The sequence below is a fragment of the Ralstonia sp. PBBBR1 genome, assembly GCF_002256165.1.
GTDB lineage: Bacteria > Pseudomonadota > Gammaproteobacteria > Burkholderiales > Burkholderiaceae > Ralstonia > Ralstonia thomasii.
The window spans coordinates 170,997-283,403 of the sequence record NZ_NKIL01000006.1 but is presented as its reverse complement, the minus strand read 5'-3'; the positions used below and the strand labels follow the sequence as shown (position 1 = coordinate 283,403).

Genomic DNA, 112,407 nt, shown 5'->3' with positions numbered 1-112,407 from the left:
GAAGCGTCACTCGGCGTGCAGCTGTTCGTGCGCGAAAGCAAGCGCATGGTGCTGACGCCCGCCGGACAGACCCTGCTGACCTACGCCGACGACATCCTCCGTCTGGCCGCCGAGGCCCGCCAGGCCGTGCAGCCGCGCGAGCCGCACGGGCGCCTGCGCATCGCCTCGATGGAAAGCACGGCGGCCAGCCGCCTTCCTGCCCTGCTGGCCACGCTGCATCAACGCTGGCCGCGCGTACAGCTCGAACTGGTGACGATGACCACGCGCCACTCTCTTCAGGCGCTATCGAACTTTGAAGTCGATTGCGCGTTCGTTGCCGAAACGGCGTGCCTGAACAACACGCGCGCCGCCATGACGACGCTGCCGGCATTTGCCGAAGAGCTGGTGCTGATTGCCCACCGCGCCCATCCACCGATCCGCCGCGCGGCGGACGTGCAGACTGCCGGCATGCTCGCGTTCGAACCTGGCTGCGCCTATCGGCAATTGATCGAAGACTGGTTCGCCGCAGACGGCTTGGTGCCGTCCCGCGTGCTGGAGCTTGGCTCGTACCACGCCATCATCGCGTGCGCGGCGGCCGGCATTGGTGTGGCGCTGGTGCCCCGCTCGGTGCTCGAGCTGTATACGAACGCCCCGGAAATCAGCATCCACGCGCTCGGCAAGCCGGGCCGTGTCGACACGCTGCTTGCCTGGCACCGCGACATGGCTGGACCCGCCCTGCAGGCGCTCGTGCAGGTGCTGAGCGAGCCCCAAGCAGCGGCAAGCAAAACCGCGCGGGAAGCCATTGCCGCCTAAACTGAAACCGGATACTGGGACCGTGCCGCCGGTCTGATCGGGCAAAGCGCGGCAATCACGGACGGAGGCGCGAATGCGACCGTCGTTGCGGATGCGGCGTTGGATGGGATGGTTGGCAGCGGTCATCGCCGCGGTCTGGACCAGCCTTGCCGGGGCAGCCGCTCCGGTCGTGGTGTTGCCGGTCACCGGTGCCATTGGGCCGGCCAGCGCAGCCTACGTAATCCGCGGCCTGCAACAGGCACGCGATCAGGGAGCGCAGCTTGTTGTGCTGCAAATGGATACGCCCGGCGGCCTCGATGCGTCGATGCGCCAGATCATTCAGGCCATCCTTGCGTCGCCCGTGCCGGTGGCGGGCTACGTCGCCCCCGGTGGCGCGCGGGCAGCAAGCGCCGGCACCTACATCCTCTACGCCTGCCACGTTGCGGCGATGGCGCCCGCCACGAACCTGGGTGCGGCGTCTCCCGTGGCGATCGGCATGGGCGGCCATGCCCCGAGCCCCGGCGACGGCGCCAAGCCGGCAAGCGCACCAGCCGCCCCTTCCAGCAACGAAGACACCCTCGCCCGCAAGCAGATGCACGACGCGGCGGCGTACATCCGCGGGCTGGCGCAACTGCGCGGTCGCAACGCGGAATGGGCCGAGCGCGCCGTGCGTGAGGCCGTGAGCCTCGACGCGACCGAAGCCGCCAGCCAGCACGTGGTCGACCTTGTTGCCGCAAGCCTTCCTGATCTGCTCAAGCAAGTCGACGGCCGCGCGGTGCGCACGTCCGCCGGCGACGTCACGCTGCGTACAGCCGAGGCAACCATCGTCACGCTGGAGCCGGACTGGCGCAACCACTTCCTCGGCGTCATTACCGACCCGAGCCTGGCGCTGTTGCTGCTGACGGTGGGCGTGTATGCACTGATCTTCGAGTTCTCGACCCCTGGGATGGTCGTGCCCGGCATCCTCGGCGCCGTGTGCATCGTAGTGGCGCTCTACGGGCTGCAGATGCTGCCGATCAACTACGCGGGGCTTGCCCTCATTGCACTTGGCCTCGGCTGTATGGTGGCTGAAGCATTCCTGCCGACGTTCGGCGCGCTCGGCGTGGGCGGCATCGTTGCGTTCGTGCTGGGCGCGGTGATGCTGATCGATACGCAAACCCCGGGCTTTGGCGTGCCGCTTCCGCTCATCATCGGACTGGCCTTCGTAAGCCTGACCGTTGTTCTAGCGCTCTCCAGCCTGGCGGTGCGTGCGCGACGGCGGCCGATCGTGACCGGCGGCGATACGCTCATCGGCATGACAGGCGAAGTAGTGGACGTCGATACACCGGACGCCGATGCCGACAGCGACGGCTGGGCGCGCATCCATGGCGAGCGCTGGCGCGTGCGCTGCGATGGTGGCATCGCGCGTGGCGATCAGGTGCGTGTGATCGCCCGGCGTGGGCTGACACTGATGGTGGAACCCGTTGCCCCCCTCGCCGCGTCTTCATAAGGAGAAGAAAAATGCTTTACGGCTTCTTCAGCGCAGGCGGCCTGATCTTCCTGGCCGTGCTGCTGGTCATCTCGTCGTTCCGGGTGCTGCGCGAATACGAGCGCGGCGTGGTGTTTCTGCTGGGCCGCTTCTGGCGCGTGAAGGGGCCGGGGCTGGTGCTGATCGTGCCGGCGATCCAGCAAATGGTGCGCGTGGATCTGCGCACGGTGGTGATGGACGTGCCGCCGCAGGATGTGATCTCGCACGACAACGTGTCGGTCAAGGTCAATGCGGTGGTGTACTTCCGGGTGGTCGATCCGGAGCGCGCCATCATCCAGGTGGCCAACTATCTGGAAGCGACCAGCCAGCTCGCCCAGACGACGCTGCGGGCCATCCTGGGCAAACACGAGCTGGACGAGATGCTGGCCGAGCGCGAAAAGCTCAACCTCGACATCCAGAAGGTGCTCGACATCCAGACCGACCCGTGGGGCATCAAGATCGCGAACGTGGAGATCAAACACGTCGACCTGAACGAATCGATGATCCGCGCCATCGCCCGCCAGGCCGAGGCCGAGCGCGAACGCCGCGCCAAGGTCATCCACGCAGAAGGCGAACTGCAGGCATCGGAAAAGCTGCTCGAAGCTGCACGCATGCTGGCCCAGCAGCCCGAGGCGATCCAGTTGCGCTATCTCCAGACGCTCACGCAGATTGCGGGCGACAGAAGCTCGACGATTGTCTTCCCGCTGCCGATGGAAGTGCTGGGCGCGGTAAAGAAAGCCGCCGGCGGCTGACCCGCATCACAGATCGATCTTCATGCCGAGCTTGAACAGCCGCGGCGCCCCCATCGACAGACGGTTGTTGCCGGCGCCCGCCCAGTAGCGCTTGTCGGTCAGGTTGTCGACATTGAATTGCAGCGTCGCGCGCTTGCCCGAAATCCGCGTCACATAGCGCACGCCTGCACTGAAAAGCGTCGTGCCGCCAAGCTCTGCCTGGTTGGCGTCGTTCACAGGTCGTGGGCCAAGGTAGTAGGCGCCCGCGTTGAACGAGACAGCACGCAGCATCGGCAACGTGTATTCGGCAAAGACGCTGGCAGTGCTGCGCGGCGTGTTTTCCGGCGTCTTTGCGTCGAGGCCGTTGCCGACGCCGCGGAACTTCGCGTCCGTCCAGCCGGCCGAGGCCAGCAGCGACAAATCCTGGGTGACGCGGCCTTGCGCGGTCAGCTCGATACCCCGAATCCGCTCGCGGCCGTCCTGCACGAAGATGTTCGCGTCGTTGGTGTAGCTCGCCGCGCGGTCGATGTCGTACACGGCAGCGGCGAGTTGCGTGCCGGCCGGCGTTTCGTAGCGCACGCCCACTTCCTTCTGCTCGGACAGCGCAGGCGGCATGGCCACGTTGGCGTTGGCGGCCGTGTTCGGAGCCCGCGCGCCGGCTTCCAAGCCCTGCGCGTACGACGCATACGCCGACAGCGCCGGCGTGAACTTGTAGATGACGGCCCCCAGCGGCGTGGTCTTGCTGGCCTCGTAGCGGTTGGGCGCCTGCTCGCTGGTATAGCGCGTGTAGCGCAGGCCCAAGATGACTTGCCAGTGCTCCGACAGCGTCATGCGATCCAGCGCGTAGACGCCCGTATCAACCGCGCGCTGCTCGGCGGTAAAGCCGGTGTCAGTGGTCGGCAGCCAGCCAAGGTCGACCGGGTTGTACAGATTCTGCGTGCCGGAAAAGCGGTCGGAGTACACCGCCGCCTGGCGCATGTCGGAACGCGCAATGCCGAAGGTCAGGTCATGCGTGATCCAACCCGTCTTCTCGGTACCGGAAACGTCGGCCCGCACGTGGCTGGTGTTCCAGCGACCGCTCTGCCGCTGGCCCGACAGCGTGCCGGCCCCCGTCAGCGTGTTCGTCAGCCGAAATTCGGAGAACGCCCGCGTCCGCGCCGTCTCCGACACGCCACCCTCCACCGTCAGCAGCCATGCATCGGCGAGCGCGTAATCGGCACGCAGCAACGCGTTTGTGTTGTTGCCGTCAAAGTCGGCCCAACCCGGCGAAATGCGTTTGCTCGGGTCGGGCATGGCCGGCAAGGTGATGACGCCGTTTTTGGCGGCGGGCAGCGTCACCACCGACTGTTCGATGATGACCTTGCGCGAATATTCCACGTCGGCTTTCAGGCTGAGCCGGCTGTTGACCTTCCAGTCGAAGGCCACGGCGGCAAGCTGGCGCGTGCCGTCAATGCCGTTGGTAGGCGACTGCAACGAGCCGCCCGCCGCGTTGAAGCGCAGGCCATATTGATTGTCTTCACCAAAACGGCGCCCCACGTCCAGCGTGCCGACCACGCTGCCGTTGCTGTCGAACTGCATGCCCAGCGTCGTCACCGGCGTGTTGCCGGCCCGCTTGGTCACGAAATTCACCACGCCGCCCGGCGTCGTGTAGCCGTAATACAGCGCTGACACGCCTTTCAGCACCTCCACGCGTTCCTTGTCTTCCAGCGGGATCGCCGTGAGTGCAGCCATCGGCATCGAGCCGTTGAAGCGGAAATTGGTGCGGTTCTCCAGCGTCACGCCGCGGATGGCGAGGTTGTCGAACGTTTCGCCTGAAAGCTGCTGGCGCGTCACGCCCGCCGTATTGCGCAGCGCGTCGTACAGCGACGTGTCCTGCTGCGCATCAAGCGCCTCGCGCGTGACCACGTTCACGGTGGCGGGAATGTCGCGCAACGCCATCCCGCGGAACGCTCCGACCTGCGCCGTGCTGGCTGCAAAGCCCCGCTGGCTGCCTGCCGTGACGGTCGTCTCGTTCAGGTCGACCGTGGCACCACCTGTGGCCGGCTGGCCGGCTTCGGCATGCGCCAATGTGGAAACGGCAAGAGGAATGGCGGCCAGCGCGCACGAGAAGGCGCGAGCCGCGAGATGACGGTTCATCGCGGGCAAAGGGTCGATCAGGATTGGCGAAACCGGACGCGCGGAAATGCGCTGAGAGAAGAGAAAACGCGCCGCAATACATCACGCGGCGCGTCGATCCGTTGGCTGGCAGGTGGAAACCCGCTGGCTCGCCCGGTAGGAGCGATGGTCAGCGGTCGGGCATTCGCCCCTGGCCTTCCATCAAATGATAATGATTCGCATTATATAGATTGAAATGTGATGTCAGCAACTGTTAATTCGTCGGCACCCCCTGTTTCCACTGGGGCCAGTGCTGCACGATGTCGTCCAATAACGGCTTGGCCGCATTGACGAGGTTGTGCGTGGCCGGCACAAAGCCGCCCTGCTGCGCGTAGTTGATGAGCCCGTCGGAGGCGGTCTGGCCGTCGTACGGACGGTCAAAGTCGGACCCGGCGCGCAGCAGTGCCACGCGGCTGAAATCGACCTTCCCGGCACGGGCGCCGCGCGTCAACACTTCGAGCGTGGCGTTGTCTTCCTGCGCCGTCGTGCAGTATGTGCCCTTGTTGTCGGTCATCGTCTTTACCCAGTCACGCGCCCGCTGGCCCAGGTTACGGCCGGCCCACCATGTATCAGCGGAAGCCACGTCGCACTGGATGACGGCGGGTGGTTGGTTGGCCGGCGCATACGCATAGTTTTTGCGGAAGGCGATGGCCTCTGGGCTGTCTTCCAGCGTCGCCGATTTCGACAGCGTGTAGGCCTTCTGCAGCAACGTCTCGTTGAGTTGGAACACTTCGGTGCGGTAGTCCATCGGCGGCTTCTCGCCCGGGCCCTTCGTGCCGATGCCGAAGTAGCCGTACGGCCAGCCGGCCGGCATCTCGCGCGCATCGATCTCGTGCGAGAGACCGTAATCGACCGCATACCGCGCCCACGCCGCCGAGCCCACCGTCCCCTGCCCAGGATCGATGCCCGCAATGCCGGCAATCACAAAGTAGGTGTGCGAGAGGTCCAGCTTGCTGCGATAGAGCAACGCAGAAATCGTCGACGCCGCATTCGCATACCCCATGCCCGTGGTGACCTGACAGATGCCGTCGTAGTTGCACAGCATGTTCGGCGCGTCGGGCGACAGGCCGGAGATATAGACCTTCTCCTTCAGATCGTAACGGTCGATAAAGGGTTGGGCTTCGCCCTGAAACATGTTGATGACGATGACCTTGACGCCGTCAAACGCACAGCTGTTCAAGGTCAGCGCCGCGGCACCGATCGCGCAGAGCCTGGCGATGGATCGCATGGGGGTCTTGAGTGGGGAATCGATCATGGCGAAGGCACTCCGTGTTTCCACACGCTCCAGCGCGTGACGATCTCGTTGACCAGCGGGCCGCCCGCCAGATACAGGTTGTTGAGCGACGGCACGAACCCGCCCGAGTTGCTGTTGACCAGCGAGTCGTACGGCGTCTGCCCCGGATACGGCCTATCGAAGTTGGACGCGGTGCGCAGCACGGCCACACGCTGCAGGTCGAGCAGGCCTGCCTTGGAGCCGCGCGTGAGCGCCTCGAACGTGGCGTTGTCTTCCTGCTGCGTGGTGCAGTACGTGCCCTGCCCGTCCGTCAGCAGCTTGACCCAGGCTGCTTCGCGCTCGCCCAGCTTGGCGCCGTGCCAGTATGTGTTGCCGGCAGCGGTGTCGCATTGCACGACGGAAGGCGGCTGGTTGGCCGGTGCACTCGGGTAGTTGGCGCGATAGGCCCGCGCGGTGGCGTTGTCGTCCAGCACCGCGCCCTTGGAGAGCGCCAGCGCCTTCTGCAGCAGCGCCTCGTTCACGCGGAAGACTTCGGTCTTGTAATCCAGCGGCGGCTTCTGTCCGGGGCCCTGCGTGTTGATGCCGATGAAGCCGCCGGGCCAGTTGGCGGGCACCTCGCGCGCATCGATCTCCCACGCAATGTCGCTGTCGACGAGGAAGCGCGCCCACGCAGCGCTGCCGAGCGTGCCCTGCGAAGGATCGATCCCCGCAATGCCAGCCACAAGGAAGTACGTGCGCTGCAGATCGAACTTGCCGCTGTAGATCAGCGCCGAGACCGACGACGCGGCATTCGCCTTGCCCATGCCCGTGGTGAGCTGGCAGACGTCGCTGGCGTTGCAATGCACGTTCGGATAGTCGATGGACAGGCCCGGCACCGGCACGTCTTGCGTGAGGCCAAGCTTGTCGATCCACGGCTGCGCCTCGGGCGCGAACATGCTGATGATGAGCACCTTGACCTTGCGCGCGTGCGATTCCGGTGCGAGTTGCGCACCCGGCTGCGTCGACGCGCCAACGCCTGCCGCCAGCAACGCGCCAACCGCGACGGCACGCGCCAATCGTTTGCCTTTGCGCCCGAGCAGCCGGTGCGGCGGCTGCGGAGGCGGGGCGTCGACCTTGTCAGATAGGACGCTCATGGTTCTCCTCGGATTTGGGGATAGGGATGGGATCAACCCGCGCTGTGGGGAACAGCGCGCGCCACCGATGCAAATTGCCTGCCAAGGGGCACGCAATCGCTACACAATCGGCAACGTTTTCCCGGTATAGGCCATGGCTGGGCCTGTCTCCAGCCGGGCGACATTCCCCGCTTGTTCTCATGGCGCAGACAAGCCCCAACGGAGGGCGCGCTGTGCCCCGAAAGTCGCGCGGCCTGCACCACGGAAATCCGTTGCTCAGGTTTGTGAGGCGCCGCTCAGGTTCTCCGAGTGGACCCAGTTCTGGTCGGGCGCCCGCCATGGCGACCGAAATGAGCGCCTGCGCGTCTTCCTGCTGGACACCACGCCACCGCCCTGATCGCCTCCAAACAAAACGGCGCGCGCCCCGTTGCCGGGAGCGCGCGCCGTCTAGCGCATTCTTGTCGAACGCGTTACATCAAACCTTCTGCTGTACCCACGCTGCCACGCCGGCCAGCGCCTGCGGCAGGTTGTCCGGCTCCGTGCCGCCGGCCTGGGCCATGTCCGGGCGGCCGCCGCCCTTGCCGCCGACTTGCTGGGCGACAAAGTTGACCAGCTCGCCCGCCTTGACCTTGGCCGTGGCGTCAGCCGTCACGCCCGCAATCAGCGCAACCTTGCCGTCGCTCACGCTGCCCAGCACGATGGCTGCGGTCTGCAGTTTGTCCTTGAGCTTGTCCATGGTCTCGCGCAACGTCTTGGCATCGGCGCCGTCCAGCTTGGCAGCCAGCACCTTGATGCCGGCAACGTCCACGGCCTGGCTCACGAGTTCGTCGCCCTGGCTGGCGGCCAGCTTCGACTTCAGACGCTCCAGTTCCTTCTCGAGCGTCTTGACCTGGTCCTGCACCTGCACGATGCGCGACGTCAGTTCCGACGGCTGCGCACGCAGCGCGGCAGCCGCTTCGTTGATGCGTGTATCGAGCGTCTGCAGGTAGTGCAGCACGTTGTCGCCAGTGATGGCCTCCACACGGCGAATCCCTGCCGCCACGCCCGATTCGCTCACGATCTTGAACAGGCCGATGTCGCCCGTGCGCGCCACGTGCGTGCCGCCACACAGTTCCTTCGACGAACCGATCGACAGCACGCGCACTTCGTCGCCGTACTTCTCGCCGAAGAGGGCCATTGCGCCATTCTTGACCGCGTCGTCAAAGCCCATGAGCTGGGCGTTCGTCCCGGCGTTGGCAAAAATTTCTGCGTTGACACGCGCTTCCACTTCGCGAATCTGCAGCGGCGTCATCGGTGCGTTGTGCGAGAAGTCGAAGCGGGTTTTTTCTGCATCCACCAGCGAGCCCTTCTGCTGCACGTGGCTGCCCAGCACTTCGCGCAGGGCCTTGTGCATCAGGTGGGTGGCCGAGTGGTTGCGCATGGTGCGCGCGCGGCGCACTGCGTCCACCTCCGCCGCCACGGCATCGCCAACCTTCAGCACGCCGGTGCGCAGCTCGCCGTGGTGGCCGAACACGTCCGGCTGCACCTTGAGCGTGTCGACCACATCAAACCAGACGGTCGCAGCCTTGAGCGTGCCCTGGTCGCCAACCTGGCCGCCCGATTCCGCATAGAACGGGGTGTGGTCCAGCACCACCACGCCGGTCTGGCCCGGGTGCATTTCCTGCACCGATGCGCCATCCACAAACAGCGCCGTCACCCGCGCGGTTTCGCGCACGAGCTGCTCGTAGCCGTGGAACGTTGTCTTGTCGCCGGTGTAGTCGAGCGTGCCGGCGGCCATCTTGAACTTGCCGGCCGCGCGTGCCTGCTCGCGCTGGCGGTTCATGGCGGCGTCAAAGGCCGCTTCGTCGACGATCACGTCGTTCTCGCGGCAGACGTCTTGCGTCAGGTCCAGCGGGAAACCGTAGGTGTCGTGCAGCTTGAAGGCCAGTTCGCCGTCGAGCATCTTGGCACCCGAGGTCTTCAGCTCGCCCAGCGCGGCGTCGAGGATCGACATGCCGTGCTCGATGGTCTCGAAGAAGCGCGCCTCTTCCGTACGCAGCACTTCGACCACACGGTCGCGCGCCTCGCGCAACTCCGGATAGGCCTCGCCCATCTGCGCGACGAGGTCGTCCACGAGCTTGTGGAAGAACGCTGCGCGGCAGCCGAGCTTGTAACCGTGGCGGATGGCGCGGCGGATGATCCGGCGCAGCACATAGCCACGGCCCTCATTGCCCGGGATCACGCCGTCGATGATCAGGAACGAGCATGCGCGGATGTGGTCGGCAATCACGCGCAGCGAGTTGTTGGCCAGATCCTTGGTGTTGGTCTCGCGCGCGGCGGCAGCGATGAGCGCCTGGAACAGGTCGATCTCGTAGTTGCTGTGCACGTGCTGCAGGATGGCAGCCAGGCGTTCCATGCCCATGCCGGTGTCGACGCACGGTGCGGGCAGCGGGGTCAGCGTGTATTCGCCGGTCGCCGGATCGAGCTGGCGATCGAACTGCATGAACACGTTGTTCCAGATTTCGATGTAGCGGTCGCCGTCGGCTTCAGGGCTTCCCGGGGGGCCGCCCCAGACGTCGGGGCCATGGTCGTAGAAGATTTCCGAGCACGGGCCGCACGGGCCGGTTTCGGCCATCTGCCAGAAGTTGTCGGAGGCATAGGGCGCGCCCTTGTTGTCGCCGATGCGCACGACGCGCTCGGGCGGCAGGCCAATGACCTTGGTCCAGATGTCGTAGGCCTCGTCGTCGGTCTGGTAGACGGTGGCCCACAGCTTCTCGGCCGGCAGCTTGTATTCCTGCGTCAGCAGCTCCCACGCCCACACGAGTGCGTCGCGCTTGAAGTAGTCGCCGAACGACCAGTTGCCGAGCATTTCGAAGAACGTGTGGTGGCGCGCCGTATAGCCGACGTTTTCCAGGTCGTTGTGCTTGCCGCCGGCGCGCAGGCAGCGCTGCACGGAGGCCGCACGCACGTACGGGCGCTTGTCGGTACCGAGGAAGACGTCCTTGAACTGCACCATGCCGGAGTTGGTGAACAGCAGCGTCGGGTCGTTGCCCGGCACCAGCGGCGAGGAGCGCACCACGGTGTGGCCCTTGCCCTCAAAGAACGTCAGGAATTTTTGGCGGATATCGGAGGCTTTCATGTCGCGGGGTGCCGGAGTCAGCATGGCGCCTGGGGCAACCGCCCGGCGCATCTTGGATCAGTGCAAACTATTGATTATACGGGGTTGCTAATGTGTTAGCGCCCATTCGTCGCATGGGGCTGGGGGTACCCCGGAGCGTGGTGTAGAGTGCACCCGTTCCAATCGTGTCGATTCGTCAATCCATGGGCGCTCTGAGCCATCTCCGTGTTCTCGACCTGACCCGCGTACTTGCCGGCCCCTGGTGCGCGCAGAACCTTGCCGATTTTGGCGCCGACGTCATCAAAGTGGAGCGTCCCGGCGCCGGCGACGACACGCGCACCTGGGGCCCGCCGTGGCTCAAGGACGAAGCCGGCCAGGACACCGCCGAGGCCGCCTACTACCTGGCCGCCAACCGCAACAAGCGCTCGATCACGGTCGACATCAGCACGCCCGAGGGCCAGGACATCGTCCGCCAGCTCGCCGCGCACGCCGATGTGGTGCTCGAGAACTACAAGGTCGGCCAGCTCGCGAAATACGGGCTCGACTACGCATCGATCAAGGCCGTGAAGCCAGACCTCGTCTACTGCTCCATCACGGGCTTCGGCCAGACCGGTCCTTACGCCGCCCGCGCCGGCTATGACTTCATCGTGCAAGGCATGGGCGGCTTCATGAGCCTGACCGGCGAGCGCGACGACCTGCCCGGCGGCGGTCCGCAAAAGGCCGGCGTGGCCATCTCGGATTTGATGACCGGCATGTACGCCACCGTGGCCGTGCTCGCCGCGCTCGCGCACCGGGACCGCACGGGCGAAGGCCAGTACATCGACATGGCGTTGCTCGACGTGCAGGTCGCCATGCTGGCCAACATGAACACCAACTACCTCGCCAGCGGCCAGGCGCCCAAGCGCTGGGGCAATGCGCATCCGAACATCGTGCCGTATCAGACGTTCCAGGCGGCCAACGGCTGGATCATCGTGGCAGTCGGCAACGACGGCCAGTTCCGGCGCTTTGTCGAGACCGGCGGCATGCCCGAGCTGGCCGACGACCCGCGCTTTGCCACCAACCCGCAGCGCGTGGCCAACCGGGACGTGCTGGTGCCGATCCTGGCCGAGATGGTCAAGCGCTTGAGCAAAGGCGAATGGATCGACAAGCTCGAAGCCGCCGGTGTGCCGTGCGGCCCGATCAATTCGCTCGACGAGGTGTTCAACAACGAGCAGGTGCAGGCGCGCGGCCTGCGCGTCGACCTGCCTCACCCCAGCGCCGGCACCGTCAAGCTTGTCGGCAGCCCCGTCAAGATGAGCGCCACGCCGCCCAAGGCCGCGAGCCACCCGCCGCTGCTGGGCGAACACACCGAGGCTGTGCTGCGCGACGTGCTGAACCTGAACAGGGAGCAGATCGAAACGCTGCGCGCGCGCGGCGTGATCTGAGCCCTGCAATCCACGCCAACCCTTCCCCACCCTGATGAGGTCAACATGTGGCTTGATGCGTTGCTGGCTTACCTGCATTACATCTCGATCTTCACGCTGATCGTTTTTCTCACCGCCGAGGCCGTGGTGCTGCGCCCGGACACGACGCCCGAGATCCGCAAGCGCCTGGCACGTTATGACGCCGTGTTCGGCTTTGCTGCACTCGCGGTGCTGATCACGGGGTTGCTGCGCGTGTTCTACGGCGCCAAGGGCTACGCGTTCTATGTCCACAACCCGGTATTCCACGTCAAGGTGGGCCTGTTCATTCTCGTGGGGCTGATGTCGATTGTTCCGACCATCAACATCCTGCGCTGGAAGAAGCAGGGCAAGACGCTGCCCGACTTCGTGCCCACGCCGTCGGAGATTGCCAAGACGCGCCGCTGGGTCATGGTCGAGTCGCACCTGATCATCTTCATTCCGCTGGCGGCCGTGCTGATGGCGCGCGGTATCGGCATGTAATTGCACCGGGGGACGCGCAACCCGCGTGGTGCGGCCCCAATGTTGCTCAGGGCAACGCTAGGGACAAACCCTGAACCGTTTGCCCGGGGCGCCGCGCCGGCTCATGAAGCGGCATGCCCTCCCCTCCGCAAGCTGCTTGAAAGCCGGTCTGCTTAGCGTGCAAACTTGGTCGCCTTACCAGGCATAAGGCGGCCCGCCTAACCCGCGCGGCACGCCATCCCAAGGAGACCAGACTTGCAGAACGATCCACGAGGTCGTCCGGTGATCCGCAGTCACCAGGACTTTGCATCCGGCGTCATGTTCATCGTCGCCGGTGCGGCGTTTGCCATTCTGGCGCGCAGCTACCGCATGGGCACCGCCAGCAGCATGGGCCCGGGCTACTTCCCGTTCTGGCTGGGCGTGGTGCTTGTGCTGCTGGGCGTGGTGGTGGTCGTGCAATCGCTGTCGCGCAAGGGCGTGGTCGACCGCATTCCGCGTTGGGACGTCAAAACGCTGCTGTGGGTTCTCGGCTCCGTGGTGCTGTTCGGGCTGCTGCTGCAACCGCTTGGGCTGGTGCTCTCGCTTGTGGTGCTCGTGCTGGTCTCCAGCATGGCCAGCCACGAGTTCACGCTCAAGGGTGCGGCCGGTACCGCCATCGTGATGGTGGTGATGAGCCTCGCGGCGTTTGTCTATGGGCTCAAGCTGCAGTTCCCGGTGTGGCCCGCCTTCATCGGCAATTGAGCGCGAGGCACACGACACCATGGACCTCTTTGCCAACCTCGCGCTCGGCTTTTCGACCGCGCTTTCCATCCAGAACCTGATCTACGCGTTCATCGGCTGCGTGCTCGGTACGCTGATCGGCGTGCTGCCGGGCCTGGGCCCCATCGCCACGATTGCGATGCTGCTGCCGGCCACGTACGCGCTGCCGCCGGTGGCCGCGCTGATCATGCTGGCCGGCATCTACTACGGTGCGCAGTACGGCGGTTCCACCACGGCCATCCTCGTCAATCTGCCGGGCGAATCATCTTCGGTGGTGACCACCATCGATGGCTACCAGATGGCGCGGCGCGGGCGCGCGGGCGTGGCGCTCGCCACCGCGGGCTTGGGCTCGTTCTTCGCAGGCTGCGTGGCCACGCTGGTCCTGGCGGCATTTGCCACGCCGCTGTCGGAATTCGCGTTCAACTTCGGGCCGGCGGAGTATTTCTCGCTGATGGTGCTGGGGCTGATCGGCGCGGTGGTGCTGGCGTCGGGCTCGCTCATCAAGGCGATTGCGATGATCGTCCTGGGCCTGCTGCTGGGCCTGGTCGGCACCGATGTTAACTCGGGCACCGCGCGTTATTCGTTCGACGTGCCGGAACTGGCCGACGGGCTGAACTTCGTGTCGGTGGCGATGGGCGTGTTTGGCTTTGCCGAGATCATCGCCAACCTCGAACAGAAGGAGCATCGTGAAACCTTTGTCGAGCACGTGCGTAACCTCTGGCCCAGCCGCGAAGATTTCAAGCGCATGATCCCGGCCGTACTGCGCGGCACGGCGCTGGGCTCGCTCCTGGGCATCCTGCCGGGCGGCGGCGCGACGCTGGCATCGTTCGCGTCGTACTCGCTGGAGAAGAAGACCTCGAAGTATTCGAGCGAATTCGGCAAGGGCGCCATCGAGGGCGTGGCCGGCCCCGAATCGGCCAACAACGCCGCAGCGCAGACGTCGTTCATTCCGCTGCTCACGCTCGGCATTCCGCCCAACGCCGTGATGGCGCTGATGGTCGGCGCGATGACCATCCACAACATCCAGCCCGGCCCGCAGGTGATGACGAGCAACCCGGCGCTGTTCTGGGGCCTCATCGCCTCGATGTGGATCGGCAACCTGATGCTGATCGTGTTGAACCTGCCAATGATCGGCGTGTGGGTGCGCCTGTTGAAAGTGCCGTATCGCTTTCTGTATCCGGCCATCCTGGTGTTCTGCTGCATCGGCGTGTATTCGGTGTCGAACACGACGTTCGATATCTTCCAGACCGCGCTCTTCGGCTTGATCGGCTACATGTTCGTCAAGCTGCGCTGCGAACCGGCGCCCATGCTGCTCGGCTTCGTGCTTGGGCCGATGATGGAAGAGAACTTCCGCCGCGCGCTGCTGCTCTCGCGCGGGGATTTCTCCACTTTCGTTACGCGGCCGCTGTCGATGGGGCTGCTGATTGCAGCGGGCATCCTGGTTTTGCTGGTGGCGCTGCCCGTCATCAACAGAAAGCGCGAGGAAGCGTTTCAAGAAGAGTAAGAAAGCGACGTTGCTGCATCGCACCCTACGAAGCCGGAGGCCCGCCCTCCGGTTTTTATTTGCGCACGCGGCGGCGCAGCATTAGAGCCAGACCTCCACTTCAGTTGACGTCGGACACGGCGCTTCGGATAACGGAGGGCGATCGGCCCAAAGAGGTCGACCACCCATCCAATGTCCAGGAGACAACCGAATGTCACAGACTTCCCTGCTCCATGCTGTGTATGGATCAGCGCGCAGCTTCCTGCGCACGCACGCTGCAGCCGCCGTCTTGGCCGCATCCGCCCTCAGCTTGGGTGCCGTCGCGCCGGCGCAGGCCGCCAGCACCTATGCCGCGACGAAGTATCCGATCGTGTTGGTGCATGGCCTGTCGGGCACCAGCAAGTTTCTCGGCGTGGTCGATTACTGGTACCAGATCCCCGAAGACCTGCGCGCCAATGGGGCTAACGTCTACGTGGCCGATGTGTCCGCCTTCAACGATGAAACCGTGCGCGGAGAACAGCTCGTCAGTCAGATCCGCAGCGTGCTTGCCGCCACGGGCGCCGCCAAGGTCAACCTCATTGGTCACAGCCAGGGCGGCCTGACCTCGCGCTATGCGGCGGCAGTGGTGCCGAACCTCGTGGCCTCCGTCACCACCATTGGCACGCCCCACAAAGGGTCGGAGTTTGCGGACTTTGTGGAATCGACACCGGCCCCGTTCCAGGCGCTCGTGAACCTCGGTGCCGACGTATTCGGCTCGGTGCTCGGCTGGTTCAACGGCAACAGCAATCCGCAGAACGGCTTTGCGGCGCTGCATATCCTGTCGACGTCGGGCGCGGCCGATTTCAACAAGGCATTCCCGAGTGCGGGCCTGGCCAGCGGGTGCAACACCAGCAGCGCCACCGACGAGCGCAACGGTAACGTGCAAAAGCTGTATTCCTGGACAGGCCGCTCCACCGCCACCAACCTCCTCGACCTGTTTGATCCGGTGCTGGTCTTCAGCGGCGGCGTCATGCAGGCGCGTGGCTCGGGGACGAACGATGGGCTCGTCTCCGTGTGCAGCGCGAAGTTCGGCCAGGTCTTGTCGACGGATTACGCGTGGAATCACCTGGATGAGGTCAACCAGCTGCTCGGTCTGATCGGTTGGAGCGCGGCCGACCCGGTTGCGGTGATCCGCACGCAGGCCAATCGACTGAAGACTGCAGGCCTCTGACCCTCGAATTGCCTAACGCCGATTGCCACGATGAAGCCCCTGTCGCCATCGATACAACCTATGACGTTTGTTGTTGCCGTACTGGTGGCGGTATCGGTCGCGGGCGGGGTCTACTGGTGGCACACGTCGGACGCACCTGACACGCCTGTGGCTTCGCAGCCGCAGGCAGCCAAGGGGGCATTCATCGGCAGTGCGGGCGGCGAACCGTCGACGACGGGCGCGCCGGCACCCGAGCTGGCCGACACACAGGCGCCGGACGGGCTCCAGGTGGATGCGCGCGGCCACCTCATCGTCGAAGCCGCCAATCGCGCGGTGTTGGACTACTTCCTCGACGTGCCCGCGTCGCTGCCCGAAGCCCAGCGGGTGTCGATGGCGGAGGCGCATCTGCGCGCCAAGCTGATCACGCCGGCGCTGGCGGAGGCGCAATCGCTGCTCCAGCGCTACCTGGCCTATCGCAAGGCGGCGGCTCAAAGCGGCGCCACCAGCCGCAACAAGCCGAGCCTCGAACAGGTCCAGCAGCGCCCGGAGTTAATCGCCACGCTCCGCCAGCAGTTGAGCGACCGCTCCGCGCTGCGCCGCCAATACCTGGGCGCAGACGTCGCCCAAGCCTGGTACGGCGATGACGACGCAATGGACGCCGCCGCCATCGACCGCGTCGCCGTAATGGCCGACCCGTCGCTCACGCAGGAACAGCGCGCGGCCAGGATCGCCGCCATCGATGCCAGCCTGCCGGCCTCGGTCCAACAGGCGCGCCGCGACGCCTCCGCCCCGCTCAAGCTCGCCGCCGACATGGAAACCTGGACAAAGCAGGGCATGAGCGAAGCCGAGATGCGCCAGCGCCTGTCGGCCCGGGGGGTGGACAACTTGGTAGCCGACCGCCTGATCCAGGGCAACCGCGAGGAAGCCGACTGGCGCAACCGCTACGACGCCTACACCCGTGAACGCGATCGCATCAACGCCTTTGCCGGCCTGTCGGACGCCGATCGAGCCGCGCAAATCGCACAACTGCGCCAACAGACCTTCACCGCCTCGCATGAGCTGTTGCGCGCACAGGCGCTTGATGGCCTGGCCCAGCGTAGATAGCGTCCCGGGGCGCGGAGCGCCGGGCACGGTAAAATCCCGGGATTGCCGAATCACGCACTCCCATGAGCCAAGACAACGCCACCGCCCCGACGTCCAACTTCCTGCGCCAGATCATTGACGCCGACCTCGCGCAAGGCACCTACGCCGATCGCAAGGACGCCACTGGCCAGCCGATTCCGCCGGTGGTCACGCGCTTTCCGCCGGAACCCAACGGTTACCTGCACATCGGTCACGCCAAGAGCATCTGGGTGAACTTCGGCATGGCCCGCGATTACAACGGCCGCTGCCACCTGCGCTTCGACGACACGAACCCCGTCAAGGAAGACACCGAATACGTCGATTCCATCATCGACGCCGTGCACTGGCTCGGCTATTCGTGGAGCGATGCCGGCGGCGAACACCTCTACTACGCCAGCGACTACTTCGAGCAGCTCTACGGCTTTGCCGAGGTGCTTATCCAGCGCGGCGTGGCCTACGTCGACAGCCAGAGCGCCGAGCAGATCGCCGCCAACCGGGGCGATTTCACCCGCCCGGGCACACTGTCGCCGTTCCGTGACCGCTCGGTGGACGAAAACCTGGCGCTGTTCCGCGACATGCGCGCCGGCAAGTACAAGGACGGCGAGCACGTGCTGCGCGCCAAGATCGACATGGCCGCGCCGAACATCGTGATGCGCGACCCGGTGCTGTACCGCATCCGCCATGCGCATCACCACCGCACCGGCGACGCGTGGTGCATCTACCCGATGTACGACTTCACGCATTGCATTTCCGATGCGCTGGAGAACATCACGCATTCGCTCTGCACGCTGGAGTTCGAGAACAACCGCCCGCTGTATGACTGGGTGCTCGACCACCTGCGTGATGCCGGCGTGCTGGCCGCCCCGCTGCCGCATCAATACGAATTCGCGCGCCTGCACCTGACCTACGCCATCACCAGCAAGCGCAAGCTGCTGCAACTGGTGACGGAAAAGCGCGTCGACGGCTGGGACGACCCGCGCATGCCGACGCTCGTTGGCATCCGCCGCCGTGGCTACACGCCCGAATCGATCCAGCTGTTCTGCGAACGCGTGGGTGTGTCGAAGGCCGACAGCTGGATCGACATGAGCATCCTGGAAGGCGCCGTGCGTGACGACCTCGACGCGCGTGCGCCGCGCTCGGTGGCCGTGCTGGACCCGGTCAAGCTGGTGCTCGACAACGTGCCGGCCGATTTCAACGAGCCGTGCTCCGCACCCGTGCACCCGAAGCAACCCGAACTCGGCCGCCGCGAATTCCCGCTCACGCGTGAGCTGTGGATCGAGCGCGAGGACTTTACCGAGACGCCTCCCAAGGGCTACTTCCGCCTGTTCCCGGGCAACAAGGTGCGCCTGCGCTACGGCTATGTGATCGAATGCACCGGCTGCGACAAGGATGCCGACGGCAACATCACCGCCGTGCACGCCAACATCATTCCGGACACGAAGAGTGGCACGCCGGGTGCTGACAGCGTGAAGGTGAAGGGCAACATCCACTGGGTGAGCGCCGCACATGCGCTGGAAGCTGAAGTGCGCCTGTACGACCGCCTGTTCAGCGACCCGCAGCCGGATTCGGGCGACAAGAACTTCCTGGATGCGCTCAACCCGAACTCCAAGAAGATCGTCAAGGCCTTCCTGGAGCCGACGCTGGCTACGGCCAAGGCGGAAGACCGCTTCCAGTTCGAGCGCCATGGCTACTTCGTGGCAGACCGCATCGACTCGCAGCCGGGCAAGCCCGTGTTCAACCGCGTGGTCGGCCTGAAGGACAGTTGGGGCAAGTAAGCACAGGCCCATGCGCGCCATGGGCCTCTGATATCGGAGGCATCATGCGTGCATGGATTCTATTGCTGGCGGGGTTGTTCACCTCTCCCGCCTTCGCCGCGTCATTTGCGCCAGACCTGGCGCACACATCGGTCTACTTCGGCGCATCGCATTTTGATCGGAGCACGATGCGCGGCCGCTTCGACAAGATCGACGGCGCCATCAACTTCGACGAAGCCACCAGCCAGGGCGGCTTTGATTTCACCGTCGATGCCGACTCCATCAACACGCGCCTGCGCGTGCTGGATGGCGTGCTGAAATCGGAGCAGTTTCTCGACGCCGCGCAGTTTCCGGTCATCCGCCTGCGCAGCGACCGCTTTGTCGTGGAAGGCGGCAAGCTTGCCGCCATCGAAGCCCAGCTGACGCTGCACGGTGTGACGCAGCCTGTGCGGCTAGAGGTGCGCCGCTTCAGTTGCGGCGACGAAAAAATGCCCGGCAGCACGCGTCACGTCTGCGGCGGCGATTTTCACCTCGCCATTGCCCGAAGCGCCTTCGGCATGACGCGTTTCCTGCCCGACGTGGGCGACCGCGTCGACCTCGACATCAGCGTGGAAGCCACGCCCCAATAAACCTCGCAATCCATCCATGCCCAATATCGACTTCGCCCTGACCACCGAATACATCGAGCTTCACAAGCTGCTCAAGCTCACCGGCGTGGTCGACAGCGGCGGCGCCGGCAAGGCTGTTGTCGCCGACGGAGCGGTCACGGTCGACGGCCAGCCGGAACTGCGCAAGACGGCCAAGATTCGAGCGGGCCAGGTTGTCATGCTCGGGGATGTGCGCATTGCCGTGCAGGGTACCGACTAGCGCCTCAGGTGTTTGAAAACGCACCTTGTGCTACGGTGCGGCACCCTCACCACCATCCACATTCAGGAGACTGACCATGCCGATCGCCCTCTGGTGCGTTCTGGTGGCAGCGGTGTTGCCGATCGTGTGCGTCGGCATCGCCAAAGCCAAAGGCCCGCGGTACGACAACCGCAACCCGCGCGGGTGGCTTGCACAGCAGACCGGCGTAGCGGCCCGTGCCGCCGCCGCACAGCAGAATCACTTTGAAGCGTTTCCGCTCTTTGCGGTGGCCGTGCTGGTGGCCATCCTGGGCGGCGGCGTCATCGACCGCATCAACCTGCTGGCCATCGCATTTATCGTGGTGCGCGTGCTGTACACGGTGTGCTATCTCGCCAACTGGGCACCGCTGCATTCGCTGATGTGGTTTGCGGGCTTTGCCTTGTGCGTTGCGCTGTTCGTGCAACCGGCCTTTGCGCACTGAACATCCGCTCCGCCAGGAAGAAACGGCGCCCAGGTGGCGCCGTTTTCTTTGGGCAATGCAGATTACGTCGAAGCATCCGGTGGCACCGACGGCGCGCGGAACAACCGCCAAGCCATCCCGCCCAGCACCGCTACCGCGGCCAACAGCGCGCCCCACAGCACCCACTGGCGCTGGCGGCCACCGGGTGGCTCGGCTGTCAGCGCGTCGGCAGGCGAATCGCTCATCGCGCCAAGCTGTGCCTGGGCGATGGCGGGCGACGCACCCGCCAGCAGATCCGCGCGTGCGACCGGGTTGCCGCGCGCCACTTCCGCCACCGCCAGCATGAACGGCACGTTACCGCGCGCCGCATACGTGACCGTGGCCGGCCGCCAGCCGATCGCCAGTTGCGGCGCACCAGCGCCCAGGCCACCGCCGCGCGTGTCGACCTGCAAACGCCAGTAGCGCTCACCCGTGGCGGGCACCGTGATGGCCGCGCTCTCCTGCTCGCCCTTCCCGTCGGCCCCAGCCAGCCGGAACAGGCGGGCAGATGTGACCGGCCGCCAGGGCGCCTGGGCATCGGCCCGCGCATAGAACGTTGCCTGTGCGACGGTGTTGGCTTGCGGCAGACGGATCTTCACACGCTCGACCGGGAACACGCCGCCGGTATCGAACTGGTAATCGCCTGCGGCGGGCGTTTGCACCGGCGCCAGACCCGGGCGCCACTGAATGGCGCTATCCGCCAGTGCCACCGGCACACCGGCAGCCAGCTCTGCACGCACGGCATCCGGCACAGGCGGTTTGCCTTGCCACGTCAGGCGCAGATATTTCGCACGCAGCCCGGTGAACTCGATGCGATCCTGCACCAGCGTGCTGCCCTGATTGGACAGGCGGAACAGCGTGGCCTGGGCAACCGGGCTCCAGTGCTGCAAGTCATCGCTGGCCTGCACGCTCACACCGCTCTGAAATTCGGCGGCCGGCAGCGCGACGATCAGCGCCGTCACCGTGTCACGAAGCTGGCTGAGGTCGACCACCCACGCGCGGACAGACGCCTGCGACAGCTGCGCGCCCGTTGCGCGCAGCACACCGTCGGTACCGAGCACGACACCCGCGGCGCCCGGCTTCTGCGCATCGTCGATGGGCGTGGCAAACCAGTGCACGTCGTGCAGCGTTCGGGCCTGCGGCGCCGGATCGCGCGGGATGTCGATGGTGAACGGCACGGGCTCGCCGTCGCCGTTGAGGATGCGCAGATCGGCCAGGCTGGCCTCGTGCGCATGAGCGTAGACGTCTTCGCTGAGCGTGACGGCGTAGTACGGGGCGCCGGGCGTGCCGGTCAGCGCAAAGCGTTCGGCCCAGGCCGGCGCAGACAACAGCGACGCCGCAGCCATCGCAAGAGCAACCTTCTTCACAGAACCTCCCCGGTTTCAGCTCCGGCGCTGGTTTTGGGCTTCGGCGGCAACGGCGACAGATAGCCGATCAACAACAGCAGCACGCCAATCCCGATAAACGACACGATGCGCTCCACACCCGTGACGCGTGACAGGTCGAACAGGAACAGCTTGACCACCGTCACGCCCAGCAGCGCTCCGCCGGTGAACCACAGCGCGCGGCTGGCGCGCCGCGTGGCAAACACCATCACCGCCAACGCCAGCACCGTCCAGAACATCGACAGCGACGCCTGCACCAGCATCGAGGCCCCCAGATCGTCCAGCGTGTACGGAATATGCGTCCAGTGGTGCAGCGTGCGCAGCAGCACCGCGTTGGCCCAGATGAACAGCGTCGCGCCGATGGCGTGGCCGATGACCATCGGCTCAGGCACGAGCTTGCGCAGCGCCACGCGGCGCATCCACAGCGCGATGGCAAGGAAAACCAGCAGTTGCGCCACGTCCAGCGGGTTGAGAATCGGCAGGTAGAACAGCGGCGCGGCATTGCCGTCGCTGGCGGCGCTCGCCAGGCTCCATAGCCACAGCAGGGCAGCCAGCGGCGCGGCACCCCACAGCAGGTAGGCGCGCTCGAACCGGGCGATCGGCCAGCGAATGCGCCATCCGGCGCCCGCCAGCAGGGCCAGCAACGCGCCATAGGCATAAGCCCAGGCGGCAAAACTCCAGGTGCCCTCGGGCACGTAGGCATCGAGGCGCCAGTAGCCTTCCGTCGCCAGTACGCCGCAGATCAGCCAGAACAGCACGGTATGCAGCGGCGCGAGGATGCGGTCTTTCACGTCGCGTTCCTGGCGGCGCAGCAGCGCGAAGGTCAGCACCACAGCGGCAATCCACACCAGCCCGCCCCACCCGGCCAGCGGAGAGGGCACCCAGTGTTCGATCGCAGCCAGCGAAATCAGCGCCAGCACCGGCGACAACGCCAGCGCAGGCCACTCGGCCAGTGCCCAATCGAGCTTGCGGCGCAGGCCGTGTGCAGCCCACGCCGTCAGCACGGCAAAGGCGGCATACAGCGGAATGTCCGGCCGGTCGACGGTCTTGCTGGCGATGCGCCAGGCCCAGCGATCAATCTCGTTGCTGCCGCTGCCGAGCCACCACAGCAAGCCCCACACCGACGCGACAATCCCGAGCACCGGCGCCGCCTTCAGCCACGCACGCACCTCCGCCTTGCCATGCAGACGCCAGCCGCTGAAGACGCCCGCCAGCGCAATCAATACCCCGCCGATATAGCGGCTGTTGAGCACGGCCCAGCCGCTCTGCGGCGCCCAATCGAACACGGCATCCACGGCGAAGGCGGCGCCCGCCGCAAGTTGCAGGAGCACGCCTGCCGCCAACGCCAGCCGCCGCTGCTGGCGCACGCCCAGCCACACCACAGCGGCCCCTTCCAGCGCCCACACCGCACTGGTCGTGCGCCCATCGAAAGCCAGCGGGATCGCCAGCGTGATGAAGATCACGCCCAGCGCGAACATCGCCTCGTACAGCAGGCCAAGGCTGGCACGCCTCGGCACCAGCCAGCCCGCAATCCCCAGATAGAACGCGGCCAGCGCGGTGGCGCTCCACGCCATCGCAAACGGAATGTGGTGCACCAGCCCAGTCTGCAAACCCATTGCCACCAGCGGCGTGCCGAACACCAGCGTGCCGTCAACGTAGTTGGTGAGGCTGACATGGCGGCGCAGCGCGGTCAGCAGCGCAATGCCCACATACATCAGGAAGAAGAGGATCAGGAACGGCTCGGTGCTCGCCAGCAACGATGGCTGATAGCGCAGCACGCCCCACGCCGTGGCAATGCCGAACGTAAAGACAAAGCCGAGCAGATTCAGCGCCCGCCACGCCCGGAACCACGCAATGGCGAAGATGCCTGCGTTGAGCAGTGCGTAATAGCTGAACAGCGCCACGTGGCTGCCCTGTCCAGTCGAGATCAGAATCGGCGCCAGGAATCCGCCCGCGCTGCCGGTAAAGGCCAGCGCCGGCGCGTTCTGCTTGACGGCCAGCCCAGCGGCCAGCGCGCAGATGAGCACCAGCAGCGGAAACGCCATCCCAGGACTGAGCAACGGCACCACGCGCGTCGCAGCAAACACCGTCAGATAAAGCACGCCGACCCCGCCGCCCTGCAGCACGAGCGCATAGCCCGGACGCTTTTCGCGCAGGCGCCAACCGATGCCGAGCAGCACGATCGCCCCGACCGCCACACCCGCCAGCCGGAACTCAACCGGCAGCAGGCTATTGTCCGCCGCGTACTTGAGCAGGAACGCCACGCCGAAAAACAGGACCAGAATGCCGACCCGCACCACGCTGTTGCCGCCCAGCAGCCAGTCGCGGGCAGCGCCCACGGCGCGCTCGACCCAATCGGGCTCGTGCGGTGCCAAGACGGGCACGGGCTGAGGAACAGGTTGAGGCGTCGGCTGCGTAACCGCCACCTGCGGCGCCGGCACAGGCGCGGCAAGTGCCTCCACCGCTGGCAACGCCTCTGTCGCGGTCGGCGGCGATTCAACGGCAGAAGCCTCCATATCGGCAGGCGCTGCAAACGTTCCACCCCTGATTTCAGCCAGTTGCCGACGCAGGAGCGAAACCTCATGCTCAAGCCGCGCCACACGCTCCTGCAGCGTCGCGGGCGGCGGCGACACGGCTGCCTGCGCGGCCGCATGGCCCGGCACCGCGCCGGTTGCGCCCGGGCCGTCGGGCGGATTGGCCCACTGCGCGCTGGCCCGCTTGTCCATGTACAAAATCAGCGAGGCCAGTCCCAGACCGATCAACGCCCCAAAGAACGCCCCGACGACGCCCCCCGACAGGCCTCCGAGCAGCAGCCCCACGATTCCGAATATCCAACGCATCGTTCTGATTGTCCTGGTTTGGATAGGAAAACCATGCGCCGACTGGCGCACGCACCGCTCGTATACCGCAAACGGCTGCCGTTGGGAATGCGCCCCGGCAATGCCTTCAGCTTCATCGGCCCGTGCGACAATGCGCGCTTTGCCAAAAACGGCCCATTTGCCGACCACCCGCATGGCCCTGAAATCCACGATCTACAAGGTCGATCTGCAGATCGCCGACATGGATCGCCACTACTACGCCAACCACGCGCTAACCGTCGCCCGCCACCCGAGCGAGAACGACGAACGCATGATGGTGCGCGTGCTTGCCTTCGCCCGCCACGCCAGCGAAACGCTCGCCTTCACACGCGGTCTGTCGGAGCCCGACGAGCCCGAACTCTGGCAGCGCGACCTGACCGACGCCATCGAGCTGTGGATCGACCTGGGCAACCCCGACGACACGCGCATCCGCAAGGCCAGCAACCGCGCAGAGCAGGTCGCCGTCTACACATATAGTGGCAACGCCAGCCGCGTGTGGTGGCAGCAGACCGAGACCAAGGTCACGCGCTTTGCCAACGTATCGGTGTATGAAGTCGCGGCGGACACCGTGGCCGCGCTGGCCGCCATGGTGGAACGCACCATGCGTCTGCAGGTCACCATCCAGGACGGCGACATCTGGGTCGCCAACGACGCGGACAACGTCCACGTCCAGCTCGAAACCCTCAAGGCCGCAACCGCTGCCTGAGCCTGTTCCCTTATCACCCACGTCACTCCACGAGGCTCATCATGACCATCGAAACCACCGCAAGCGGCCTGCAATACGAAGATGTCGTCGTCGGCGACGGCGCGCAAGCCACGGCTGGCCAGTACGTCACCGTGCACTACACCGGCTGGCTCTACGAAAACGGCCAGGCCGGCAAGAAGTTCGATTCCAGCAAAGACCGTAACGACCCCTTCGCCTTCCACCTGGGCGGCGGCATGGTCATCAAGGGCTGGGACGAAGGCGTGCAAGGCATGAAGGTCGGCGGCACGCGCAAGCTGATCATCCCGGCAGCCCTGGGCTACGGCGCACGCGGCGCGGGCGGCGTGATCCCCCCGAACGCAACGTTGCTTTTTGAAGTCGACCTGCTGGAAGTCTGATCCTGCGCTAGAATCCGCCCCGGCTTGCGATGCGTCACCCGGCGCGTCGTAGCCGCCTCCCCAGGCGGGGTGGCAGAGTGGTCAATGCTGCGGCTTGCAAAGCCGTATAAGACGGTTCAATTCCGATCCCCCGCCTCCAGTTTTCCGGCTGCCCCATGTTTCACCGTTGCGGCCGCGCCATAGTCAAACCTCCCCAAAGCCTCGCAACGCTCTGTTTCCGGGCCATCGGCCGTCCGCTTGCGTGACCACTCGTAACGATTGCTCTATGCTTGCGACATGGCCGTCACCCGAGAGGATCTCGAACAGAACCGGTTGCGCGCCGCCCTGGGTGATTCGCCCGTCGCGTCGTCGTTGCTGACCGAGGCTGCGCTGGAAGCGTCGCTTGCATCGACGCTCGCGCGGTTGTCGGCTGCGCACGGCGACTGCCAGGACGCCTGGGTGTTCGGCTACGGCTCGCTCATCTGGAACCCGATGATCTTCCACACCGAGGCCGCCCGCGCCACGGTGCACGGTTATCACCGCGGCTTCTACCTCTATTCCCGCATCAACCGCGGCACCTGGGACAACCCGGGGCTCGTACTCGGGCTGGACCGCGGCGGCAGCTGCCGGGGCGTGGCGTTCCGCGTACCGCGCGACCATGCCGAGCGCGAATTCCGCGTGCTCTGGCGCCGCGAAATGCTGACTGGCGCGTACCTGCCCCGCTGGCTGCCCACCGAGATCAACGGCCGACGCGTCCTGGCGCTGGCCTTTGTCATGAACCGCGCGCACGAAGCCTATGCCGGCCGCCTGCCGGACGAGCGCGTGGTCGGCTGCCTGCGCGAGGCGGTCGGGCTGTACGGCCCGGCACGCGAATACCTGCAGCGCACGCTGATCGGCCTGGCCAGCAATGGGCTGCACGATCCGTATCTGGACCGCCTGTGGTCGCGCCTGCAGGCCACGGACGCGGCAAACTCTCCCTCCGCCACGACCGACGCAGCGGACGCCACGGACACTGCGCCGCTGCCCGATCCCTATCTTAGCGCCTGAACCCGCCCGCCATGCTCATCGCTCCGCATCCCGCGCTCAACCAGCTCATCGGCGTCATGCTGGGGATGGCGCTGGCGGTGGGCGACATGGCCAACGCGTGGCAGGAGCAGCATCTGCCCATCCTGCATGTGGCGGCCAGCGCCGGCGCGAAAGTCGCACCCGGTGCGACCCACGCCGCGGACACCCGCCCCGTGCGCCGCAGCGACCCGGCCACGCGTGACCGCGACCTGATCCTTGCCGCACAAGCCGGCAACACGATGGCGATCCAGTCGTTGCTGGCCGAAGGCGCCAGCCTCAAGGCGCGCGATGCTGATGGCCGCACGGCGCTCATCGCCGCCGTCATGGCGCACATGGGCGCCGCGGCCCGCCTGCTCATCCAGGCCGGGGCCGACGTCAACCTGCAGGACAACACGCAGAACAGCGCCTTTCTGCTCGCTGCCAGCCAGGGCGATGCGGAAACGGTGCGCCTGGCGCTGTCGCACGGCGCCAACCTGCGCGCCACCAACGCTGATGGCGACACCGCGCTCATCCCGGCCGCGCGCCGCGGCTACGTCGAAGTCGTCAACGAACTCGTGAAGGCCGGCGTACCGCCCGATGCCACCAACAACCTGGGCCTGACCGCGCTGATCGAAGCCGTGGCCCTGGGCGATGGCAGCGACAAATACGAGAAGACCGTGCAACTCCTGCTCGACGGCGGCGCCGACCCGAACCTGGCCGACCGCGGCGGCATCACGCCGATGCGGCATGCGCGTCAGCGTGGTTTCCACGGCATCGGCGCGCTGCTCTTCAAGGCGCGCGGACATTGAAAAAGGGGCCACTCCGGCCCCTTTCTCTTGATGCGCTCCTTACGCGGCGGCCGGTTTCTCGGCCGCTTCATTCCTTGCGTTTTCCTGCTCCTGCAGCGTGCGCCACATCACCTTGCCCGTGCCGGACTTGGGCAGCGCATCCACAAACTCGACCACGCGCGGGTACTTGTAGGCCGCCATGTTGTCGCGCGCCCAGTTGATGATGTCGTCTTCGGTGGTCTTGCCCTTGGCGTGGGCCTTGAGTACCACCACCGCCTTGACCGACTCGCCGCGATACGCGTCGCGCGTGCCGATGATGCAGGCCTCCTGTACGTCGGGATGCTTGTACAGCAGGCTTTCCACCTCGGCCGGCCACACCTTGAAGCCCGACGCGTTGATCATGCGTTTCAGCCGGTCGGTGAGGAAGAAGTAGCCGTCTTCGTCCATCCGGCCAAGGTCGCCGGTGCGGAAGAAGCGCTTGCCTTCGAACTCGATGAAGACTTCCGCGCTGGCCTGCGGCTTGCCCCAGTAGCCGAGGAAGACTTGCGGGCCGCTGACGATGATTTCCCCGACCTCACCGATCGGCAACTCCTGCAGCGTCTGCGGATCGACGATGCGCGCGTCGGTGTTGAACACCGGAATGCCCAGGCACTGCTGCTTGGCCCGATCGGCCGGATTGCTGTGCGTGGGCGCGATCGTTTCCGACAGGCCGTAGCCTTCCTGGTACGCGAGGTTGAAATCCTTCAGCAGCCGCTCAGCCACGGCTTGTGGCATCGCCGCGCCGCCGCCGCCGATGTAGGCGAGGCTCGACAGGTCGAACTCCGCCAACTGCGGACTCGCCAGGAAATCGATCACCATGGTCGGGATGTTCGTCCAATGCGTGATCTTGTAGCGCGAGATCAGCCGCCCCGCCACCTCGCGATCCCAGCGCGGCAGCATCACGACCGTGGAGCCCATGTAGATCGGCGCGTTCATGCCGTACTGCATTCCGGTCACGTGGAACAGCGGGATGATCGACAGGCTCACGCCTTCCTTCGTCCCATTCGACCACATCGAGCCACCGACGATGTTGTGCATCACCGTGCGGTGCGGGTGCATACAGCCCTTGGGGAAGCCCGTGGTGCCTGACGTGTACGGCATCACGGCCAGGTCGTCCGGCCCGGCGGTGTGCGGGCCCGGCGTGAGGCGCTGCGCGAGAGCGTCGTTCCATGCAACCGCGCCGGGCTGCGCCGGATGCTGCGCGGTGATCCACGCAGGCGGGGCGTCTTCGGGATATTCGTACTGGGCCGGCAGCGCATCGGCGTAGGACGTGACCAGCAGGTGCCGGGTGCGTTGCGCTTCCGGCAGCTCGGCGTTGGCCGTGGTCACGTTGACGGCCAGATCTGCGCTGCAGATGACCGTGGCAGCGCCTGCATCGGTGATGTAGTGCTTGAACTCTTCGGGCCGGTTCATCGGGTTGACCGGCACGACCACCGCGTCGGCACGCAGGATGCCGTAGTACGCGGCCATGAACTGCGGACAGTTCTGCATATACAGCAGCACGCGGTCGCCCTTCTGCACACCCGCCACCTGCTGCAGCCAGCCGGCCACGGCGACCGCATCGTCGTGCAGTTCTCGGAACGTGGTGTGGCGACCGTAGAAGATGATCGCGTCCTTGTCCGGATAGCGTCGCGCCGACACTTCCAGGTTGTACCAAAGGCTCGTTTGCGGCGAGCTGATGTTGTGCGGCAAACGTCGGGGCCAGAACTGGAAGTGCGGTCGTGTCATGCCATGTCTCCGTAAATCTGTGTGTTGTTTTTACCCGATGGTATCCGAACGATCGTTCTATTTTCAACCGTTGCTCTGACATACGTTATTGCGGCGGACAGACTGGCTGAAAACGGCTCGCCCCACCCGCAAGTAAAATGCACGATACCTCTCGCCGGCCCGTGTGCCGGCGCCATTGCCCCTCAGGAGAATCCCGCCGATGAGCGACATCACCTCGCAGAATTTCGCGCAGGAAGTGATCGAAACCTCTCGCCAAATACCGGTGCTGGTCGATTTCTGGGCGCCATGGTGCGGCCCGTGCCGCACGTTGGGCCCGATGCTGGAAAAGCTGGAGGCCGAATATGCCGGCAAATGGAAGCTCGCCAAGATCAACTCCGACGAAAACCCCGAGCTTTCCGCCCAGTTCCACGTCCGCAGCATCCCGTACGTGGTGGCGTTCGTGGATGGCAAGCCGGTCGACCAGTTCGTCGGCGTCTTGCCCGAAGCACAATTGCGCGCGTTCCTCGACCGCGTGATTCCGCAGCCCGCAGAAGTCGCCTATCGCGAAGGACTGGCAGCGAGCCAGGCCGGCGAAACCGCCCACGCGCGCGAAGCGTTCCAGAACGCGCTGGCCTTCGACCCGGGCTTCGATGCCGCCCGCTTTGCGCTGGTGAACCTGCTGCTCGACAGCGGCGACGTGCATGCCGCGCAAGACGAATTCGCATTGCTCTCGCCCAAGGCGCCGCAGGATGAGCGCTATGCCCCGCTGGAAACGCGCCTGAGGGCCACCGAACGGGCCGATACGCTACCCGATGCCGGCGCCCTTCGCACGGTCGTGGAAGCGCAACCGGACAACCTGCAGGCACGGCTCGACCTGGCACAGCAGTACATCGCGGCACAAGACTACGAAGCCGCCCTGGAGCAATTGCTCGCCATCGTCGAGCGGGATCGCGCCTTCCGTGACGACATTGCGCGCAAGACGATGGTCTCGGTATTCGACATGATGCGCGACGCGCCGCAGGCGGTATCGCATTGGCGCAGGCAGCTGGCGTCCAAACTGAATTGAGGAGCCGTCATGCGACTGATCTACGTGGCCGATCCGATGCGTTCCTGGTGCTACGGCTTTGGCCCGCAGTTGGCTGACCTGCGCAAGCGGCTCGCCAAAACGCTGGGTGCGCCGGCGCCCGTTACCCTCATCACCGGCGGCCTGCGCCCCGGCCAGCGCGAACCAATGGCCGCAGACAAGCGCGACGAAATCCTCCACCACTGGCATGCAGTGGCCGAACGCAGCGGCATGCCCTTTGCCCAGTCGCCCGAGGTGGCGATGCGCCGCGACGGCTTCGTCTACGACACCGAACCCGCCTGCCGCGGCGTCGTCATGGCGCGCGAATACTGGGCTGAGGACGACGAGCGCGTGCTCGCCGTCTTTCACGCGATCCAGCACGCCTACTACGCCGAAGGCCGCGACACCACACAAGCCGATGTGCTGCGCGACGTTGCGCTCGCCAATGGCGTTGAGGCGGAACACTTCGATGCCGTGTTCGACACGGATGCGCTGCGAGAAGAAACGCGCGAAGACTTCCGACTCTCGCGCCGCTGGGGCATCACCGGCTTCCCCAGCCTGCTGGCCGAACAAGGCGGCACGCTGTACCAGATCGGGCGTGGCTATGCGCCATCGGTGGCGCTCTATGCGCGGGCGGTGGAAGTGCTGCAGCAGCATCCCGCCCCGGACGCCGGCTAACAGGTTTGCCCGTCGTCAAACTGCGGCGCGGTGTGCCTCGCTTAAGCTGATCGCCTCGCCCATCCAATTCTTCAGCCTGCCATGCCCGTGATCGAATGGTCGGAGGCGCTCCAACTCGGAGATGCCGCCACTGACGCCAACCACGTCGAGTTCTGTGCGTTGCTCAATGCCGTTGCAGATGCAACGGACGCCGAGTTCATTGGCGCGCTCGACGCCTTCATCGACCACACCGAGCACCACTTCGCTGAAGAAAACGCCTGGATGGACGCGGCCGACTTTCCCCCGCGCCACTGCCATCGCGGCGAGCACGACAACGTGCTGGCGCTGTGCCGCGAAGTGCACAAGCGCGCCGCCGCCGGCGACATGGACCTCGGCCGCAGGCTCGTGGCGGAGCTGCCCGCCTGGTTTGCCCAGCATGTCGACGTAATGGACCGCATGATGACGACGTATCTGGCACAAATGGGCAATTCGGAGCGCAATATCGAGCACGTTGGCTGAACACAGGTTGTCGACCGGCGGTCCGCTGCCTAGAGTCAGAGTGGCCCTGCCCGCAGGCCTTCGTTGCGCGGGCGTCCACTCCACTCTGGGAGCGCCCATGAAGACCGTCAACGATGCCTCGTTTCAATCCGATGTGATCGACGCCTCGCAACGCAACCCGGTGGTGGTGTGCTTTGCCGCGGAGTGGAGCCACCCGAGCCAGTCCGCCGTGGCCAGCCTCGAGCAGATGGAATCGAGCTACGCCGGACGTGCCACCTTCGTCACGATGGACTTCGACGAAAACCAGCACACCGCCGATCGATACGGCGTGTCGGTCATGCCAGGTTTTGTGGTCTTTGCCAACAGCCAGCCGCGAGATGGGTGGTCCGGCGTGTACGCCGACACCATTCGCGAGAAGCTGGATCAGGTGATCCCTCGATAAGGCAGCACGCCGTCACATACCGGCGATCGCGCGCAGCGCCGTTGACGCGGCCACCATTCCGAACACCGCCGTCACGCATACGGACGAACCGAACCCCGCGCACGCCAGGCCTTGCGGCCCCTGCGCAGGCTGCGGCGCGGGCGGCGCGTTGACCACGGCAATGTCACCCGCCGCCGCAAGGTCGTCGATGCCGGCGTGGCTCGACTCGACTGGTAACTCGACGGCGCACGCCTGCTGCTCGGGTTCGGGGTAGCGCAGCGGCTCGTCGGAGAACACCGCGTCAATACCGAAGCGCGACTTCGGGTTCTTCGAGAAGCCATGCTGGCGGCGCAGGTTGCCGCGCACCTTCGCCAGCAGCGGGTCTTGAATGGTGCGCGACAGGTCCGTCACGCGAATGCGCGTCGGGTCCAATTGCCCACCCGCGGCGCCGCACGTCACGACGCGTTTGCCGGTGCGTTTGCAGAACGCGATGATCGCCGTCTTCACCTTCACAGCGTCAATGGCGTCGATCACGTAGTCGAACGGGTGGCCGAGCAATGCCTCGACGTTTTCGACAGTCACGAAATCGTCGATGCGGCTGATTTCGGCGCGCGGATTGATCTGGAGAATGCGCTCTGCCATGGCGTCGACCTTGGCCATGCCATACGCGTCGCCCAGCGCGTGGATCTGGCGGTTGGTGTTGGACACGGCGATGTGATCGAGGTCGATCAGCGTGAACTTGCCGACACCGCAACGCGCCACCGCTTCAGCCACCCACGACCCCACCCCACCGATGCCGATGACGCACACATGCGCCGCCGCAAACCGCTCAAGCGCCTGCGGACCATACAGCCGGGCAACACCGCCAAACCGGCGTGCATATTCATCATCGAGGATGGGCGGGTGCGCGGGCGCGCTGATTGCTACGTGGCTCATGACACAATTGAATCGTGGTTGCGCCGAACTATATATCAACGCGCGCGGTCGCATTTTTGTGCCAATACCAACAAAAGGACGATGCGTACATCCGGCAAACTCGCCCTCGGAGTGGTCATCACACCCGTCGTCATCGTGGCAGCGGCGGTCTTCTTTGTGCTGACGTTCGACTGGAATCGCGCCAAGCCCTATCTGAATGACCGTATCTCGCAAGCCATCGGGCGTCCCTTCGCCATCAACGGCGATCTGATCCTCACGTGGAAGAAGCCTCAAGGCGAATCCGGCTGGCGTGCATATGTGCCTTGGCCGAGATTGATTGCCAACGACATCACCGTCGGCAATCCGGAGTGGGCCAAGCAGCCCAACGTAGCGACCATCCATCAACTCACGTTTGTGCTGGAGGCGCTGCCGCTGCTGGCGCATCGCATCGTCATCCCGAGCGTGACGCTCGACACGCCCGCCATTGCGCTGGAACGCGACAAGCAGCACCGCAACAACTGGACGTTCAATCTGGCGGGCAGCGAGGGCGACGACAAGAAGCCGTCGGATTGGAAACTGGACCTGCGCGAGATCGCATTCAGCAAAGGCTCGCTGGCGCTGGACGACGACATCAAGCGCATTCATCTGGCCGCGACCATCGACACCGTCGACAACCAGGCGCTGTACTCCGCTGCCAGCGGCGCGGCCATCAAGAGCGCGGACCAGCCCACCACGGCGCCAACCGCATCCGGGGCATCAGCATCCGAGAGTGCGGCACAGACGCCAGCGGCGCCAGACCCGCAGCAGCCTTACGGCATCGCATGGACGCTCAAGGGCACCTACAACAACGCCACCATCAACGGCACCGGTAAGGCCGGCGGCGTGCTGCGTCTGCAGGACGCGCAACGTCCTTACCCGCTACAGGCCGATGTGACAGTCGGCAAGACGCGCATTGACCTGGCAGGTACGCTCACCAACCCGGCCAGCCTGACGGCGCTCGATCTGCGTCTGCATCTGTCGGGCGCGAGCATGGCGCAGTTGTATCCGCTGACCGGTGTGGTGCTGCCCGATACGCCGCCGTTTGACACGCGCGGCCGCCTGATCGGCGAACTGCGCAGGCAAGGTTCGACGTGGCGCTATGAGAAATTCACAGGCCGCGTTGGCGGTTCCGATTTGGGCGGCACGCTCACCTATGCGATGCGCGAGCCCCGTCCGCAATTGACGGGCGAGTTGGTTTCGCATCAATTGCTGTTTGCCGACCTCGCGCCCATCATCGGCGCCGACTCCAACGCCAGCAAGGCCAAGCGGGCCGACCCGAGCGCCGACCCCGATGACAGCAAAACCGTGCGCCAGCCCACCGACAAAGTCCTGCCGGTCGAGCCGTTCCGCACTGATCGCTGGAACGCCATCGATGCCGACGTGAAATTCACCGGCGAGCGCATCATCCACACCGCAGATCTGCCAATCAATCATCTCGTTACGCATGTCAAGCTGCAGGACGCGGTGCTCACGCTCGACCCACTCAACTTCGGCGTTGCAGGTGGCACGCTTAGCTCCAACATCCAGCTCGACGGACGCGCCACGCCCATGCAGGCCCGCGCGGCGCTGGCGGCACGGCACTTCAAGATCAAGCAACTGTTCCCGAAGATCGAATCCGTGCGCGCCAGCGTGGGCGAGATCAATGGGGATGCTCGGCTCTCGGCGGCGGGGAACTCGGTGGCGGCGCTGCTCGGTTCGTCCAACGGCGAGGTGAAGATGCTCGTGGAGCAAGGCACCATCAGCAAGTTCATCCTGGAAGCCATGGGGCTGAACGTCGGCAACGTGATCCTGACCAAGCTCTTTGGCGACAAGCAGGTCACCATCAACTGCGCGGCCGGCGATTTTGCCGTCAGCAATGGCCTGGCGCAGGCGCGCACGTTTGTGGTGGATACGCAGGATGCCGTCATCGACGTGACCGGCGCGACGAGCTTCAAGCAGGAAGCGCTGGACTTCACCATTCACCCGGATTCGAAGGGTCTGCGCGTGTTTTCACTGCGCACGCCGCTGTATGTGAAGGGCACGTACAAGCATCCGGATGTGTCGGTCAACCCGGCCGTCGTGGCACTGCGTGCAGGCGGTGCGGTAGCACTGGCATTGACGGCGCCGGTGGCGGCGGTACTGCCGGTGCTCGAACTCAAGCCCGCGCCGGAGAGTGCCTGCGGCAAGCTGCTCGCCGATGTTCGCCAGCGCCCCACGGCGCCGCCACCCGGCCAGACGTATCACAGCAAGAAACCGGGGCGCACGCCGGAAGGCGAGTTGAAATCGACACAACCTGACGCGGGCAAGACGGCGGCGCCCCAGCGTCCTGCACCCCGCCCCGCCACACCCGCGTCGCGCGATCCGCTGACCACCGGCGGCTGACACGCCGCCGGCATGGTGGCGCTACTTGGCTGAGCGCCGTTTGGCGATGGCTTCCGCGGTCACAGCCGGCGTGGCGGGGTCGCCAAACTGGCGCGTGACGTAGTTGGTCAGCGCAGCCAGTTGTTCGTTCGATAGCTCGCGTCCAAATGCCGGCATGCCGATGTGCCGGTCGCCCGCCTTGCGCTCAATGCCGAACAGAATGACCTGCACAAGGTTGGTCGTATCGCGCGTGCCGACCGTGGAGTTGTGCAGCAGCGGCGGGTAGTAACCATCGGGCGTGCCGCGTCCATCGGCCTGGTGACACGTCGCGCAATTGCCGAGATACAGGCGCGCGGCGTCGATCGTGGTCTCGATGGGCTTGCCGCGCAGCGTCGTCACATCGGTGGCCGGCTTGCCCCAATCCTGCCGCGCGCGTTCGAGGTTGTTGCTCACCGCAGGCACCGTCCGTAGATATTCGGCGATGGCCTGGACGTCCTGCATCGTCATCTTCGAAAAACTATGCTGCACCGCTTCGCCCATCGGCCCTGCGGCCTGTGCCACGCCGGGCACGCTGCCGGTGCGCAGATATTGCACAAGCTGTTCGCGCTTCCATGCGCCGATGCCACTCGTGGGGTCCGAGGTGATGTTGAACGCCGTCCAGCCCGCGAGCGTCGAGCCCGCCAGATAGCCGCTGCCGCGCTCGTCCAGCGCCTTCTCCTGCATGGCGAAACCGCGCGGTGTATGGCACGTGCCGCAGTGCGCCAGGCCTTGCGTGAGGTACGCACCGCGATTCCACGTCGGCGACTTGTCACTCTTGGGGGTGTACGGCTCGCTCTTGAGGAAGAGAAGGTTCCAAAGCTTGAGCGGCCAGCGCATGTTCAGCGGCCATCGGATCGTGCTACGCGGCCGCCGGTTTTCCACCGCCGTCACGCCGTTGCGGAAGTACGCATAGAGATCGCGCATGTCCGCATCGTTGATCTTCGCGTACGACGGATACGGCATGGCCGGATACAGGTTGTTGCCGTCGTCATCCACGCCTTTTCGCACGGCGCGCTCGAATTCTTCGTAGGTCCATTTGCCGATGCCGGTTTTCTCATCGGGCGTGATGTTGCTGCTGTAAATGGTGCCCAGCATCGGAATCTGCATCGGCAAGCCGCCGGCAAAGGGCTTGCCGCCGGGCGCCGTATGGCAGGCCGCGCAGTCCGCCGCAATGGCGAGGTATTCGCCGCGTTTGATCTGCGCGGTGTCGGCCGGTGTGTCCTTCGCCCAGGCATTCGCCACCATGCCGGTCAGCAACAGCAGCGAGAAGGAAGCGATCGTTTTCATCTCACGCCTCCTTCTTCAGTTGATCGGCAATCCGCAGCGCCAGCGCCGCAATGGTCAGCGTCACGTTCACGGTGCCAACCGTCGGCATGGTGGAGCTGCTGCTGATGAACAGGTTCGGGTGGTCAAACGTCCGGCAATCCTTGTCGACCACGGAGTTTTTCGGATCGGCACCCATGATGGTTGCGCCGGTGATGTGGTTGTTGGGCGCGAAGTCGTCGTGGAACTCGACATTGGTACCGCCCATCACCTGTGCAGCAGTCGCGTAGACCTCGCGTGTATGCACGGCGCTGCGTTTGACGTAGTCGTCGATGTGGTACGTGATCTCCGGACGCGGAATGCCGATGGCGTCGACCTCACTTGCGCTCGGCACAATCCGGTTCTCGGGCAGCGGCAGGATCTCGTGAAAACTGTCGAACTGCACATAGCGCGCGGCCTGATCTCGGATGCGCGCATCCAGTTCGGCGGGCTTGATGAGCTTGCCCTCTTTGAAGATGCGCTGCGTCTCCTGCTCGATACGCGACATGTTCGACAGGTGAAGCTTCTTGCCGGCCTGCGTGGCGCGGAACGGCCCATCGCGAAAGCCGATCAGCGAGGTCATTTCCTGCGGCCCGCGCCCCGGCCACAATTTGCGGTCGGCATAGAAACTCACGCCGGTGCCAGGGTGATCCATCAGGTTGCGCCCCACCATGTCGGAGCTGTTGCCAACGCCCTTCGGAAAATCCTGGCTGGTCGACATCAGCATCAGCTTGGGCGTTTCGATGCCGTTGGCAGCCAGCACGAACCACTTGCCTTCCACGCGGTGCTCGGCGCCTTTCGAATCCTTGTACCGCGCCGCCACGATGCGCTTGTTGGGACCGACTTCGAGCTTGAAGACCACGGCGTTCTCGATCAGCCGTGCGCCGGCCTGCTCGGCTTTCTCCACATGCACGATGCCGTTGTACATCGCTCCGATCGGGCAGATCGGCATGCAGTTGTTGTTGCCGCAGCAGGTCGGGCGACCGTCGTACGGGCGACTGTTGCGCGCCACCGGCTCGGTGACCACGTGCAAGCTCGCGTCGTGCGCGTTGAGTGCATCCTTGATCGTGCGTTCACTGAATGACAGCGGAAGCGGCGCCATGGGATACGGCTGGCTGCGCGGCGAGCCGAGGTCTTCGTCGTTCGGGCCCCACACGCCCAGCGCCTCTTCGGCCCGGCCGTAATAGCGTTCAAGATCCTGATACTGGATCGGCCAGTCACGCGCGATGCCGTACACGCTGCGCAGCTTGAAATCATTCGGCAAAAAGCGCCACGTCGATGCGGCCCAGTGCCAGGTCGTGCCGCCCACCGCCCGGATGTACTGCGAGTTGAACTGATGCTCACCCTTGAGCACGAGGTAGTTGTTGGGCGGGCCATATTCCGGATGCGGTGCCCATGGCGTTGACGGATACGGCGCCATGAAATCCATCTTGTCGGCCTGGTTGCGGAAGCGCTCGACAATTTCCCAGCGCGGCAGGCGCGGCCCCGCTTCGAGCATCAGCACCGACTTCCCCGCGCGTGCCAGCTCGTACGCCACCAGCGCCCCGGCCACGCCGGAGCCCACCACCACGATATCGGCTTGTTGGGTATCGGCCATCAGGCTTGCCTCTCGACGGGGGGCTCGGCCCAGAAGCCAGGCTGATTAGGGCAATACGTGCGGATGACCAGCGTGTCGGAGACCACGCTGTACATCAGCGCCTGCTCGTACGTGACGACATTGCCGTCAACCACACCCAGGTACCACGCTTCCAGGATCTGCAGCGCGGTCTTCTGCTGTGCATCAGACAGGGAGCCCGCTGCCAACGCCTGCGCCAGCGGCCGCAATTGCGCAGCAAAGTCGGCGCCGGATTTCCCCAGCGCTGCCAGCAACCGCGTGCCGACGCCGCGATCCAGCGCGGGCCGTGCCGTCAGCGCCTGTGACAACGCCATGAATGCATCGAGCGATTCTGTCGGGGCCTGGGCAACCGCGCGCAGCACCTGCGAGCCCGCCAGCCCGGCGGCAGCCAATGCCAGCGTGCCCTGCAGCCACTGGCGGCGCGTCAGGCCGGCGGCGGTGTCGGGAGAATGGGAACGGGGGGCCATTTCGACATCCTGTTGAAATTTTTGTGGGGAACATGGCAGGCGCTGCCAGCCTGACGCCCTTGACTAGCCAATATAGGCGGCGCGGGACAGATCGCCAGCACCCCGCCCCACGCGCAAAGCGTGCCAGCCCTTGCGCGCGAGCAAAGAACGGCAGGCCGTGTTTGTCTATACTCGGCCCGTCCGCATGCCGCATTCGCCACGCTCATGACCTCCATTGCCGATATCCGCACCGATTACGCCCGCGCTTCGCTCGACATCGCCGACGTCGACGCCAGCCCCCTGCGCCAGTTCCGCCGCTGGTTCGACGAGGCCCTGAAAGCCGAGGTGGCTGAAGTCAACGCCATGACGCTCGCCACGGTGGACCCGCACGGCCAGCCCTCGGCCCGCATCGTCCTGCTCAAGAACCTGGACGAACGCGGCTTCACGTTCTTCACGAACTACGCCAGCCACAAGGGCGAGGAACTGGCCGCCAACCCCCGCGCTGCGCTGCTGTTCCACTGGATCGGGCTGGAGCGGCAGGTGCGCGTACAAGGCATCGTCGAAAAAGTGAGCGAAGCAGAGAGCGATGCCTATTACCACTCGCGGCCGCTGGGCTCGCGCCTGGGCGCCTGGGCGTCGGAGCAGAGCAGCGAAGTGCCCGACCGCGCCACGCTGGAAGCGCGCGAAGCCGAATACCGCCAGCGCTTTGGCGATGCCCCGCCGCGCCCGCCCCACTGGGGCGGCTACCGGCTGCTGCCCGAGCGGCTGGAATTCTGGCAAGGCCGCCCGTCGCGGCTGCACGATCGGCTGGAGTACCGCAAGCATGCCGACGGCAGCTGGACAATCGTCCGCCTCGCCCCGTAGCCTGACGACAGATGCGCAATACGTTATTGCGCATCGCGTCATGCCGGCACGGCGCTTGCTGCCGAAGGATCGGCCCGGCACGTCCCCGTAAGATCCGCACAGCACAATGGGAAAGTTTGTCGTAAGCTAATGTGATCCGTTCGGGCCGCAATCCGATGGCCGTCCCGAACACTTGCACATCAGGGAGGCGTCGACATGTTTTTCCAACAGGCGATTGACCGCAAACTTGAGCAGTGGATCCAGGACATCCGCGAGTCTGCCAATCTTCCCGTGCGCCTGCGGTTATGGAACGGTGATCAATACGAGCTGGGCCGCTTCGAGCAGCCCCGCGTCACGCTCACCGTGCGCGAAGCGAGCGCTCTGCCACTGCTGCTCTCCCCAACGCTGAACAACCTGGGCGAAGCGTACGTCCAGGAAAAGATCGACCTGGACGGCAAGCTGGCCGACATCATCAACGTGAGCTACAGCCTGGCTGCTGCGGCCGCGGTCAGCAGCGGCAATGCGCTGGCCCGCGTGGTGCGCCACTTCGCCCACACGAAGGAAGGCGACAAGGAATCGATCCAGTACCACTACGACGTTTCCAACGACTTCTACAAACTGTGGCTGGATCAGAACATGGTCTACTCCTGCGCCTACTTTGAGAACGGCGATGAAACGCTCGACGAGGCGCAACTCAAGAAAATCGACCACATCCTCACCAAGATCCGCTTGCAGCCCGGGCAGACGTTGCTCGATATCGGCTGCGGCTGGGGTGCGCTGGTGCTGCGTGCCGCCCAGAAGTACGGCGCGCGTTGCCTGGGCGTGACGCTGTCGCAAAACCAGTACGACCTCGCCACCGAACGCGTGCGGGCGGCCGGCTTGCAAGACCAGATCGAAATCCGCATCCAGGACTACCGCGACCTGACCGGCCAGTTTGATCGCATCACGAGCGTCGGCATGTTCGAGCACGTCGGTCGCAAGAATCTGCCCGGATATTTCCGCCGCATGCACGATCTCCTGGCTGATGGCGGCGTCGCCATGAACCACGGCATCACGTCTTCCGATACGGCCGGCGGCGAAAGCTCCATGGGCGGCGGCGATTTCATCGATCGCTATGTCTTTCCGCAGGGCGAACTGCCGCACATCTCGCTGGCGCTGAGCGCCGCGCAGGATGGCGGCCTGGAAGCGCTTGACGTTGAAAGCCTGCGCCGCCACTATGCGCGCACGCTCGAGCACTGGGCCGAGCGCTTCGAGGCCAACGGCGAAACCATCCGCGCAATGGTGGGCGAGAAGAAATACCGCATCTGGCGCGTCTACCTGGCCGGCTGCGCACACGCCTTCGACGCCGACGAAATCTCGATCTTCCAGACCGTGCTGCAGAAGGCCGGCAAGTCGGCGACGACGATCCCGTGGTCGCGCCGCTATATCTACGCGTAACCATTTGACCGACAGCTCCCCCATCGACGATCTGTTCGGCGCGCCACTCGCACGCAGCGACAACGCGACCGCCGAACCCGGCACATCCACTCCGAAACCCAAACGCTCGCCCGCCCGACAGGGTGTGCAGCCGGCCGTGGTTGCGCCCGATGTGGCTGCGCTCGCGCAGCGCTTGCCGCGCGATCTGCGCATCGGCACGTCGTCGTGGTCGTATCCGGGGTGGGACGGGCTGGTGTATGCGGGCGAGTACTCCGATTCGATGCTCGCACGCAAAGGCCTGGCGGCTTATGCCCAGCACCCGTTGCTGCGCACGGTCAGTATCGATCGCGGGTTCTATTCGCCAATCCCGCTGGCGGACTACGTCGCCTACGCGGCCAGCGTGCCGGAAGACTTCCGCTTTGCAGTCAAGGCAACCTCTGCCGTATGCGATGCATGGATTCGTGAATCGGACGGGCGCGGGCGCATGGCCAATCCTGCCTTCCTGAATGCTGAATTTGCGATCCGCGACTTTGTCGAGCCGGCCACCCGCGGGCTCGGGACGCGATGCGGGCCGCTCGTGTTTCAGCTTTCGCCGCTGGGCGCGCTGGCTGAAGATGCCACCGGCTTTGTGGAACGGCTTGCGGCGTTCCTGACCGCGCTGCCGCCACTCGATCCACAACGCAATCCCGATGCCGTCTACACGGTGGAATTGCGCGACGCTACGCTGCTCACGCCGCGCTTCATCAAGATGCTGCGCGCGGCGGGGGTGCGTTATTGCGTTGGCCTGCATGAACGGATGCCGGCTGTGGACCGGCAAGCCGCCGCCGTCGCATTGCTGGATGAGGGCGCGGGCGGCCCGCTCGTAGTGCGCTGGAACCTGAACAGCCGCTATCGCTACGCGCAAGCCGAAGCAGCGTACAAACCGTTCAACAAGCTCGTCGATGAAGACCCGTTCTCGCGCGAGACGCTGGCCGACATGGCGGTCGCCGCGCTGGCGGCTGGGCGCAAGGTGACGATCCTGGTCAGCAACAAGGCAGAAGGATCATCCCCGTTGTCGTGCATCAAGCTGGCCGAGGCCATTGCCGCGCGCCTGCCGGGGGACGCGGCGTAACCTCAGCGCCCTCTTCTAGCCCTGCAAACGGTGTGCGAACTGCTTGCGGAATTTCGCCACCTTGGGCGAGATGACGAACGCGCAGTAGCCCTGGGCCGGGTGGTCGCGGAAGTAGTTCTGATGCTCGTCCTCGGCGCGCCAGAAGGTCACCTTGCCGTCAGCGGCATCCACCAGTTCCGTCACGATGGGTGCGTCAAAGATGTCGCCGGCACCCAGCTCGGCAACGGCTGTACGTGCTGTCGCCAACTGCTCGGGCGTCTGCGCAAAGATGGCCGAGCGGTATTGCGGGCCAACGTCGTTGCCCTGGCGATCAACTGTGGTCGGGTCGTGAATGGCGAAGAAGATGTCGAGAATCTCGCGATATGGGATCACAGCCGGGTCGAACTTCACGGCCACCACTTCGGCATGACCAGTGTTGCCATTGCAAACGGCACGGTAACTCGGGCGATCGACATGGCCGCCGGCATAGCCGGACACCACGCTGTGCACGCCTTGCACCTGCTGGAACACCGCTTCAAGGCACCAGAAGCAGCCTCCACCCAGGACGGCGGTTTCAAGGGCGCGTTGTTCAGTCATTCGGATTCTCCTGCAATTGATTGGGCTGCCATTGGTCGGCCGAAGGCTTCAATCCTGACACAGGCACCACCATGTGGCCGCAGAATCACGCAAAGCCCTACCCGGGCGCGGCCTATCGGGCGTCCGTTACAATTGAGCATTACTTTCGGTAGTTTTCATGGACCAAAACGGAGCCATTCCCATGGATGCGCGCGACAGGGAATCTTCCGCGCGCGAGGCGTCGGCGCATCGACGCCCACATGGCCGCGCCACCCCGCCCGATTTCGATGCCGCGCATTTCCGGCATGCCCTGTCCCAGTTTGCCACTGGCGTGACGGTGGTCACCACGCGCTCGGAAGGCCGGCCAGGTACGCCGGCGTTCGTCGGGGTGACGGCCAGCTCGTTCAATTCGGTGTCGCTGGACCCGCCGCTGGTGCTGTGGAGCCTGGGCGTGCAGGCGAATTCATTTCCGCTGTTCCACGCCGGCTCGCACTACGTCATCAATGTTCTCGCAGCCGATCAACTGGCCCTGTGCAAGCGCTTCGCCACGCTCAAGGGCGACCGCTTTGCCAACATCGACTACCGCCTGAGCCCCACCGGCCTGCCGATCCTCGGACAATCCCTGGCCTGGTTCGAGTGCCATAACCGCAGCCGATATGACGAGGGTGACCACGTCATCTTCGTCGGTGAAGTCGAGCGCTGCGGCGTGATCGACGCGAATGGCGCACCACTGGTGTTCCATCGAGGCGCGTTCTCGTCGCTCACGCGCATCGGCGACTGACCTGCCAGCCATTCACGCGGGCGTGCCTGGTTTCTGCGGCGCGTCCGCGTCGATGCCCCAATCCCCGAATTCATACCAGTCGTCGCCGAGCAGCTCGGCGGGGTGCTGCGTGCGGCCCGAGCCGTTGCCGCAGCCCAGGGCGTCGGTGGAGCAATACTTGTCGCAGCCCCAGCAGATGCGCTCGGGGTGCACAGGATGCAGCGGAAACTTCTTGGCCATGGCCCGCTCCGGTCGACAACACAGGGCCACTATCCGCGCATGCTTTCAGTAGGGGATTGATTCTCGTCAGAAAGTCCGGCGCCACTTGCTACTTTGCTCTCCCGCCCTTGCCCGTCGCCTTGCCCTCGAGCGGGCGCACGCCCCGCGCTTCCATCAACAGCGCCAGACCGCCGTCGCGGTCCTTGATGGTGCGCAGGACGATATTCGAGCGGATGTCCATCACGCCGGGCGTCTTGTACAGCCGCTCGATGATGAACTCGGAGTAGTGCTGCAGGTTGGGCGCCTGCACGCGCAGGATGTAGTTGCAATCCCCGGTGATGATGTAGGCGGCCACGATCTCGGGCCAACTCTGCACGGCAGCCATGAAGGTCTCGTGCCAGCCCGTCACGTCCTGGCGCATCGACACCTGCACGATGGCTTCCAGTTCCAGCCCGAGTGCCGCCCGGCCCAATTGCGCCCGGTAACCCGTGATGGCGCCGCCCTCTTCCAGCATCCGCACACGCCGCAGGCAGGCCGACGGCGACAGCGCGACGCGTTCGGCCAGGTCCTGGTTGCTGATGCGGCCGTCTTCCTGCAAGACCTGGAGAATGCGCAGATCGGTGGTATCGAGTTGCATCTGTCGTTGTTCTTTGCGTGATTTCCTGTGTACGTTGCATTTTATGCGAATCCATCGAACTCACACGCACGATTATGCAAACCCATTGCGCGCGGATTTCCCTATCATTTCGACACGGATTCACCGATTTTCTTGCCCTGGAGCCGCCTTGGAACGCACTTTGTGGGACATCACCCCCGCCCTTTCGCCCACCACGCCCACGTGGCCCGGCGACACGCCGTTTTCGCAGGAAATTGCGTGGAAGCTCGAAGGTGACTGCCCGGTCAATGTCGGACGCATTACGCTCTCGCCGCACACGGGTGCCCATGCCGATGCGCCGCTCCACTACCGCGCGGACGGCGCTGCCATCGGCCAGGTGCCGCTGGACGCCTACCTGGGCCTGTGCCGCGTTATCCACTGCGTAGGTGTAGCGCGCGTCGAGCCGGAACACGTGCGCGACGCATTGACCAACGCACCGCCGCGCGTGCTGCTGCGCACGTACGCGCATATGCCGCAGACCGCGTGGGACAAAGACTTTGCCGCCGTTGCGCCCGAGACCATCGCGCTGCTGGCCACGCACGGTGTCAAGCTCATCGGCGTCGACACCGCCTCGCTCGATCCGCAGACCTCCAAGACCATGGACGCGCACCACGCCGTCGGCAAACACGGCCTCGCGATCCTCGAAGGGCTGCTGCTCGACGACGTGCCCGCCGGTGACTACGAACTGATCGCCCTGCCACTCAAGTTCGCCACCCTCGATGCCAGCCCGGTTCGCGCCGTGCTGCGCAGCCTGCCCTGATCGATACAACGACAGAACACAAACCGCTTTTTCGCTCCCGTAATCACATGACCATCACCCGCAACTCCTGCCTCGAACGCGACGCGGCCGATCCGATCGCCACGCTGCGCGACGCCTTTGCGCTGCCCGACGGCGTGATTTATCTCGACGGCAACTCGCTGGGCGCCCGCCCGAAAACTGCGCGTGCCCGCGCGCAGGAAGTCGTCGCCAACGAATGGGGCGACGGCCTCATCCGCAGTTGGAACCAGGCAGGCTGGTTTGAACTGCCGCGCCGCCTGGGCAACAAGCTGGCGCCGCTGATTGGTGCGCGTGAAGATGAAGTCGTCGTCACCGACACCACATCGATCAACCTGTTCAAGGTGCTGGCCGCCGCGATTCGCGTGCAGCGCGAAGACGCGCCCGCCCGCAAGATCATCGTGTCGGAAACGCACAATTTTCCGACCGACCTGTACATCGCTGAAGGACTGGCCGACCTGCTGCGCGACGGCTACAAACTGCGCCTGATCGACTCGCCGGAAGAACTGGAAGGCGCGCTGGGCGACGACGTCGCCGTCACCATGCTGACGCATGTGAACTACAAGAGCGGCCACATGTACGACATGGCGGCCGTCTCGGCGCTGGCGCACAAGCACGGCGCGCTGGCCATCTGGGATCTGGCGCATTCGGCGGGCGCTGTGCCCGTTGACCTGCACGCAGGCGGCGCGGATTACGCCATCGGCTGTACCTACAAATACCTCAACGGCGGCCCCGGCTCGCCAGCCTTCGTGTGGGTGGCACCGGCGTTGCGCGAGCGCTTCTGGCAGCCGCTATCGGGCTGGTGGGGCCACGCGCGGCCGTTCGCGATGGAGTCGCGCTACGACGCCGATGCCGGCATCGGGCGCTTCCTGTGCGGCACACAACCGATCACGTCGATGGCGATGGTGGAATGCGGGCTCGACATCTTCGCGCAGACGTCGATGGCCGCCCTGCGCGCCAAGTCGCTGGCGCTCACCGACCTCTTCATCACGCTGGTGGAAACGCGCTGCGCAGGCTTTCCGCTCACCCTCGTCACGCCGCGTAACCACGCCATTCGCGGCAGCCATGTCAGCTACGAACACCCCAACGGCTATGCCGTGGTGCAGGCACTGATCGCGCGCGGCGTGATCGGCGACTACCGCGAGCCGCGCATCATGCGCTTCGGTTTCACGCCGCTCTACACGAGCTATGCCGATGTGTGGGATGCCGTGGAAATTCTGCGCGATGTACTGGAAACCGGCGCATGGCAATCGGCCCAATTCAACGAACGTACGCTGGTGACCTGAGATGTCGAACCCCAATCAACCCGCAGCATCGGGCTGCCCCATGCATGCCGCCCAGGGCGAGGGCTGGCACGACGCACAGCTCGATTTCTCAAAGTCGATGAGCTATGGCGACTACCTCGCGCTCGACCAGATCCTGAACGCGCAGCACCCGCGCTCGCCGGATCACAACGAGATGCTCTTCATCGTTCAGCATCAGACCACCGAGCTGTGGATGAAGCTGATGCTGCACGAGTTGCGCGCCGCGCGGGATTGCGTGCGCAATGACAACCTGCCGCCTGCGTTCAAGATGCTGGCGCGCGTGTCGCGCATCATGGATCAGCTGGTGCAGGCGTGGAACGTGCTCGCCACGATGACGCCGCCGGAGTACTCGGCCATGCGTCCGCACCTCGGGCAATCGTCAGGCTTTCAGTCGTATCAGTACCGCGAGATCGAGTTCATCCTCGGCAACAAGAACGCGGCGATGCTCAAGCCGCACGCGCATCGCACCGAGCATTACGAACAGGTCAAGGCTGCGTTGGAAACGCCGTCGCTGTACGACGAGGCGGTGCGTTACATGGCGCGTCACGGCTTTGCATTCGACGCAGATTGCATCGAGCGTGACTGGTCGCGTCCCGTGACTTACAACGCCTCGGTGGAAGCGGCGTGGCTGGAGGTCTATCGAGACCCGACGCACCACTGGGAGCTGTACGAGCTGGCTGAGAAGTTCGTCGATCTGGAAGATGCGTTCCGGCAATGGCGCTTCCGGCATGTGACCACGGTCGAGCGCGTGATTGGCTTCAAGCGTGGCACGGGCGGCACCGAGGGCGTCGGTTACCTGCGGAAGATGCTGGATGTGGTGTTGTTTCCGGAGCTTTGGAAGTTGCGGACTGATCTTTGATCTACCCGACTCAGGCGGGCTCGGCGACTTGGCCGAGCCTTGCCGCGAACTCTCGCAGCGCGGGGGCCAGTTCGTCGCGGATGCGCTCTGCATCGGCGGCCGTGTATGGCGCACTACAACTCACGACATACGGCTCGCGCTGGCTTGGCGCGAAGAACGCGACTGCGCATGCGTGGATGGCGGGATGCCAGTCGCGCAGCGATACGGCGTAACCATTGCGTACGCCGGCTTTCACTGCATCGTCTGCGGCGGCACCTTCTGCCGCCCATTGCGCGGGCTGCTGCGTGCGCAATGCTTCGTACAGGCGCTCACGCCGCGCTGCCGGCAACGAAGCCAGATACGCCCGACCCATCGAACTCGACAGCAGCGACAGCCGCGAGCCCACGCCCAGCCCGGACGACCCGCTCATCGACGGGCTGTCGTGGCGGATCGTCTCCAGATACACCATGTCCAGCCGATCGCGCTTGCCCAGCGAGATCGATACCCCATAGCGCTGCGCAAATGCGCTCATATGCGGCCGAGCGAGCTGGATCACGTCGCTTGATGCAAGGTAAGCAAACCCTAGCGCGAGCACGCCAGCATCCAGCCCATATTTGCCCAGCGCATCGTCGTAACGCAGGTAGCCAAGCGATACCAGCGTGCCCGCCAGCCGGCTGACCGTGGCCTTGGGAAAGCCCGTGCGCCGGACGAATTCCTGGTTGCCGAGCAACGTGTCGCCAGGGCGGAATGCGCGCAGCAGTTCCAGCCCGCGCGCGAGCGCCGTGACGAAATTCGGGTCGCTCGACTCGGCGGGCGCGGTGTCAAATTCGGGATCGGGGAGACGGGTCGTGCTCATGGCAAAAAAGCCCTGGAAATCGTCGGCGGTTGCGCTATGATAGCCCTAAATTTCGAAACTGTGTTCCGCATATCGGAACAACAACGACTCGGAGACGACTGCCGTGACCGCTCGCAACGCCTTCAATTGGGCCGACCCCCTGCTGCTCGACCAACAACTGACCGACGACGAGCGCATGGTGCGCGACGCCGCCGCGTCGTACTGCCAGGACAAGCTGATGCCGCGCGTACTGGAGTCGTTCCGGCATGAGAAGACCGACGCATCGATCTTTCGTGAGATGGGCGAGCTGGGCCTGCTGGGTCCGACAATTCCCGAGCAGTACGGCGGCCCGGGCCTGAACTACGTCAGCTACGGCCTGATCGCGCGTGAAGTCGAACGGGTGGATTCGGGCTATCGCTCTATGATGAGCGTGCAGTCGTCGCTCGTGATGGTGCCGATCTACGAATTCGGCAGCGAGGCGCAAAAGCAGAAGTACCTGCCGAAGCTCGCGACCGGCGAGTGGATCGGCTGCTTTGGCCTGACCGAGCCGAACCACGGTTCCGACCCGGCCTCGATGATCACGCGCGCCAGGAAGGTCGACGGCGGCTACTCGCTGTCGGGCGCCAAGATGTGGATCACCAACTCGCCCATCGCCGATGTGTTTGTCGTGTGGGCCAAGCTGCCGAACGACAACGGCGAGGACGAAATCCGCGGCTTCATCCTGGAGAAAGGATGGAAGGGTCTGACGGCGCCTGCCATCCACGGCAAGGTTGGCCTGCGTACGTCGATCACCGGTGAAATCGTGCTGGACGAAGTGTTCGTGCCGGAAGAGAACTTGATGCCGGGCGTGCGCGGCCTGAAGGGTCCGTTCACGTGCCTGAACTCGGCACGCTACGGCATCGCGTGGGGCGCACTGGGCGCAGCAGAAGCCTGCTGGCACATCGCACGCCAGTACGTACTGGATCGCAAGCAGTTCGGCCGCCCACTCGCCGCCAACCAACTCGTGCAGAAAAAACTGGCCGACATGCAGACCGAAATCACGCTTGGCCTGCAAGGTTGCCTGCGCCTGGGCCGCATGAAGGACGAAGGCACGGCCGCGGTCGAAATCACCTCGATCATGAAGCGCAACTCATGCGGCAAGTCGCTCGACATCGCCCGTGTGGCACGCGACATGCTGGGCGGCAACGGCATCTCGGATGAGTTTGGCGTGATCCGCCACGTGGTGAACCTGGAAGTGGTGAACACGTACGAAGGCACGCACGATATCCACGCGCTGATCCTCGGCCGCGCACAGACCGGCATTCAGGCTTTCTTCTGATTGCGCTTTGCTTTTTCGGCGAGTTGCAGCACACTCGTGCACAACTCGCCACACGCCTTGCCGCATCTCTCGCCCGTCCTGGGCACCGCTGTTCTCCTTCCCTCGCGATATACCAATTTGCAAATGACCGGGATACGCCACGCCGCATGAATCGGCGGTAGCGCGCGTCTATGCTTCGGTCCAAGTGTCGGCGGATTGTTGGGCCGCACGCCCCTCACACCGATAGAACGAGCGCGCGATCCACACGCAGATTGCAGCGCCACGCGACAAAACCAATCGCGAGACAACGGTCTGGAGAATGCCGGCGCGCGTACGCAGGCACCCGTACCGATATCAAAACCAGAACAGGGCACCTTACGCGGACGACCCAGATCGGCCGGCGCGGAGTCCTGCCAGGAGACAAACCCACCATGGCTGAACAGTCCATTCCGTCGTCGACGGAACTTGGCGCCGCTGGCATCGCCGACGCGCGTGCCATTGATCGCTATTTCCAGATTTCTGCACGCGGCAGCACGCAAAAGCGCGAGGTCGTGGCTGGCATCACCACCTTCATGGCAATGGTCTACGCCGTGTTTGTCGTGCCGGGCATGCTGGGCAAGGCCGGCTTTGATACCAGCGCTGTGTTCGTCGCGGTGTGTCTGACCACCGCCTTCGGCTCGCTGCTCATGGGCTTGTGGGCCAAGCTGCCGATCGCCATCGGCTGCGCGATTTCGCTGACCGCGTTCATGGCCTTTGGCCTGGTGCTCGGGCAAAAGCTCACGCCAGAGATCGCACTCGGCGCCGTGTTCCTGATGGGTGTGGTCTTCACCGCCATCTCGGCCACGGGCGTGCGGTCCTGGATCCTGCGCAATCTGCCTTCGGGCGTGGCGCACGGCACGGGCATCGGCATCGGGCTGTTCCTGCTGCTCATCGCGTCCAACGACGTGGGGCTGGTCGTCAAGAACGCCGGTGCGGGCCTGCCCGTTGCACTGGGCCACGTCACTGCCTTCCCGGTGATGATGTCGGTGCTGGGGCTGGCCGCCATCTTCGGCATGGAGCGTCGTCGCGTGCCGGGCGGCATCCTGATCGTGATCATTGCCATCTCGGTCCTGGGACTGATCTTTGACCCGGCCGTGAAGTTCACCGGCGTGTTCGCCGTGCCCTCGCTCGCCGCTGCAGGGCATGCCTCGCTGATCGGCACAATGGATATTCGCGGCGCACTTACGGCCGCCGTGCTGCCCAGCGTGCTGGCACTGGTGATGACCGCCGTGTTCGATGCCACCGGCACGATCCGCGCGGTTGCCGGCCAGGCCGGACTGCTCAACGACAAGGGCCATATCATCAACGGTGGCCGCGCCCTCACGGCCGATTCGATCAGCTCGATCTTCTCGGCGTTCTTCGGCGGGGCTCCGGCGGCGGCTTACATCGAGTCGACGGTCGGCGTAGCAGCGGGCGGCAAGACTGGCCTGACGGCTGTGGTGGTCGGCGTGATGTTCCTGGCGGTGATGTTCTTTTCGCCGCTGGCCGGCCTGGTGCCGTCGTACGCAACGGCCCCAGCGCTGATGTATGTCGGCCTGCTGATGCTCTCCAGCGTGAGCAAGCTGCACATGGACGACATGGTTGACGCACTGTCGGGCCTGGTCTGCGCCGTGTTCATCGTGCTGACCTGCAACATCGTCACCGGCATCATGCTCGGTTTCAGCACGCTGGTGATTGGCCGCCTGGTGGCCGGCGAATGGCGCAAGCTGAACATCGGCACCGTGGCGATTGCGGCTGCGCTGGTAGCGTTCTACGTAGGCGGCTGGGCGATCTGATCGCACACGGAACCGTCTTCACAAAAGACAAACCGGCCAGACCCGAAAGGGCTGGCCGGTTTTTGTTTTGCCTAGGATTCTGAGCCGGCTCCAACGCAAAAAACGCCCGGCACAAGGCCGGGCGGCAATCACACTACCAAGGAGACGGTTACTTATTGGGCTGCGGCGTCAGGCGCAGATACGGACGCAACGCCTTGTAGCCCTTCGGAAATTTCTGCTTGATGACTTCCTCATCCTTCAGCGAGGGCACGATGACCACGTCATCGCCGTCCTGCCAGTTACCCGGCGTGGCCACGCTGTGGTACTCGGTCAACTGCAGCGAGTCGATCACGCGCAGGACTTCATTGAAATTACGCCCCGTCGATGCCGGATACGTAATCGTCAGGCGAATCTTCTTGTTCGGATCGATCACGAACAACGAACGCACGGTGAACGTCTCGCTCGCATTCGGATGAATCATGTCGTACAGCTGCGAGACCTTGCGATCGGGGTCGGCAATGATCGGGAAGTTGACGCTGGTGTTCTGCGTCTCGTTGATATCGTTGATCCAGCCCTTGTGCGACTCAACCGAGTCGACCGACAGCGCAATCGCCTTGACATTGCGCTTGGCAAATTCGTCCTTCAGCTTGGCGGTCAGGCCCAGTTCGGTGGTGCAGACCGGCGTGTAATCGGCCGGGTGCGAAAAAAGCACGCCCCAGCTATTGCCCAGCCACTCATGAAACTTGATGCGGCCTTCACTGGAATCCTGCTCGAAATCAGGGGCGATATCGCCCAAACGTAGAGACATCGTGTCCTCCATGCACAGATTGGGAACCACTATAGCCAGATTGCCATCCAACCAAAACGACTATAAATTCACAACAACATCACTTTTCGTCATTAGGCGCGGCATTTGCTGACAACAGGGTGGAAGGCGTACGCACATTGCCGGACAATGACCGAAGCCTTGATCCATCGCAGTGCGCGCAACGCGAGCGCTTGAAGTTTCGCGGCGCCCACACATATGCTAGCGAATAAGCGCGTCGACATATTGACGATTGAACTACCCCCCGTCACCGAGGACCCGACCATGACGAACACTTCCCCCAACCTGGCCGATTCCGTCAATAAGGAGAAACTGATGACCGACGTGAAGACTGTACTGTCCGACGCTGAAACCCTGCTCAAACAAGCTGCGTCCACCAGCGGCGAAAAGGCCGCCGAGTTGCGCGAGCGCGGCATGGGCATGCTCCGCCAAGCCAAGGAAAAGGCGCAGGACCTGCAAGACGCGGTCGTCCACAAGAGCAAGGCTGCCGCACGCGCCACCGACGACTACGTCCACGACCACCCGTGGCAAGCCGTGGGCGTGGCGGCCGGCGTGGGCCTGCTGATCGGCCTGCTGCTCAACCGCAAGTAACCCGCGGCACCCTTCCTGGCCGATGGCGCGCGCCCTATGGATCGCGCCATCGGCCAGTTGCATTTTTGCGGTTCCATTCCGGGCATGGCGCGTGCTGTGTTGGCACTGGCGCCATCCGCCTCGCACCCTTTCCACTCCTCATGACCGACGACACCAGCCCCAAGCTGTTCGCTTCCTTGAAGAAACTGACCGGCACGGTCGTCTCGATGCTGCAGACGCGGCTCGAGCTGGCGAGCGTCGAACTGGCTGAAGAAAAAGAACGGCTGCTCGGCACCGCCTTCCTGGGCATGTTGGCCGTGAGCCTGATCGCCCTGTCCATCATGACGCTGACGGCGCTGGTGGTCATCCTGTGCTGGGATACGTATCGCTGGCAGTCCCTGGCCGTGATGGCGGCGCTGTATGCGCTGGGCGCTGCAGCGTGCCTGTGGAAGGTGCGTTCGCTGCTGCGCGACGCACCGCCGCTGTTCGAGGCCACGCTGGCCGAACTAGACAAAGACCGGGAGATCCTGCGCCGATGACTGATCCGACCGAACACGCGCCGTCACCGGGCACATCCGTGAACGAACCCGCATCGAGCGCGCGGCACCATGTGCGGCCGTCACGCCGCGGCGCCGAAACACGCCTGCCCTTGAGCGTGCGCAAGGAATTGCTGCTCACGCGCGCCGCGCTGGAGCGCTACGACTACGCTCAAGCCCGCAACGATGTCCATCGCGCCAGTAGCCGTATCTTCAGCCTGGGCGGCCTCGGAGCGTTGCTGCCAAGCCTGTTCCGCCCGCTGGCCCGGCCGAACAGCCTGATGCGGACGCTGGGCATTGCGCGTGAGTATCCGCTGGTGGGCACTGTACTGTCGCTCGCGTATGCAGGATTGCGCCGCACCGTCATCGGCCGGATCACGCGCAAGCTCGGCAAGGTGGGGATCGTGGCCGGAGCGGCCTGGTGGGGCTACAAGAAATGGCAGGAGGCACAAGCCGAGCACGTCGGCGCGCCAACCTCGGCGCCCAACGCCGATGCGGAGGAGATCATCCCAGGCAGCACCTCCTGAATGCTGCGCCCGCAAGAAAAGGCCGGGCAATCCGGCCTTTCTCATTTGCGGCAGCGCAATATCAGTGCAGCGGAATCGGATGACGCACGCGCTCCCACCGCCGGGCCATGCTCTGGCGCAAACCAGCAAGCCCGTGCGGTTGACCAGTGGCGCCAACTTCCGCCTCAGCCGGCTGCGCTGTCACGTCAGCGTCATGCGCGACACGCCGTCGGCCACCCCACATCAGCGCGCCGCTGGCGGTCCAGCCAATCACGAACAGGGTGTCACCAACATGCCGAAGAGAATCGGGCGACGTACCCGCATGGAAGATGGTGCCAAGCATATCGGGAGGCAGCTCCGCGCAGATCCACAAAAAAATCGCCAGCGCAGATGCAAAGACTCCCGGCTGCCACCATGGGTGGGCAACTTGCACTTTGTCGGTCTCCATGGCGCCCTCCATCGCTTCTTCTGGTGACGCTTCGATGCTATGCCCGGGATGCGCAAATGGCGACCCGCCCGTCGCTGAATGGCATGTCGGATTCGTCCGACATCGGCCACTGGCCAAGGCATTGGCACTGCTCCGTTTGGGCTAGGGACCATTCCGCATGACGCGTGGATGGCGTAACCACGAGGCGACGGCACTGCGCCTGCGCAGGCGTACTGACGATTACGGTGGAGGACCACTCCCCCCGCTCATATGCATAATGCATAAATGCAACGCATTGATGCCATACCGTACGCAACACACTCGCCCCACCATGCTGGCCGCCACCCACCTCCAACGCCGCGATGCACGCACCGGTGTCACGCTGCTGCAATCTGCCACGCTTGCTGTGCAGGCAGGCGACCGCATTGCGCTGACCGGGCCATCCGGCGCGGGCAAGAGCGTGCTGCTGCGCGCGCTGGCGCTGCTCGATCCGCTCGATGATGGGCAAGTGACATGGCATGGCCAAGGGATCGGTCCGCGCGCGGTTCCGGCCTATCGCTGTCGCGTGGCGTACGTGCGCCAGCGCCCAGCGCTGCTGCCCGGTACGGTGGAAGACAACCTGCGCCTGCCCTATCAGCTGCACGTGCGGCGCCAAAGCACCGGCTTCGATCGGGACGCCGCTATCGCCTTGCTTGTGGGTGCCGAGCGCGACGCCAGCTTTCTCGACAAGAACGCCGCCGATCTTTCCGGCGGTGAAGCACAGATCGCGGCGCTGGTTCGCACACTACAGACACGGCCGACCGTCCTCCTGCTCGACGAGCCTACGGCGGCCCTTGACCCCGCCTCTGCGCATGCGGTCGAGGCGCTGTTGCAGCATTGGTTTGCGCAGGCACCCGAGCGGCATGCGTGGATGTGGGTGACACACGATTCGGCGCAAGCAGAGCGCATCGGCCGGCAGCATTGGAAGATGGTTGCCGGGCAACTCGACACGGGGCCCGAGCAATGAACGGCCAGGACCTCCCCCTTTCCGCCTGGCAGGTCGGCATTGCGGCTGCGCTGATCCTCGTGAACGGTGCGCTGTCCATCGGCCTGGGGCTTGGGCTCGAGCGACGCCTGGCGTGGGCGGCCGTGCGCACCGTGGTGCAATTGCTGGCGGTGGGGTTCGTGCTCGAATGGGTATTCGCCCACGCGCAATGGGCGGTGGTGCTGGGCATCGTGACCGTCATGACGCTCATTGCAGGGCACGCGACTGGCAGTCGAGGCGCACGCGGCTATGCCGGACTGCGGTTGGACGGCACGTTGTCGGTCTTCGGCAGCACATGGCTGATCGGAGCGATCGGGCTGGTGGTCGTACTGCATGCGCATCCGTGGTATCAGCCGCAATACGCCATCCCGATCATGGGGATGATTCTTGGCAACACGCTCACCGGCGTAGGCCTGGCGCTCGAGCGCATGACCGGCGAGCTGACTGCCACGCGCGACCAAGTGGAGACGATTCTTGCGCTCGGCGGCACGCGCTGGGAAGCGGCGCGCAATGCAGCACGAACGGCCGTGCGCGCCGGCATGACACCGATCATCAACCAGATGACCGTGGTGGGCGTGGTGAGCCTGCCCGGCATGATGACGGGCCAGGTGCTGGCCGGGCAGTCTCCACTGGAGGCCGTGCGCTACCAGATCGTCATCATGTTCCTGCTGGCGGCAGCTTCTGGGCTGGGGACGGTTGCGGCCGTGCTGCTGGCCTATCGCCGGCTGTTCAGCCGTGAGCACCAGTTGCTGACTGCACGCATCACACAACGCGGCGGAACGAAATAGCATGCCGATCGCCCTATCCTGCGGCCTCGTGCTGCTCAACGAAGATGGCGAGGTGCTCCTCGCCCACGCCACTGAAACGCGCCACTGGGACATCCCCAAAGGCGCGCCCGACCCGGGCGAGAACCACCGCGACACCGCCCTGCGCGAGACGCGCGAGGAAACCGGTCTTGTGCTCGACGGCCACGCACTGATCGAACTCGGCCGTTTTCCCTATCGCCGTGACAAGGAGCTGCACCTATTCGCAACGCGCCTGCGCCGGGCGGAAGTTGCGCTTGACACGCTGACGTGCACGTCGATGTTCCACAGCTACCGCACCGGCCGGCTCATCCCCGAGATGGACGCATACCGCTGGACCGCGGCCGAAGAGCTGCCCCAATATGCGAGCCAATCGCTCACGCGCCTGTTTGCGCAGACGTTGACACTGCCAAGTATTGATGCCCGTCTGGCCGAGTCCGGGCTGTAGACGAACAGCGCCTAAACCGGCACGTCCCCTTCGATGGTCGTGCGATGCAGCGTGCGCCGATACTTGTCTGGGCAGCCGGGCGCAAAGTGGATGGTGGAGCGGTTATCCCAGAACAGCATGTCGCCGGGGCACCAGCGGTGCGTGTAGACGTTGTCGGCGCGGATGCTGTGGGCGAAGAGCTGCTCCAGCACGCTGGTGCTCTCGTCTTCCGGCAAGCCGATGATGTGCGAGGTGAAGCCCTCGTTGACGAAGAGTGCACGCTTGCCGGTTTCCGGATGCGTGCGCACAACGGGGTGATCGACCGGCGGCACGGCGTCGCGCTGCGCTTGCGTGAGCGGCGGACGCCAGGTCGACAGCGCACGCAATCGCTCATAGCGGTACACATACGAATGCACGGCACGGCGGCCTTCGATGATGCGCTTGAGATTGGCCGGCAGCGTTTCGTAGGCGCGCACCATGTTGGCGAACAGCGTATCGCCGCCCTCTTCCGGCAACTCGCGCGTGAGCAGCATCGAACCGAGGCTCGGCAGCGGCTTGTACGAAAGGTCGGAATGCCAATCGCGCCCCGCATCGCCCAAGCCGATCGGCTTGCCGTTCTCGACCACGTTGGAGACGACCAGGATTTCCGGATACCCGGCCAGATGGAACTGGTTCAGCACATGCACCTGCTGCGGTCCGAAACGGCGGCTGAACGTCACCTGCGCATGCGGCGTGAATTGCACGTCGCGGAAGACCAGCAGGCCATCGTGCGCCAGCCAGGCTTGGCGGATGGCGGCAATGTCGGCATCAGACAGATCGGCGGCATCGCCCAGGCCAAGAATCTCTGCGCCCAGCGGAGCGTCGGGCAGGCGGCGAATGTGGAATCGAGCCGTGTGAACGGCAGGAGCATCCGTGGGAAAAACGGCGGCAACAACGGCGTCGGACATGATGTAAGGGCGCGGCAATAGACGAATTTCACATTACACCGCCCGCCCCGGCCGTGTGCCAACGAAGGAATGCGCAGATCGATAAGCGCTCAGCCATAGATGGTGGCGTCAGGCAGGACGCCTTCCAGCGCGTAACGGCCGATGGCGCGCAGCTTGTAGTCGAGCGGGTCGTGCAGCGTGTGCGTGCGCGCGTTGCGCCAAAAACGGTCGAGCGCCAGCGCCGCCTTGGCTGAACGTGCGCCTGTCGCCTCGAACAACTCCTGGGCGATGAACAACGCGGCACGATGCGCCACCACCTTGGCTTCGGCCGTGGCGAGAGACACCTCGGCACGCTCTTGGGGCGAAAGCGCAACGCCTTTACGCCACGCGCGATCCAACCGTTGGATGGCGCGATCGGCCAGCGCTTCTGCAGCCAGCAATTGCACGCGCATCTCGCCAAAGCGGTGAATTTGGTAAGGATCGTCCGCCGCGCGCTCCACACCCGAGGTGATCCATGGCCGCGACGATTGCAGCGTGTGCTTGCGTGCCTCGTCCAGCGCGCCTGCGGCAATGCCGGTGTAGAGATTCACCAATACGTTCTGCGCGATACAGGAACGCAACGTTTGATATGGCGTGAGGACGACCTCGGGGCGGACCAGCACTTCATCTTCGCTGACCTGCACGTGCCGGAATTGCACGGATGCGCTGTCGGTCTGGCGCTGCCCGATCGGATGCCAGTCGTCGCGCACCGTAATGCCATAGCGCGCTGTCGGCACCACCGCAACGACGGGGTTGCCACTGGCCGCGTCGTGGGCAGATACGACCATCACGTCGGAGCCGAGCGCGCCGGAACAGAACCCCTTTTCGCCATCGAGCAGCCAGCCGCTGCCCGAACGCTGTGCACGCAGGCGATGGTCGAGCGGATTGACGGCGTTGCCCCACCACCAGCCCAGTTCTACGGTCGGCCGCAGGAAGCGTTCCCGCTGCGCGTCGGAGCCGTACAGATAGACGGTCGCAGTTTGCAGATACTGGAAAGCAAGCAAGTGCCCAAGCGAGCTGTCGACTGCCGCAATGGCACGCACCGTGGCAAAGGCATCCTCCCAACTGACGCCCGCTCCGCCGTACTGCGTAGGGATGACCAGCGGCAGCAAACCCGCGCGCGAAATCGCAGCTTTTTCGTGCGCGGCATGGCCGCCTTGCTGGTCGCGTTGCGCAGCGGTGGCCGCCAGATCAGCCAGCAGCTGCGTAAGGTCGGGGAGTTGATGCAGATCGTCGAGCTTCATGCGCTTGCCTCGCGTCGGAGACGTCATCCGGTGCAGGCACTATACGGATGGCCCCGACCGCCTTGAAGGAAGCAATCCGCATACGCATATCCAGCGCGCGACTATGCGTAGTGCACGCGCATGCGCTCGAGGCACGCGCGCGCATCACCCACGACGAGGTGACAACTGCAAGCGATCATGAGGTTGCGCGACAGGCCGAAATCTTCCACGACCCAGCCGTCGGCATCATTGCCATTGGCGTTCTGCACCTGCCCGACGAGCGGCACGGCGGGCACGTTGTAGCACCACACCTCCTTGCCGCGGGCGATGGCGTAGCCGATTTCGAAGCACGTACCGGAGTCGGGCTCGTGCCCGCGAAAATCCGCCACGTTGGCGATCACGGCATCCGCCAGATCGATCAGCGCGATGTTCTGCCGGTAGATTTCAGCGGCGGTAGCAGGCCCATCTGCCTGGGGAGCGATCGTGTTATCCAGCGGGTACAGGCCGCTAAAGCCAAACTCGGCGCACAACGCCTTGAGCGCCTCGCCGTGCGCAATGGGCTCCGGACGAAAAACGTCCGGCCCCGCGAGATACAGGCGCAACGTCATGACGCGGCCTGCGTCGAATGCACCGTCGAAGCACGTTCGACCAGCGTGCCGGGCAGCAACACGACACGGGCAGCCCCACTCACGCCTTCGATGCGTTCATGCACGAATTCGACCGCCTTGTAGCCGATGTCATACGTTGGTTGCCGGATCGTGGTGGTGCCGATCAACTCGGCCCATTCTGGATCATCGATCGACAGCAGCGCCGCCCGCTCCTGCCAGGCTGGGCCAAACTGCGTGCGCAGATGTCGCGCAACGACGAGCGCGACCGGCGCGTTGGCAACAAACAGCGCGAGTCGTTTTCCGCCTCGCTGATACACCGCATCGATGCGTGCATCGATCTCGGCCAGCGCACGCTCAGTTGAGGCCGGATCGTTCGGGTCGAGCACCACGGTCGGCTCCGCTGGCCGCCCTCGCGCTGCCATCGCCTCTCGAAAGGCAAGTTCGCGTTCACGCCGGGAACTGACCTGCTCAAACGGCTGCACGATGAACTGGATGGCATCGAAACCGTGATCCAGCAGATGTTGCACGCCCAGCCGGACGGCGTCGCGGTTATCGAGCCCCACGAGGTCGGCGTCGAACCCTTCTACCGTGCGATCCACCAGCACAGCGGGAATGCCGCCGCCCCGCAGCGGACGCAACACGGCCTCTTCCGCGCCGAGCGCGTTGACGATCAAGCCTTCGACCCGATACGTCGTCAGCAACTGGACGAACCGGCGCTCCATCTCGATCTCGTTTGCGGCGTGGCAGATGAGCGGCATGTAGCCCAGCGCGTGGCAGGCGGCTTCAACGCCTTGCAGGACTTCGATCGTGTAAGGATTGGTCAGATCGGCCACCAGCATGCCGAGCAGGCGATTGCGGCCCCGCTTGAGGCCACGGGCCATTTGGTTGGGCCGGTAGTTCAACCGCTGGATGGCGGCTTCGATGCGCTGTCGCAAATCTTCGGAAAGGACCTGCATCTCGCCGTTCAGATAGCGGGACACGCTGGTCTTGCCGGTTCCCGCTTCGCGGGCCACGTCGGTGATGGTCGCAGGGCGCGAGGAAGAGGATGGGAAATCAGTCACGATGCGCTTCAGAACGGGCCGTCGGCGCGAGGGACCGGAGCCAGGGTGCGAGGATCATAGCGCAATCCCGGCACGCGACTCACAAGGTGCGCGCGTGCTCCAGCACCTGTGGATTGACCAGGTTCTCGCGCAACGTACCGGCCAGCGCCTTGATCAGGTTGTCTGCCGCGCAGCGCGCCATTGCGTGCCGCGTCTCGTGCGTTGCGGAGCCGATATGGGGCAATACCACCACGTTCTTCATCGCCAGCAATGGCGAGTCGGGGGGCAGCGGCTCGTGCTCGAACACATCGAGCCCGGCGCCGCGGATCGTGCCATTGCGCAAGGCATGAATGAGCGCCGCTTCGTCGACGACGGGCCCCCGCGATGCATTGATCAGGATCGCGCCTCGCTTCATCTTGGCCAGTTCCGCCGGCCCGATCAGGTGCTGTGTTTCGGGCGTCAGCGGCACCTGCAGGCACACAAAATCCGCTTCGGCCAGCAACGTGTCGAGCGTCACGCGGCGCGCGCCGTACTGCGCTTCGGCCTCGGGATGCGAATGCCGATTCGTGTACACGACGCGCATCCGGAAACCCAGTGCTGCACGGCGAGCCAATGCCGCACCGATCCGCCCCAGGCCGACGATGCCAATCGTCTTGCCCTGAACATCCGTGCCGTAAAGCTCGGGTCCGATGCTGCGCTGCCAGTTGCCGGCCCTGACCCACTCGGCTAGTTCCACAACGCGCCGCGCAGACGAGAGGATCAGCGAAAACACGGTATCGGCAGTTGACTCCGTCAACACATCAGGTGTGTGCGCCAGCGTAATGCCACGACGCGTCAGATCGGGCACGTCGAAATTGTCGTAGCCGACTGAGATCGTGGACCACGCCTTGAGCCGGGGCGCGCGGTCGAGCATCTGCGAGGTGATCTTCAGGCTCGCACCGATCGCACCCTCGGCCTTTGTAAGCGCCTCGGTCAATGCCTCGGCGCCGTCAACCTGCACGAGTTCGACATGCTCGCGCAACTGAGCCGCGACATCGTCGGTCAAAGGCTTGTAGGCAACGACAAGCGGTTTCATCAGTTCATTTTCCAGGCACGGGGTGGGCGAGCGGGTAAGCATCGCGCGGTTGCGGCTTGACGCAGAGCGTCAGCACCACGGCCGCGAGGAGCGCGGCGCTCATGAAGGCGTAAGACGCCAGCGGCGAGCCGGTGGCACCGTTCAGGTAGCCAACGAAGTACGAGCCGACAAACGAACCGAGAGCGCCCATGCTGTTGATCAGCGCCATCGCGCCACCGGCGACGTTCTTCGGCAGCAACTCCGGCACGATCGCGAAGAACGGACCATACGGTGCATACATCGCCGCACCGGCAATCACGAGCAGCACATACGACATCCAGAAATGCGTTGAGCCGAGTGCAAACGATGCGGCAAACGCTGCGGCCCCCACCAGCAGGAACGGCCAGACGAACCCGCGCCGCGACCCCACCTTGTCGGATGCCCAAGACGCCGCGAGCATCGCGATGGTGGCCGCCAGATACGGCAGCGCCGACAGCCAGCCCGTCTCGACCATGCCGAGCGACGAGCCGTTCTTCACGATGGACGGTAGCCATAGCACGAAACCATAGACGCCGATGCTCCAGCAGAAGTACTGCGCGCACAGCTTGATGACGACAGGCGAGCGGAAGGCCTCGCCATAGTTGCGCATCGGCTTGATGGCCGCCTGTTCCGTCGCCAAGGCTTGTTCCAGGTCGCGCTTTTCCTGTGGGTTCAGCCACGGCGCCTGCGCGGGCTTGTCCTGCACCAGGCACCACCAGCACACGGCCCAGATGATGGCGGGCACGCCCTCGGCGATGAACATATGGCGCCAGCCGAACTCGCGCACGAGGTAGCCCGACACCACCGACATCCAGAGCACGGTCACGGGATTGCCCAGAATCAGAAACGTATTCGCGCGCGAACGCTCGTGCTTGGTAAACCAGTTGCTGATGTAGATGAGCATCGCCGGCATGACGGCCGCCTCGACCACACCCAGCACAAACCGGATCGCCATCAACGTTGGAATGTCACTCACGACGCCCGTGAGCGCCGCGCACAAGCCCCACAACACGAGGCTGATGAACACGAGCTTCTTCACGCTGCGGCGCTCTGCGTAGATCGCGCCAGGAATCTGGAAGAAGAAATAGCCGAGGAAAAACAGCGCGCCAATCAACGACGAGAGCCCCTGGCTGATCCCCAGATCGTGATTGATGCCGGCCGCCGCCGCGAAGCCATAGTTCGCGCGATCGAGGTAGGCCAGGCTGTAGGTGATAAAGACGATCGGCATGATCATCCACCAGCGCCGCGCAGCCAGTTGCGTTGCCATGGTCGTGTCTCCTTTGATGGTTTGCGTTGCCCGTGACGGGCGGCAGTCGAAGCGCTGCGTTACACGTTGGAAATGGGTTCCGGCTCGCATGCCATGCGGGCCGTTTGTTCAAGCACCTCGAGTGCGGCGCGCGTCGGCAGGCCTTCGGAATCTCCGATCACCTGGATCGCCAGTGCGCCAATACGGTTGCCGCGCGCAACAGCCAGATCGGGCGACAGCCCTTCAAGCAGCGCGCTGACAACGCCCACTGCAAAGCCGTCGCCCGCGCCCACTGTGTCGACGACGCGCGCTACACGCACGCCGTCGGCGATGCCTTCTGCTCCGTCGGCGGTCCGGTAGTACGCACCGGCCGCACCCAGCTTGATGGCCACACCTCGCGCACCTCGATCGAGATAGAAGCGCGCGATATCGGCCGGGGTGTCATAGCCGGTCAGTTGCTGTCCCTCGGCCAGGCCGGGCAGCACCCAATCGGAAAGCGACGCCAGCGCGTTGAGCGTCCTTACCATCTCCGCGGCGGACGGCCACAGCGTTGGGCGCAGGTTCGGATCGAAGGAGATCGAACCCCCGGCCGCACGCATCTCTCGCGCAAGGTGGAACGCCAGTTCACACGACGACGCTGAAATTGCGGGGGCCACGCCCGTCAGATGCAGATGGCGTGCGCCAAGCACGTAGTCGGCGACATAGTCGTCGCGCGAGAGCCGGCTGGCGGCCGAGCCCTTGCGGAAGTACTCCACACGCGGGTCACTGCCGTCGTCGGCCCGCGACTTCAGCTGGAAACCAGTCGGATATTGCGGGTCCACCGCCACGCATGAGACATCGATCCGTTCGCGCGCCAGCGTTTCCAGCACGTACTCGCCAAACGAATCCTGCCCCACCCGGCTCACATAGCCGACGCGAAAACCGAGGCGACTCAAGCCGATGGCCACATTCAGATCGGCACCCGCAATCCGCTTGGTGAACTGCGTGGCCTGCGCGAGCGGCCCCGGCGCCGTCGCCACGAACATCGCCATGGCTTCGCCGTAGGTGATGACATCCAACGTATGTGACATGCATAAGCTCCTTCGATGTCGCGTCCCCGTCAGGCGGCCTTGAGCCACATGACATGTTGATGGGCGTCCGCGGCGGGATCGACCGCGTTGAACGGAAATTCGATGCCGCGCGGTACATCGCCAGGCAGCGCGGCCAGCACAGCGGCGAATCGCGCATCGTTGCCCGCAGGCGCCACGGCAAAGCGACGCGCGCCCTCGCCCGCGACGCTCTTGCAATGGATGTATTCGACGTACGGGGCCAGCGCCTGCGCGCACGTAAGCGGCGTTTCGCCAGCCCACTCCCAGTTGCCAACGTCGAACGTCATGCCGAGCATGTCGGCCACGTCCGCCGCTTCCAATGCGCCGAACAAGCCTTGGAACTGCGACAGCGACCCGCCCACCGCCTGCTGACCGTTCTCGACCAGCACCCGTGCGCGCCAGCCTTGCAGGAGTCGGGCCAGCAACTCCGCCGACGCATCGCCGGCAAAGCCGCCAAGCTGGAACTTCACGATGCGCGCACCCAAGGTTTGCGCTTCAACCAGCGCACCTCGGACAGCGACCGTGTCCAGAGCGCCGACGTCCGTGTACAGCGCGGCCGGCGTGGAATAGACCGCCCACAGACCATGCGCTGCCATCAGGCGGCCCAATGCAGTCAGTAAGTCAGCCGATACCGTGCCATCCAGCCCAGCGGGCAACAATTCACGCCGCACCTCGAAGCCGGCTGCGCCGACCGACGCGGCCAGGGGAACATAGGCGTGATGCCCCTGCGCGCGCACCTGAGCGGCGCCGAACGCGCTCGCCACGATCACGATATCTGCCATGTGTGCGCTTTTTCCGTTATGGAACCGGTTCCAATTGGAGCTATGTTGGTGGCTGCAGATCCTGAGCGCTATAGAGGAAATCCCTAGCGGCGGTAGCCGATGCGACCCGTCGGCCATTTGATCGGCGGCGGTCAGTGCGATGGCGCTATCGGGAAGGCACACCGCGCTGTCGATGTGAAAAGCCCGGCCACCAAAAGCGGAAGGAGACGGCAATCGTGCGGAGCACGGCCAAACAAAAAGGGCCGACAGTTGCCTGTCAGCCCTTCGAATTTTGGTGGGTCCTGCGGGATTCGAACCCGCGACCAATAGATTAAAAGTCTACTGCTCTACCGACTGAGCTAAAGACCCCAAAGACCGCGATTATAGGAAGATATCTGCGATTCTGTCAACGCTCACCAGATCAAACGAGCTGCTCCATTCGCCACATCTGGTAGCGGAACGCCAGCACCGCACCGATCACGATGCCGGCCAGCGCGATGAACGAACCGATCGCCAGCGTCGACACGCCCGACAGCCCCTGCCCGATCGTGCAACCGAGCGCCGTGACGCCCCCAATGCCCATCAGGATGCCGCCAATGATGTGGTTGCCCGTGTCCTCGGCATTGGCAAAGCCCTCCCAGCGGAACGTGCGCGTGGCCAGCGCCACCGCTGCCGAGCCTGCAATCACGCCAAGCACGCTCACAATGCCGACCGTCAGTACCTTCGATGTATCACTAAAGAACATCAGCCACTCCAGCGTGTACGACACCGGAGCCACGAAGCTCAGCGCTTCCATGCGCCCGCTGTTGGTCGCCACAAACGCTTCCTGCAACGTGTTCGGATCTTCCTGCACGTAACCGAGATGCCCCGATACGTACCACATGCCGACGATGATGAGCCCGACGCCGATGCCGCCCAGCAGGTTGTCGCCCGTGCGGAAATCGCGCCCCAGCAGCGCCCACAGCGACAGCGCCCCGCCGATCCCCAGCGCCAGCACGAGACGCAGCGCGCGCGCATCGGTGGAGAACGCGTGGCCCAGCACGCTCGGCAGATCCTGCGACGTCGGCAACGCAACGGCTACGCTGTCCACCGTCGCCACACGCACCACCCCAAACACGCCCTTGAGCGTCATGTACGCCGCCAGCCCCAGGAACACGAACACCACGACCGACTTGAGATTGCCGCCGCCGATGCGCACCAGCGTCTTGCTGCCGCACCCCGAGCCCAGCACCATGCCGAAGCCGAACAACAGCCCGCCCACCAGCGACGACAGCCACAGCAGCTTGCTCGCCGTGTAGATCGTCTTGCTCGTATCGATCAGGCCAAGCCAGCTCAGGCATCCCGTGCCGATCATGGCCACGCCGATGGCCAGCGCCCACATGCGCAGCCGGTTCCAGTCGCCGATGTTGACGACATCGGACACCGCGCCCATGGTGCAGAAGTGCGTGCGCTGAAGGATCGCGCCAAACACGAACGTCAGCGCAAACGTGCCCCACAGCACTGTGTGGGACAACACGTTGAGATCGATATCGGGCATGGTGCCTCAGACGTAGCGGGTGGGGTCGGGCACGCCCGCGGCTTCAAAGCCGGCCTTGCGGATGCGGCACGAATCGCACGCGCCGCAAGCGCGGCCGGCGTCGTCGGCCTTGTAGCACGACACGGTCAGGCCGTAGTCCACGCCCAGCCGCACACCGGCCTGGATGATCTCCGCCTTGGTCATGTTGATGATGGGTGCGTTCACGCGGATGCGCTCGCCTTCCACGCCGGCCTTCGTCGCCAGGTTGGCCAGCGTTTCGTACGCGGCAACGTATTCGGGACGGCAATCCGGATAGCCGGAGTAGTCCACGGCATTCGCGCCAAAGAACAGGTCACGTGCGCCAACCGCCTCGGCCCAGCCAAGCGCCAGCGACAGCATGATCGTGTTGCGTGCCGGCACATACGTGATCGGGATGCCCGATTGCACACCGTCGGTCGGTACATCGAGCGCATCGTCCGTCAACGCGGAGCCCCCGAACTTGCGCAAGTCCAGATCGACGATTTCATGGCGCACTGCGCCGAGCGCCGCCGCCACTTTCTTGGCTGCTTCCAACTCGGACGAATGGCGCTGGCCGTAGCGCATCGACAGCGCGTAAGTCTCAAAGCCGTCGGCATTGGCCATGGCAAGCACGGTGGCAGAGTCCAGGCCGCCTGAGAGCAGGACGATGGCGCGTTTTTTCATGGGCGAAGCCTTGCAATGCAAATCGGGAAGGCCCGCATTTTAGCGTGCCGCCGCCCTGCCCGCGCCCAACCGGGCATATGCCCGCTATTCAGCGGTCCATGAAAAAACGCCCGCCGGTGCAGCCACGGGCGGGCGTTTGTTTACATGCCGGACGGCTTGCCGATCAGCGCATCGACTTCAGACGGCTTTGCGCCGTCTTAGCCTGCTCGGTGCCGGGATACTGCGAGACCACCGATTCCAGCGTCTTGCGTGCGGCCGCCTTCTGGCCAGACTCGCCCTGGTTGGTCGCCACCTGCAGCAGGGCATCGGGCGCCTTCGGATGCTGCGGATTGCTGCGCGCCATGTTCTCCAGCACGTAGCTCGAGCCCTTGTAGTCGCGCTGCGCATAGAGCGCGTTGCCCAGCCAGAATTGCGCCAGCGGCAGATACGGGCTTTGCGGATACTTCTTCACGAACGCCGAGAACTGGTTGCCCGCGCCCTTGAAGTCCCCGCCCTGGAACGCCTTGAGCGCAGCGTCGTATTCCGGCTTCTCGTTCGGCTGGACCATCCCTTCGCGACCGTCCACCGTCGCTTGCTGCGGCTCGAACTTCTTCAGGCGCGCATCGAGGTCGGCGTAGTAATCCTTTTGCTGCTTGGTCAGCGTATCGACGCTGTTCTGCAGGACTTCGTTCTGCCCGCGCAGGCGCGCCACTTCGGATTTGAGTGTCTCGATCTGGTTTTGCGCGTCGATCAGGTTCTTGCTGTTCTGATCGATGCGCTGGGCCGCCGTCGACTGGAAGTTGTTGAACTTGTCGCGCATGTCGATGATGGCGCGGCGCGCCTCATCGTCGTCAAACACCCCCGCTGCCGCCGGGCCGGCCACGGTGAGGGCGCCACCCGCGACGAGCGTCGCCATCAGGATGGCCCGACGCATGGCCCCATAAGCGCGCTGTTTCATCATCGTATTCATGTGATTGCCAACGTAAGAACGCCGGCCGCAACCTCGCAGCCGGCGCGTTCCACTTCAAACCATACCGATTAGTAGACGATGTCGGCGCGGCGGTTCTGTGCCCACGAGTCTTCGTCGTGGCCGGTCGCTTGCGGCTTTTCCTTACCCAGGCTCACGGCTTCCATCTGGCTGTCAGGCACGCCCATCGACGACAGGGCGCGACGCACGGCCTCGGCACGCTTCTGGCCCAGTGCGAGGTTGTATTCGCTCGTGCCGCGCTCGTCGGTGTTGCCCTGGATCAGGACCTTGCGCTGGTTGTGCGATTGCAGGTAGCGCGAGTGCTGACCCAGCAGGCCTTGGTACTCCGACTTGACCGAGTAGCTGTCGAAATCGAAGTAGATGCTGCGCTTGGCCAGCGGGCTGTTCGGGTCGGTCAGCTCGTCGCGGCCCACGTCCACCGGGGTCACCGTGCGGGCGTCAGCGCCCGTGCCAGCGGCACCGCCCGTCCCGTTCTTGGCGGTGTCATCGAGCTTCACGCCCGAGCTGCAAGCGCCCAGGGCCAGCAGCGCGGCAATGGCTGCAAGTTTGATCATGGTTTGGGACTTCGACATGTCCGATTTCTCCTGTTGGAACAGCTTCGTTATTGCATGAAAGGACCCCACGCCGGCTCACGAACTTCGCCGGCCTGGAGGGAAAGAACCTGACGCGTGCGGCCATCGGTGGACACAGCGGCCAACACCGATTTGCCGCCAACGCGCGTGGCATACAGGATGAACTTGCCGTTGGCCGCAAAGCTCGGCGATTCATCGTTAGAGGTGTCCGTCAACGCGTTCACATCGCCATTCGACAAATCCTGCGTGTACAGGCGGAAGGCACCGCCCACGCGCGAAATGTACGCCAGCAGCTTGCCGTCTGGCGACACACGCGGGCTCGTGTTGTAGTTGCCCTTGAACGTCACGCGTTGCGCACCGCCCGCCTCTTCGCCGTCAACCGACATGCGATAGATCTGCGGTGCGCCACCGCGGTCGCTGGTGAAGTAGATGGAGCGGCCATCCGGCGAGAACGACGGCTCGGTATCGATCGCGCTGCTGCGGCTCAGGCGGCGCAGGCCCGAGCCATCGGCGTTGACCAGGTAGACCTGCGTATTGCCATCGCGCGAGAGCGACACCGCCACATGACGGCCGTCCGGCGACCAGGCCGGCGCAGAGTTGTTGCCCTTCTGGTTCGAGATGACCGTGCGGCGGCCTGCCACCAGGTCGTGCACATACACCACCGGCTTCTTGCTCTCGAACGACACATACGCGACCTTGGTGCCATCCGGCGACCACGCCGGCGAGATGATCGGCTCGTTGCTCGTCAATGCGATCTGCGGGTTGGCGCCGTCCGAGTCGGAAATCTGCAGCTGGAAGCGGCGGCCGACCTTGGACACGTACGACAGACGCGTTGCAAAAACACCGCGCTCGCCAATCAGCTTCTGGTAGATGTAATCGGCAATTTCGTGTGCGGCCAGGCGCAGTTGGCCGGGGCCGCGCGTAAGCGACAGACCGCCCAGGCTTTCGCCCTTGGCGGTGTCGTACAGGCGGAAGCGGATTTCGTAGCGGTCGCCGTTACGGGTCACGGTGCCGCCCACGAATGCTGCGGCGCCCTTGGCTTTCCAGGCACCCAGGTCAGGTGCGGGGCTCTCCGGTACCACGGCGCCCGCGACATCGACGTTCGAGAAGCGGCCGCTGCGCACCAGGTCTGCCCGGACGATGGCCGAGAGGTTTTGCGGGGCCTGCGCCTCGCCCTGGAAGTTGGCGATCGCGATCGGGTACTGGCTGGCGCCGACGCCCGAGATCTCCACATTGAGCTGGGCATGGGCCACGCCGGCGCACGCTGCGGTCAGCAGCAGTGCCTGCGCAGCGCGTCGGAACATCGGGATCCACATCGTTCGCATCATGTTCATCTTCCCTACTGTCAAATCCGGAATCTGAGTACGCCGGCCAGCGCCACTTTGAGGAGCGCCAACCCGTTATTCCTTCGGCCGGAACGTCAGGATGACGCTCGACGGCGCTTTGCCGTTGGTATCGCGTGGCAGCGGGTCGGAGCGCTCGACCGCACGCATCACCGCTTCGTCATAGGCGCCATTGCCGCTCGATTTCGTCAGGCGCTTGGACAGGATCGAACCGTCCGGCGCCATCTGCACCGACACCACTGCCGACGGGTTGCCATTGACGGCCGAAGGATCGAACAGGATGTTCGGCTTGACCTTGGCCCGTACGCGCTCGGCATATCCTGCCGACGCCGTACCGCCCGTGCCTTGGGCATTGCCGACACCGCCGCCGGAGCCCGCCACCGTGCCCGTCGCACCCGCACCCGCCATCGCACGCAGACGGTCCAACTGCGCCTGGCGTTGTGCATTGGCGCGCGACTCATTCGCCTTATGCTCGGCGTCGGCCTTGGCTTTGGCTTCTGCGGCGACCTTGGCCTTCAATTCCTTCTGCTTCGCATCGGCTTCCGCCTTGGCCTTCGCTTCGGCCTGGGCTTGCAGCTGTGCATTCTTGCGGGCCTGCGCTGCGTCCGCGGCAGCCTTCTCAGCGGCCTTTTCCTTGGCCTGATGTTCTGCCAAGGCCTTGCGTTGGAGTTCCGCCTGACGCACCTGCTGCTCTTCCTTCAGACGGGCTTGACGCTGGGCTTCGGCGCGTTCTTCGGCGGCGCGGCGGGCGAGTTCGGCCTCACGGGCGGCGGCAGCTTCCTGCTCGCGCTTGCGCTTCTGCTGCTCCAGCGCGATATCGGCTTCCTCTTCCACCTTGGCCGGCGGTGCCTTGATCACCGGTTCGGGCTTGACCTCGGGCACCGGCGCGGCCTGCTGCACGGCCTGCTGAACCGCCGCCTCGTCCCACAGTTCGGCTTCCTCGCCGCGCGGGGTGCTGCTCTGCCACTGCACGCCAAAGTACAGAAAGATGATCAGCAGAACGTGTGTCAGGACCGCCAGCCCGAATGCGCGCAGCGTGCCGCGCTCGCGAACAGGCTCGTAACGGTGCAACGACGTCGTAGCCATGACGTTCAGGTTGCCTCGCCCGGATTCTTCAGCGTGCTCATGACGATTTCACCATCAGGCCGACGCGCTTCACGCCATCGCCCTTGAGCACGCTCATCACGGTCAGCACGCGGTCATACTGGACCGACTTGTCGGCGGCAATCACGACGGGCTGATCAGGATTTTCGTCAGTGCGCTGCTTCACAAATGCGCGCAGCTCGTTGTTGTTGGCGAGCTTCTGCTCGGTTGCTCCCGAACCGGTCTTGATGCGAGCAAGGATCGTGCCGTCGCCCTTGATCGTCACGACGATGGGCGGCTGGGTCTGCTGCGGCGTGGCGTTGGCCACCGAGGGCAGATTGACCACGCCCGGGTTCACCACGGGTGCCGCCACCATGAAGATGACCAGCAGCACCAGCATCACGTCGATGTACGGAACAACGTTGATGTCAGCCTTGGCCCGTCGGGCGCGGCGCGTTCGCTGGATGGTAGCCATGAGCGCGACTCCTTAGCGCGTCTGGCGCTGGAGGATGTTCGAGAACTCTTCCATGAAGCTCTCGAACCGGTTGGCCAGGCGGTCCATTTCGGTGGCGTAGCGGTTGTAGGCGATCACCGCCGGAATGGCCGCAAACAGACCGATGGCCGTGGCGACCAGCGCTTCGGCAATACCGGGCGCCACCGCCGACAGCGTCGCCTGCTGCACGTTGGACAGGCCGCGGAAGGCGTTCATGATGCCCCAGACCGTGCCGAACAGGCCGATATACGGACTGACCGAGCCGACCGACGCCAGGAATGGCAGGTGCGATTCGAGCGAGTCCATCTCGCGCTGGTAAGCCGCACGCATGGCACGGCGGGAAGCATCGAGGATGGCACTCGGATCGCCGCCGCCGCGCTGCAGCTCACGCGCTTTCAAATATTCGCGCATGCCGGCTTCAAAGATGCGCTCAAGCGCGCCGGTGGTGTGGCGGTTGTTGGCGGCGCTCTGATACAGCGCCTGGAGGTCGCCGCCAGCCCAGAAATCGCGCTCGAACGATTCGGTCTGGCTGCGCGCGGCGCGCAGGGCGAAGGCTTTGCGGAAGATGTACGTCCAGGAGAACAGCGACATCACCAGCAGCAGGCCCATGACGAATTGGACCAGGAGGCTGGCGTGCAGCACCAGCGAGACGATCGACAGATCTTGTGTGACCTCGACGGGATTCATGCGGCGGCTTTGATGGTTGCGAGTACGGGAGCGGGAATCGGGGTCGGCCGGAAAGTGAGCCGGTCGACACATCCAACACGAATCGTGCCTGATGCGAGCAAAACATCGCCACGCCAGCCTTCTTGGGCGAATTGGACAGACGCAGGGCCAACCCGTTCCATACGCGAACGGATCTGCAGCAGGTCATCCAGGCGCGCCGGCGCGCGGTAATCCACGGCGGTGCTGCGGACCACGAAAATGGCCCCGGTCGTGTCGGCCAGAGCCTGCTGGTCGACCCCAAGCGCGCGCAGCCACTCGGTGCGGGCGCGCTCAAAAAATTTCAAATAGTTGGCGTAAAACACCACGCCGCCTGCGTCGGTATCTTCCCAATACACGCGCAGGTTCCAGTCAAAAGAAGCCATCGAGTAATTTTACCAAGACGCAAGTGACGGCCAGACATCCACCGACTGGCCGAGGGCTTGCGCTCGAATTCAGGCCATGCCTCGCGTCACGCTGGTGGCCGAGAATGACTGGCAAACGGGCATCAGCTCCATCGCGTTGACATTGAAGTGCGCGGGAAGCGCCGCCATCCAGTAGACCGCCTCGGCAATATCGTCTGCCGTCAGCGCTTCCGTGCCTTCGTAGACCTTCTCTACGCGGGCATCGTCCCCCTTGAAACGGACGTTGGAAAACTCGGTGCCGGAGCAAAGACCTGGCTCAACGTTCGATACGCGGACGCGGGTACCAGTCAAGTCCGCGCGCAAGTTCAACGAGAACTGGCGGACGAACGCCTTGGTGGCGCCGTACACGTTGCCGCCCGGGTATGGGTACGTCCCCGCAATCGAGCCGATATTGATGATGTGTCCGCGATTGCGCTCGACCATGGCCGGAAGTAACGCACGCGTCATATGAACCAGCCCGGAGCAGTTGGTGCCGATCATGCGGTCCCAATCGGTCAGGTCAGCGCGCTGGGCAGGTTCAAGGCCGAGAGCCAGACCGGCGTTGTTGACGAGCACGTCGACTTCGCGCCAGCCCTCGGGCAGGGTGCCCGGCAACGCAGCAACGGCATCGACGTCCAGCACATCCAGCACGAACGGCAGCACCGCGTCGCCCAACTCGGCCTTGAGCGCATCAAGACGGTCCTGGCGGCGCCCTGCCGCGATCACACGATGGCCTTCTTGTACGAAACGCCGCGCGATGGCCGCGCCGAACCCGGCGGTTGCGCCGGTCACGAATACGATCATGAAAGTGTCTCCGGACCTGAAATAGCGAAAGATCAGAGTTTACCTGAAGCCTTGTGCCTTATTGCACCGCAATGTGCGTGTCTGCACGCCCGCTTCTTGCGGCGGCCATGGGGCTGTCGTACACTCGCGAACAACCATTCCACCTTGCGCGACTGGCGAATCCTGAAGCCGCTTCAGCGGCTTCGACATGTGGGCAGCGACCACGAGGAAGCGCAAGGTTTCTGGCGTCATGCACAACGGCGCCTGCCGCTCGCCTGGGCAGCGAATGGGAAGCACAGGGTGACTCGGACACCTCTGCAATCGGCTAACGCCGAGCGCAGTCGTTCAAGCCGCGCGCATGTTTCCCCACGCCTCGCCCGATCTCTGCCATTTCCGTTTCGTTTCAGACCAGACACTCGCCATGTTCGAACGCAGCCGCTATACGATCGACCAGATCGATCCCGAAATCTTTGCCGCCATCCAGAAGGAAAATCAGCGTCAGGAAGACCACATCGAGCTGATTGCCTCTGAGAACTACACCTCCCCGGCCGTGATGGCCGCGCAAGGCTCGCAACTGACCAACAAGTACGCAGAGGGCTACCCCGGCAAGCGTTACTACGGCGGTTGCGAATACGTGGACGTGGTGGAACAGCTCGCCATCGATCGCGTGAAGCAGCTCTTTGGGGCCGAAGCTGCCAACGTGCAGCCGAACTCTGGCTCGCAGGCCAACCAGGGCGTGTTCTTCGCCGTGCTCAAGCCGGGCGACACGATCATGGGCATGAGCCTGGCCGAAGGCGGCCACCTGACGCACGGCATGGCGCTCAACATGAGCGGCAAGTGGTTCAACGTGGTCAGCTACGGCCTGAACGCTCAGGAAGACATCGATTACGATGCGCTCGAAGCCCTGGCACAAGAGAAGAAGCCGAAGCTGATCATCGCCGGCGCATCGGCATTTGCGCTGCGCATCGATTTCGAGCGCATCGGCAAGATCGCCAAGTCGATTGGTGCGTACTTCATGGTGGACATGGCCCACTACGCCGGCCTGATCGCCGCCGGTGTGTACCCGAACCCGGTGCCGCACGCTGACTTTGTGACGACCACCACGCACAAGAGCCTGCGCGGCCCGCGCGGCGGCGTGATCCTGATGAAGGCCGAACACGAGAAGGCCATTAACTCGGCGATCTTCCCGGGCATCCAGGGCGGCCCGCTGATGCACGTGATTGCCGGCAAGGCGGTGGCGTTCAAGGAAGCACTGTCGCCCGAGTTCAAGGCTTACCAGCAACAGGTGGTGAAGAACGCTGCAGCCATGGCCGAAACGCTGATGGCCCGCGGCCTGCGTATCGTCTCCGGCCGCACCGAAAGCCACGTGATGCTGGTCGACCTGCGCGCCAAGAAGATCACCGGCAAGGAAGCCGAAAAGGTACTGGGTGATGCACACATCACCGTCAACAAGAACGCTATTCCGAATGACCCGGAAAAGCCGTTCGTGACGTCGGGCGTGCGCCTGGGTTCGCCAGCCATGACCACGCGTGGCTTCAAGGAAGCCGAGGCCGTGAAGGTCGCCCACCTGATCGCCGATGTACTGGACAACCCGCACGACGAGGCCAACATCGCCGCCGTGCGCGCCAAGGTGGCTGAGCTGACCAAGCAGTTCCCGGTCTACGGCTGAGGCATCCGCCGATGGCCGGATCTTCCGGCCACGTAGTACCCTGCCGCGATGCGCCCCGAATTGAATGAGGGGCCATCGCGGCGTTGTTCTTTTAGCGCAGTGCGTTCTTTGAGGTTGCCGAGGAGACCACCGGCATGAAATGCCCCTTTTGCGGCCACGCGGCCACCCAGGTGATTGATACCCGCATGTCGGAAGAAGGCGACACCGTGCGCCGCCGCCGTCGCTGCGAATCCTGCGACCGCCGCTTCACCACCTACGAACGCATCGAGCTGTTCTTCCCGGCCGTCGTCAAAAAGAACGGCAGCCGCGTCGACTACGACCGCAACAAGGTCAAGGATTCCATGCGCCTGGCGCTGCGCAAGCGCCCCGTTTCCGCCGAAGCCATCGACGAGGCCATCGCCCGCATCGAAGAAAAACTCCTCAGCCACGGCGAGAAGGAAATCGGCAGCGACCGCGTGGGCGAACTGGTGATGCGCGAACTCAAGCGGCTGGACAAGATCGGGTACATCCGCTTTGCGTCGGTGTACCGGAGTTTTGAGGATCTGGCTGAGTTTCGGGACGTGCTGGACGAGGTTGCGGCGACGAATGTGCGGAAATAGCACGCACGCGAACGGCTTCTATCGCCGCTGCGCTCCAGCCGACGACTACCAGCAGCTCGATGCCGTAAGCGTGCCCCCAGATACCATTTTATTCCCCGCCTGATCGTAGCTGAAGGTACCGCATGCATCCGTTGCCTGACCGGCCTGCGGAACGGCTTGAATCGTATAGACCGTCTGCGTAGGCACGACAGAGAAGCTCAGAGCGTAGTAGCCGTTGTCTGACTTGGTATTGGCGTAAACGCCGCTGGCGCCCAATGTCGCGCCAGCGTAGGTGTTGCCCAATGAGCGGTATTGCTCCATTTTCTGAGCCACCGCGAGCAATGCCGTTTTGGCATCCGCGCGCCTGGACTTTTGTATGTAGCCGTTGAGCGACGGATACGCCACGACGGCGAGGATGCCCACAATAGCGACCGTGATCATCAGCTCAACCAATGTGAAGCCGCGGGGCAAACGCCGAGAGCGAGAGAGTCCTGTGTTCATTGGAAGTAGATAACTGAAATCGTCCGTTCAGAGGCGTCCTTTGGATCCAGCAGGAAACGAATCTCTTGCCCCAGACGCAACGACGAGAGGCGGCCCTCATCCCCAGCAGGGCCAAATACGCGCACCGCACGACCGACCTGAAGGCGGTTACCCTGCACGTCGATCTCACCTTTATCCAGATTGAGCGCGGTGACCACGCCACGTATCATGCGAGGTGCTTCACTCGCATGGGGCCGCGCCCGACTCGACGCCGGGCTGGGCGTCACGCCACCAGGCTCGCCACCTCCCACCGCCAGCGCACCATATGCTGCATTGCCTGCCAGCACAAAGGTGGCAATCACACATAGCTTCTTCATACCTGCCCCCTCAGTTCAATTGCCGCCATGCAACACGGCCACGGGAACCCTTACCTGCCGTTTCACCAATCACTTGAATGGCACCCGCCGAAGTATTGACGTATTTGTTTTCAAATGGCGAGGCGCCCGGTGCTTGGATGGGCTGCAAAAAGCCCGGAGCAGCGGGAATTGAGCCGACTTGTCGACCACTCGTATTGGCGGGCGAACCGCCATATTGGAGTAGATCCGAGTTGTTGATGACTCCGTCGCCATTGGTATCGAAGGTCGGACTATCCAAACGGTTGCCCGTAAAGACATCCAGCTCCATCACCCAGCCGGTACCCCCGGCGCTGCATTGGGCGGTGGACGGGATGACAGTGTTAAAAATCACACGACCCGAACGAATGGTCGCATCTGTCACAGCACGCTCTCCGGTAGTCGGCAAGTTGATGTACCAACCGAGCTTCGAGCTGTTGTAGGACCCAAGTGCAATTGCATTGTCGCCGGACCGAAGCGCGTCCAAGGTTGGCGCTCCTACGGCGTGTGTCGTGATGCGATACGTGTTGCCGTCAGGACCCGTTGTTGTGCCCAACACCGATTGCTGCTGAAGATTAGACAGGCCGCTGATCGTGGCGCCCTTGTCGATGATGCCGTAGAAGGTCTGTCCAGCCGTCGACGCTGTATCGGTCGTTGTGAAGTACTGCCCCGTGCCGAAGACCAGGAGGTAGTTACCTTGCAAATTTCGAGTCACGTCCGGGCGTACCGTAATCGGCTGCCCCCCCGTACTGAACAACGGCTGCGGACTGCCGGAGGTACCAAATGCAACCCCCCAATTGCTGACCGTGCTGCTCGACAGGTCGAACTTCCACATGTTGCCCGCCAGATCGCCGGCATAAACAACGTCGGCAATGCCATCCCCGTTGGTATCAACGGCGACAGGTCCTGACAGGCCATTTGGCGCAGCAGTAGTGCCAGCGTTCGTATCGATCTTTGCAGTGACCGCTCCGGTTTCTGCATCCAACACAAACAGCACTGCGTGGCCGGTCGTGCTCGCCGCACCATCAGACTGCGTGCTGTTGTAACCATTGGCCACAATAACGGACCACCTTCCGTTGTTTGTTTTGACGATCAACGGTTGGCCAAAGCTATAGCCCATGTCTGCGTCATTCGCGTCGGTGAATTCCCAGCGCGCGACCTGGCTCGCAGTCGACTCGGTGAACTTCGACGGATCGGTGACGTCGAGCGCGAAAATGCCCTGTCCTCCACCGGCCAGCGCGCCTGACAGCAACGTATGCCACCCGCTCTTATAGAAGGTGTCCCCCACCGTGACGGAGCCGTCCGCGAAGTACTGGTGTGTGTATGTCGGAGCGGTCAGCATACTGAGGTTGCTGTAGATGGCCGCCGGAACATAGGCCATCGACTCTTTCCCCGTAGACGCATTGATGCCGTGCAGCATGCCGTCATTGGCTCCGACGTAGATCATCGGCGTTCGATTGCGCCAAGTCGATACGAATGCGGAGTAAGGGGCGCTCTCCATGTTGTCTGGATAGTTGAACGCAGGCGCGCCGACATAGTTCGGCGATGAGTGAATGATGTCGCCCAGCTTGCTCGTCGGACGATTGCGAAACGAAGGTGTGCAGGACCCACACGTATTGGCTTCGTTGGCATTGTTGCCACGCAGATAGGTCACACGCTGCGAGCCATAGCCATCGTTGGTGGTCTGGCTGGCGTTGTAGTTCAGCTTGGTCGATTGCGCCGCGTCCATCTCGGTCGCCTTCGGCGAACCCGGCGATACAGGCCACCGGAACGGAATACCGCGAGCGCCAAGAGCCGCAGACGGCTTGTACGTCAGGATCTGGCGCCCGGTATCCCAGTTCTGGGAATTGATCTGCTGGCCGGCATCCCAGAGTTGGCTGCCGATCGAACCGTCCGAGTTAATGGCATATGCAAGCAACTGCCCCGACCAGTCGGCGCTGCTGAACTTGGCCTGATACAAGGCAGTGCCTGTCCCCCAGGAACCCGCGTTCAGGGAAACGGCCGAAGCCGCTGCCACCTTGGTGGTAATGTCCGCCGCGATGCTTTGGAACTGCTGCTGCAGCGTTGCGGGATCCGTGCTCAGGTAAGCATTGCCCGTCCCCCCGAGCTTTGCCATTTGGTTGAGCGCAGCTACCGAAGCGGGGTTGGACACCGTGCTACCCATCCCGACCACGTAGGTCTGAATGTCAAAGGGACTCGTATAACCCTTAACGCTCGTACTGCGTAACGCCGTGATTTGACTGAACACATCGTTCGCAGCGTTGGAGAACGTCCACTGTCCAGTGCTCGAGTTATAGGTGCTTTGCTGATCGGAAAGCGCCCACATCGAACCATCGGTCTTGCCGGTGGGGTTGCCATCGGTCGCTAACAGCACAAAGTTCTTCTGGCAACTTTGAGTCACAGGCGTCGAATAGCCAGCCTGCGAGCCCGCGAAGTAACTCCTCGCCGTTTGCAGACTGCCAGAGAGAGGTGTAGCCACCGCCCCGTTCTTGATTTCGAGCTTGCTGTGGCCGCTCGCTGCTGAATTTGAGTTTGTCTCCGGCGCCAGATAATCGATCAGATTCTGGTAGTGCGAGGGCGAATCCGCCTGCACAGCTTCCAGCATTTTGCCGGACCCGCTTATGTTGGCATAGTAGCCCCACGCACGCGATAGCCAGATCATTCGTGAGTAAGGAGGATTGCCCGGCAGAAACCCGGCGTCGGTCGGGGTAAAGCCAACTTGCTGGCAACCCGAGAAGTCACCGGAATTCCAGGTCGACACGTTGGCGTGGTTCCGGCACCCGTTGTAATTGGTATTGGGATTGCTGGTCGTCCCCCCCGATAAGCCAATAGCCCACGGATACGGCCACGTACCGTTGTAGTACAAGACGTCATTGATGGCAGGATCATCGCCACTGAGCTCGTAAGTCAAATACGAATACGAGGCACCCGATTGCGGATTCGGGACGCAGCGCAGGCCGCCGTTCGATGCGGAAATGCCGTTGACACAGTCATTTGTGAACACCATGGTGCTGGCGCTCCCAAAGAAGTAGGCATACGTGTTGTACAGGCTGGGCCCCGGAGCATCGAACGTCGCTAGGCCCCAGTTGAATTGGGTGCGATAGTTCGAGATGGTCGACGTAATCACCGAGCGCGCAATGTTGCCACGTGTGGTCGGATCGTTGCCCGCGATCAACTTGCCCGTCATCGTCCCGTCCATGGACTGCGAGTTGTCATAGACCACCAAAATATTGGGGGTGGCTGTGTTGCTCGACAGAAACAGCGGATATTGCGCGATGGTGAGCAGCGCCGCGTTAGTTGTCAGCGGCAGCAGCGAGCTGATCAACAGCGCGAGCGCCTTGACTAAGAAAGATTGTGTCTTCATGGCCTCAGCGCTTCACGTAAATGGATTCTAGAACGACGTGGGTTTCGGGGCGTGCGCCGGTCGAGTAGACCGTGATCCGGTAAGCCGTCCCTCCTGCTGGAGGCTTCACACCAATCCCAATACTCTCGCCGGCCGGCACGGATAGTCCAGAGAGTTTTTCAATGACGTATAGCGGCTGGGATGCAACATTGGGCAATGCAACTGCCCCCGTATAAGCGCCATATGTGCGTGTATTCGCACCGTTAGTCCAATCGATCAAAGAGGATACCGACGCCGATTTTGGCGTTGACCACGACGAGGGTGGCGTGCACAACCCGTTCGTGCACGCCTGCACAAAAGCCGTTGTGGTCGTGATGTTTTGAGCAACATCCAATTCGGCATCACGAAGGGCCGCTTCTGCAGCCTGAAAGGCAAGCTTGCTGTCTTTGCTGTTGCCCAACATCATTTCCTGCATCACCGAGCCATTGACGAGCGCCAACCCTAGAAGCGTCAGGAGCACCAGAAACACCAACGCAACAGGCAAAGCAACACCGCCTTGAGCAACGCGCAGCCTATTCAAATTCAGCAGTAGCATCACATCACCCGGTTGCGCAGCGTAATTACGCTCGTAAACACCGAGCGTATTCTTCTGTCGGCTGCCGTCGCCGAAGCGCCATTGAAGGTATAGGTTTGAGCAATGGGCGACACGCTGTTCTGAACCGATGCCATCAAGAGCTGAATCCGCACACTGACTACGTTGTTCCAGGTACCAACGTTATCTGCAGTGACATAGCGGTTCGCGGCTTGGTCGTTATCCGTGTCTTCCCCATAGAGAAGAACCAGGTTATCAACACCCTCAACCAGTTCCTGGGGCTGACCCGCACCCGTGTAGTCAGGCACGCTGTAAGACCACAAGGAGTGCACCGCTTTGTTCCTGGCACTCTGGGCAACGAAATAGGTTTTGGTCACAACACGGTACGCCGATGCATCCGTGTTGAAGACATGCGTGAGATCCGCACTGGCATTGCCAGGCGTTGGCACAGCAACGGCTGCATGCGACAGCGAACCAGTCGTTGGACTGCTCGTGACCTGCGTCGCCTGAAAGACCGCTTGAGCTTCACAGTCGGAGACGAGGATGTAGTCACCCTGAGCAAACGGCGCGCTTGCCTCCACCGTCACCGCACCAGTTGTTCCCGTCATCTGCGCAGTTAATGCAGCGCCATTGTCGTAGGTGCGCTTGATGGCAATGACATCTGTCCCCGCAATCGGAGGTTGCGGAAGGCTGCTGATGCTCGTATCGAGCGCCGGCGTCCACGTTGACCCACTGCCGTGGTAACCAAAAAGCGTCTGATCAAATCGATTGTTAAAGGAGCCCGGCGAGTTCAGGGTATTGACCGGCGAGTTGGCCATGCCGTTACAACCGCGAAAACCGGTCATGCGGATGTCCTGCTCCATCGCCTCAACCGCAAAGCGGGCGCTTTCCTCCAAGCGCCCCACCGTATCGACCACGCGCGATGTTTGACGACCCGAGAGATAGATCGAAACGGCAATGCCCACGAGCAGCAAACCCAGCGTCAATCCGACCATGAGTTCAACTAGTGAGAGGCCGGTTTGTCGGCGATTCATCATGGCTTGAAGCTCTGCGAGAGCATCTGTTGCTGGCCGTTCTCGGTCCACCAGACCATAACGGCGTACACGTTTCCGCCACCGTCACAGCCAGGCGCGGTGGGCGTCGCAGTCGGCGATATTTTGCTGGTCAAGCAAACCACTCCAGCACCTTGCGGAAGCTGCGTACTAAGCTCGTTCGACCACTCGTAGTAGTCGTTCTGAGCAATTTGCGCTGCCGAGCAGCCCGCTGAATTCGACACACAATTGGGATTGCTAGCGGCACCCGACAGGCTGCTGTAGGCGCCCGCAGAATAGCCCGTAAGGTTAGCGCGTATTCTGTCGCTTATCTCATACGCCAAGTAAACGGCTTTGCTTCGTTGCGTGGAAATGTTCGAACTGGACATCCCGATCAATTGCAAGCGTGAGAACCCAATTAAGCCGACAGAAATGACCAAAAGCGCAATCAGCGCTTCCAACAGCGCGTAGCCTCGTGCAGTGGAGTTCAGGGGGCGAGCATTCATGGGCACGTTGCGCTGGCAGCATCGACCAGTCCGTTCGGCTGAATCGTGATTTGATATCCCGACGTACCGCTGGCGGTAGAACACACCTTCAATTGGCGCAGCACAGCCGGCGACAGAAAACCATGGGCATCGAACTTGAGAGCGCCGTTGTTCGGCACGCTCAGCGTAAACCCAGGTGGCAAGGCATCGTGTGCACGCAACACCTCCCCACTATCAACCACCCCGTTGGCATTTAAATCGACCCAGACAGACCAACCCGCACCCCATTCGTTACCTACCACTCCAGACGCGCCTGACAAAACCACGCTCACTGGAATGCCGCGTTTAGCGGCCTCGCTTCGCGCCAAAGCGAGCGAGGACATGACCTCAGTCTGCACAGCAAAAACACGATTGCTACGCAGCATCGGTGCGAAAGAAGGGATCGCGACCACCAAGAGAATGGCGAGAATCGCCAAGACCACCATTAGCTCGGTCAGCGTGAAGCCGTGAGTTGCCAATAATGTCGTGACAATAGGCGAGCCGCCCGATTGGCCTTGTAGTGCGCGCGAATAGCGCAGTCGCGCCGATACCAAGCTCGGGTGAGCCTGAACGACTTTGCGAAACCAAAGGGCGAAAAGAGAACCGCGAACCAATGCGCGCATCTCAACTCTCAGCCGGAATGCCGTTGCCTGATCGCGCACCCACATCGCCCAATGGGCGAGATCCCGTTAAGCATGACTCGAACCCCCGACTATTGTTTTATGCGGCAGTCACGACGCAACCGAGTTCGCGCGCTGCCGATTTGGAACTGATTTGAGTTCTTCTAGGATGGCTCACGTCCGACCCCCGTGAACGTGATCATCTGCGCGACAAAAAAGCCCAGGCAGATGCATCCCCGGAATAGTGGGGAATTAGTCAAAAAGTGTCAACAACCCCCTCCTTCAACCGCGAGATTCGGGAAGGCTAGTGTTGGTGAAAAACCAACGATCCGTCGCTGCATGGGACGCCGTGCCCCCGACTCCCGGAGAGGGTATTGACCAGATATGACAGTTATACGGCCAAATTCACACTAACTTGAGCGACTTTCCAAGTGTCCGTCGACTCATGCCTGTCTGCCATCACGTCAAGCGCCAACACGGCGCCATCCTGCTCGAATCCCTTGTCGCACTCGCCGTATTGTCCCTGTGTGCAGCGGGCACCCTGACCGCACTGGAACGGATGGAGACCACCAGCCAAAGCCTGCGTCAGCTATCGACCGACGTTCGAACGCAAAACAACGGGGTCGAATCCGCAAACGTGCACTGACATGTGCCGCCTCTCTCATGCTCGGCGGGGCGCGACGCTTGTGGAGTTGCTGATCGGCACGCTGCTCGGGCTGATCGTGCTTGGCATCGCGTTGCAACTGGCACTCCTGGCCCGTGCAAGCTATCAGCGCGTTGCCGACAATGCCCTGATCGAAAGCCGCGGCACGCAAGCACTGGAACTGCTGACAATGGCACTGCAGCATGCAGGGTGGGCAACCGATACGCCAGCAGCATCGCCAGAGCGCCGATGGCCAGACGCGAAGGCGACCCTATCGATTCAAGGTGCGGACAGTTGCACCCCTCCCGAAGCAGAAGTCCTTGGCTGCAACGGCAGTGGCATCCGAAACAGCGATGCCGTGCTGGTCCGCTTTGCAGGCCGTAGCATGCATACCAACTCGCAGCGACCTGACGACAGCATCATCGATTGCTCCGGCTACGGGGTCGCTGAGCCGGTTCAAAACGGCAGCGACGACCAGCGCGCGGGATACATGCTGCTCTATCTCGCCCGAGCGACGGATCAAGAACCGCAACTCATGTGCCGGTCGCGAAGGCATCAAGCCGGTCAGACTGTGGCGGGCCGTTGGACATCCAATGGCATGGTCCGCGGCGTCGAAACAATGCAGCTTCTGTATGAGGTTCGCACCGCTGGCGGCACCTCAAGCACGACACTGTCCGCGCGCTCGCTGACCACCGAGCAATGGCGCCGGGTTCAAGCCGTGCACATCGCGCTGGTCGTTCGCGGCGACTACAACACGCCCAGGTCAGCCAACAAGACCACGGCCACACTCGCGCTATTTCCCGACCTCCAGCGAGTTGAAGGCGCCAACGCACAGGACTTGGAGTTCACGCCAACCGAAACCCAACGCCGTCGTGCCGTTTTCACTGCAACGGTACGCTTGCGCAATCCGCTCGCCTGCGATGTGGACGTATGTTGAGCGTTAGCGCCAAAGCGCGTGGTTTCTCGATGATGGTGGTAATGCCCGCGGTGGCGTTGCTCGGCCTGCTGACCATGGCGACCTTCCATCTGGTGTTGGATCAACGGCACCGCACGTCTCTCACGGCCGATCGTGCCTTGGCCAAATACGGCGCGGAAATGGCGCTGAATGCGGCGGAGTGCGAACTGTCCGTCGCCACCGAAACGCCCACGAACCTCCAATGTATGGCGGCCTTGCCACGGGAACGTATCGCCGCACTGGATCCGGTTTTGAGACGCGGCTTCCTGGTGGGAACGTGCGGCAACGACGGCTCGCTTGGGTTATGTCAGCCGCAACCCGACCAATCGCTCTGGACGTTGGCGCGACTGCTTGATGCGACCACCCACGCCGTAGAGATCGACGCACGCCTCCCAGGCACCCAGCGCATTGCCGGCCGCACTGCGCGGTACGTCATTGAGCCGATTCCCGATCGATGGCCCGGCCAAACTCAGCATAGCGATGACACGCCACCGCCATGGTTGTATCGCATCACGGCAGCAGGATTTGGCGCCGACCCCGCGGTCAGTGTCGTGCTGCAAACAGTCTTCCGCCCCCGAGTGCCGCGCCATACATCCACGCCTCAGACCACCACCGAAGCTGCACTGCCCACCATTCGACCCAGTGGCACGGTGACACAACGCGTCTACACCACAAGCGACCAGCACGACGCAACCGCCCCTCATTCGCAAACCTTCATGCTCGGCCGCCTGAACTGGCGTGAGCTGATCGAGGAGGGCTTACGATGAAGTATCGCCATGCCGCATTCACGCTTGTCGAGCTTACGATCGCATTGGCCATCGCTGCGTTATTGACCGGCGCCGCCGTACAAACCTGGTCGAGACACCATGAGCGCGCGCGGCGGACTGCGGCGCATGCGGCGCTGGTCTCAACCATGGTGGAATTGGAACGCCAGTATGCGCACACAGGCAATAGCTCCTCACCGGCCAACATTCCGGAATACATCTCCGGCTATCACTTGCTTGCTGGCCCGTGCGATGGGCGTGCTGCCGCACATTGCATTGAAGTCGTCGCCCAGCCGGTGCACGCGGGCACCGACTGCGGCGCGCTTATCCTGCGCAACACCGGCGAACGGTTCACTCAGATCGGCAATGCGCGCCAACCGGCATCGCCCGCATGCTGGCCATGAACGCCTCTCGTCTGCGGGCCGGGTTCACGCTGGCTGAGCTCGTCGTCGTCCTGAGCGTGATATCGATCCTTGCGATGTTCGCCGCGCCCGCCGCGTTGAATTGGTGGCAACGCGAGACTGTCGTCGTTCTGGCCGACCGCTTTGTCAGCGCGATCTCGCTGGCGCAGACCATGTCGCGCAATCAGCGTGCGTGGGTTCACCTCGGCCCGTGCAACGCTGAGCAGGGTTGGTCGTCGGGATGGGCGTTGTATATGATGCCCTCGCCGCAAACCCAGGCGACGCCGCTTGAACCCGGCACCGAAGATATCTTGATGCGCGTGTCGCCGCCTGTGGTGCCGCCCGTCGAATTTGCGTTCACGGCGTCACAGCGGGATGTCGACACCCTCTCTTTTGCACCTGTGGGATACTCGCGACAGCGTAACGGCAGCCAGCTCTACGGCACGCTGACAATCCGATCTGGAGCACATGAGCGGCGGGTCCGCATCAGCTCCGCAGGCCGCGCCCGCATCTGCGATCCGGCCAAGGACACCAAAACGTGCGGCGCCAGCGCCTCGGCTAACGACGATTAACCCAAACTCCCGCATTTTTTGCTCATGTTCTCCGACTTCGACCACGCCATGATGCAGCGCGCCCTGGCGCTGGCCGAGAAGGGCTTGTTCACCACCACGCCCAACCCGCGCGTCGGATGCGTGATCGTGCGAGACGACACCGTCATCGGCGAGGGCTACACGCAACCCGCCGGACAGGACCACGCTGAAATCCAAGCCATCAAGGATGCTCAGTCGCGCGGCCAGGACGTGCGCGGCGCCACCGCCTATGTGACGCTGGAGCCCTGCAGCCACTTTGGCCGCACCCCGCCCTGCGCGGATCGTCTCGTCGAAGCGGGGATCACCCGCGTGGTGGCGGCCATGGAAGATCCAAACCCCGCTGTCTCCGGACGCGGCTTGCAGAAGCTGCGCGATGCCGGGGTCGACGTGCGCTGCGGGCTGCTGGAGCGGGAGGCGCGTGAGCTGAACATCGGTTTCGTTTCGCGCATGACGCGCGGCACGCCCTGGGTGCGTGTGAAGGTCGGCGCTTCGCTGGACGGCCGCACCGCGCTGGACAACGGCATCAGCCAGTGGATTACCGAAACCGAGGCGCGCAACGACGGCCACCGCTGGCGCGCGCGCGCCTGTGCCATCCTCACCGGTATCGGCACGGTGCGCGAAGACAATCCGCGACTGACCGTGCGCGCCATCAACACGCCGCGCCAGCCTCGCCGCGTGCTGATCGACTCGGCGCTGGACGTGCCACTCGACGCCCACATCCTCACCGCAGATGGGCACCACGAGCCGACGCTCATTTTTGCCGCTCAACCCGAAGCTGGCCGCATGCGTGCGTTGAGCGAGCGCGGCGCGGAGGTCATCCTGCTGCCGAACGCCGCAGGAAAAGTCGATCTGGCCGCAGTCCTGCGCGAACTGGGTCGCCGCGAAATCAACGAGCTGCACGTCGAAGCCGGCTTCAAACTCAACGGCTCGCTGCTGCGCGAAGGGCTGGTTGACGAGATCCTCGTCTATCTGGCACCCAAGGTGCTCGGCTCGGGCCAGGGCATGTTCAATATGGGGCCGCTGCAGACGCTGGAAGGCGCGGCCGAATTCTTCTTTCACGATATCTCGCGCATCGGGGGCGATCTCCGCATCCTGGCGCGCCGCAACCCGACGGATTGATTGCTTATGTTCACCGGAATCGTCGCCGCAGTTGGCCGTATTGAAACCGTCTCGCCGCTTGGCGACAACGCCGATGCCGGCGTGCGCTTGTCCATCGACGCCGGCGGCCTGCCGCTTGCCGACGTGGCCTTGGGCGATTCGATTGCCATCCAGGGCGCATGCATGACGGTCGTCGCCAAAACCGAGACCCGCTTCGACGTGGATGTATCGCGCGAATCGCTGTCCAAGACGGTCGGGCTGGAACGCCCCGGCGAGGTCAATCTGGAGAAGGCTCTGCGCCTGGCTGACCACATCGGCGGGCACCTCGTATCCGGCCATGTGGACGGCCTGGGCACGGTCACATACTTCGCGCCGGTCAACGAATCGCACGAACTGCGCGTGCGGGCTCCGGTAGAGCTGGGCAAGTATCTGGCCTACAAGGGCTCCGTGGTGGTGAACGGCGTGTCGCTTACGGTCAATTCCGTCCGGGACGATGCCGACGGCTGCGAGTTCTCGATCAATCTGATCCCGCACACCGTGGCAGTCACCACGCTCAAGCACCTGAAGGCCGGCAGCCAGGTCAACCTGGAGATCGACCTGATCGCCCGCTACGTGGAGCGCATGCTCACCCACGCCGCTATTGGCCTGCCCGTGGGCACACAACCCCTGGCAGCCGTTTGAACCATTGGCCCCACTGGCTTGGGGCCGCCTTGGCGTACAATAGCGGGCTTCCCATTTACGCAGTCGCACGGCCCCCGAAATCACCGATTGACGGGAGTTGACCGGCGGCGCGCACCCCTGCTACGCCATGTCGATCGCCACAGTCGAAGAAATCATTGCCGAAATCCGCGCCGGCCGCATGGTCATCCTGGTCGACGAGGAAGACCGTGAGAACGAAGGCGACCTGATCCTGGCGAGCGACTTTGTCACGCCGGAAGCCATCAACTTCATGGTCACGCACGCGCGTGGCCTGGTGTGCCTGACGCTCACCGAAGAGCACTGCGACCAGCTCGACCTGCCGATGATGGCAAGCCGCAACGGTACGCAGTTCGGCACCAATTTCACCGTATCGATCGAAGCGGCCGAAGGCGTGACCACCGGCATTTCCGCGGCCGACCGCGCACGCACCATTCAGGTGGCGGCCGCCAAGAACGCCAAACCGTCTGACCTGGTGAACCCGGGCCACATCTTCCCGCTGCGGGCCCAGAAGGGCGGCGTGCTGATGCGCGCCGGCCACACCGAAGCCGGTTGCGACCTGACCGCCATGGCGGGCCTGACACCCGCCGCCGTAATCTGCGAGATCCTGAAGGACGACGGCACCATGGCGCGCTTGCCGGACCTCGTGGAATTCGCCAAGAAACACGGCCTGAAGATCGGCACGATTGCCGACATGATCCAATACCGCAGCCGCACCGAGAGCATCGTCGAGCGCGTCGGCGAGCGCACGATGGAGACGCAGTTCGGCACGTTCCACGCCGTCGCCTTCCGCGATCGGGCGGCCGGCCGCGCCCATCTGGCGCTGGTCAAGGGCACGCCGACGCCGGACACCGAAACGCTGGTGCGCGTACATGAACCCCTCTCGGTGCTGGACCTGCTCGAGTGCCAGCGCACGACGCACTCGTGGAGCGTGCCCGCTGCCCTGCGTGCCATCCAGGCTGCCCCGACCGGCGTGGTCGTGCTGCTCAATTGCGGCGATTCGGCGGACCGGCTGTTCACGCAGTTCTCCGCGCTGGACGCGCCGCATGAGCGCCCGCGTACGAAACCCGATCCGCGCATCTACGGCATCGGCGCGCAAATCCTCAAGGACGTGGGTGTGGGCAAAATGCGTGTGCTGGCCTCGCCGCTCAAACTGCCGAGCATGGTCGGCTACGATCTGGAGGTGACGGCGTACCAGTCGATGGCAGATGCACCCGACATCACTTCCTCTGCATCCACCGCGACACACTGATTTTCCCGCGGCAGCCGAGACTGCCGCGCCGGCTTTCTTCTTCTGACGTTGCCCGACCGGCAACCTTAACTGGAATACACCATGGACCACGGCTTCTACCCGACCAATCTCAACGGCGAAGGCCTGCGCATCGGCATCGTCCAGGCGCGTTTCAACGAGCCCGTGTGCGAAGCACTGCGAGAAGCTTGCGTCGCTGAACTCGAACAACTCGGCGTGGCCGGCGAAGACGTGCTGCTCGTGACTGTGCCGGGTGCGCTGGAAGTCCCGCTGGCGCTGCAGAAGATGGCCGAGTCGGGCCAGTTCGACGCGCTGATCGCGCTGGGCGCAGTCATCCGCGGCGAGACGTACCACTTCGAACTGGTGTCCAACGAATCGGGCGCCGGCATCACGCGCGTGGGCCTGGACTTCAACATCGCCATCGCCAACGGCATCCTGACCACCGACACAGACGCACAGGCCCACGCCCGCACCCGCGAAAAAGGTCGCGACTGCGCCCGCACCGCCGTCGAAATGGCCAACCTGACCAACGACCTCGACGGTCTGCAGGATCACGGCCAGGACGACGACGGCGAGAATGAATAAGCGCTTCCTCGCGCAAAGGCTTTTCCCATGACGCAAGACAATTCCCAAGCCAAGGCCAAAGCGCCCGCCAAGAGCGCGCGCCGCCGTGCGCGCGAACTGGCGCTGCAGGGTCTGTATCAATGGCTGCTCAATCGCAACGACCCGGGCGTGGTCGAGGCGCATCTGCAGGACGCGCAAGGCTTCAACAAGGCCGACCGCGCGCACTTCGACGCGCTGCTGCACGGTGCGATCCGCGAAGAAACCACGCTGACCGAGGCGTTCACGCCGTACCTGGATCGCCCGGTTGCCGAGCTGTCGCCGGTCGAGCGTGCCGCCCTGCTGGTCGGCGCGTACGAGTTGGTGCACTGCGTGGACATCCCGTACAAGGTCGTGATCAACGAAGCGGTTGAACTGACCAAGACCTTCGGCGGCGTGGAAGGCTACAAGTACGTCAACGGCGTGCTGGACAAGCTGGCTACGCAAGTGCGCGCTGTCGAGGTCGCTGCCCGCCGGTAATTCGGCGTCTGCTGTTCGCTTTACCTTTTTCGCTTCGCTTCAAGATGGACGCCCACCGCCTGCACACAGCCGCCCGGCTGGCCAATATCCGCGCCTTTCACGTGATGGAACTGGCCAAGCAGGCCCGCGAGCTGGAACTGGCGGGGCGCAGTATCATCCACATGGGCATCGGCGAGCCGGATTTCACCGCCGCCGAGCCCGTCGTGCAAGCGGCCGCCGACGCCATGCGGCGCGGCGTCACGCAGTACACCGGGGCCCTGGGCATCCGCTCGCTGCGCCAGGCCATCGCCCGCTACTACCACACCGTCTACGGCCTAGACATCGCGCCCGAGCGCATCATCGTGACGGCGGGCGCGTCGGCAGCGTTGCTGCTGGCGTGTGCGGTGCTGGTGGAGATTGGCGGCGAAGTCCTGATGCCCGATCCAAGCTATCCGTGCAACCGTCACTTCGTGGCCGCCTTCAATGGCGAGGCGAAGCTGGTGCCGTCGGGGCCGGAAGAACGCTTTCAGTTGACTGCCGCGCAGGTCGAAACCCACTGGGGCGAGCGCACGCAGGGTGTGCTGCTGGCCTCCCCTTCCAACCCGACGGGCACGTCGATCCTGCCGGATGAGCTGCAGCGTATTGTGCAGGCGGTACGTGCACGAGGCGGATTCTCGATCGTCGATGAGATCTACCAAGGTTTGTCATACGATCAGGCCCCGGTCTCCGCACTGTCGTTCGGCGACGATGTCGTCACGATCAACAGCTTTTCCAAGTATTTCAACATGACCGGCTGGCGGCTCGGCTGGCTGGTGGCACCCGCCGAACTGGTGCCGGAGTTCGAGAAGGTCGCGCAGAACCTGTTCATCTGCGCGTCGGCGGTGGCGCAATATGCGGCGCTCGCCTGCTTTGCGCCGGAAGCGTTGGCGATCTACGAAGAGCGCAAGGCCGAATTCCGCCGCCGACGTGATTTCATCGTGCCAGCGCTGGAGTCGCTCGGCTTCAAGGTACCGGTCAAGCCGGACGGGGCGTTCTATGTCTACGCCGATTGCCGCGGCGTAAACCACCCGCACGCCGCCAATGCCGACGCCCTCACCCAGTCGATGCTGCATGACGCTGGCGTAGTGCTGGTGCCGGGGCTCGATTTTGGTCCACACACGGCGCAGCACTACATCCGGCTGTCGTACGCCACGTCGATGGCGCATCTGGAAGAAGCGGTCGCTAGGCTCGGCAAGCTATTCAGCCGGTAAAACACTCTACGCGTCGCCCAAACAGAAAAGGCCGTCCCGAAGGACGGCCTTTCCTATATAGCGCAGCGAATCGGGCCAATCAGGCTTGGCCCTGCGACTTATTGTCCAGACGTGCCTCTTCCTGTTGACCAGCCGCCGGTTGCTTGTCGGACGGCTTGGTGGCTTGCGTCTTCGCATCGGCTTGCGTCACAGGCGTTGCCGTCGCGACCGGCTTCACCGGTTCGCGCTCAGACGCCACCGTCATGGGCGAACGATGCCCAGTGGCCACCATGCGCAGGCGCGACCGCTCTTGCAGCACCTTGCCGCCGTAGCCGCCGTCGCCTTGCGTGACCGCCCCGACATACAGCTTCAGGCCGCCTTCGATCGAACCTGCACGCGCGATGCAATCCTTCAGCACCAGCGCACCGACCTTGATGTTGGCATACGGATTGAGCGCAGCACCAACGCCGCCCATCACTTCGTACTTGTCCTGGTGGACCTTGGTCATGACCTGCATCAGACCCTGCGCACCCATACCGCTTTCGGCGAACGGGTTGAAACTGGACTCGATGGCCATCACGCCCAGGATGAGCAGCGGATCCAGGCCGACTTCCTTGCCGGTCTGATAGGCCGCCTTCACCAACTGGCCAGTGGCAGTGGCCGCCACGCGGTACTTACGGGCGATGTATTCGGCCACGGCAGCCTGCTCTCGCGGGGTACCGGCGGTTGCCGACTCACGCGCGTCACGGACGACTTGCGTGTTCGGAATCTGCGCAGCCAACTCGGCCACGGACGGCACCTTCGAAAGCGTGTCCCAACCTGCGGCCGCGACCGTGCCACCCTGCGCCGCAGCAGGCGCTACAGCTTGAGCGGCACCCGTACCGGCGGACGGCGCCGTCGGTGCAAAAGCAACCGGCTGCACGCCAGCCGCAATCGCGGGCGACGGATTGGCCGAGGCGACACTGGTGTCGACACCCGGCGTGAAATGCAGCACGCGTTGAGCGACCGTGGCGCGCCACTCGCTGTTGAGCGAGAGGGCAACTGCGGCGGCCACCGCCAGCAAGCCGATGCTATTAAGCACGACATGCCCGCTGCGGAACACCAGCAGTACGCCAGGATGCAACTCATTGCGGGACGCGGCGGCGCCCCCTGCGTTCAACTCCATGCGCAGCTTACGAGGCAGCGCAACTTGACCAGCGCGCGCGAGGCGGCGGCCAACCGGGGCTACGAGCCGGCGTTGCAGCGCCGATCCGATCCCGGAAGAATGAAGGGTTTTCCAACCGTTCATACTTACCTCCGTCCGCTGCGCAGATCCGGTAGACGCCTTTCTTTTGCCTGGCGCCGTGCGTTTCGAATCGCAACGGTTTTTAGTAAGGATGCCGCGCTGTTGCAGTCAGCCGGCATCTGTTGGGGGCACTCCCCTAGTGCCCAGAGAAATGCGGGCCGTGTCCTTGGGGAGGTCACGTCCCGCAGCGATGCTGATGTGCTCTGGTGTCGCCCCTCATACGTTTGAGAACGGGGCGTAGGCATTAGCCGAAAACATGTTGCGTTGCAACAATTACCAGATCGGATTGGATTGTAGGAAGCGCGTTATGCCAAGTCAATCATAAAGAAGTAAGTTTTCATATCCGAAAGTTATGATAAACCTCCCGTTGTTGGGACTGGCTGACCTGCGATGCGTTCTGTCATCAGGGGGTCATGGGGTTTTGGCCGTACAATCGCGGCCACCCTGCCTACACCAAAAAAATGTCGCCCGGACGACTATTCGGGGGACAGCCCCTCCGCGTGATAGGCGATCTACCTTACCTTTGGTTACAAAATCTCCATGCAATACAGGGACTTACGTGACTTTCTCGCCCAACTCGAACGCACGGGCGAACTGCGCCGCGTGCACCAGCCGGTATCGCCGCGCCTGGAAATGACCGAAGTCTGTGACCGCCTGCTGCGCTCCGAAGGCCCGGCGGTAGTCTTCGAGCAGCCGGTGGACGGCGCACAGAAGTACGACATGCCGGTGCTGGCTAACCTGTTTGGCACCACACGTCGCGTGGCGCTGGGCATGGGCGCGGAGTCGCTCGATGAACTGCGGGACGTCGGTCGCCTGCTCTCGGCGTTGAAAGAGCCTGAACCGCCGCGCGGCCTGCGTGAAGCCGGCAAGCTGTGGACGATGGCCAAGGCCGTGTGGGATATGGCGCCGCGCAAGGTGTCGTCGCCGGCGTGCCAGGAGATCGTGTGGGAAGGGAATGACGTCGACCTCTCGCGCATTCCCGTACAGACGTGCTGGCCCGGCGATGCGGCTCCGCTCGTCACCTGGGGGCTGGTCATCACGCGCGGGCCGCATAAGAAACGGCAGAATCTGGGCATCTACCGGCAGCAGGTCATCAATCGCAACCAGGTCATCATGCGCTGGCTGGCGCACCGCGGCGGCGCGCTGGATTTCCGCGAGCACGCCATCGCCAATCCCGGCCAGCCGTTTCCGATTGCGGTGGCACTGGGCGCGGATCCGGCCACCATTCTCGGCGCGGTGACGCCGGTGCCGGATACGTTATCTGAGTACCAGTTTGCGGGGCTGCTGCGCGGCAGCCGGACTGAGCTTGCGACATGCCTGACGCCTTCGCTGGCGCAGGCGCAACTCCAAGTGCCGGCCGGCGCCGAAATCATCCTCGAAGGCCATATCCAGCCGGATCCGACGCACCCGAGCGGCTATCAACACGCGCTGGAAGGCCCCTTCGGCGATCACACAGGCTATTACAACGAGCAGGACTGGTTTCCCGTGTTCACGGTCGAGCGCATCACGATGCGCCGCGACCCGATCTATCACTCTACGTACACAGGCAAGCCGCCCGATGAGCCGGCCGTGCTCGGCGTGGCGCTCAATGAAGTGTTCGTGCCGCTGCTGCAGAAGCAGTTTCCGGAGATTGCCGATTTCTATCTGCCGCCCGAGGGCTGCAGCTATCGCATGGCGCTGGTCAGCATGAAGAAGCAATACGCCGGCCACGCCAAGCGCGTGATGTTCGGCGTGTGGAGCTTCCTGCGGCAGTTCATGTATACGAAGTTCATCGTCGTGGTGGACGACGACGTGAACCTGCGCGACTGGAAGGAAGTGATCTGGGCGATCACCACGCGCGTGGATCCGGCGCGCGACACGGTCATGGTCGAAAACACGCCGATCGATTACCTCGATTTTGCGTCCCCGGTGTCGGGCCTGGGCTCCAAGATGGGCATCGATGCCACCAACAAATGGCCCGGCGAAACCACGCGCGAATGGGGCCAGCCCATCGTCATGGATACCGCTGTCAAGGCCAAGGTCGACGCCATGTGGGACACGCTCTTCCAATAACCACAAGGCTCGGCGGCCTGGCCTGCGAGCGAACGATCGTTCGGTTATTCTTAGCGAGTTAAGCGACTGCTGCATCTAAAAGGCGGGCCCTCTTTGTCTACTGGGCCCGCCTTCCTTATGGAGAACGCCATGGCCGAAGCACTCGACTCATCCCGCACCGCCGCCAACGCGCTGGAGCGCATCACAGACCGCACCCTTGTCAAAACGCAGTCCTACGTCGACGGCGCCTGGGTGGGCGCGGCAGACGGCGCGACCTTTCCCGTCTACGACCCTGCCACCAACGCACACCTGACTGACGTCGCCAATCTCGGCCACGCAGAAACGCTGCGCGCCATCGAAGCCGCCAATGCGGCTTGGCCCGCATGGCGCGAGCTGACCGGCAAAGAGCGCGCCGGCCTGATGCGACGCTGGTTCGACCTGCTGATCGCCAATGCCGACGACCTCGCCACGCTGATGACCGCCGAACAGGGCAAGCCGCTGGCCGAAGCCAAGGGCGAAATCGTCTACGGCGCGTCGTTCATCGAATGGTTTGCCGAAGAGGCCAAGCGCGTCTCCGGCGACGTGATGGCCAGCACCTGGCGCGACAAACGCATGGTCGTGTTGAAGCAGCCGGTGGGCGTGTGCGCCTCCATCACGCCATGGAACTTCCCGCTGGCGATGATCACCCGGAAGGTTGCGCCGGCCATGGCGGCAGGCTGCACCATCGTCATCAAGCCGGCCGAGCAAACGCCGCTGTCCGCGCTGGCGATGGCCGAACTGGCGCACCGGGCGGGCATTCCCAAGGGCGTGGTCAACGTGGTGACGGGCGATGCGGACCGCTCGATCGCCATCGGCAAAGCCCTGTGCGAATCGCCGATCGTGCGCCATCTGTCGTTCACGGGCTCGACGCCGGTGGGCCGCATCCTGATGCAGCAATGCTCGCCGACGGTGAAGAAGGTGGCGCTTGAACTGGGCGGCCATGCGCCGTTCATCGTGTTCGACGACGCCGACATCGATGCTGCCGTGGAGGGCGCGGTGCAGTCGAAGTACCGCAACGCGGGTCAGACGTGCGTGTGTACGAACCGTTTCTATGTGCATGCGTCGGTGTACGACGCGTTTGTCGAGAAGCTCTCCGCCAAGGTGCGCGGCATCAAGGTCGGCAACGGCTTCGAGTCGGGCGTTGTTCAAGGCCCGCTGATCGACGACCAGGCCGTGGAGAAAGTGCAGCGCCACATCGACGATGCGACGCAGAAAGGCGCACGCCTGACCACTGGCGGCAAGCTGATGCAGGGCTTTGGCTCGCAGCGTTTTGTCGAGCCCACGGTGCTGGCCGATGCCACGCCCGACATGCTGATCGCGCGCGAAGAAACCTTCGGGCCCGTCTCGGCCATCTTCAAGTTCCAGGACGAAGCGGAAGTCGTGCGCCTGGCCAACGACACGGAATTTGGCCTGGCCTCGTACTTCTACAGCCGCGACATCGGCCGTATCTGGCGGGTGGCCGAGCAGCTCGAATACGGCATGGTCGGCATCAACACCGGGCTGATCTCGAACGAGGTCGCGCCGTTTGGCGGCATCAAGCAGTCGGGCCTCGGCCGTGAAGGTTCGGTCTACGGCATCGACGAGTATCTCGAACTCAAGTATCTGTGCATGGGCGGCATCTGAACCGTCGCCCCCTCTCGGCCGACCTGCCACATCGATAGAGCGGGCGGCCTTTCCCCTTGCCTGACCGGCGGAGGAGACACATGAGCACCATCCGGGAAGGCGCCCTGCTTTGGACGCCATCGGCTGACTTCATCGCGCGCGCGCGCCTGACGCATTACCTCGACTGGCTCGCGCGCGAACGCGGGCTGCGCTTTTCGGCGACCACGCCCGAGGGCTACGCACGACTCTGGGAATGGTCTACCACTGAACTCGAGGCGTTCTGGACGTCCGTCTGGGACTACCTTGACCTGCGCGCCTCGACACCGTTCACGCAGATGCTGGGCGACCGCACCATGCCCGGCGCGCAATGGCTGGTCGGCGCGAAGCTCAATTACGTCGATCAGGTCATGCGCCATGTGGAAGAAGGCGGCAGCCCCGACCGCACCGCCATCCGATACGCCAGCGAGACCAAGCCGCTGGCCGACTTGTCATGGCGCGAACTGCGCCAACGCGTTGCCTCGCTGGCGGATGCGCTGCGCAAGATGGGCGTGGTGCCAGGCGACCGCGTCGCCGCATATCTGTCGAACACGCCGGACGCGATCGTGGCGTTTCTCGCCACGGCCAGCGTCGGGGCCATCTGGTCTGTCTGTGCGCCCGACATGGGCCAGGTGGCCGTGACCGACCGCTTCCGGCAGATCGAGCCCAAAGTGCTGATCGCGGTGGACGGCTATCACTACGGCGGCCGCGCGTTCGACCGCACCGACGTGGTCGCAGAGATGGTCGACGCGCTGCCAACAGTCGAACATCTCGTGCTCGTGCCGCAGTTGCTTGGCGAGGTCAACCGCGCGCGCTTCCCGGAGGCCCGCGACTGGCGCGACCTGACGGCCGACGACGTGCCGCTCGTCGTCACACCCGTCGCCGCTGACCACCCACTGTGGATTCTCTATTCGTCCGGCACCACCGGCATGCCCAAGCCGATCGTGCACGGCCATGGCGGCCTGCTGCTGGTGCAGACGATGATGGGCGCGCTGCATCTCGACCTTGGCCCCGACGACGTCTACCACTGGTACAGCAGCACCGGCTGGGTCATGTGGAATTCGCAAGCGAGCGGCTTACTCGGCGGCGTCACGCTCGCCATCTACGACGGCAACCCCGGCACGCCCGATCTCAGTACGCTGTGGCGCTTCGCACAGGATGCGCGCGTGACCTTCTTTGGCGCCGGCGCGGCGTTCTTCGCCAATTGCCTGAAGGCCGGCATCGAGCCCGGGCGCGATTTCGACCTGTCGAGACTGCGTGCGGTCGGCTCGACCGGCTCGCCGCTCTCGGCCGAGGCGTACGACTGGATCTACCGCCACGTCAAAGCCGACGTCTGGCTCAACCCCATTTCCGGCGGCACCGACTTCGCTGGCTGCTTCGTGGGCGGCGTCGCAACACTGCCCGTCTATGCGGGTGAGATGCAATGCCGCAACCTCGGCTCGCGTGTGGAAGCACTGGACGAGGCTGGCCGACCGCTCATCGACGCGGTAGGCGAGCTGGTCTGCACCGCGCCCATTCCGTCGATGCCGCTCTTCTTCTGGGGCGACAGCGACGGCAGCCGCTACCGCGACAGCTACTTCGACATGTACCCCGGCCAGTGGCGCCACGGCGACTGGATCAAGATCACGCCACGCGGCGGCGCCATCATCTACGGCAGGTCCGACGCGACCATCAACCGCCACGGCATCCGCATGGGCACAGCCGAGCTGTACCGCGTGGTCGAAGATCTGCCGGAAGTGCTCGACAGCCTTGTCGTCGATCTGGAATTCCTCGGCCGCGAATCGTTCATGCCACTGTTCGTCGTGCTGCGCGAAGGCGCGACGCTCGACGACACGCTGCGCAGCACGATCAATGCACGCATCAAGGCAGGGCTGTCGGCCCGGCATGTGCCCAACGTGGTCGTACAGGCACCCGGCGTGCCGCGCACGCTGTCGGGCAAGAAGATGGAAGTGCCCATCAAGAAACTGCTGCTTGGCGCACCAATCGAGCGCGTCGCCAACCCCGATGCAATGGCAAACCCGGAGGTGCTTGCGTGGTACGCGACCTACGCCGGGTCGCTGGCCCGGCAAAGCAGCGCGCACGGCGAGCCCGCGCCCGCATTGGAATCGTGGCGGAGCTAGACCGATCGTTGGTCTCTGGTTTCACAATCTCCGCCAATCGAACGATGGCAGGGACCGGGTGTGATGACTAACGTACAGCTTGCACCGGCACATCAAGATGCCGGGCGAGTTGCTTAACGGGGAGTCACCATGCTTGCAACGACGAACGTCCTGATCAAGACGGAGGACGGCCGCGAAGCCTTGGCCCAGCGCCGCCACGACATGCAGATGCGCCAGCGCCATCTGCTCATCCTCATCGACGGTGCCCGCACGGTGGGGCAACTGCATCAACTGCTGAGCGACTGGCCGGACTTCGACGAACTGCTGCTAGGGTTGCAACGGGCCGGCATGGTCGACGTGCTGCCTGGTATCTCGCATGACAACGCACCGGCTGCAGAACCGTTCGACCCCATCACGCACTTCAACCGTCCCTTGCTGGACGATGACGCGCACGGCGCACCTGCCGCCCTGTCGCTCATCTACGACAAACTGCCGCCGTTGACCGGCATGACGCTCGGCCTGCAAGCGGTGGCGGCGCCCATCGACGAGCCTGCGGCCAATGACGCAAACAGGCCGCGGGCGGCGCCCGTCCGGGCTTCTTCTACGCCGCAGCCAGCCGTCCCGCCGGAGTTGGCCGACGTGTTGCCCAACGTGGTCAAGGTCGAGTTGATGCGTTTGGCGGTGCAGCACTTCGGCTCGGCCGCGGGCGCCGCCATGCCGCTGCTGCGTGCCTGCAAGGAAGACCCGCAGTCGCTGTGCGACGTGGTTGCCGCGTGCGCCAAGGCTGCCGCCCCGACGGCTGGCGAGCAGGCCGCGGCAAAGTTCGTGGATGCGGCAATGCAGGCGATGGCGCTGCGGCGCTGAAGCCGCCACAGGCGCTGTTTGCGAAGCTCAGGCAAAGCCGGGTAAAATAGCAGTCTACGCGGGCGTCGTATAATGGTAATACCCTAGCTTCCCAAGCTAGAGCCGTGGGTTCGATTCCCATCGCCCGCTCCACCGAACAGTCTGAAGCCGCCCTCGGCGGCTTTTTTGTTGCCTGCGCGCCCGTCGCTCCATCGACGGGCAACCGGCACGGGATCTCCATGCAGCCCATCGAACAGCCGGGCACCGGCCCCGACGACATCACGCCGGAATCGCAAGACACCAATACCGCAGAGAGTGCCGAAAGCGGTGCGGAAACCGGCCACCCGCGTCGCATCCGCTCGTTCGTGCGCCGCGCCGGCCGTACGTCGACCGGCCAGCAGCGTGCCATCGATGAACTCGGTCCGCGCTTCCAATTGCCCTACACCACAGAGCCGCTGGACTGGGACGCCGCCTTCGGCCGCGCTGGCGCCAAGCGCATCTTCGAGATCGGCTTCGGCATGGGTGAAACCACCGCGCACATCGCGCAATTGCGCCCGGACGACGATTTTCTAGGCGTCGAGGTGCATGAGCCGGGCGTTGGAGCGCTGCTCAAGCTGATCGGCGAACGCGAAATCGGCAACATCCGTATCGTTTCGCACGATGCGGTGGAAGTGCTGGCGCAGATGATTCCGGAGGGTACGCTGGATGGCATCCACGTGTTCTTCCCCGACCCGTGGCACAAGAAGCGCCACAACAAGCGGCGCCTGATCCAGAGCCCGTTTGTCGCACGTCTGGCGGCGCACCTGAAACCGGGCGGCTATCTGCACTGCGCGACGGACTGGGAGGAATACGCCCACCAGATGCTGGAGGTGCTGTCCTCCGAGCCGACGCTGGAAAACACCGCCGACGGCTTTGCACCGCGCCCCGACTACCGCCCTGTCACCAAGTTCGAGAAACGCGGCCTGCGCCTCGGGCACGGCGTGTGGGACGTGGTCTTCCGCAAGCGCGGCTAGCCACGTCCGCGCACGCTCGCGCGAGTCAGCGTGCGCCGAAATGCGTATCGCCGAAGAGGTTCTTGGCGTGGCGCGGGAAAGCGCGCCAGTATTGCGGCGGCGCCTTGACCGTCGCGCCCAACTCAGCGGCCGCCGCCCAGGCCCAGTGCGGGTTGTAGAGGAAGGCCCGGCCCACGGCGACCAAATCCGCACGCCCTTGCGCAACGATGGCCTCCGCCTCATGCGCCTCGTTGATGAGGCCGACGGCGATGGTCGGAATGTCCGCCTCGTTTCGGATCTTCTCGGCAAACGGCACCTGGTAGCCGGTCGACAGCGGAATCTGCTGCAGCGGCGACACACCGCCCGACGAAGCATCGATCCAATCACAGCCGCGCGCACGCAGTGCCTGCGCAAATACCACCGAATCCTCCGGCGCCCATCCGCCCTCCACCCAATCGGTGGCCGACACGCGCACGCCAACCGGAATGTTGTCCGGCACCACGGCGCGCACCGCATCAAAAATCTCCAGCGGATAACGCATGCGGTTCTCACGCGAACCGCCGTAGGCATCGGTGCGCTGATTGGCGATCGGCGACAGGAATTCGTGCAGCAGATAGCCGTGTGCGGCATGCAGTTCGATGGCCGATAGGCCCAAGCGCACAGCCCGACGCGCGGTATCGACAAATTGATCGCGCACGCGGGCGAGGTCCGCATCGGTCATTTCGCGCGGAGCACGCTCTTCAGGGCGCTGTGGCAGCGGGGAGGGACCCATCGTTTCCCAGCCGCCGGCATCGAGCGCCAGCAATGCGCCGCCTTCCCAAGGCCGAGCGCTCGAAGCCTTGCGGCCCGCGTGCGCGATCTGCATGCCGATCGGCACCAGCGCATTCTGGCGAATGGCAGCCAGCGTGCGCTCAAGCGCGGCTTCGGTCGCGTCGTCCCACAAACCCAGGCAGCCGTTGGTGATGCGGCCTTCTGGCGACACCGCGGTCGCTTCGATCATCAGCAATCCGGCGCCCGAAAAGGACAGGCTGCCCAGATGCGTGTGGTGCCACGCCGTGGCTTGGCCGTTGTCGGCCGAGTACTGGCACATCGGCGAAATGACGATGCGGTTCTCAAGCGTGAGACCGCGCAGGGAGAAAGGCTGGAAGAGAGCACTCATGATCGGGAGATTCGGCAATCAGCGGCTGACGGAAGAAACCGCCAGTGTGTCCGAATCCGCCCGATCGTGCAGACGGTGCGAAAGCCTCGCACCGAAGAAGGGAAATGCTTGCCTGTGGCTTAGGCCTGCCAGGCGATGAGGTGCGTATAAGCCGTCACCAGAACGATGACCCCGAAGATGATCCGGTACCACGCAAAGCCGCGGAAATCGTGCGTGGCAATGAACTTCAGCAGCCAGCGCACACAGAAGAACGCCGAGATGAATGCGGCCACAAAACCCACTGCGAAGATCGACAGATCATCGGCCGACAGCAGCGCGCGCGATTTGTACAGCTCGTACACCGTCGCGCCAAAAATCACGGGAATCGCCAGGAAGAATGAAAACTCCGTCGCCACCTTGCGCGACAGGCCGAACAACAGGCCGCCGATGATGGTCGAGCCCGAACGCGACGTACCCGGAATCAGCGCGAAGCACTGCGCGAAGCCCACCTTGATAGCATCGGAGATGCGCAGGTCGTCCAGCGTTTCAATGCGTGGCGCGCCAGCCTTGGCGGCTTCGAGCAGTGCGTTGGCGCGCGGGTCATGTGTCTCGCCGCGATGGCGTTCGCGCCATTCGGCCCACAGGATCACGAAGCCGCCGAGGATGAACGCCGACGCCACCACGATCGGATTGAACAGATGCGCCTTGATCGCCTTGCCAAAGATCAGCGCTAGCGTGATCGCAGGAATCGTCGCCACGATCACGTTGATCGCAAAACGCTGCTGACGCGGGTCATTCGGCAAGCCCTTGATCACGTCGATGATTTTGTGGCGGAACTCCCAGCACACCGCCAGGATGGCGCCGAACTGGATCACGATCTCGAAGATCTTGCCCTTCTCGTCATTGAAGTCGAGCAGCTGGCCAGCGAGGATCAGATGGCCGGTGCTGGAAATGGGGAGGAACTCGGTCAGGCCTTCGACGATGCCGAGAATCAGCGCTTTGATGGCGAGTGCGATATCCATGCAGTGAGCAAAGAAGGAAGAGGAAAACGAAGCGCTGGACGTGCAGCAGAACTCAGGGCCGCTTGGCCTGGACGTGCACGCCTTCGGGCAAAACCGTGATTGTACCGGGCTCCACGGCAATGCCAGCCACTTTCAGCTGTTCGGGCTTGAACGTATAGACCGCATAGTCGTTGAGCAACTGCCCGGCAATCAAAGAACCGATCGAACTGATCTGCGGGCCGATGCCCCCGGGCACGTTCTGCAGATCGAAGCGATCAACACTGGGCTGATTCAGTCGGATCGAATGCGTGGGCGGGTCGTAATGCAAGCCGCTGGAGACGGCCAGCGGCCCTGTCAGCGGCTGGCGGAACAGGCCGCTTTCCACCACGGCATCTGCCTGGATGGCGATGCGGTTGCGCGCGGGGTCGAGCGACACCTGCGGGTTCGACAGCGTCACGTCAAAGAAGCCGAGAAAGCGCCGCTGGAACGGAAACTTGCGCGCAAGCGCGTCCTGCATCTGGCCGCGGGAAAAGGTGTAGCCGTCACCGGTCCAGCCGGTCGGCATGCAAGCCACGAGTGTGACGACGATGGCAACTGCAACAGCGGCCGCACCCGACCACCAGCGGACGCGGTTGGAACGGACAGCGGGTTTCGTGGAATCGGTCATGACAATTCAGTGCGCTGCGGTAGCGATTTCAAGTCGAGTCAAAAACTGCATGGCATGCGTGGCCGAGCCTCCGCACATGTCGGGCTCAGGCTGCAGGCTGCTGCAGACCGCCGGACGTTCCGGCTGGCCGAAGATACGACAGCCGTTGGCCTCATCCAGTTGCGCACAGCGCACGCCGGCCGGCTTGCCGTTCGGCATGCCAGGAATGGGGCTGGAGATGGAAGGCGCGATGCAGCACGCGCCGCAATGAGGTCGACAGTCCATGCTGTCCGAGTGCATGAAATCAGGGCGTAAACCGCTATTGTGCACCAGCACAATAGCGGCCCAGTCTGATTGACAATGTCGATGCCGCTTGACCCACCCTTGCGGCATGCGTACATTAATGACCGGAAAGTAAGTTATCTGTGAGTCAGTGACCATGTGCACTGACTGACGCCCCACCGCCGTGACTGATCAAGATTCCGAGTCTTCCTCCAAACGCTGGACGCGCCGCAAAGAGGCCCGCCCCCAAGAACTGGTCGCCGCCGCGCTGAACCTGTTCGTGGCGCGCGGCTATGCGGCCACCCGGCTGGAAGACGTGGCGTCGGCCGCCGGCGTATCCAAGGGCACGGTCTACCTGTATTTCGCCAACAAGGAAGAACTGTTCAAGGCTGTGGTGCAGGAAAACCTGGTGCCCGCGCTGGCCGAGGGCGAGGCCCTGATCGACAGTTTTGACGGCACCAGCGAAGCGCTGCTGCACGAGATCCTGATGGGCTGGTGGGAGCTCATCGGCGAATCGCCGGCTTCGGGTCTCACCAAGCTGCTGATGGCCGAGTCGGGCAACTTTCCCGACCTGGCGCAGTACTACCACGAAGAAGTCATCGACCGCTGCGACCGGCTGTTTGCGCGCATCCTCGAACGCGGCATGGCCCGCGGCGAATTCCGCGACGTCAACATCGATCTCACCACGCTGACCATGGTCGCGCCGATGATCTTCCTGATGATGTGGAAGCACTCGTTCGGCCCGTGCTCGCACCGGGAGCTGGAACCGAAGGCGTTCATCACCCACGTCGTGTCGCTGCTGCTGCACGGCGTGCTGCGCAATCCAGCGACGGGCGCAGTGATACCGCCTCCACCTGCCCTCACAGCGCAGCCGTGGCGCACGCTCCCGGAGCGGGCCAACAACCCCGACGAAGGCGCCTCGTCATGACAACGTCTGCCGGAATGTCTTCCGGACTTGCTAAAATGCCGGGTTTGTCGTCAAACCCTCATTCGCATCACTCGCTCCGCGTGGAAGGCATGCCCATGGACATCGAAAAATCCCGGTTCAACATGATCGAGCAGCAAATCCGTCCTTGGGACGTGCTCGATACCGACGTTCTCGACCTGCTCAGCGTCGTCAAGCGCGAACACTACGTGCCCGAGGCATACCGCGCGCTGGCCTTCGTCGACATGGAAATCCCGCTGGCCAGCGGCCAGAACATGCTGGCGCCGCGCGTCGAAGCCCGCGTGCTGCAAGAGCTGGCCGTGCGCAAGCACGAAGACGTGCTTGAAGTCGGCGCGGGCTCCGGCTATATGGCCGCCCTGCTGGCCCATCGCGGCCGCCAGGTCACCACGCTCGACATCGTGCCGGAACTCGTCGCCTTCGCCCGTGACAATCTCTCGCGCAATAGCGTCACTAACGTCGACGTGGTCGAGGCCAGCGGCGCGCAAGGCTGGGGCGACGGCCTGTATGACGTCATCTGCGTGTCGGGCTCGGTGCCCGCCGTGCCGGAAGCGCTGCTCAAGCAGCTCAAGGTGGGTGGCCGCCTGTCGATCTTCGTGGGCGGCGCGCCGGTCATGGAAGCGCAGCTCATCACGCGCATCTCCAACACCGAATATCAGACGCGCAACCTGTTCGAGACGTATGTGACGCCGCTGGTGGGTGTTCCCGCGCCGTCGTCCTTCCGCTTCTGATCCCTCTCGGCCCCCAATCATCATGCAGCAGCTCGCTCCCACCGCCCTCGCCCAATGGCTCGCCGACGCATCGCGCGCGAAGCCCGTCCTGCTCGACGTGCGCTGGACGGAGGAGGTGGAAATCTGTGCCATTCCTGGCATCACGCACATTCCGATGGACCAGATCCCGGGGCGTGCCAGCGAGCTGAATGCTGACCAAGACATCGTCTGCATCTGCCACCACGGCGGACGCAGCGCGCAGGTTGCGCAGTATCTGATCACGCAAGGCGGCTTTGATGCCGCGCGTGTCTACAACCTGCAAGGCGGCGTCCACGCCTGGGCTCACCAGGTGGACCCGCAGATGGCGACGTACTGATTGGGGAAGCCGCCGCCGGGCAAAGCCCTGTTCACGCTCCACAGGCACTGAACAGGGCCTGACGCGCCCGCGCTGCCTTCCGAACGCGAACGTTTCCTCCTCGCTCGGGGGCTTTATGACTGTTGCTCGCAGTAGCCGCACGCGGATGGCCGCGCGCGGTTCGCTTGTTGTGCTGTGCTGTTCGATGATGCCGATGTTCGCGTGGGCGCAGACCCAACCGAACACGGCCGCTGCAACCGACCTCCTCTCCGCCTACCGCGCCGCGCTGGCCAACGATCCGCAATTCGCATCGGCGCGCGCGCAGTCGCTGGCGCAACGCGAGAAGCTCACGCAAGGCCGCGCTGGTTTGCTACCGCAGATCGGCGGCGCCTGGAGCTCCACGCGCATCATCTTCGATCAAACCGCTCCGGCCGAATTCAACAAGACGTTCTCTTCGACGGGCTGGACGCTGTCACTGTCGCAGCCGCTCTTCCGCTGGGACCGCTGGGAAACCTACAAGCAAGGCGAGATTGCCGCGCAGGCCGCCGAGGCTTCGCTCGCGCAGGCGCAGCTCGACCTCATCACACGCACGGCGCGGGCCTACTTTGACGTGCTCAACGCGCAGGACACGCTGCAGCTCGCCACCGCGCAGCGCGATGCGATCCAGCAGCAGTACGAACAGGCTCGCCGCAACTTCGACGTCGGCAACGCCAACATCACCGACGCGAACGACGCACAGGCCCGCCGCGACGCGATCGACGCCAGCGTCATCGCAGCACGCAGCGACTTTGAGATCAAGCAATCGGCGCTCAAGCAGATCATCGGGGAGCCCGTTGGCACGCTGGCCGGCGTGCGCACGGGCGTCACGATCCGCCAGCCGGAACCGGCTTCAGCAGAACCCTGGGTGGAACAGGCGCGCAGCAGCAACCTGCAGGTGGCACTGGCGCAATACAACCTGCAAAGTGCAGAGCGCGATGTGAAGAAGGCCACCGCGGGCCATCTGCCTTCGGTCGACCTCGTGGCGCAGACCGGCCACACCAATGCCAGCGGCAACCAATACCTGCCGTCGCTGCCCGGCGGCGCGCGCTTCGACAGTTCACAGATTGGCGTGCAGGTGTCGATCCCGATCTTTGCAGGCGGTGCGATCCAGTCGCGCGTGCGTGAAAACATCGCGCTGGAAACCAAAGCGGCAAACGATCTTGAGTTCGCCCGCCGTTCTGCCGAACAAGGCGCGCGGCAAGCCTATATCGGCGTCATTGCCGGACTTGCGCAGGTGAAAGCGCTGGAAGCGGCCGAGCTATCGGCGCGCACGGCGTACGACTCCAATCAGCTCGCCTACGGTGTAGGCGTACGTATCGGCACCGATGTGCTGAACTCCCAGGCGCAGCTCTTTCAGGCACGCCGCGATCTGGCCCGCGCGCGTTACGACACCATCGTCAACGGGCTGCGGCTGAAGTCCGCCGCCGGCTCGCTGACCGAGGCAGACGTGATCCAGGTGAACACGCTGCTCACGGCCAACGGCTCGAGCGATATCACCGCGTTGCCGTCGGCAAGCGCCAAGCCTGAATCGGCGAAACCTGCCGGCAAGTCCGCCAAACGCTGATCAGTGGGTCTGGCCGCGCGGCGGCAGGGGCCGCTCGGCAAACTGCAGCAGTGCGCCGCTGGTCGTTTTCCAGATGACCTGGCGGCCCTGCTTGCCGTTGGCCGACGGCTGCATGCCGACGGTCGCCAGCGGCGACTTGAGTGCCTCCAGGAACGCCGTCTCCAGCTCCATACGCGCCGGGTCGCACGCCATGCGCGTCGACACCAGGTTGCCGAAGCGCATGCCCGAGGCGAGCTTCTCATACGGCCCCGAGAAGCGATTGCAGCCCGAGTAGCCGGACACCACGCCGTTGGCCGCCTCCAGGCCGCCACTGAATTCGATGGAAATCGGCTGCGCAGCCGGGTCAGCGTCGTCGCCTTCGGCAGAGGGCAATTCCTTGGGCGCAGCGCCCGACTCTTGCCAACGCACGAGCACGAACCGCGAGCGGCCTTCGCCCTGCGCTTGGGCGAGCGACGCCTGGCCCGTATTGGGTGCGGCGTTGGCAGGAGTCTGTTTGGTTGCAGCGGCGGACGCTGACGCGGCAGCGGGGGCGGCCGCAGCGGGCGACGATGAAGGCGTTGGCGTCATGCAGCCGGCACCGATGATGGTGGCGGCGGTCACTGCGGCCAGCGCCACGGCGGTCAGCACCACGCGGCGCGGCGTTTGCAGCAGGCTCGGCTTGGGTCGATTCGGTTGGGACATGAACAGATCGTGAACGGTGACGGAATGCAAACTACACGAAGAGTCATTAGTCTGCCCGGCTCGCCATGAGTTCGCACGTTTCGTGCCGGACGTACACAGCGTTACAGCGTTGGCAAGACCAGGGATGCCACCGCCTCCACCGTGCGCGCCGTCGCACCGCCGTGTGTGGCGGCAAACGCCAGCGCGGCACGTGATGCGGCTTCGCGCGCATCGGCATCGGACAGCCACGCGTCGATCACACGTATCGCCGCAGCGGCATCTCCGACCTGCTCGCACGCACCCGCGGCAACTGCATCGCGAGTCGCCTGCGCGAAGTTAAAGGTATGCGGGCCGATGACCACGGGTGTGCCGACCGCGCAGGCCTCGATCAAATTCTGCCCCCCGAGCGGAAGCAGGCTGCCGCCGATGAACGCCACTTCGCCAGCCGCGTAATACAGTGCCATCTCGCCCATCGAGTCCCCGAGCAAAACGTCGGCGTCGGCAAGTGGATCGGACTCCGTCACGCCTGCTGCAGACACCGACAACGCACTGCGACGCACGACACGCAAGCCCGCGCGTTCGGCAGCCTGGGCCACTTCATGAAAACGCTGCGGGTGACGCGGCACAAGAATCAGCAATGCATGCCGGCGCCCGACATGCTGCGCGCGATGCGCCTGCCACGCGTCAAGCAGCAACGCTTCTTCGCCCTCGCGCGTACTGGCAGCCACCCATACCGATCGACCACGTAGCGCGTCGTGCAACGCACGTCCGGCCATGATCTGGTCCACATGCGGCGTGATGTCGAACTTCAGGTTGCCGGTCACCCGCACGCGCGGCACGCCGAGCGAGCGGTAGCGATCGGCGTCGTCGGGCGTCTGGGCCAGCACGGCGGCGAGCTGCGCGTACGTCTGGCGCGCCGCGTCACCCAGGCGCGCGGTACGCCGGTGACTGCGCGCAGACAGGCGCCCGTTGACGAGCACCATCGGCACACCGGCCGTATAGGCGCGCTCGATCAGCACCGGCCAGATCTCGGTCTCCATCAGCAGGCCAAGGCGCGGTTGGAAATGCCGCAGAAACCGATCGACTGCGCTCGGCAAATCGTACGGAAGATACGCCTGGATGACGCGGCGGTTGCGTTGTGCCGCGAATTGAGCGCCCGTGCGGCGGCCCGTCGGCGTCATGTGCGTCAGCAGGACAGCGTGGTGCGGAAAGCGCGCCAACAGGGCATCAATCAGCGGCTGCGCGGCGCGCGTCTCGCCAACGGACACGGCGTGCACCCACAGCAACGGACGGTCAGGATTCGGGCGCGGCGGATAGAAGCCAAGCCGCTCGCCGACATGCTGTCGATAACCGGGCTCCTTGCGGCCGCGCCACCACAGGCGCAGCAATGCGAACGGCAGCGCGATGCGCCACAACCAGCGATACAGAAGGCGCAGCATCAGAGCACACCCAGCGCACGCAGCGCATCGAGCGCCTGCGCGCTGGTGGGATGGGCTTCGGCGCTGCCGATGTCGTGCACGTTGGGCGTCCAATAGCCACCGGTACGCCACGACGTGGTGAAGTTGTAAAGCGCGACGGTCGGCTTGCACAGCGCGGCGGCAATGTGCACGAGTCCCGTGTCCACGCCCACCACTGCCGGCGCTTGATCGAGAAACGCCGTCACATCGGGAAGCGACATGCGCGGCGGAATCACCACGCGTCCGACCGTACCTGGCACCGCCGCGACGATAGCCTCGCGGATGGATTCACTCGTGCGTCGCTCGGTCTCGCTGCCCCACGGCAGGGCGATGGCGTAGTCGCGGGCAAGCAGCGCGCGTGCCACATCCACCCACGCCTCGAGCGGCCACCCTTTGTCGGCGCGCGAAGTCGCATGCACCAGCGCCACGTACGGACGTGGCAGATTGAAGGGCAAGTCGGCGGGCGGCTGCAAACCGAAGTCGATGGCGTCAGGCAGCGCGTAACCGAGCGCTTCCGCCACCATGCGGCGCGAGCGCTCGACCACGTGGATGTGCGGTTCCATTTCGACCTTGCGTTGGTAGAACAGCTTGGCAAGCGGCTCATAGCCGGCGCCTTCCGTCCGATTGCCGAAGCCCGCCACGAAACCACCCGGCACCAGCTTGGCCTGCGCCGCAACGAGCGCCGTTTTGATCAGGCCTTGCGTGTCGAGCACCGCGTCGTACGACTTGGATCGCAACGCGCGACGGAACGCCGCCACCTCGCCCCAAGTCCTGCCGGAGCCGAGCGACTTGCGCCAACGCCGCAGCGCGAACGGAATCACGCCCTGCACACCGCGCACGATACGGACGATGCCGGCGAAACCCTCCTCGACCACCCAGTCGATCTCGGCATCCGGATAGGCACGCAGAATATCGGCCACAACCGGCGTGCAGTGCACCACATCACCAAGCGACGATACCTTGACGATCAGCACACGCATGCCGTCACCCTTTCCCCCAACTTCATGAGTGCGGACCTTGCGATCAGAACGGCAATTGCGCGTCCGGCTTCTCGGCCAGGATCACGCGGCGGAATTCGCCCTGAATACGCGTCATCGCGGCATCGTTGTCGGCCTCGAAGCGCATCACCACCACCGGCGTGGTGTTGGACGGACGCGCCAAGCCGAAGCCATCTTCGTATTCCACGCGCACGCCATCGATGCGGTTGACTTCCTTCGCGCCGGTAAACGTGGCATTGGCCTTGATCTTGTCGAGCAGCTCGAACGATTCACCCTCGGCACACTTCAGCTGCAGCTCTGGCGTGCAGTGCGAGTTCGGCAGCGCGTTGAGCGTAGCGCTCGGGTCGGCCAGACGCGAGACGATCTCTAGCAGGCGCGCGCCCGTGTACAGACCGTCATCGAAACCGTACCAACGGTCCTTGAAGAAAATGTGGCCGCTCATCTCGCCGGCCAGTGGCGCACCCGTTTCCTTCAGCTTCGCCTTGACCAGCGAATGGCCGGTCTTCCACATCGTGGCCTTGCCGCCGTGCTCACGGATGAACGGCGCCAGCTTGCCTGTGCACTTCACGTCGAAGATGATCTCGCCGCCCGGGTTGCGCGACAGGACTTCCTGCGCGAACAACATCAACTGACGGTCAGGGAAAATGACCTGACCGTCCTTGGTCACCACGCCCAGGCGGTCACCATCGCCATCGAAGGCGAGGCCAAGTTCGCAATCCGTGGTCTGCAGCGTGCGCACGAGGTCCTGCAGGTTCTCGACGTGGGCCGGGTCCGGATGGTGGTTCGGGAAATGGCCATCCACCTCGCAGAACAGCTCCGTCACCTCGCTGCCCATCGCGCGGAATAACTCCGGCGCAAAAGCGCCTGCCACGCCGTTGCCGCAGTCCACGGCAATCTTCATCGGGCGGCTCAGCTTGACGTCCGAGACGATACGGTCGATGTACTGTTGGCGGATATCCACCTGGACGTAGTCGCCGGCGCCTTCCGTGAAGTCGCCCTGTTCGATGCGCGTGCGCAGCGCCTGGATCTGCTCGCCGTAGATGGCCTGGCCCGCCAGGACCATCTTGAAGCCGTTGTAGTCAGGTGGGTTGTGGCTGCCGGTGACCATCACGCCCGACGTGGCGCGACGGCCGGCCAATTCGATGTTAGTGCCGAAGTAGACCATCGGCGTGGCTACAAGGCCCAGGTCGATCACATCGACGCCGCTCGCGCGCAGGCCGTCTGCCAGCGCTGCGAGCAGATTAGGGCCGGACAGGCGACCATCACGGCCGATGACGACGGCGGATTCGCCCTTGGCGCGTGCTGCGGAGCCGAAAGCGCGGCCGATGAGACGTGCGGTTTCCGCATCGACTGTTTTTTCGACGATGCCGCGGATGTCGTAGGCTTTGAAGATGGTGGGGTTGATGCTGCTCATGGAATGGTCCGTGAGGATGTCAGATGAGCAGCATTGTAAACGGTCAAGATACGCATGCCGCGGTTACATCAACTATTGACTTGGCAGTCGAACCAACGGTGTCTGGCGCCTTATAATGCCGGGTTGACCCGCACTGGCCGGCGTCGGTGGGCGAACCCGCCTCATTTTCTGCCAGCTTGGACGCCATTTGCACCGTGTCTTCCCATTTGCCACCGCGCCGCCCGCGCGTTGCCTATCTGATTACCAACTCCGACGTGGGAGGGGCGCAGGCACACGTGGCTGATTTGCTTAAGGCATTGCATGGGCGTGTCGATGCGGTGGTACTGGCGGGAGGAGATGGCCCACTGTTCGACGCTGCGCAGGCCAATGGCGCCAAGACAATACGCTTGACGCTGCTAGACAATGCGCTGTCGCCATGGCGCGCCTTATCGACATTTAAACAGTTGATTGCCGCGTTGCGCGCCACCAAACCCGACCTGATTCACGCGCATAGCGCCAAGGCCGGTGCCTTGGGACGGCTGGCCGGCTGGATCCTCGGCATTCCCGTCGTCTACACCGTTCACGGGTTCGCCTTCAAGCCGGCGGCGCCCGCACGGCAGCGGCACATCGCGCGGCTGGCCGAATGGTTACTCGCACCGCTGACCGCGAGCATGATCTGCGTCGCCGAGGCCGAGCGGACCATGGCATATGCGCTGCCCATTCCCTCCAAACGTGTCCATGTGATCCGCAACGGCATCGCAGAAACCGCCGCTGCACGCGCCATCCCTGGCGCTGCGGTCCGCCGCATCGTCATGGTTGCACGCCTGGCTGCCCCTAAACGTGCGGACACCGTCATCCGCGCCTTCGCCCACGCAGCCCTGTCGGACTGTGAGTTGGTACTCGCGGGAGACGGTCCGCAAATGGCGACCCTGTGCGCGCTGGCTGACGCCGTGGTTCCCGGAAAGGTTCGGTTTCTCGGCGCCGTTCCGGACGTTCCCTCTTTACTGGCGTCCGCGCAGATGTTCGTGCTCGCATCGGACCACGAAGGCTTTCCGCTCTCCATCCTGGAAGCCATGCGAGCTGGGCTGCCCATCGTCGCAAGTGATCTACCCGGCATCCGCGAGCAGCTTGCAGACGGAAACTGCGGGCGGCTCGTACCCGGCAGTGACGCACAACAATGGGCGGCGATGCTGCTGCAATTGGCGGGCAGTCCCAAGGAAAGGGAACGCTTGGGCAACGATGCGCGCCAATATTGGGAACAGCATTTCGGCATGGGCAGCATGGCGGACGCAACCTGGCAGGTATATCAAGAGGTCTTGGTACACCGAGGCGCCAACCCTTCCGAGCACCCCCTCCAGGAACACACACGCCATGAATAAAGGCACCAGCGCAGGACATCCCGTGCGACCGCTGCGCGTCCGAGGCTCGGAGACCATCCGGCGTGCAAGCCGCATGTTGACCTGGGCCGTGTTGGGGCTCGCCTTTCTGGGGCTGACGATCGCGCTGGCAAAATTGGCGCGACACGGCGGAGTGGTCACACACGTCTTCACCAACACGCTGCTCTGGTCCTTGCTGCCGTATGTGTGCGCATTCCTGCTATTGCACCGTGCACTCCATTTGCCTTCCCTTGAGGGCAATAGCCTGGTCGGCGTCGCAACGACCCTGCCCTTCGCTGCGCTGCTGTTTGTCGTGGTTGCCTTCCACCTCGAGTATTCGCGTGGCGCCATGCTGCTCGCCTACTTTACGACGCTGGCGTGGATCTGGTTCGGCTATCGGCGCTACGTGCACAACTACGTGCCCGTATTCGGTTACACCGACGCTGCAACACTCGAACAGCTGGAGCAGATTCTCTCCATGCCCGGCGCCTCGCCAGCCAG

The 112,407-nt window shown here is 64.2% G+C and carries 111 protein-coding genes, 3 tRNA genes, 1 pseudogene and 1 riboswitch (2 of these 116 running past the window's edge); of the genes and pseudogenes, 63 read left to right on the top strand and 52 right to left on the bottom strand.

What is annotated here, in order from left to right:
* The 3 genes from CFE42_RS12495 to CFE42_RS12485 all read left to right on the top strand — a co-directional run.
* A protein-coding gene (locus CFE42_RS12495; protein WP_004629381.1) for a LysR family transcriptional regulator crosses the window boundary here: on the top strand, positions 1-792 show its 3' portion. It extends 117 nt beyond the left edge of the window; only the last 792 of its 909 coding nucleotides appear in the window; the start codon falls outside the window, past its left edge; it ends in the stop codon at positions 790-792.
* Between the two features lie 73 nt (positions 793-865).
* A complete protein-coding gene (locus tag CFE42_RS12490; RefSeq protein ID WP_004629383.1) occupies positions 866-2,260 on the top strand; it encodes a nodulation protein NfeD in 1,395 nt (464 codons plus the stop codon).
* 11 nt (positions 2,261-2,271) lie between these two features.
* Positions 2,272-3,030: a slipin family protein gene (locus CFE42_RS12485; RefSeq protein ID WP_004629386.1), complete on the top strand. Its 759-nt coding sequence runs from the start codon at positions 2,272-2,274 to the stop codon at positions 3,028-3,030.
* Positions 3,031-3,036: 6 nt separating this feature from the next.
* Here the strand turns inward: CFE42_RS12485 and CFE42_RS12480 are convergent, their stop codons facing one another.
* The 4 genes from CFE42_RS12480 to alaS form a co-directional block, all read right to left on the bottom strand.
* Positions 3,037-5,145: a TonB-dependent siderophore receptor gene (locus tag CFE42_RS12480; protein WP_004629388.1), complete on the bottom strand. Its 2,109-nt coding sequence runs from the start codon at positions 5,143-5,145 to the stop codon at positions 3,037-3,039.
* 232 nt (positions 5,146-5,377) lie between these two features.
* Positions 5,378-6,418 (bottom strand): purine nucleoside permease, encoded by a 1,041-nt coding sequence (locus CFE42_RS12475; RefSeq protein WP_004629390.1) that lies wholly within the window; start codon positions 6,416-6,418, stop codon positions 5,378-5,380.
* Positions 6,415-7,530, bottom strand: coding sequence for a purine nucleoside permease (locus CFE42_RS12470; RefSeq protein WP_004629392.1), 1,116 nt, complete (start codon positions 7,528-7,530; stop codon positions 6,415-6,417). Before CFE42_RS12470 ends, CFE42_RS12475 begins: the two co-directional genes overlap by 4 nt.
* A gap of 454 nt (positions 7,531-7,984) precedes the next feature.
* Complete coding sequence (gene alaS, locus CFE42_RS12465) at positions 7,985-10,627, bottom strand: alanine--tRNA ligase (protein ID WP_037043906.1); 2,643 nt, start codon at positions 10,625-10,627, stop codon at positions 7,985-7,987.
* 182 nt (positions 10,628-10,809) lie between these two features.
* Between alaS and CFE42_RS12460 the strand changes: the two genes are divergently transcribed.
* The 10 genes from CFE42_RS12460 to CFE42_RS12415 all read left to right on the top strand — a co-directional run bounded on the left by CFE42_RS12460 (position 10,810) and on the right by CFE42_RS12415 (position 20,141).
* On the top strand, positions 10,810-12,030 hold the full coding sequence (locus CFE42_RS12460; RefSeq protein ID WP_004629397.1) for a CaiB/BaiF CoA-transferase family protein: 1,221 nt from the start codon (positions 10,810-10,812) through the stop codon (positions 12,028-12,030).
* Positions 12,031-12,075: 45 nt separating this feature from the next.
* The gene (locus CFE42_RS12455; protein ID WP_004629398.1) at positions 12,076-12,528 is read left to right on the top strand and encodes a DUF2214 family protein; all 453 of its coding nucleotides are present in this window, start codon (positions 12,076-12,078) and stop codon (positions 12,526-12,528) included.
* A gap of 297 nt (positions 12,529-12,825) precedes the next feature.
* Entirely contained in the window at positions 12,826-13,248 is a 423-nt protein-coding gene (locus CFE42_RS12450; RefSeq protein ID WP_235202039.1) for a tripartite tricarboxylate transporter TctB family protein, read from the top strand.
* Positions 13,249-13,267: 19 nt separating this feature from the next.
* Positions 13,268-14,770, top strand: coding sequence for a tripartite tricarboxylate transporter permease (locus CFE42_RS12445; RefSeq protein WP_004629402.1), 1,503 nt, complete (start codon positions 13,268-13,270; stop codon positions 14,768-14,770).
* 190 nt (positions 14,771-14,960) lie between these two features.
* Positions 14,961-15,959, top strand: a complete 999-nt coding sequence (locus CFE42_RS12440; RefSeq protein WP_004629403.1) for a triacylglycerol lipase — start codon at positions 14,961-14,963, stop codon at positions 15,957-15,959.
* A gap of 60 nt (positions 15,960-16,019) precedes the next feature.
* The gene (locus CFE42_RS12435) at positions 16,020-17,042 is read left to right on the top strand and encodes a lipase secretion chaperone (RefSeq protein WP_238563736.1); all 1,023 of its coding nucleotides are present in this window, start codon (positions 16,020-16,022) and stop codon (positions 17,040-17,042) included.
* A gap of 62 nt (positions 17,043-17,104) precedes the next feature.
* A complete protein-coding gene (locus CFE42_RS12430; protein WP_004629407.1) occupies positions 17,105-18,835 on the top strand; it encodes a glutamine--tRNA ligase/YqeY domain fusion protein in 1,731 nt (576 codons plus the stop codon).
* A gap of 44 nt (positions 18,836-18,879) precedes the next feature.
* On the top strand, positions 18,880-19,443 hold the full coding sequence (locus tag CFE42_RS12425) for a YceI family protein (RefSeq protein WP_004629410.1): 564 nt from the start codon (positions 18,880-18,882) through the stop codon (positions 19,441-19,443).
* Positions 19,444-19,459: 16 nt separating this feature from the next.
* A complete protein-coding gene (locus CFE42_RS12420; protein WP_004629413.1) occupies positions 19,460-19,681 on the top strand; it encodes an RNA-binding S4 domain-containing protein in 222 nt (73 codons plus the stop codon).
* Between the two features lie 76 nt (positions 19,682-19,757).
* Positions 19,758-20,141, top strand: a complete 384-nt coding sequence (locus CFE42_RS12415; protein WP_004629415.1) for an MAPEG family protein — start codon at positions 19,758-19,760, stop codon at positions 20,139-20,141.
* A gap of 62 nt (positions 20,142-20,203) precedes the next feature.
* Here the strand turns inward: CFE42_RS12415 and CFE42_RS12410 are convergent, their stop codons facing one another.
* A complete protein-coding gene (locus tag CFE42_RS12410) occupies positions 20,204-21,526 on the bottom strand; it encodes a DUF3999 domain-containing protein (protein ID WP_004629418.1) in 1,323 nt (440 codons plus the stop codon).
* The gene (locus CFE42_RS12405; protein ID WP_004629419.1) at positions 21,523-24,384 is read right to left on the bottom strand and encodes a DUF2339 domain-containing protein; all 2,862 of its coding nucleotides are present in this window, start codon (positions 24,382-24,384) and stop codon (positions 21,523-21,525) included. The genes CFE42_RS12410 and CFE42_RS12405 overlap by 4 nt, the downstream gene beginning before the upstream one ends.
* Positions 24,385-24,556: 172 nt before the next feature.
* Here CFE42_RS12405 and CFE42_RS12400 point away from each other — a divergent pair, with 172 nt between their 5' ends.
* The 5 genes from CFE42_RS12400 (at position 24,557) to CFE42_RS12380 (ending at position 27,335) form a co-directional block, all read left to right on the top strand.
* Complete coding sequence (locus CFE42_RS12400) at positions 24,557-25,108, top strand: YaeQ family protein (RefSeq protein WP_037043908.1); 552 nt, start codon at positions 24,557-24,559, stop codon at positions 25,106-25,108.
* Positions 25,109-25,149: 41 nt separating this feature from the next.
* Positions 25,150-25,503 (top strand): FKBP-type peptidyl-prolyl cis-trans isomerase, encoded by a 354-nt coding sequence (locus tag CFE42_RS12395; protein WP_004629425.1) that lies wholly within the window; start codon positions 25,150-25,152, stop codon positions 25,501-25,503.
* Between the two features lie 63 nt (positions 25,504-25,566).
* Positions 25,567-25,642, top strand: a tRNA-Cys gene (locus tag CFE42_RS12390).
* A gap of 137 nt (positions 25,643-25,779) precedes the next feature.
* The gene (locus CFE42_RS12385; protein WP_004629428.1) at positions 25,780-26,529 is read left to right on the top strand and encodes a gamma-glutamylcyclotransferase; all 750 of its coding nucleotides are present in this window, start codon (positions 25,780-25,782) and stop codon (positions 26,527-26,529) included.
* Positions 26,530-26,540: 11 nt separating this feature from the next.
* Positions 26,541-27,335 carry an ankyrin repeat domain-containing protein gene (locus CFE42_RS12380; RefSeq protein ID WP_004629430.1) on the top strand — a complete coding sequence of 265 codons (795 nt, stop codon included), beginning with the start codon at positions 26,541-26,543 and terminating at the stop codon, positions 27,333-27,335.
* Between the two features lie 39 nt (positions 27,336-27,374).
* Here the strand turns inward: CFE42_RS12380 and CFE42_RS12375 are convergent, their stop codons facing one another.
* Complete coding sequence (locus CFE42_RS12375) at positions 27,375-29,081, bottom strand: long-chain fatty acid--CoA ligase (RefSeq protein ID WP_004629431.1); 1,707 nt, start codon at positions 29,079-29,081, stop codon at positions 27,375-27,377.
* Between the two features lie 199 nt (positions 29,082-29,280).
* Here CFE42_RS12375 and trxA point away from each other — a divergent pair, with 199 nt between their 5' ends.
* The 4 genes from trxA to CFE42_RS12355 all read left to right on the top strand — a co-directional run bounded on the left by trxA (position 29,281) and on the right by CFE42_RS12355 (position 31,720).
* Positions 29,281-30,126, top strand: a complete 846-nt coding sequence (gene trxA, locus CFE42_RS12370) for a thioredoxin (RefSeq protein WP_004629433.1) — start codon at positions 29,281-29,283, stop codon at positions 30,124-30,126.
* Between the two features lie 9 nt (positions 30,127-30,135).
* Entirely contained in the window at positions 30,136-30,801 is a 666-nt protein-coding gene (locus CFE42_RS12365) for a DsbA family protein (RefSeq protein WP_004629436.1), read from the top strand.
* Positions 30,802-30,882: 81 nt separating this feature from the next.
* Positions 30,883-31,299 (top strand): bacteriohemerythrin, encoded by a 417-nt coding sequence (locus tag CFE42_RS12360; RefSeq protein ID WP_004629438.1) that lies wholly within the window; start codon positions 30,883-30,885, stop codon positions 31,297-31,299.
* Between the two features lie 97 nt (positions 31,300-31,396).
* Positions 31,397-31,720 (top strand): thioredoxin domain-containing protein, encoded by a 324-nt coding sequence (locus CFE42_RS12355; RefSeq protein ID WP_004629440.1) that lies wholly within the window; start codon positions 31,397-31,399, stop codon positions 31,718-31,720.
* Positions 31,721-31,732: 12 nt separating this feature from the next.
* Here CFE42_RS12355 and tcdA read toward each other — a convergent pair whose 3' ends face one another.
* The gene (tcdA, locus tag CFE42_RS12350; RefSeq protein WP_004629442.1) at positions 31,733-32,635 is read right to left on the bottom strand and encodes a tRNA cyclic N6-threonylcarbamoyladenosine(37) synthase TcdA; all 903 of its coding nucleotides are present in this window, start codon (positions 32,633-32,635) and stop codon (positions 31,733-31,735) included.
* A gap of 81 nt (positions 32,636-32,716) precedes the next feature.
* On the opposite strand from tcdA, the gene CFE42_RS12345 reads away from it, so the two are divergent.
* The gene (locus tag CFE42_RS12345) at positions 32,717-35,014 is read left to right on the top strand and encodes an AsmA family protein (RefSeq protein ID WP_004629444.1); all 2,298 of its coding nucleotides are present in this window, start codon (positions 32,717-32,719) and stop codon (positions 35,012-35,014) included.
* A gap of 21 nt (positions 35,015-35,035) precedes the next feature.
* Here CFE42_RS12345 and CFE42_RS12340 read toward each other — a convergent pair whose 3' ends face one another.
* The 3 genes from CFE42_RS12340 to CFE42_RS12330 are packed head-to-tail and all read right to left on the bottom strand — an operon-like array spanning position 35,036 to position 38,416.
* Positions 35,036-36,277: a cytochrome c gene (locus CFE42_RS12340; RefSeq protein ID WP_238563746.1), complete on the bottom strand. Its 1,242-nt coding sequence runs from the start codon at positions 36,275-36,277 to the stop codon at positions 35,036-35,038.
* A 43-nt stretch (positions 36,278-36,320) separates the two neighbouring features.
* Positions 36,321-37,931, bottom strand: a complete 1,611-nt coding sequence (locus tag CFE42_RS12335) for a GMC family oxidoreductase (RefSeq protein WP_004629448.1) — start codon at positions 37,929-37,931, stop codon at positions 36,321-36,323.
* Positions 37,931-38,416, bottom strand: a complete 486-nt coding sequence (locus CFE42_RS12330; RefSeq protein WP_004629450.1) for a sugar dehydrogenase complex small subunit — start codon at positions 38,414-38,416, stop codon at positions 37,931-37,933. Before CFE42_RS12330 ends, CFE42_RS12335 begins: the two co-directional genes overlap by 1 nt.
* Positions 38,417-38,620: 204 nt before the next feature.
* Here CFE42_RS12330 and pdxH point away from each other — a divergent pair, with 204 nt between their 5' ends.
* The 3 genes from pdxH (at position 38,621) to CFE42_RS12315 (ending at position 41,765) form a co-directional block, all read left to right on the top strand.
* Positions 38,621-39,259: a pyridoxamine 5'-phosphate oxidase gene (pdxH, locus tag CFE42_RS12325; protein ID WP_004629452.1), complete on the top strand. Its 639-nt coding sequence runs from the start codon at positions 38,621-38,623 to the stop codon at positions 39,257-39,259.
* Between the two features lie 195 nt (positions 39,260-39,454).
* Complete coding sequence (locus CFE42_RS12320) at positions 39,455-40,675, top strand: cyclopropane-fatty-acyl-phospholipid synthase family protein (protein ID WP_004629453.1); 1,221 nt, start codon at positions 39,455-39,457, stop codon at positions 40,673-40,675.
* A gap of 4 nt (positions 40,676-40,679) precedes the next feature.
* On the top strand, positions 40,680-41,765 hold the full coding sequence (locus CFE42_RS12315; protein WP_004629455.1) for a DUF72 domain-containing protein: 1,086 nt from the start codon (positions 40,680-40,682) through the stop codon (positions 41,763-41,765).
* Between the two features lie 15 nt (positions 41,766-41,780).
* Here CFE42_RS12315 and msrA read toward each other — a convergent pair whose 3' ends face one another.
* Complete coding sequence (gene msrA / locus CFE42_RS12310; RefSeq protein WP_004629456.1) at positions 41,781-42,341, bottom strand: peptide-methionine (S)-S-oxide reductase MsrA; 561 nt, start codon at positions 42,339-42,341, stop codon at positions 41,781-41,783.
* Between the two features lie 181 nt (positions 42,342-42,522).
* On the opposite strand from msrA, the gene CFE42_RS12305 reads away from it, so the two are divergent.
* The gene (locus tag CFE42_RS12305; RefSeq protein ID WP_004629458.1) at positions 42,523-43,101 is read left to right on the top strand and encodes a flavin reductase family protein; all 579 of its coding nucleotides are present in this window, start codon (positions 42,523-42,525) and stop codon (positions 43,099-43,101) included.
* A 12-nt stretch (positions 43,102-43,113) separates the two neighbouring features.
* Here CFE42_RS12305 and CFE42_RS12300 read toward each other — a convergent pair whose 3' ends face one another.
* Together CFE42_RS12300 and CFE42_RS12295 are read right to left on the bottom strand one after the other, a co-directional pair.
* On the bottom strand, positions 43,114-43,320 hold the full coding sequence (locus CFE42_RS12300; RefSeq protein ID WP_004629461.1) for a DUF3079 domain-containing protein: 207 nt from the start codon (positions 43,318-43,320) through the stop codon (positions 43,114-43,116).
* A gap of 88 nt (positions 43,321-43,408) precedes the next feature.
* Positions 43,409-43,936: an Lrp/AsnC family transcriptional regulator gene (locus tag CFE42_RS12295; RefSeq protein ID WP_004629463.1), complete on the bottom strand. Its 528-nt coding sequence runs from the start codon at positions 43,934-43,936 to the stop codon at positions 43,409-43,411.
* Positions 43,937-44,084: 148 nt separating this feature from the next.
* On the opposite strand from CFE42_RS12295, the gene kynB reads away from it, so the two are divergent.
* Genes kynB through kynA form a run of 3 tightly spaced genes read left to right on the top strand, consistent with a single transcriptional unit; the run spans position 44,085 to position 46,892 of the window.
* Entirely contained in the window at positions 44,085-44,714 is a 630-nt protein-coding gene (kynB, locus tag CFE42_RS12290; RefSeq protein WP_004629465.1) for an arylformamidase, read from the top strand.
* 47 nt (positions 44,715-44,761) lie between these two features.
* Positions 44,762-46,015 (top strand): kynureninase, encoded by a 1,254-nt coding sequence (kynU, locus tag CFE42_RS12285; RefSeq protein WP_004629467.1) that lies wholly within the window; start codon positions 44,762-44,764, stop codon positions 46,013-46,015.
* A 1-nt stretch (position 46,016) separates the two neighbouring features.
* Positions 46,017-46,892, top strand: a complete 876-nt coding sequence (kynA, locus tag CFE42_RS12280) for a tryptophan 2,3-dioxygenase (RefSeq protein WP_012761495.1) — start codon at positions 46,017-46,019, stop codon at positions 46,890-46,892.
* Between the two features lie 10 nt (positions 46,893-46,902).
* Here kynA and CFE42_RS12275 read toward each other — a convergent pair whose 3' ends face one another.
* A complete protein-coding gene (locus CFE42_RS12275; RefSeq protein WP_004629471.1) occupies positions 46,903-47,727 on the bottom strand; it encodes an IclR family transcriptional regulator in 825 nt (274 codons plus the stop codon).
* A gap of 103 nt (positions 47,728-47,830) precedes the next feature.
* On the opposite strand from CFE42_RS12275, the gene CFE42_RS12270 reads away from it, so the two are divergent.
* On the top strand, positions 47,831-49,024 hold the full coding sequence (locus tag CFE42_RS12270) for an acyl-CoA dehydrogenase (RefSeq protein ID WP_004629473.1): 1,194 nt from the start codon (positions 47,831-47,833) through the stop codon (positions 49,022-49,024).
* Positions 49,025-49,497: 473 nt separating this feature from the next.
* Positions 49,498-50,817 (top strand): annotated as a pseudogene (locus tag CFE42_RS12265) (NCS2 family permease); the annotation flags it as partial.
* A 148-nt stretch (positions 50,818-50,965) separates the two neighbouring features.
* Here CFE42_RS12265 and CFE42_RS12260 read toward each other — a convergent pair.
* Positions 50,966-51,604, bottom strand: coding sequence for a peroxiredoxin (locus CFE42_RS12260; protein WP_004629475.1), 639 nt, complete (start codon positions 51,602-51,604; stop codon positions 50,966-50,968).
* Positions 51,605-51,886: 282 nt separating this feature from the next.
* Between CFE42_RS12260 and CFE42_RS12255 the strand changes: the two genes are divergently transcribed.
* The 3 genes from CFE42_RS12255 (at position 51,887) to CFE42_RS12245 (ending at position 53,255) form a co-directional block, all read left to right on the top strand.
* Positions 51,887-52,213, top strand: a complete 327-nt coding sequence (locus CFE42_RS12255; RefSeq protein ID WP_004629476.1) for a DUF883 family protein — start codon at positions 51,887-51,889, stop codon at positions 52,211-52,213.
* 140 nt (positions 52,214-52,353) lie between these two features.
* On the top strand, positions 52,354-52,731 hold the full coding sequence (locus CFE42_RS12250) for a phage holin family protein (protein WP_004629477.1): 378 nt from the start codon (positions 52,354-52,356) through the stop codon (positions 52,729-52,731).
* The gene (locus CFE42_RS12245; RefSeq protein ID WP_004629478.1) at positions 52,728-53,255 is read left to right on the top strand and encodes a DUF3318 domain-containing protein; all 528 of its coding nucleotides are present in this window, start codon (positions 52,728-52,730) and stop codon (positions 53,253-53,255) included. Before CFE42_RS12250 ends, CFE42_RS12245 begins: the two co-directional genes overlap by 4 nt.
* A 61-nt stretch (positions 53,256-53,316) precedes the next feature.
* Here the strand turns inward: CFE42_RS12245 and CFE42_RS12240 are convergent, their stop codons facing one another.
* Complete coding sequence (locus CFE42_RS12240; RefSeq protein WP_004629479.1) at positions 53,317-53,682, bottom strand: hypothetical protein; 366 nt, start codon at positions 53,680-53,682, stop codon at positions 53,317-53,319.
* A 310-nt stretch (positions 53,683-53,992) separates the two neighbouring features.
* Between CFE42_RS12240 and CFE42_RS12235 the strand changes: the two genes are divergently transcribed.
* Genes CFE42_RS12235 through CFE42_RS12225 form a run of 3 tightly spaced genes read left to right on the top strand, consistent with a single transcriptional unit; the run spans position 53,993 to position 55,936 of the window.
* On the top strand, positions 53,993-54,667 hold the full coding sequence (locus CFE42_RS12235) for an ATP-binding cassette domain-containing protein (RefSeq protein ID WP_004629480.1): 675 nt from the start codon (positions 53,993-53,995) through the stop codon (positions 54,665-54,667).
* Complete coding sequence (gene fetB / locus CFE42_RS12230) at positions 54,664-55,473, top strand: iron export ABC transporter permease subunit FetB (RefSeq protein WP_004629482.1); 810 nt, start codon at positions 54,664-54,666, stop codon at positions 55,471-55,473. Before CFE42_RS12235 ends, fetB begins: the two co-directional genes overlap by 4 nt.
* A 1-nt stretch (position 55,474) precedes the next feature.
* Positions 55,475-55,936, top strand: coding sequence for an NUDIX hydrolase (locus tag CFE42_RS12225; protein WP_004629483.1), 462 nt, complete (start codon positions 55,475-55,477; stop codon positions 55,934-55,936).
* Between the two features lie 11 nt (positions 55,937-55,947).
* Here CFE42_RS12225 and CFE42_RS12220 read toward each other — a convergent pair whose 3' ends face one another.
* The 19 genes from CFE42_RS12220 to ydfG form a co-directional block, all read right to left on the bottom strand.
* Positions 55,948-56,862: a TauD/TfdA family dioxygenase gene (locus CFE42_RS12220; protein WP_004629485.1), complete on the bottom strand. Its 915-nt coding sequence runs from the start codon at positions 56,860-56,862 to the stop codon at positions 55,948-55,950.
* Positions 56,863-56,951: 89 nt separating this feature from the next.
* Positions 56,952-58,124 carry an acyl-CoA dehydrogenase family protein gene (locus tag CFE42_RS12215; RefSeq protein ID WP_004629487.1) on the bottom strand — a complete coding sequence of 391 codons (1,173 nt, stop codon included), beginning with the start codon at positions 58,122-58,124 and terminating at the stop codon, positions 56,952-56,954.
* Positions 58,125-58,225: 101 nt separating this feature from the next.
* A complete protein-coding gene (locus CFE42_RS12210; protein ID WP_004629489.1) occupies positions 58,226-58,711 on the bottom strand; it encodes a nucleoside 2-deoxyribosyltransferase in 486 nt (161 codons plus the stop codon).
* A complete protein-coding gene (locus CFE42_RS12205; protein ID WP_037043913.1) occupies positions 58,708-59,772 on the bottom strand; it encodes a LacI family DNA-binding transcriptional regulator in 1,065 nt (354 codons plus the stop codon). Before CFE42_RS12205 ends, CFE42_RS12210 begins: the two co-directional genes overlap by 4 nt.
* 79 nt (positions 59,773-59,851) lie before the next feature.
* Positions 59,852-60,826, bottom strand: coding sequence for an NAD(P)-dependent oxidoreductase (locus tag CFE42_RS12200; protein WP_037043916.1), 975 nt, complete (start codon positions 60,824-60,826; stop codon positions 59,852-59,854).
* Positions 60,827-60,830: 4 nt separating this feature from the next.
* On the bottom strand, positions 60,831-62,111 hold the full coding sequence (locus tag CFE42_RS12195; protein WP_004629495.1) for an MFS transporter: 1,281 nt from the start codon (positions 62,109-62,111) through the stop codon (positions 60,831-60,833).
* A gap of 59 nt (positions 62,112-62,170) precedes the next feature.
* Positions 62,171-63,160, bottom strand: a complete 990-nt coding sequence (locus tag CFE42_RS12190; protein ID WP_004629497.1) for a sugar kinase — start codon at positions 63,158-63,160, stop codon at positions 62,171-62,173.
* Between the two features lie 29 nt (positions 63,161-63,189).
* Entirely contained in the window at positions 63,190-63,960 is a 771-nt protein-coding gene (locus CFE42_RS12185; RefSeq protein ID WP_004629499.1) for a TIM barrel protein, read from the bottom strand.
* Positions 63,961-64,232: 272 nt separating this feature from the next.
* A tRNA-Lys gene (locus CFE42_RS12180) sits at positions 64,233-64,308 on the bottom strand.
* A 52-nt stretch (positions 64,309-64,360) separates the two neighbouring features.
* Positions 64,361-65,476 (bottom strand): YeeE/YedE family protein, encoded by a 1,116-nt coding sequence (locus CFE42_RS12175; RefSeq protein WP_004629501.1) that lies wholly within the window; start codon positions 65,474-65,476, stop codon positions 64,361-64,363.
* A gap of 6 nt (positions 65,477-65,482) precedes the next feature.
* Positions 65,483-66,157 (bottom strand): 7-cyano-7-deazaguanine synthase QueC, encoded by a 675-nt coding sequence (gene queC, locus CFE42_RS12170; RefSeq protein WP_004629504.1) that lies wholly within the window; start codon positions 66,155-66,157, stop codon positions 65,483-65,485.
* A 163-nt stretch (positions 66,158-66,320) separates the two neighbouring features.
* Entirely contained in the window at positions 66,321-67,106 is a 786-nt protein-coding gene (gene ybgF / locus CFE42_RS12165; protein WP_004629505.1) for a tol-pal system protein YbgF, read from the bottom strand.
* A 68-nt stretch (positions 67,107-67,174) separates the two neighbouring features.
* A complete protein-coding gene (pal, locus tag CFE42_RS12160; protein ID WP_004629508.1) occupies positions 67,175-67,696 on the bottom strand; it encodes a peptidoglycan-associated lipoprotein Pal in 522 nt (173 codons plus the stop codon).
* A 29-nt stretch (positions 67,697-67,725) separates the two neighbouring features.
* Positions 67,726-69,000 carry a Tol-Pal system beta propeller repeat protein TolB gene (tolB, locus tag CFE42_RS12155; protein ID WP_238563747.1) on the bottom strand — a complete coding sequence of 425 codons (1,275 nt, stop codon included), beginning with the start codon at positions 68,998-69,000 and terminating at the stop codon, positions 67,726-67,728.
* 96 nt (positions 69,001-69,096) lie between these two features.
* Entirely contained in the window at positions 69,097-70,125 is a 1,029-nt protein-coding gene (gene tolA, locus CFE42_RS12150; RefSeq protein WP_004629513.1) for a cell envelope integrity protein TolA, read from the bottom strand.
* Positions 70,126-70,162: 37 nt separating this feature from the next.
* The gene (tolR, locus tag CFE42_RS12145) at positions 70,163-70,597 is read right to left on the bottom strand and encodes a protein TolR (protein WP_004629515.1); all 435 of its coding nucleotides are present in this window, start codon (positions 70,595-70,597) and stop codon (positions 70,163-70,165) included.
* 12 nt (positions 70,598-70,609) lie between these two features.
* Positions 70,610-71,302, bottom strand: a complete 693-nt coding sequence (gene tolQ / locus CFE42_RS12140) for a protein TolQ (RefSeq protein ID WP_004629517.1) — start codon at positions 71,300-71,302, stop codon at positions 70,610-70,612.
* Positions 71,299-71,703 (bottom strand): tol-pal system-associated acyl-CoA thioesterase, encoded by a 405-nt coding sequence (ybgC, locus tag CFE42_RS12135; RefSeq protein WP_004629519.1) that lies wholly within the window; start codon positions 71,701-71,703, stop codon positions 71,299-71,301. Before ybgC ends, tolQ begins: the two co-directional genes overlap by 4 nt.
* Before the next feature lie 69 nt (positions 71,704-71,772).
* Positions 71,773-72,525 carry a bifunctional NADP-dependent 3-hydroxy acid dehydrogenase/3-hydroxypropionate dehydrogenase YdfG gene (gene ydfG / locus CFE42_RS12130; protein ID WP_004629521.1) on the bottom strand — a complete coding sequence of 251 codons (753 nt, stop codon included), beginning with the start codon at positions 72,523-72,525 and terminating at the stop codon, positions 71,773-71,775.
* Positions 72,526-72,663: 138 nt separating this feature from the next.
* Positions 72,664-72,792: riboswitch (ZMP/ZTP riboswitch) on the top strand.
* A 133-nt stretch (positions 72,793-72,925) separates the two neighbouring features.
* On the opposite strand from ydfG, the gene glyA reads away from it, so the two are divergent.
* Both glyA and nrdR read left to right on the top strand, forming a co-directional pair.
* Positions 72,926-74,173, top strand: coding sequence for a serine hydroxymethyltransferase (gene glyA / locus CFE42_RS12125; protein WP_037027468.1), 1,248 nt, complete (start codon positions 72,926-72,928; stop codon positions 74,171-74,173).
* Positions 74,174-74,307: 134 nt separating this feature from the next.
* Positions 74,308-74,772 (top strand): transcriptional regulator NrdR, encoded by a 465-nt coding sequence (gene nrdR, locus CFE42_RS12120; protein WP_004629525.1) that lies wholly within the window; start codon positions 74,308-74,310, stop codon positions 74,770-74,772.
* Between the two features lie 45 nt (positions 74,773-74,817).
* On the opposite strand, the gene CFE42_RS12115 is transcribed toward nrdR, so the two are convergent.
* From CFE42_RS12115 to CFE42_RS12085, 7 genes are read right to left on the bottom strand one after another with little or no spacing between them, the layout of a single operon-like run.
* Positions 74,818-75,252, bottom strand: coding sequence for a type IV pilin protein (locus tag CFE42_RS12115; protein ID WP_004629527.1), 435 nt, complete (start codon positions 75,250-75,252; stop codon positions 74,818-74,820).
* Positions 75,249-75,608, bottom strand: a complete 360-nt coding sequence (locus CFE42_RS12110; protein ID WP_004629529.1) for a hypothetical protein — start codon at positions 75,606-75,608, stop codon at positions 75,249-75,251. Before CFE42_RS12110 ends, CFE42_RS12115 begins: the two co-directional genes overlap by 4 nt.
* 10 nt (positions 75,609-75,618) lie before the next feature.
* The gene (locus tag CFE42_RS12105; RefSeq protein WP_004629530.1) at positions 75,619-78,987 is read right to left on the bottom strand and encodes a PilC/PilY family type IV pilus protein; all 3,369 of its coding nucleotides are present in this window, start codon (positions 78,985-78,987) and stop codon (positions 75,619-75,621) included.
* Between the two features lie 4 nt (positions 78,988-78,991).
* Entirely contained in the window at positions 78,992-79,561 is a 570-nt protein-coding gene (locus CFE42_RS12100) for a pilus assembly protein (protein ID WP_004629531.1), read from the bottom strand.
* Positions 79,561-80,595 carry a PilW family protein gene (locus CFE42_RS12095; protein ID WP_004629532.1) on the bottom strand — a complete coding sequence of 345 codons (1,035 nt, stop codon included), beginning with the start codon at positions 80,593-80,595 and terminating at the stop codon, positions 79,561-79,563. The genes CFE42_RS12100 and CFE42_RS12095 overlap by 1 nt, the downstream gene beginning before the upstream one ends.
* On the bottom strand, positions 80,592-81,095 hold the full coding sequence (pilV, locus tag CFE42_RS12090; protein ID WP_004629533.1) for a type IV pilus modification protein PilV: 504 nt from the start codon (positions 81,093-81,095) through the stop codon (positions 80,592-80,594). The genes CFE42_RS12095 and pilV overlap by 4 nt, the downstream gene beginning before the upstream one ends.
* Positions 81,092-81,736: a GspH/FimT family pseudopilin gene (locus tag CFE42_RS12085; protein WP_004629534.1), complete on the bottom strand. Its 645-nt coding sequence runs from the start codon at positions 81,734-81,736 to the stop codon at positions 81,092-81,094. The genes pilV and CFE42_RS12085 overlap by 4 nt, the downstream gene beginning before the upstream one ends.
* Before the next feature lie 442 nt (positions 81,737-82,178).
* On the opposite strand from CFE42_RS12085, the gene CFE42_RS12080 reads away from it, so the two are divergent.
* The 11 genes from CFE42_RS12080 to CFE42_RS12030 all read left to right on the top strand — a co-directional run bounded on the left by CFE42_RS12080 (position 82,179) and on the right by CFE42_RS12030 (position 90,438).
* A complete protein-coding gene (locus CFE42_RS12080; RefSeq protein WP_004629535.1) occupies positions 82,179-82,379 on the top strand; it encodes a type II secretion system protein in 201 nt (66 codons plus the stop codon).
* A gap of 1 nt (position 82,380) precedes the next feature.
* Positions 82,381-83,313: a PilW family protein gene (locus CFE42_RS12075; RefSeq protein ID WP_004629538.1), complete on the top strand. Its 933-nt coding sequence runs from the start codon at positions 82,381-82,383 to the stop codon at positions 83,311-83,313.
* Positions 83,314-83,342: 29 nt separating this feature from the next.
* Positions 83,343-84,098, top strand: coding sequence for a Tfp pilus assembly protein PilX (locus tag CFE42_RS12070; RefSeq protein WP_004629539.1), 756 nt, complete (start codon positions 83,343-83,345; stop codon positions 84,096-84,098).
* Positions 84,095-84,499 carry a prepilin-type N-terminal cleavage/methylation domain-containing protein gene (locus CFE42_RS12065; RefSeq protein ID WP_004629541.1) on the top strand — a complete coding sequence of 135 codons (405 nt, stop codon included), beginning with the start codon at positions 84,095-84,097 and terminating at the stop codon, positions 84,497-84,499. Before CFE42_RS12070 ends, CFE42_RS12065 begins: the two co-directional genes overlap by 4 nt.
* Positions 84,487-85,068: a GspH/FimT family pseudopilin gene (locus CFE42_RS12060; RefSeq protein ID WP_004629543.1), complete on the top strand. Its 582-nt coding sequence runs from the start codon at positions 84,487-84,489 to the stop codon at positions 85,066-85,068. Before CFE42_RS12065 ends, CFE42_RS12060 begins: the two co-directional genes overlap by 13 nt.
* A gap of 24 nt (positions 85,069-85,092) precedes the next feature.
* The gene (ribD, locus tag CFE42_RS12055; RefSeq protein ID WP_004629545.1) at positions 85,093-86,205 is read left to right on the top strand and encodes a bifunctional diaminohydroxyphosphoribosylaminopyrimidine deaminase/5-amino-6-(5-phosphoribosylamino)uracil reductase RibD; all 1,113 of its coding nucleotides are present in this window, start codon (positions 85,093-85,095) and stop codon (positions 86,203-86,205) included.
* Positions 86,206-86,211: 6 nt separating this feature from the next.
* The gene (locus CFE42_RS12050) at positions 86,212-86,865 is read left to right on the top strand and encodes a riboflavin synthase (protein WP_004629548.1); all 654 of its coding nucleotides are present in this window, start codon (positions 86,212-86,214) and stop codon (positions 86,863-86,865) included.
* Positions 86,866-86,992: 127 nt separating this feature from the next.
* Positions 86,993-88,132, top strand: coding sequence for a bifunctional 3,4-dihydroxy-2-butanone-4-phosphate synthase/GTP cyclohydrolase II (gene ribBA / locus CFE42_RS12045; protein ID WP_004629549.1), 1,140 nt, complete (start codon positions 86,993-86,995; stop codon positions 88,130-88,132).
* Between the two features lie 81 nt (positions 88,133-88,213).
* Positions 88,214-88,714, top strand: a complete 501-nt coding sequence (gene ribH, locus CFE42_RS12040) for a 6,7-dimethyl-8-ribityllumazine synthase (protein WP_004629552.1) — start codon at positions 88,214-88,216, stop codon at positions 88,712-88,714.
* Between the two features lie 27 nt (positions 88,715-88,741).
* Positions 88,742-89,209, top strand: coding sequence for a transcription antitermination factor NusB (nusB, locus tag CFE42_RS12035; RefSeq protein ID WP_004629553.1), 468 nt, complete (start codon positions 88,742-88,744; stop codon positions 89,207-89,209).
* Positions 89,210-89,253: 44 nt separating this feature from the next.
* The gene (locus tag CFE42_RS12030; protein WP_004629555.1) at positions 89,254-90,438 is read left to right on the top strand and encodes a pyridoxal phosphate-dependent aminotransferase; all 1,185 of its coding nucleotides are present in this window, start codon (positions 89,254-89,256) and stop codon (positions 90,436-90,438) included.
* A 79-nt stretch (positions 90,439-90,517) separates the two neighbouring features.
* Here CFE42_RS12030 and CFE42_RS12025 read toward each other — a convergent pair whose 3' ends face one another.
* A complete protein-coding gene (locus CFE42_RS12025) occupies positions 90,518-91,705 on the bottom strand; it encodes a lytic transglycosylase domain-containing protein (protein WP_004629556.1) in 1,188 nt (395 codons plus the stop codon).
* A gap of 537 nt (positions 91,706-92,242) precedes the next feature.
* On the opposite strand from CFE42_RS12025, the gene ubiD reads away from it, so the two are divergent.
* The 6 genes from ubiD to trmB all read left to right on the top strand — a co-directional run bounded on the left by ubiD (position 92,243) and on the right by trmB (position 99,365).
* Positions 92,243-93,754 (top strand): 4-hydroxy-3-polyprenylbenzoate decarboxylase, encoded by a 1,512-nt coding sequence (gene ubiD / locus CFE42_RS12020; protein WP_004629557.1) that lies wholly within the window; start codon positions 92,243-92,245, stop codon positions 93,752-93,754.
* A gap of 129 nt (positions 93,755-93,883) precedes the next feature.
* Positions 93,884-95,395, top strand: coding sequence for an NAD-dependent succinate-semialdehyde dehydrogenase (locus CFE42_RS12015; protein WP_004629559.1), 1,512 nt, complete (start codon positions 93,884-93,886; stop codon positions 95,393-95,395).
* An 80-nt stretch (positions 95,396-95,475) separates the two neighbouring features.
* The gene (locus tag CFE42_RS12010; protein ID WP_004629560.1) at positions 95,476-97,530 is read left to right on the top strand and encodes an acetoacetate--CoA ligase; all 2,055 of its coding nucleotides are present in this window, start codon (positions 95,476-95,478) and stop codon (positions 97,528-97,530) included.
* 129 nt (positions 97,531-97,659) lie between these two features.
* The gene (locus CFE42_RS12005) at positions 97,660-98,373 is read left to right on the top strand and encodes a hypothetical protein (RefSeq protein WP_004629562.1); all 714 of its coding nucleotides are present in this window, start codon (positions 97,660-97,662) and stop codon (positions 98,371-98,373) included.
* Positions 98,374-98,431: 58 nt separating this feature from the next.
* Positions 98,432-98,505, top strand: a tRNA-Gly gene (locus CFE42_RS12000).
* A gap of 86 nt (positions 98,506-98,591) precedes the next feature.
* Positions 98,592-99,365 carry a tRNA (guanosine(46)-N7)-methyltransferase TrmB gene (trmB, locus tag CFE42_RS11995; protein ID WP_004629564.1) on the top strand — a complete coding sequence of 258 codons (774 nt, stop codon included), beginning with the start codon at positions 98,592-98,594 and terminating at the stop codon, positions 99,363-99,365.
* Between the two features lie 25 nt (positions 99,366-99,390).
* Here the strand turns inward: trmB and CFE42_RS11990 are convergent, their stop codons facing one another.
* The 4 genes from CFE42_RS11990 to CFE42_RS11975 all read right to left on the bottom strand — a co-directional run bounded on the left by CFE42_RS11990 (position 99,391) and on the right by CFE42_RS11975 (position 102,414).
* Positions 99,391-100,503, bottom strand: coding sequence for an NADH:flavin oxidoreductase/NADH oxidase (locus CFE42_RS11990; RefSeq protein WP_004629566.1), 1,113 nt, complete (start codon positions 100,501-100,503; stop codon positions 99,391-99,393).
* 119 nt (positions 100,504-100,622) lie between these two features.
* Entirely contained in the window at positions 100,623-101,504 is an 882-nt protein-coding gene (locus CFE42_RS11985) for an undecaprenyl-diphosphate phosphatase (protein ID WP_004629568.1), read from the bottom strand.
* A gap of 52 nt (positions 101,505-101,556) precedes the next feature.
* A complete protein-coding gene (locus CFE42_RS11980) occupies positions 101,557-102,150 on the bottom strand; it encodes a DUF1439 domain-containing protein (protein ID WP_004629570.1) in 594 nt (197 codons plus the stop codon).
* Between the two features lie 6 nt (positions 102,151-102,156).
* A complete protein-coding gene (locus tag CFE42_RS11975) occupies positions 102,157-102,414 on the bottom strand; it encodes a YkgJ family cysteine cluster protein (protein ID WP_012435050.1) in 258 nt (85 codons plus the stop codon).
* Positions 102,415-102,595: 181 nt separating this feature from the next.
* On the opposite strand from CFE42_RS11975, the gene CFE42_RS11970 reads away from it, so the two are divergent.
* From CFE42_RS11970 to CFE42_RS11955, 4 genes are all read left to right on the top strand, one after another.
* The gene (locus CFE42_RS11970; protein ID WP_004629573.1) at positions 102,596-103,339 is read left to right on the top strand and encodes a TetR/AcrR family transcriptional regulator; all 744 of its coding nucleotides are present in this window, start codon (positions 102,596-102,598) and stop codon (positions 103,337-103,339) included.
* Between the two features lie 95 nt (positions 103,340-103,434).
* Positions 103,435-104,085 carry a protein-L-isoaspartate O-methyltransferase gene (locus CFE42_RS11965; protein ID WP_024973385.1) on the top strand — a complete coding sequence of 217 codons (651 nt, stop codon included), beginning with the start codon at positions 103,435-103,437 and terminating at the stop codon, positions 104,083-104,085.
* A 22-nt stretch (positions 104,086-104,107) separates the two neighbouring features.
* The gene (locus CFE42_RS11960) at positions 104,108-104,440 is read left to right on the top strand and encodes a rhodanese-like domain-containing protein (RefSeq protein ID WP_004629576.1); all 333 of its coding nucleotides are present in this window, start codon (positions 104,108-104,110) and stop codon (positions 104,438-104,440) included.
* A gap of 145 nt (positions 104,441-104,585) precedes the next feature.
* Positions 104,586-106,022, top strand: coding sequence for a TolC family outer membrane protein (locus tag CFE42_RS11955; RefSeq protein ID WP_004629577.1), 1,437 nt, complete (start codon positions 104,586-104,588; stop codon positions 106,020-106,022).
* On the opposite strand, the gene CFE42_RS11950 is transcribed toward CFE42_RS11955, so the two are convergent.
* From CFE42_RS11950 to CFE42_RS11935, 4 genes are all read right to left on the bottom strand, one after another.
* Positions 106,023-106,703 (bottom strand): META domain-containing protein, encoded by a 681-nt coding sequence (locus CFE42_RS11950; RefSeq protein WP_004629578.1) that lies wholly within the window; start codon positions 106,701-106,703, stop codon positions 106,023-106,025.
* A gap of 101 nt (positions 106,704-106,804) precedes the next feature.
* Entirely contained in the window at positions 106,805-108,121 is a 1,317-nt protein-coding gene (gene waaA, locus CFE42_RS11945; protein ID WP_004629579.1) for a lipid IV(A) 3-deoxy-D-manno-octulosonic acid transferase, read from the bottom strand.
* Complete coding sequence (gene waaC / locus CFE42_RS11940; RefSeq protein WP_004629580.1) at positions 108,121-109,119, bottom strand: lipopolysaccharide heptosyltransferase I; 999 nt, start codon at positions 109,117-109,119, stop codon at positions 108,121-108,123. Before waaC ends, waaA begins: the two co-directional genes overlap by 1 nt.
* A gap of 43 nt (positions 109,120-109,162) precedes the next feature.
* Positions 109,163-110,551: a phosphomannomutase/phosphoglucomutase gene (locus CFE42_RS11935; RefSeq protein WP_004629581.1), complete on the bottom strand. Its 1,389-nt coding sequence runs from the start codon at positions 110,549-110,551 to the stop codon at positions 109,163-109,165.
* 146 nt (positions 110,552-110,697) lie between these two features.
* Between CFE42_RS11935 and CFE42_RS11930 the strand changes: the two genes are divergently transcribed.
* Complete coding sequence (locus tag CFE42_RS11930) at positions 110,698-111,909, top strand: glycosyltransferase family 4 protein (RefSeq protein WP_004629584.1); 1,212 nt, start codon at positions 110,698-110,700, stop codon at positions 111,907-111,909.
* Between the two features lie 73 nt (positions 111,910-111,982).
* Positions 111,983-112,407 carry the 5' end (the start) of a sugar transferase gene (locus CFE42_RS11925; RefSeq protein WP_238563739.1) on the top strand. Its footprint extends 811 nt past the window's final position, so the window shows 425 of its 1,236 coding nt (coding positions 1-425); it begins with the start codon at positions 111,983-111,985; its stop codon lies off the right edge, out of view.

Bases quoted from the DNA above. Each gene is read 5' to 3' on its own strand.
- CFE42_RS12490 (WP_004629383.1), top strand. From the start codon at position 866: ATGCGACCGTCGTTGCGGATGCGGCGTTGGATGGGATGGTTGGCAGCG.
- CFE42_RS12485 (WP_004629386.1), top strand. From the start codon at position 2,272: ATGCTTTACGGCTTCTTCAGCGCAGGCGGCCTGATCTTCCTGGCCGTG.
- CFE42_RS12480 (WP_004629388.1), bottom strand. From the start codon at position 5,145: ATGAACCGTCATCTCGCGGCTCGCGCCTTCTCGTGCGCGCTGGCCGCC.
- CFE42_RS12475 (WP_004629390.1), bottom strand. From the start codon at position 6,418: ATGATCGATTCCCCACTCAAGACCCCCATGCGATCCATCGCCAGGCTC.
- CFE42_RS12470 (WP_004629392.1), bottom strand. From the start codon at position 7,530: ATGAGCGTCCTATCTGACAAGGTCGACGCCCCGCCTCCGCAGCCGCCG.
- alaS (WP_037043906.1), bottom strand. From the start codon at position 10,627: ATGAAAGCCTCCGATATCCGCCAAAAATTCCTGACGTTCTTTGAGGGC.
- CFE42_RS12460 (WP_004629397.1), top strand. From the start codon at position 10,810: ATGGGCGCTCTGAGCCATCTCCGTGTTCTCGACCTGACCCGCGTACTT.
- CFE42_RS12455 (WP_004629398.1), top strand. From the start codon at position 12,076: ATGTGGCTTGATGCGTTGCTGGCTTACCTGCATTACATCTCGATCTTC.
- CFE42_RS12450 (WP_235202039.1), top strand. From the start codon at position 12,826: ATGTTCATCGTCGCCGGTGCGGCGTTTGCCATTCTGGCGCGCAGCTAC.
- CFE42_RS12445 (WP_004629402.1), top strand. From the start codon at position 13,268: ATGGACCTCTTTGCCAACCTCGCGCTCGGCTTTTCGACCGCGCTTTCC.
- CFE42_RS12440 (WP_004629403.1), top strand. From the start codon at position 14,961: ATGTCACAGACTTCCCTGCTCCATGCTGTGTATGGATCAGCGCGCAGC.
- CFE42_RS12435 (WP_238563736.1), top strand. From the start codon at position 16,020: ATGACGTTTGTTGTTGCCGTACTGGTGGCGGTATCGGTCGCGGGCGGG.
- CFE42_RS12430 (WP_004629407.1), top strand. From the start codon at position 17,105: ATGAGCCAAGACAACGCCACCGCCCCGACGTCCAACTTCCTGCGCCAG.
- CFE42_RS12425 (WP_004629410.1), top strand. From the start codon at position 18,880: ATGCGTGCATGGATTCTATTGCTGGCGGGGTTGTTCACCTCTCCCGCC.
- CFE42_RS12420 (WP_004629413.1), top strand. From the start codon at position 19,460: ATGCCCAATATCGACTTCGCCCTGACCACCGAATACATCGAGCTTCAC.
- CFE42_RS12415 (WP_004629415.1), top strand. From the start codon at position 19,758: ATGCCGATCGCCCTCTGGTGCGTTCTGGTGGCAGCGGTGTTGCCGATC.
- CFE42_RS12405 (WP_004629419.1), bottom strand. From the start codon at position 24,384: ATGCGTTGGATATTCGGAATCGTGGGGCTGCTGCTCGGAGGCCTGTCG.
- CFE42_RS12400 (WP_037043908.1), top strand. From the start codon at position 24,557: ATGGCCCTGAAATCCACGATCTACAAGGTCGATCTGCAGATCGCCGAC.
- CFE42_RS12395 (WP_004629425.1), top strand. From the start codon at position 25,150: ATGACCATCGAAACCACCGCAAGCGGCCTGCAATACGAAGATGTCGTC.
- CFE42_RS12385 (WP_004629428.1), top strand. From the start codon at position 25,780: ATGGCCGTCACCCGAGAGGATCTCGAACAGAACCGGTTGCGCGCCGCC.
- CFE42_RS12380 (WP_004629430.1), top strand. From the start codon at position 26,541: ATGCTCATCGCTCCGCATCCCGCGCTCAACCAGCTCATCGGCGTCATG.
- CFE42_RS12375 (WP_004629431.1), bottom strand. From the start codon at position 29,081: ATGACACGACCGCACTTCCAGTTCTGGCCCCGACGTTTGCCGCACAAC.
- trxA (WP_004629433.1), top strand. From the start codon at position 29,281: ATGAGCGACATCACCTCGCAGAATTTCGCGCAGGAAGTGATCGAAACC.
- CFE42_RS12365 (WP_004629436.1), top strand. From the start codon at position 30,136: ATGCGACTGATCTACGTGGCCGATCCGATGCGTTCCTGGTGCTACGGC.
- CFE42_RS12360 (WP_004629438.1), top strand. From the start codon at position 30,883: ATGCCCGTGATCGAATGGTCGGAGGCGCTCCAACTCGGAGATGCCGCC.
- CFE42_RS12355 (WP_004629440.1), top strand. From the start codon at position 31,397: ATGAAGACCGTCAACGATGCCTCGTTTCAATCCGATGTGATCGACGCC.
- tcdA (WP_004629442.1), bottom strand. From the start codon at position 32,635: ATGAGCCACGTAGCAATCAGCGCGCCCGCGCACCCGCCCATCCTCGAT.
- CFE42_RS12345 (WP_004629444.1), top strand. From the start codon at position 32,717: ATGCGTACATCCGGCAAACTCGCCCTCGGAGTGGTCATCACACCCGTC.
- CFE42_RS12340 (WP_238563746.1), bottom strand. From the start codon at position 36,277: ATGGTGGCGAATGCCTGGGCGAAGGACACACCGGCCGACACCGCGCAG.
- CFE42_RS12335 (WP_004629448.1), bottom strand. From the start codon at position 37,931: ATGGCCGATACCCAACAAGCCGATATCGTGGTGGTGGGCTCCGGCGTG.
- CFE42_RS12330 (WP_004629450.1), bottom strand. From the start codon at position 38,416: ATGGCCCCCCGTTCCCATTCTCCCGACACCGCCGCCGGCCTGACGCGC.
- pdxH (WP_004629452.1), top strand. From the start codon at position 38,621: ATGACCTCCATTGCCGATATCCGCACCGATTACGCCCGCGCTTCGCTC.
- CFE42_RS12320 (WP_004629453.1), top strand. From the start codon at position 39,455: ATGTTTTTCCAACAGGCGATTGACCGCAAACTTGAGCAGTGGATCCAG.
- msrA (WP_004629456.1), bottom strand. From the start codon at position 42,341: ATGACTGAACAACGCGCCCTTGAAACCGCCGTCCTGGGTGGAGGCTGC.
- CFE42_RS12305 (WP_004629458.1), top strand. From the start codon at position 42,523: ATGGATGCGCGCGACAGGGAATCTTCCGCGCGCGAGGCGTCGGCGCAT.
- CFE42_RS12300 (WP_004629461.1), bottom strand. From the start codon at position 43,320: ATGGCCAAGAAGTTTCCGCTGCATCCTGTGCACCCCGAGCGCATCTGC.
- CFE42_RS12295 (WP_004629463.1), bottom strand. From the start codon at position 43,936: ATGCAACTCGATACCACCGATCTGCGCATTCTCCAGGTCTTGCAGGAA.
- kynU (WP_004629467.1), top strand. From the start codon at position 44,762: ATGACCATCACCCGCAACTCCTGCCTCGAACGCGACGCGGCCGATCCG.
- kynA (WP_012761495.1), top strand. From the start codon at position 46,017: ATGTCGAACCCCAATCAACCCGCAGCATCGGGCTGCCCCATGCATGCC.
- CFE42_RS12275 (WP_004629471.1), bottom strand. From the start codon at position 47,727: ATGAGCACGACCCGTCTCCCCGATCCCGAATTTGACACCGCGCCCGCC.
- CFE42_RS12260 (WP_004629475.1), bottom strand. From the start codon at position 51,604: ATGTCTCTACGTTTGGGCGATATCGCCCCTGATTTCGAGCAGGATTCC.
- CFE42_RS12255 (WP_004629476.1), top strand. From the start codon at position 51,887: ATGACGAACACTTCCCCCAACCTGGCCGATTCCGTCAATAAGGAGAAA.
- CFE42_RS12250 (WP_004629477.1), top strand. From the start codon at position 52,354: ATGACCGACGACACCAGCCCCAAGCTGTTCGCTTCCTTGAAGAAACTG.
- CFE42_RS12245 (WP_004629478.1), top strand. From the start codon at position 52,728: ATGACTGATCCGACCGAACACGCGCCGTCACCGGGCACATCCGTGAAC.
- CFE42_RS12240 (WP_004629479.1), bottom strand. From the start codon at position 53,682: ATGGAGACCGACAAAGTGCAAGTTGCCCACCCATGGTGGCAGCCGGGA.
- CFE42_RS12235 (WP_004629480.1), top strand. From the start codon at position 53,993: ATGCTGGCCGCCACCCACCTCCAACGCCGCGATGCACGCACCGGTGTC.
- fetB (WP_004629482.1), top strand. From the start codon at position 54,664: ATGAACGGCCAGGACCTCCCCCTTTCCGCCTGGCAGGTCGGCATTGCG.
- CFE42_RS12225 (WP_004629483.1), top strand. From the start codon at position 55,475: ATGCCGATCGCCCTATCCTGCGGCCTCGTGCTGCTCAACGAAGATGGC.
- CFE42_RS12220 (WP_004629485.1), bottom strand. From the start codon at position 56,862: ATGTCCGACGCCGTTGTTGCCGCCGTTTTTCCCACGGATGCTCCTGCC.
- CFE42_RS12215 (WP_004629487.1), bottom strand. From the start codon at position 58,124: ATGAAGCTCGACGATCTGCATCAACTCCCCGACCTTACGCAGCTGCTG.
- CFE42_RS12210 (WP_004629489.1), bottom strand. From the start codon at position 58,711: ATGACGTTGCGCCTGTATCTCGCGGGGCCGGACGTTTTTCGTCCGGAG.
- CFE42_RS12200 (WP_037043916.1), bottom strand. From the start codon at position 60,826: ATGAAACCGCTTGTCGTTGCCTACAAGCCTTTGACCGACGATGTCGCG.
- CFE42_RS12195 (WP_004629495.1), bottom strand. From the start codon at position 62,111: ATGGCAACGCAACTGGCTGCGCGGCGCTGGTGGATGATCATGCCGATC.
- CFE42_RS12190 (WP_004629497.1), bottom strand. From the start codon at position 63,160: ATGTCACATACGTTGGATGTCATCACCTACGGCGAAGCCATGGCGATG.
- CFE42_RS12185 (WP_004629499.1), bottom strand. From the start codon at position 63,960: ATGGCAGATATCGTGATCGTGGCGAGCGCGTTCGGCGCCGCTCAGGTG.
- CFE42_RS12175 (WP_004629501.1), bottom strand. From the start codon at position 65,476: ATGCCCGATATCGATCTCAACGTGTTGTCCCACACAGTGCTGTGGGGC.
- queC (WP_004629504.1), bottom strand. From the start codon at position 66,157: ATGAAAAAACGCGCCATCGTCCTGCTCTCAGGCGGCCTGGACTCTGCC.
- ybgF (WP_004629505.1), bottom strand. From the start codon at position 67,106: ATGAATACGATGATGAAACAGCGCGCTTATGGGGCCATGCGTCGGGCC.
- pal (WP_004629508.1), bottom strand. From the start codon at position 67,696: ATGTCGAAGTCCCAAACCATGATCAAACTTGCAGCCATTGCCGCGCTG.
- tolB (WP_238563747.1), bottom strand. From the start codon at position 69,000: ATGTTCCGACGCGCTGCGCAGGCACTGCTGCTGACCGCAGCGTGCGCC.
- tolA (WP_004629513.1), bottom strand. From the start codon at position 70,125: ATGGCTACGACGTCGTTGCACCGTTACGAGCCTGTTCGCGAGCGCGGC.
- tolR (WP_004629515.1), bottom strand. From the start codon at position 70,597: ATGGCTACCATCCAGCGAACGCGCCGCGCCCGACGGGCCAAGGCTGAC.
- tolQ (WP_004629517.1), bottom strand. From the start codon at position 71,302: ATGAATCCCGTCGAGGTCACACAAGATCTGTCGATCGTCTCGCTGGTG.
- ybgC (WP_004629519.1), bottom strand. From the start codon at position 71,703: ATGGCTTCTTTTGACTGGAACCTGCGCGTGTATTGGGAAGATACCGAC.
- ydfG (WP_004629521.1), bottom strand. From the start codon at position 72,525: ATGATCGTATTCGTGACCGGCGCAACCGCCGGGTTCGGCGCGGCCATC.
- glyA (WP_037027468.1), top strand. From the start codon at position 72,926: ATGTTCGAACGCAGCCGCTATACGATCGACCAGATCGATCCCGAAATC.
- nrdR (WP_004629525.1), top strand. From the start codon at position 74,308: ATGAAATGCCCCTTTTGCGGCCACGCGGCCACCCAGGTGATTGATACC.
- CFE42_RS12115 (WP_004629527.1), bottom strand. From the start codon at position 75,252: ATGAACACAGGACTCTCTCGCTCTCGGCGTTTGCCCCGCGGCTTCACA.
- CFE42_RS12110 (WP_004629529.1), bottom strand. From the start codon at position 75,608: ATGAAGAAGCTATGTGTGATTGCCACCTTTGTGCTGGCAGGCAATGCA.
- CFE42_RS12105 (WP_004629530.1), bottom strand. From the start codon at position 78,987: ATGAAGACACAATCTTTCTTAGTCAAGGCGCTCGCGCTGTTGATCAGC.
- CFE42_RS12100 (WP_004629531.1), bottom strand. From the start codon at position 79,561: ATGCTACTGCTGAATTTGAATAGGCTGCGCGTTGCTCAAGGCGGTGTT.
- CFE42_RS12095 (WP_004629532.1), bottom strand. From the start codon at position 80,595: ATGATGAATCGCCGACAAACCGGCCTCTCACTAGTTGAACTCATGGTC.
- pilV (WP_004629533.1), bottom strand. From the start codon at position 81,095: ATGAATGCTCGCCCCCTGAACTCCACTGCACGAGGCTACGCGCTGTTG.
- CFE42_RS12085 (WP_004629534.1), bottom strand. From the start codon at position 81,736: ATGCGCGCATTGGTTCGCGGTTCTCTTTTCGCCCTTTGGTTTCGCAAA.
- CFE42_RS12080 (WP_004629535.1), top strand. From the start codon at position 82,179: ATGCCTGTCTGCCATCACGTCAAGCGCCAACACGGCGCCATCCTGCTC.
- CFE42_RS12075 (WP_004629538.1), top strand. From the start codon at position 82,381: ATGTGCCGCCTCTCTCATGCTCGGCGGGGCGCGACGCTTGTGGAGTTG.
- CFE42_RS12070 (WP_004629539.1), top strand. From the start codon at position 83,343: ATGATGGTGGTAATGCCCGCGGTGGCGTTGCTCGGCCTGCTGACCATG.
- CFE42_RS12065 (WP_004629541.1), top strand. From the start codon at position 84,095: ATGAAGTATCGCCATGCCGCATTCACGCTTGTCGAGCTTACGATCGCA.
- CFE42_RS12060 (WP_004629543.1), top strand. From the start codon at position 84,487: ATGCTGGCCATGAACGCCTCTCGTCTGCGGGCCGGGTTCACGCTGGCT.
- ribD (WP_004629545.1), top strand. From the start codon at position 85,093: ATGTTCTCCGACTTCGACCACGCCATGATGCAGCGCGCCCTGGCGCTG.
- CFE42_RS12050 (WP_004629548.1), top strand. From the start codon at position 86,212: ATGTTCACCGGAATCGTCGCCGCAGTTGGCCGTATTGAAACCGTCTCG.
- ribBA (WP_004629549.1), top strand. From the start codon at position 86,993: ATGTCGATCGCCACAGTCGAAGAAATCATTGCCGAAATCCGCGCCGGC.
- ribH (WP_004629552.1), top strand. From the start codon at position 88,214: ATGGACCACGGCTTCTACCCGACCAATCTCAACGGCGAAGGCCTGCGC.
- nusB (WP_004629553.1), top strand. From the start codon at position 88,742: ATGACGCAAGACAATTCCCAAGCCAAGGCCAAAGCGCCCGCCAAGAGC.
- CFE42_RS12030 (WP_004629555.1), top strand. From the start codon at position 89,254: ATGGACGCCCACCGCCTGCACACAGCCGCCCGGCTGGCCAATATCCGC.
- CFE42_RS12025 (WP_004629556.1), bottom strand. From the start codon at position 91,705: ATGAACGGTTGGAAAACCCTTCATTCTTCCGGGATCGGATCGGCGCTG.
- ubiD (WP_004629557.1), top strand. From the start codon at position 92,243: ATGCAATACAGGGACTTACGTGACTTTCTCGCCCAACTCGAACGCACG.
- CFE42_RS12015 (WP_004629559.1), top strand. From the start codon at position 93,884: ATGGCCGAAGCACTCGACTCATCCCGCACCGCCGCCAACGCGCTGGAG.
- CFE42_RS12010 (WP_004629560.1), top strand. From the start codon at position 95,476: ATGAGCACCATCCGGGAAGGCGCCCTGCTTTGGACGCCATCGGCTGAC.
- CFE42_RS12005 (WP_004629562.1), top strand. From the start codon at position 97,660: ATGCTTGCAACGACGAACGTCCTGATCAAGACGGAGGACGGCCGCGAA.
- trmB (WP_004629564.1), top strand. From the start codon at position 98,592: ATGCAGCCCATCGAACAGCCGGGCACCGGCCCCGACGACATCACGCCG.
- CFE42_RS11990 (WP_004629566.1), bottom strand. From the start codon at position 100,503: ATGAGTGCTCTCTTCCAGCCTTTCTCCCTGCGCGGTCTCACGCTTGAG.
- CFE42_RS11985 (WP_004629568.1), bottom strand. From the start codon at position 101,504: ATGGATATCGCACTCGCCATCAAAGCGCTGATTCTCGGCATCGTCGAA.
- CFE42_RS11980 (WP_004629570.1), bottom strand. From the start codon at position 102,150: ATGACCGATTCCACGAAACCCGCTGTCCGTTCCAACCGCGTCCGCTGG.
- CFE42_RS11975 (WP_012435050.1), bottom strand. From the start codon at position 102,414: ATGGACTGTCGACCTCATTGCGGCGCGTGCTGCATCGCGCCTTCCATC.
- CFE42_RS11965 (WP_024973385.1), top strand. From the start codon at position 103,435: ATGGACATCGAAAAATCCCGGTTCAACATGATCGAGCAGCAAATCCGT.
- CFE42_RS11960 (WP_004629576.1), top strand. From the start codon at position 104,108: ATGCAGCAGCTCGCTCCCACCGCCCTCGCCCAATGGCTCGCCGACGCA.
- CFE42_RS11955 (WP_004629577.1), top strand. From the start codon at position 104,586: ATGGCCGCGCGCGGTTCGCTTGTTGTGCTGTGCTGTTCGATGATGCCG.
- CFE42_RS11950 (WP_004629578.1), bottom strand. From the start codon at position 106,703: ATGTCCCAACCGAATCGACCCAAGCCGAGCCTGCTGCAAACGCCGCGC.
- waaA (WP_004629579.1), bottom strand. From the start codon at position 108,121: ATGCTGCGCCTTCTGTATCGCTGGTTGTGGCGCATCGCGCTGCCGTTC.
- waaC (WP_004629580.1), bottom strand. From the start codon at position 109,119: ATGCGTGTGCTGATCGTCAAGGTATCGTCGCTTGGTGATGTGGTGCAC.
- CFE42_RS11935 (WP_004629581.1), bottom strand. From the start codon at position 110,551: ATGAGCAGCATCAACCCCACCATCTTCAAAGCCTACGACATCCGCGGC.